The 115,343-nt window shown below is 31.3% G+C and carries 94 protein-coding genes (2 of these 94 only partly in view); 64 read left to right on the forward strand and 30 right to left on the reverse strand.

Features of this window, described 5'->3' with window-relative positions; all coding sequences use genetic code 11:
- From H6553_02410 to rocD, 9 genes are all read left to right on the forward strand, one after another.
- Positions 1-136 carry the 3' portion of an IS5 family transposase gene (locus tag H6553_02410; protein MCB9032668.1) on the forward strand. Its footprint begins 917 nt before the window's first position, so only the last 136 of its 1,053 coding nucleotides appear in the window; its start codon lies beyond the left edge, outside the window; its stop codon occupies positions 134-136.
- A 591-nt stretch (positions 137-727) separates the two neighbouring features.
- Positions 728-2,206, forward strand: coding sequence for a hypothetical protein (locus H6553_02415; protein MCB9032669.1), 1,479 nt, complete (start codon positions 728-730; stop codon positions 2,204-2,206).
- Between the two features lie 858 nt (positions 2,207-3,064).
- Positions 3,065-3,367 (forward strand): GIY-YIG nuclease family protein, encoded by a 303-nt coding sequence (locus tag H6553_02420; GenBank protein MCB9032670.1) that lies wholly within the window; start codon positions 3,065-3,067, stop codon positions 3,365-3,367.
- An 800-nt stretch (positions 3,368-4,167) separates the two neighbouring features.
- Positions 4,168-4,413, forward strand: coding sequence for a hypothetical protein (locus H6553_02425; GenBank protein ID MCB9032671.1), 246 nt, complete (start codon positions 4,168-4,170; stop codon positions 4,411-4,413).
- Between the two features lie 21 nt (positions 4,414-4,434).
- Positions 4,435-6,930: a hypothetical protein gene (locus tag H6553_02430; GenBank protein MCB9032672.1), complete on the forward strand. Its 2,496-nt coding sequence runs from the start codon at positions 4,435-4,437 to the stop codon at positions 6,928-6,930.
- A gap of 381 nt (positions 6,931-7,311) precedes the next feature.
- On the forward strand, positions 7,312-11,769 hold the full coding sequence (locus H6553_02435; protein ID MCB9032673.1) for a gliding motility-associated C-terminal domain-containing protein: 4,458 nt from the start codon (positions 7,312-7,314) through the stop codon (positions 11,767-11,769).
- Positions 11,770-11,914: 145 nt separating this feature from the next.
- Entirely contained in the window at positions 11,915-12,892 is a 978-nt protein-coding gene (locus tag H6553_02440) for a type IX secretion system membrane protein PorP/SprF (GenBank protein ID MCB9032674.1), read from the forward strand.
- A gap of 23 nt (positions 12,893-12,915) precedes the next feature.
- Positions 12,916-15,393 carry an OmpA family protein gene (locus tag H6553_02445; protein MCB9032675.1) on the forward strand — a complete coding sequence of 826 codons (2,478 nt, stop codon included), beginning with the start codon at positions 12,916-12,918 and terminating at the stop codon, positions 15,391-15,393.
- A gap of 77 nt (positions 15,394-15,470) precedes the next feature.
- Positions 15,471-16,715, forward strand: a complete 1,245-nt coding sequence (rocD, locus tag H6553_02450; protein MCB9032676.1) for an ornithine--oxo-acid transaminase — start codon at positions 15,471-15,473, stop codon at positions 16,713-16,715.
- A gap of 135 nt (positions 16,716-16,850) precedes the next feature.
- On the opposite strand, the gene H6553_02455 is transcribed toward rocD, so the two are convergent.
- Positions 16,851-17,741 (reverse strand): EamA family transporter, encoded by an 891-nt coding sequence (locus tag H6553_02455; GenBank protein MCB9032677.1) that lies wholly within the window; start codon positions 17,739-17,741, stop codon positions 16,851-16,853.
- Positions 17,742-17,934: 193 nt separating this feature from the next.
- Between H6553_02455 and H6553_02460 the strand changes: the two genes are divergently transcribed.
- The 4 genes from H6553_02460 (at position 17,935) to H6553_02475 (ending at position 21,422) form a co-directional block, all read left to right on the forward strand.
- Complete coding sequence (locus H6553_02460; GenBank protein MCB9032678.1) at positions 17,935-18,270, forward strand: DUF962 domain-containing protein; 336 nt, start codon at positions 17,935-17,937, stop codon at positions 18,268-18,270.
- A 90-nt stretch (positions 18,271-18,360) separates the two neighbouring features.
- A complete protein-coding gene (locus H6553_02465) occupies positions 18,361-19,185 on the forward strand; it encodes a hypothetical protein (protein MCB9032679.1) in 825 nt (274 codons plus the stop codon).
- 56 nt (positions 19,186-19,241) lie between these two features.
- Complete coding sequence (locus tag H6553_02470) at positions 19,242-20,717, forward strand: HAMP domain-containing histidine kinase (protein ID MCB9032680.1); 1,476 nt, start codon at positions 19,242-19,244, stop codon at positions 20,715-20,717.
- A gap of 3 nt (positions 20,718-20,720) precedes the next feature.
- Complete coding sequence (locus tag H6553_02475; GenBank protein MCB9032681.1) at positions 20,721-21,422, forward strand: response regulator transcription factor; 702 nt, start codon at positions 20,721-20,723, stop codon at positions 21,420-21,422.
- Between the two features lie 512 nt (positions 21,423-21,934).
- Here the strand turns inward: H6553_02475 and H6553_02480 are convergent.
- Positions 21,935-22,828 carry a bile acid:sodium symporter family protein gene (locus tag H6553_02480; GenBank protein MCB9032682.1) on the reverse strand — a complete coding sequence of 298 codons (894 nt, stop codon included), beginning with the start codon at positions 22,826-22,828 and terminating at the stop codon, positions 21,935-21,937.
- Position 22,829: 1 nt separating this feature from the next.
- Entirely contained in the window at positions 22,830-23,867 is a 1,038-nt protein-coding gene (locus H6553_02485; protein ID MCB9032683.1) for a TauD/TfdA family dioxygenase, read from the reverse strand.
- Positions 23,868-23,926: 59 nt separating this feature from the next.
- Here H6553_02485 and H6553_02490 point away from each other — a divergent pair, with 59 nt between their 5' ends.
- The 3 genes from H6553_02490 (at position 23,927) to H6553_02500 (ending at position 25,327) form a co-directional block, all read left to right on the forward strand.
- Positions 23,927-24,466, forward strand: a complete 540-nt coding sequence (locus H6553_02490; protein MCB9032684.1) for a GNAT family N-acetyltransferase — start codon at positions 23,927-23,929, stop codon at positions 24,464-24,466.
- Between the two features lie 331 nt (positions 24,467-24,797).
- Positions 24,798-25,010 (forward strand): hypothetical protein, encoded by a 213-nt coding sequence (locus H6553_02495; protein MCB9032685.1) that lies wholly within the window; start codon positions 24,798-24,800, stop codon positions 25,008-25,010.
- Positions 24,995-25,327: a type II toxin-antitoxin system PemK/MazF family toxin gene (locus tag H6553_02500; GenBank protein MCB9032686.1), complete on the forward strand. Its 333-nt coding sequence runs from the start codon at positions 24,995-24,997 to the stop codon at positions 25,325-25,327. Before H6553_02495 ends, H6553_02500 begins: the two co-directional genes overlap by 16 nt.
- Positions 25,328-25,950: 623 nt before the next feature.
- Here the strand turns inward: H6553_02500 and H6553_02505 are convergent.
- Together H6553_02505 and H6553_02510 are read right to left on the reverse strand one after the other, a co-directional pair.
- Complete coding sequence (locus tag H6553_02505) at positions 25,951-26,943, reverse strand: hypothetical protein (protein MCB9032687.1); 993 nt, start codon at positions 26,941-26,943, stop codon at positions 25,951-25,953.
- Positions 26,921-28,168 carry a beta-lactamase family protein gene (locus tag H6553_02510; GenBank protein ID MCB9032688.1) on the reverse strand — a complete coding sequence of 416 codons (1,248 nt, stop codon included), beginning with the start codon at positions 28,166-28,168 and terminating at the stop codon, positions 26,921-26,923. Before H6553_02510 ends, H6553_02505 begins: the two co-directional genes overlap by 23 nt.
- Before the next feature lie 99 nt (positions 28,169-28,267).
- On the opposite strand from H6553_02510, the gene leuC reads away from it, so the two are divergent.
- The 4 genes from leuC to H6553_02530 all read left to right on the forward strand — a co-directional run bounded on the left by leuC (position 28,268) and on the right by H6553_02530 (position 31,904).
- Positions 28,268-29,647, forward strand: a complete 1,380-nt coding sequence (leuC, locus tag H6553_02515) for a 3-isopropylmalate dehydratase large subunit (protein MCB9032689.1) — start codon at positions 28,268-28,270, stop codon at positions 29,645-29,647.
- A 12-nt stretch (positions 29,648-29,659) separates the two neighbouring features.
- Positions 29,660-30,244: a 3-isopropylmalate dehydratase small subunit gene (leuD, locus tag H6553_02520; GenBank protein MCB9032690.1), complete on the forward strand. Its 585-nt coding sequence runs from the start codon at positions 29,660-29,662 to the stop codon at positions 30,242-30,244.
- 90 nt (positions 30,245-30,334) lie between these two features.
- Positions 30,335-31,114 (forward strand): UDP-2,3-diacylglucosamine diphosphatase, encoded by a 780-nt coding sequence (locus H6553_02525; GenBank protein MCB9032691.1) that lies wholly within the window; start codon positions 30,335-30,337, stop codon positions 31,112-31,114.
- A complete protein-coding gene (locus tag H6553_02530) occupies positions 31,107-31,904 on the forward strand; it encodes a hypothetical protein (GenBank protein ID MCB9032692.1) in 798 nt (265 codons plus the stop codon). The genes H6553_02525 and H6553_02530 overlap by 8 nt, the downstream gene beginning before the upstream one ends.
- Before the next feature lie 80 nt (positions 31,905-31,984).
- Here H6553_02530 and H6553_02535 read toward each other — a convergent pair whose 3' ends face one another.
- From H6553_02535 to H6553_02545, 3 genes are read right to left on the reverse strand one after another with little or no spacing between them, the layout of a single operon-like run.
- Positions 31,985-32,467, reverse strand: a complete 483-nt coding sequence (locus H6553_02535) for a hypothetical protein (protein MCB9032693.1) — start codon at positions 32,465-32,467, stop codon at positions 31,985-31,987.
- Positions 32,468-32,491: 24 nt separating this feature from the next.
- Positions 32,492-33,076 (reverse strand): 1-acyl-sn-glycerol-3-phosphate acyltransferase, encoded by a 585-nt coding sequence (locus H6553_02540; protein ID MCB9032694.1) that lies wholly within the window; start codon positions 33,074-33,076, stop codon positions 32,492-32,494.
- Between the two features lie 9 nt (positions 33,077-33,085).
- Positions 33,086-33,661, reverse strand: a complete 576-nt coding sequence (locus H6553_02545) for a 1-acyl-sn-glycerol-3-phosphate acyltransferase (GenBank protein ID MCB9032695.1) — start codon at positions 33,659-33,661, stop codon at positions 33,086-33,088.
- 64 nt (positions 33,662-33,725) lie between these two features.
- Here H6553_02545 and H6553_02550 point away from each other — a divergent pair, with 64 nt between their 5' ends.
- Positions 33,726-35,135, forward strand: a complete 1,410-nt coding sequence (locus H6553_02550) for an HD domain-containing protein (GenBank protein MCB9032696.1) — start codon at positions 33,726-33,728, stop codon at positions 35,133-35,135.
- Positions 35,136-35,153: 18 nt separating this feature from the next.
- On the opposite strand, the gene H6553_02555 is transcribed toward H6553_02550, so the two are convergent.
- Positions 35,154-36,341, reverse strand: a complete 1,188-nt coding sequence (locus tag H6553_02555) for a hypothetical protein (protein ID MCB9032697.1) — start codon at positions 36,339-36,341, stop codon at positions 35,154-35,156.
- Between the two features lie 116 nt (positions 36,342-36,457).
- Between H6553_02555 and H6553_02560 the strand changes: the two genes are divergently transcribed.
- On the forward strand, positions 36,458-37,102 hold the full coding sequence (locus H6553_02560) for a methyltransferase domain-containing protein (protein MCB9032698.1): 645 nt from the start codon (positions 36,458-36,460) through the stop codon (positions 37,100-37,102).
- Positions 37,103-37,114: 12 nt separating this feature from the next.
- Here H6553_02560 and murB read toward each other — a convergent pair whose 3' ends face one another.
- The 6 genes from murB to H6553_02590 form a co-directional block, all read right to left on the reverse strand.
- Positions 37,115-38,137, reverse strand: a complete 1,023-nt coding sequence (gene murB, locus H6553_02565; GenBank protein MCB9032699.1) for a UDP-N-acetylmuramate dehydrogenase — start codon at positions 38,135-38,137, stop codon at positions 37,115-37,117.
- 246 nt (positions 38,138-38,383) lie between these two features.
- Positions 38,384-39,850 carry a hypothetical protein gene (locus H6553_02570; GenBank protein MCB9032700.1) on the reverse strand — a complete coding sequence of 489 codons (1,467 nt, stop codon included), beginning with the start codon at positions 39,848-39,850 and terminating at the stop codon, positions 38,384-38,386.
- Between the two features lie 330 nt (positions 39,851-40,180).
- The gene (locus H6553_02575) at positions 40,181-40,930 is read right to left on the reverse strand and encodes a hypothetical protein (protein ID MCB9032701.1); all 750 of its coding nucleotides are present in this window, start codon (positions 40,928-40,930) and stop codon (positions 40,181-40,183) included.
- Positions 40,930-42,024, reverse strand: a complete 1,095-nt coding sequence (locus H6553_02580; GenBank protein ID MCB9032702.1) for a Nif3-like dinuclear metal center hexameric protein — start codon at positions 42,022-42,024, stop codon at positions 40,930-40,932. The genes H6553_02575 and H6553_02580 overlap by 1 nt, the downstream gene beginning before the upstream one ends.
- A gap of 61 nt (positions 42,025-42,085) precedes the next feature.
- On the reverse strand, positions 42,086-42,577 hold the full coding sequence (locus tag H6553_02585) for a metallophosphoesterase family protein (protein ID MCB9032703.1): 492 nt from the start codon (positions 42,575-42,577) through the stop codon (positions 42,086-42,088).
- On the reverse strand, positions 42,574-43,785 hold the full coding sequence (locus H6553_02590) for an MFS transporter (GenBank protein MCB9032704.1): 1,212 nt from the start codon (positions 43,783-43,785) through the stop codon (positions 42,574-42,576). The genes H6553_02585 and H6553_02590 overlap by 4 nt, the downstream gene beginning before the upstream one ends.
- Before the next feature lie 123 nt (positions 43,786-43,908).
- On the opposite strand from H6553_02590, the gene ilvB reads away from it, so the two are divergent.
- Entirely contained in the window at positions 43,909-45,624 is a 1,716-nt protein-coding gene (gene ilvB / locus H6553_02595; protein MCB9032705.1) for a biosynthetic-type acetolactate synthase large subunit, read from the forward strand.
- A gap of 3 nt (positions 45,625-45,627) precedes the next feature.
- On the opposite strand, the gene H6553_02600 is transcribed toward ilvB, so the two are convergent.
- Complete coding sequence (locus H6553_02600; protein MCB9032706.1) at positions 45,628-46,233, reverse strand: DUF4126 domain-containing protein; 606 nt, start codon at positions 46,231-46,233, stop codon at positions 45,628-45,630.
- Between the two features lie 132 nt (positions 46,234-46,365).
- Between H6553_02600 and recG the strand changes: the two genes are divergently transcribed.
- The 3 genes from recG to H6553_02615 all read left to right on the forward strand — a co-directional run bounded on the left by recG (position 46,366) and on the right by H6553_02615 (position 51,991).
- Complete coding sequence (recG, locus tag H6553_02605) at positions 46,366-48,486, forward strand: ATP-dependent DNA helicase RecG (GenBank protein MCB9032707.1); 2,121 nt, start codon at positions 46,366-46,368, stop codon at positions 48,484-48,486.
- 256 nt (positions 48,487-48,742) lie between these two features.
- On the forward strand, positions 48,743-50,608 hold the full coding sequence (locus H6553_02610; protein ID MCB9032708.1) for a hypothetical protein: 1,866 nt from the start codon (positions 48,743-48,745) through the stop codon (positions 50,606-50,608).
- A gap of 186 nt (positions 50,609-50,794) precedes the next feature.
- Entirely contained in the window at positions 50,795-51,991 is a 1,197-nt protein-coding gene (locus tag H6553_02615; GenBank protein ID MCB9032709.1) for a glycosyltransferase, read from the forward strand.
- A 133-nt stretch (positions 51,992-52,124) separates the two neighbouring features.
- On the opposite strand, the gene H6553_02620 is transcribed toward H6553_02615, so the two are convergent.
- The 4 genes from H6553_02620 to hemH form a co-directional block, all read right to left on the reverse strand.
- Positions 52,125-52,847 carry an ABC transporter ATP-binding protein gene (locus H6553_02620; GenBank protein MCB9032710.1) on the reverse strand — a complete coding sequence of 241 codons (723 nt, stop codon included), beginning with the start codon at positions 52,845-52,847 and terminating at the stop codon, positions 52,125-52,127.
- Complete coding sequence (gene gatC / locus H6553_02625) at positions 52,847-53,140, reverse strand: Asp-tRNA(Asn)/Glu-tRNA(Gln) amidotransferase subunit GatC (GenBank protein MCB9032711.1); 294 nt, start codon at positions 53,138-53,140, stop codon at positions 52,847-52,849. The genes H6553_02620 and gatC overlap by 1 nt, the downstream gene beginning before the upstream one ends.
- A gap of 425 nt (positions 53,141-53,565) precedes the next feature.
- Positions 53,566-54,750, reverse strand: coding sequence for an aminofutalosine synthase MqnE (mqnE, locus tag H6553_02630; GenBank protein MCB9032712.1), 1,185 nt, complete (start codon positions 54,748-54,750; stop codon positions 53,566-53,568).
- Between the two features lie 12 nt (positions 54,751-54,762).
- Positions 54,763-55,785, reverse strand: a complete 1,023-nt coding sequence (gene hemH / locus H6553_02635; GenBank protein ID MCB9032713.1) for a ferrochelatase — start codon at positions 55,783-55,785, stop codon at positions 54,763-54,765.
- 105 nt (positions 55,786-55,890) lie between these two features.
- Between hemH and H6553_02640 the strand changes: the two genes are divergently transcribed.
- The 3 genes from H6553_02640 (at position 55,891) to H6553_02650 (ending at position 58,849) form a co-directional block, all read left to right on the forward strand.
- Positions 55,891-56,757, forward strand: a complete 867-nt coding sequence (locus tag H6553_02640; GenBank protein MCB9032714.1) for a YicC family protein — start codon at positions 55,891-55,893, stop codon at positions 56,755-56,757.
- A 35-nt stretch (positions 56,758-56,792) separates the two neighbouring features.
- Positions 56,793-57,671 (forward strand): cation transporter, encoded by an 879-nt coding sequence (locus tag H6553_02645; GenBank protein MCB9032715.1) that lies wholly within the window; start codon positions 56,793-56,795, stop codon positions 57,669-57,671.
- Between the two features lie 137 nt (positions 57,672-57,808).
- Entirely contained in the window at positions 57,809-58,849 is a 1,041-nt protein-coding gene (locus tag H6553_02650) for a Fic family protein (GenBank protein MCB9032716.1), read from the forward strand.
- Positions 58,850-58,892: 43 nt separating this feature from the next.
- Here H6553_02650 and H6553_02655 read toward each other — a convergent pair whose 3' ends face one another.
- Positions 58,893-59,897, reverse strand: coding sequence for an MBL fold metallo-hydrolase (locus H6553_02655; GenBank protein ID MCB9032717.1), 1,005 nt, complete (start codon positions 59,895-59,897; stop codon positions 58,893-58,895).
- A 111-nt stretch (positions 59,898-60,008) separates the two neighbouring features.
- Between H6553_02655 and dnaX the strand changes: the two genes are divergently transcribed.
- The 17 genes from dnaX to H6553_02740 all read left to right on the forward strand — a co-directional run bounded on the left by dnaX (position 60,009) and on the right by H6553_02740 (position 81,391).
- Positions 60,009-61,148, forward strand: coding sequence for a DNA polymerase III subunit gamma/tau (gene dnaX, locus H6553_02660; protein ID MCB9032718.1), 1,140 nt, complete (start codon positions 60,009-60,011; stop codon positions 61,146-61,148).
- Positions 61,085-61,795: a hypothetical protein gene (locus tag H6553_02665; GenBank protein ID MCB9032719.1), complete on the forward strand. Its 711-nt coding sequence runs from the start codon at positions 61,085-61,087 to the stop codon at positions 61,793-61,795. The genes dnaX and H6553_02665 overlap by 64 nt, the downstream gene beginning before the upstream one ends.
- A gap of 378 nt (positions 61,796-62,173) precedes the next feature.
- Positions 62,174-62,623, forward strand: a complete 450-nt coding sequence (gene mraZ / locus H6553_02670; protein MCB9032720.1) for a division/cell wall cluster transcriptional repressor MraZ — start codon at positions 62,174-62,176, stop codon at positions 62,621-62,623.
- Entirely contained in the window at positions 62,616-63,518 is a 903-nt protein-coding gene (rsmH, locus tag H6553_02675) for a 16S rRNA (cytosine(1402)-N(4))-methyltransferase RsmH (protein ID MCB9032721.1), read from the forward strand. Before mraZ ends, rsmH begins: the two co-directional genes overlap by 8 nt.
- 12 nt (positions 63,519-63,530) lie before the next feature.
- Positions 63,531-63,896 carry a hypothetical protein gene (locus H6553_02680; protein MCB9032722.1) on the forward strand — a complete coding sequence of 122 codons (366 nt, stop codon included), beginning with the start codon at positions 63,531-63,533 and terminating at the stop codon, positions 63,894-63,896.
- A 3-nt stretch (positions 63,897-63,899) separates the two neighbouring features.
- Positions 63,900-66,002: a transpeptidase family protein gene (locus tag H6553_02685; protein MCB9032723.1), complete on the forward strand. Its 2,103-nt coding sequence runs from the start codon at positions 63,900-63,902 to the stop codon at positions 66,000-66,002.
- 1 nt (position 66,003) lies between these two features.
- Positions 66,004-67,467, forward strand: a complete 1,464-nt coding sequence (locus H6553_02690) for a UDP-N-acetylmuramoyl-L-alanyl-D-glutamate--2,6-diaminopimelate ligase (GenBank protein ID MCB9032724.1) — start codon at positions 66,004-66,006, stop codon at positions 67,465-67,467.
- Positions 67,467-68,774, forward strand: coding sequence for a phospho-N-acetylmuramoyl-pentapeptide-transferase (locus H6553_02695; GenBank protein ID MCB9032725.1), 1,308 nt, complete (start codon positions 67,467-67,469; stop codon positions 68,772-68,774). Before H6553_02690 ends, H6553_02695 begins: the two co-directional genes overlap by 1 nt.
- 6 nt (positions 68,775-68,780) lie before the next feature.
- Positions 68,781-70,118 (forward strand): UDP-N-acetylmuramoyl-L-alanine--D-glutamate ligase, encoded by a 1,338-nt coding sequence (gene murD, locus H6553_02700; protein ID MCB9032726.1) that lies wholly within the window; start codon positions 68,781-68,783, stop codon positions 70,116-70,118.
- Between the two features lie 6 nt (positions 70,119-70,124).
- Complete coding sequence (locus tag H6553_02705) at positions 70,125-71,318, forward strand: FtsW/RodA/SpoVE family cell cycle protein (GenBank protein ID MCB9032727.1); 1,194 nt, start codon at positions 70,125-70,127, stop codon at positions 71,316-71,318.
- Entirely contained in the window at positions 71,311-72,423 is a 1,113-nt protein-coding gene (gene murG, locus H6553_02710; protein MCB9032728.1) for an undecaprenyldiphospho-muramoylpentapeptide beta-N-acetylglucosaminyltransferase, read from the forward strand. The genes H6553_02705 and murG overlap by 8 nt, the downstream gene beginning before the upstream one ends.
- Complete coding sequence (locus H6553_02715; GenBank protein MCB9032729.1) at positions 72,416-73,777, forward strand: UDP-N-acetylmuramate--L-alanine ligase; 1,362 nt, start codon at positions 72,416-72,418, stop codon at positions 73,775-73,777. The genes murG and H6553_02715 overlap by 8 nt, the downstream gene beginning before the upstream one ends.
- Positions 73,770-74,534 carry a hypothetical protein gene (locus H6553_02720; protein MCB9032730.1) on the forward strand — a complete coding sequence of 255 codons (765 nt, stop codon included), beginning with the start codon at positions 73,770-73,772 and terminating at the stop codon, positions 74,532-74,534. The genes H6553_02715 and H6553_02720 overlap by 8 nt, the downstream gene beginning before the upstream one ends.
- Before the next feature lie 27 nt (positions 74,535-74,561).
- Entirely contained in the window at positions 74,562-75,998 is a 1,437-nt protein-coding gene (gene ftsA / locus H6553_02725) for a cell division protein FtsA (GenBank protein MCB9032731.1), read from the forward strand.
- A gap of 11 nt (positions 75,999-76,009) precedes the next feature.
- The gene (ftsZ, locus tag H6553_02730; GenBank protein MCB9032732.1) at positions 76,010-77,530 is read left to right on the forward strand and encodes a cell division protein FtsZ; all 1,521 of its coding nucleotides are present in this window, start codon (positions 76,010-76,012) and stop codon (positions 77,528-77,530) included.
- Positions 77,531-77,855: 325 nt separating this feature from the next.
- Positions 77,856-80,774, forward strand: coding sequence for a hypothetical protein (locus H6553_02735; protein MCB9032733.1), 2,919 nt, complete (start codon positions 77,856-77,858; stop codon positions 80,772-80,774).
- Positions 80,775-80,827: 53 nt separating this feature from the next.
- The gene (locus H6553_02740) at positions 80,828-81,391 is read left to right on the forward strand and encodes a hypothetical protein (protein MCB9032734.1); all 564 of its coding nucleotides are present in this window, start codon (positions 80,828-80,830) and stop codon (positions 81,389-81,391) included.
- A 275-nt stretch (positions 81,392-81,666) separates the two neighbouring features.
- Here H6553_02740 and H6553_02745 read toward each other — a convergent pair whose 3' ends face one another.
- Positions 81,667-82,842 carry an alcohol dehydrogenase catalytic domain-containing protein gene (locus H6553_02745; protein MCB9032735.1) on the reverse strand — a complete coding sequence of 392 codons (1,176 nt, stop codon included), beginning with the start codon at positions 82,840-82,842 and terminating at the stop codon, positions 81,667-81,669.
- A 1,022-nt stretch (positions 82,843-83,864) separates the two neighbouring features.
- Entirely contained in the window at positions 83,865-84,497 is a 633-nt protein-coding gene (locus H6553_02750) for an ATP-binding protein (GenBank protein ID MCB9032736.1), read from the reverse strand.
- A 57-nt stretch (positions 84,498-84,554) separates the two neighbouring features.
- Here H6553_02750 and H6553_02755 point away from each other — a divergent pair, with 57 nt between their 5' ends.
- From H6553_02755 to H6553_02800, 10 genes are all read left to right on the forward strand, one after another.
- Entirely contained in the window at positions 84,555-86,225 is a 1,671-nt protein-coding gene (locus H6553_02755; GenBank protein ID MCB9032737.1) for a 1-acyl-sn-glycerol-3-phosphate acyltransferase, read from the forward strand.
- A 4-nt stretch (positions 86,226-86,229) separates the two neighbouring features.
- Positions 86,230-87,267 carry an NAD(P)-dependent glycerol-3-phosphate dehydrogenase gene (locus tag H6553_02760; GenBank protein ID MCB9032738.1) on the forward strand — a complete coding sequence of 346 codons (1,038 nt, stop codon included), beginning with the start codon at positions 86,230-86,232 and terminating at the stop codon, positions 87,265-87,267.
- Positions 87,260-87,904 carry a dienelactone hydrolase family protein gene (locus H6553_02765; GenBank protein MCB9032739.1) on the forward strand — a complete coding sequence of 215 codons (645 nt, stop codon included), beginning with the start codon at positions 87,260-87,262 and terminating at the stop codon, positions 87,902-87,904. Before H6553_02760 ends, H6553_02765 begins: the two co-directional genes overlap by 8 nt.
- Before the next feature lie 72 nt (positions 87,905-87,976).
- On the forward strand, positions 87,977-88,813 hold the full coding sequence (locus H6553_02770; protein MCB9032740.1) for a septal ring lytic transglycosylase RlpA family protein: 837 nt from the start codon (positions 87,977-87,979) through the stop codon (positions 88,811-88,813).
- A 39-nt stretch (positions 88,814-88,852) separates the two neighbouring features.
- A complete protein-coding gene (locus H6553_02775) occupies positions 88,853-89,233 on the forward strand; it encodes a hypothetical protein (GenBank protein ID MCB9032741.1) in 381 nt (126 codons plus the stop codon).
- A 74-nt stretch (positions 89,234-89,307) separates the two neighbouring features.
- Positions 89,308-90,834, forward strand: a complete 1,527-nt coding sequence (locus tag H6553_02780; GenBank protein ID MCB9032742.1) for an efflux RND transporter periplasmic adaptor subunit — start codon at positions 89,308-89,310, stop codon at positions 90,832-90,834.
- An 11-nt stretch (positions 90,835-90,845) separates the two neighbouring features.
- Positions 90,846-93,944 carry an efflux RND transporter permease subunit gene (locus H6553_02785; GenBank protein MCB9032743.1) on the forward strand — a complete coding sequence of 1,033 codons (3,099 nt, stop codon included), beginning with the start codon at positions 90,846-90,848 and terminating at the stop codon, positions 93,942-93,944.
- Positions 93,931-95,115, forward strand: coding sequence for a TolC family protein (locus H6553_02790; protein ID MCB9032744.1), 1,185 nt, complete (start codon positions 93,931-93,933; stop codon positions 95,113-95,115). The genes H6553_02785 and H6553_02790 overlap by 14 nt, the downstream gene beginning before the upstream one ends.
- Positions 95,116-95,247: 132 nt before the next feature.
- Positions 95,248-95,952 (forward strand): bacillithiol biosynthesis deacetylase BshB1, encoded by a 705-nt coding sequence (gene bshB1 / locus H6553_02795; protein MCB9032745.1) that lies wholly within the window; start codon positions 95,248-95,250, stop codon positions 95,950-95,952.
- 243 nt (positions 95,953-96,195) lie between these two features.
- The gene (locus H6553_02800) at positions 96,196-97,821 is read left to right on the forward strand and encodes a S8 family serine peptidase (GenBank protein ID MCB9032746.1); all 1,626 of its coding nucleotides are present in this window, start codon (positions 96,196-96,198) and stop codon (positions 97,819-97,821) included.
- A gap of 280 nt (positions 97,822-98,101) precedes the next feature.
- Here H6553_02800 and H6553_02805 read toward each other — a convergent pair whose 3' ends face one another.
- Positions 98,102-98,605, reverse strand: coding sequence for an RNA polymerase sigma factor (locus H6553_02805; protein ID MCB9032747.1), 504 nt, complete (start codon positions 98,603-98,605; stop codon positions 98,102-98,104).
- Between the two features lie 55 nt (positions 98,606-98,660).
- Between H6553_02805 and H6553_02810 the strand changes: the two genes are divergently transcribed.
- Positions 98,661-100,247, forward strand: coding sequence for an acyl-CoA dehydrogenase family protein (locus tag H6553_02810; protein ID MCB9032748.1), 1,587 nt, complete (start codon positions 98,661-98,663; stop codon positions 100,245-100,247).
- A gap of 392 nt (positions 100,248-100,639) precedes the next feature.
- Here the strand turns inward: H6553_02810 and H6553_02815 are convergent, their stop codons facing one another.
- Both H6553_02815 and H6553_02820 read right to left on the reverse strand, forming a co-directional pair.
- Positions 100,640-101,479 carry an FkbM family methyltransferase gene (locus tag H6553_02815; GenBank protein MCB9032749.1) on the reverse strand — a complete coding sequence of 280 codons (840 nt, stop codon included), beginning with the start codon at positions 101,477-101,479 and terminating at the stop codon, positions 100,640-100,642.
- 77 nt (positions 101,480-101,556) lie between these two features.
- Positions 101,557-104,943, reverse strand: coding sequence for a hypothetical protein (locus H6553_02820; GenBank protein MCB9032750.1), 3,387 nt, complete (start codon positions 104,941-104,943; stop codon positions 101,557-101,559).
- A 41-nt stretch (positions 104,944-104,984) separates the two neighbouring features.
- Here H6553_02820 and H6553_02825 point away from each other — a divergent pair, with 41 nt between their 5' ends.
- From H6553_02825 to H6553_02835, 3 genes are all read left to right on the forward strand, one after another.
- Positions 104,985-105,656: an MBL fold metallo-hydrolase gene (locus H6553_02825; protein ID MCB9032751.1), complete on the forward strand. Its 672-nt coding sequence runs from the start codon at positions 104,985-104,987 to the stop codon at positions 105,654-105,656.
- Between the two features lie 282 nt (positions 105,657-105,938).
- Positions 105,939-107,738: a tetratricopeptide repeat protein gene (locus H6553_02830; GenBank protein MCB9032752.1), complete on the forward strand. Its 1,800-nt coding sequence runs from the start codon at positions 105,939-105,941 to the stop codon at positions 107,736-107,738.
- A gap of 50 nt (positions 107,739-107,788) precedes the next feature.
- Positions 107,789-108,460 carry a zinc metallopeptidase gene (locus H6553_02835; protein ID MCB9032753.1) on the forward strand — a complete coding sequence of 224 codons (672 nt, stop codon included), beginning with the start codon at positions 107,789-107,791 and terminating at the stop codon, positions 108,458-108,460.
- A 99-nt stretch (positions 108,461-108,559) separates the two neighbouring features.
- On the opposite strand, the gene H6553_02840 is transcribed toward H6553_02835, so the two are convergent.
- Genes H6553_02840 through H6553_02855 form a run of 4 tightly spaced genes read right to left on the reverse strand, consistent with a single transcriptional unit; the run spans position 108,560 to position 113,336 of the window.
- Complete coding sequence (locus H6553_02840; protein ID MCB9032754.1) at positions 108,560-109,690, reverse strand: hypothetical protein; 1,131 nt, start codon at positions 109,688-109,690, stop codon at positions 108,560-108,562.
- Between the two features lie 21 nt (positions 109,691-109,711).
- Complete coding sequence (locus H6553_02845) at positions 109,712-111,232, reverse strand: PD40 domain-containing protein (protein ID MCB9032755.1); 1,521 nt, start codon at positions 111,230-111,232, stop codon at positions 109,712-109,714.
- Entirely contained in the window at positions 111,222-112,058 is an 837-nt protein-coding gene (locus H6553_02850; protein MCB9032756.1) for an MBL fold metallo-hydrolase, read from the reverse strand. The genes H6553_02845 and H6553_02850 overlap by 11 nt, the downstream gene beginning before the upstream one ends.
- Before the next feature lie 51 nt (positions 112,059-112,109).
- A complete protein-coding gene (locus H6553_02855; protein MCB9032757.1) occupies positions 112,110-113,336 on the reverse strand; it encodes a DUF4105 domain-containing protein in 1,227 nt (408 codons plus the stop codon).
- Positions 113,337-113,453: 117 nt separating this feature from the next.
- On the opposite strand from H6553_02855, the gene msrB reads away from it, so the two are divergent.
- From msrB to trmD, 4 genes are all read left to right on the forward strand, one after another.
- A complete protein-coding gene (gene msrB / locus H6553_02860; protein MCB9032758.1) occupies positions 113,454-113,855 on the forward strand; it encodes a peptide-methionine (R)-S-oxide reductase MsrB in 402 nt (133 codons plus the stop codon).
- A gap of 126 nt (positions 113,856-113,981) precedes the next feature.
- On the forward strand, positions 113,982-114,521 hold the full coding sequence (rpsP, locus tag H6553_02865) for a 30S ribosomal protein S16 (GenBank protein MCB9032759.1): 540 nt from the start codon (positions 113,982-113,984) through the stop codon (positions 114,519-114,521).
- Positions 114,522-114,692: 171 nt separating this feature from the next.
- A complete protein-coding gene (locus tag H6553_02870) occupies positions 114,693-115,199 on the forward strand; it encodes a hypothetical protein (GenBank protein ID MCB9032760.1) in 507 nt (168 codons plus the stop codon).
- Positions 115,196-115,343: the 5' portion of a tRNA (guanosine(37)-N1)-methyltransferase TrmD gene (gene trmD / locus H6553_02875; GenBank protein MCB9032761.1), read on the forward strand. Its footprint extends 542 nt past the window's final position; the window shows 148 of its 690 coding nt (coding positions 1-148); it begins with the start codon at positions 115,196-115,198; the stop codon falls past the right edge of the window. The genes H6553_02870 and trmD overlap by 4 nt, the downstream gene beginning before the upstream one ends.

Genomic DNA, 115,343 nt, shown 5'->3' on the forward strand with positions numbered 1-115,343 from the left:
TGGCAGTATAAAAAGATGGTTTAACGGCGGTATAGCAAGATACAGAGGCATAGCCAAGATGCACACACAAAACATAATGGAAGCCATAGCATATAATTTATACAGAAGTCCAGGGATACTTATGTCCAAAGCATAAAAAAGCGAAGAAAAGTAAAAAAAAAGAGTACTAAACAAACAAAAATCAATCAAAAAAGATAAAAAATAACAAAATAAGCCAATAAAACAAACAAATTAAAATATAACAAATATAAACTAATGAATATAATAAATAAAAAACAAAAATTTCACCTTTTGCAACGGTCTCAATAGGTTTAATGCCATTACAACCCATCATTCCAAAAGACAAACTAACACTATAAAATCCAATTTGTAGTGAGCCAATCCAATAACACTATTGTTGATAATCAATTAATTAACTCAATATCGTGTCAAACTTGAGTGTCATTTCAGTTTATAGTAAAAAATTACACCTAATTTAAAATACATTATTGTTCCTTGTAATTAAATACAATGATTTTATAAGAGAATTAATGTTGTTATTAATTCTTTAAGTTATTGATAATAAGTTCTTTGTGTTAATATAAATCAATATAATTATAATACTTGGTTTTTTATGTATTTGTATTGTTTTTATTGATACTAAGTTCAAGAGATAAGTGTGCTGCAATTTATATTAAAAAAATAAGTCATACTTTGTTTTTCTTTTTTATTATATTGGTGATGCATTATGGATCTTGTATTTGATTTAGTTAAAGTATTAGAAAATAAGAAATTTCATAAAAGTGAAATTTTAGATAAATTAATTTTATCAACAACAGAAAATGTATATGGTAATTTTTATGCAGCAATTGCAAATAACGATATAAAAAATACAGACGAAGCAATAGCTTTTTTATATGGAAAAATAAATAAAGAAAATATAAATAAATACAGGCAATTTAAATTTAGATTTAAGAGGAAACTTTTAAATACACTTTTTTTTGTAGATGTTGCCAATGTAGACTTTAAAAACAATATTCAAAAGACATATTTCGAAGGAATTAAAACCATGTTCCAAGTTGATATTATTCAAAAATATGGAGGCAATAATAATTTAGTAAAAGAAATTATATTAGATAATATAAATACTATAAAAAAATACAAACTTAACTACATATTATCAGAATATAGCTTAAAGCTAATCAATTATTATACATTAAACGGAGATTATAAATCACTAGCTAAAGAAATAAAAAACTATAATAACTACAATCAGCTTTACTTAGAAGAAACCAATGCATTCATTTTGTTTAATGAAGTAAATGTACTAGCTGGTAGTCCCAAACCTAATACAAAATTATTATTAACAAAATTGCCAGTATTAAATGAAATCATTGTAAAAGCAAAATCCAATTTATCAAAATCTTATGCAATGATGGCTAAGATTATTTATTACGAATATTTTGCAAACTATAAAGAATGCATGGCCGTCTGCTTTGAAACTTTAAAAATATTAAACAAGTCAGAATCATTAGTCAAACAATCATATACAGCTATTGTCAATTATTTTATTGTTCGAATGCATTTTCAACTTAAAAACTTTAATCAATGTAAAACATACATCAATAGTATAAATGGTAAAATGCTAGGTTACAATTGGTTTTTGATTAACGAAATAAATTTTAAACTAGAGCTTAATCTAGATAATCTTACACAAGCAAAACTAGTATATAATAAAGTGATTAATCATAAACTATACAATGCACTGCCAGAAAGAGTTATAGAAATGTGGAACTTACACCTATTTTATCTCGATTTTTATCAAAGCATAAAAAAGAATGAACCATTTAACCAAAATGTCTTTACGCTAATTAACAGTTCTACTAATTTATACCACGACAAAAGCGAATTCAATTTTTCCTTAATAATTATAAAGATTTTATACCTTTTATATAAACAAAAATACACTGAAGCATCTAAAGTAATAGGTACGCTAAGAGTCTATCGGTCTAGATATTTGAAAGGAAAGAAATACAACCGACCAAAACAATTTATTGAAGAATTGATATTGCTAGATAAAAACAATTATGAAAAAAAAATATCTAAAACACACTTTCTACAAAAAAGCTATAGTAACATTATCCTAGATAGTGAAATAATACTCTACGAAAACCTAATTGATATTATTAATACAATGCTCTATCCAACCAGCAATCCTTCACACTGAGCAATATACCCGTCATCCTGAGCAATATACCCGTCATGCTGAGTGATAACGAAGCATCTCCCACCCAACCCATCGTCATCCTGAGCGATAGCGAAGGATCTCCAACCCAACCCATCGTCATGCTGAGAGATAACGAAGCATCCCCAACTCGGCATTGCTCCATACCCAGTCAACATCATACTCTGCCCAATAAACAACCCGTCATCCTGAGCAACAACGAAGCATCTCCAACCCAACCCATCGTCATCCTGAGCAACAGCGAAGAATCCCCAACTCGGCATTGCTCCATACCCAGTCAACATCATACTCTGCCCAATAAACAATCCGTCATCCTGAGAGAGGAACGACCGAAGGATCTCTCTCATCCGTCCACTCTGAGTGAAATGTAATGCAACGAAGAGTCCCCAACTTTCATAAAGAGATACTTCGTACCTCAATCAACATGACGAATAATTGCAAAGTATCCCTCGTCTACTCTGAGCAAAGCGAAGAGTCTCCTGTCTAATAGAGATGTTTTTCTCGTACCTCAATCAACATGACGAATAATTGTAAATCATATGTGCGAAATGTAATGAAGAGTTTCCAACTTACAAATGCATTCCATTCTGAGCAACGCGAAGAATCCCCAAACCGTATAGCAGAAACTCAATGCGAAGAATCCCTTACTTTATTCCGTCCACACTGAGCGATAGCGAAGAGTCCCCAGTTTATACACATTCCGTCATGTTGAGTGAGGCACGAACGAAACATCTCTCAAAGTGTTCCCAAATTTAATTAGAGATACTTCGCTCGTGCCTCGCTCAATATGACGGTTCAAAAATATTTATGGAAATTACTACATTTTCTCGTCTAAATAGCATGACAAAAGGAGGATATATCTACATACTCAGCAATCAACATAACACAACATTGTACATCGGAGTTACCTCCAATTTAGTAAACAGAATTTACGAACACAAAACAAAAAAGTACAACAACAGTTTTTCAGCAAAGTACAATCTAAACAAAATTATATACTATGAGTTTTTTACATCTATAGAAGAAGCTATTAATAGAGAACAATATTTAAAAGGTAAGAAAAGAATTTATAAAGAACAGTTGATTAACTCAATAAACCCACAATGGAAAGATTTATGGCATAACATCCAAGACTGCATTTAACATCACCCTCCCCCGTCACTCTGAGTGAAATGTAATGCAGCGAAGAGTCCCCAACTGTTGTAAGTCATTATACATCATCCGTCATCCTGAGCAATATATCCGTCATCCTGAGAGAGGAACGACCGAAGGATCTCTCTCATCCGTCATGCTGAGTGATAACGAAGCATCTCCAACCCAACCCATCGTCATCCTGAGCAACAGCGAAGGATCCCAACTCGGCATTGCTCCATACCCAGTCAACATCATACTCTGCCCAATAAACAATCCGTTATCCTGAGCAACAACGAAGCATCTCCAACCCAACCCATCGTCATCCTGAGCAACAGCGAAGAGTCCCCCAACTGTTGTAAGTCATTATACATCATCCGTCATCCTGAGAGAGGAACGACCGAAGGATCTCTCTCATCCGTCATCCTGAGCAATATATCCGTCATCCTGAGCAAAGCGAAGGATCCCCATTAGTCCAGCAACAACTCAACGCAAAGAATTGCCTTACTCTATTCCGTCTACCCTAAGCATAGCGAAGAGTCCCCAGTTTATACACATTCCGTCATGTTGAGTGAGGCACGAACGAAACATCTTCCAATTCACACATCTTCCGTCACTCTGAGCAAAGCGAAGAGTCCCCAACTCACCACTAAATTTTTCCTGTAATTATTTGCAAAAAACTGAAATCAATATATTCAATAATAGCTGTTAACTTTGTCTAATATTGTAATTTATAAATCAGCATAAGTTATAATGTATCGCATATAAGTCTACGAAACAGAATAACCCCTTAGGTGTAAAGAAGAACTTATATGAAAAAACTACAACAACTAACAGAAAGAACTTTCCGTTTCTTTGAAACAAGAATAGCAGGTACGGTTTATTGCTATTTATTATCACTACAAGAACAAGTAACTAAAAGAGGGCAACTCTATTGTGTCGTTATTCTGAGCGTAGCGAAGAAGCTCTCAAGTACAGAACATTGTGCATCTAACGAAGCAATTTCGTCAAGTCATATCATATTAGGCGGTACGCAGTACACAAAATCTCAATACTAATAAAATAAACAAATAAAAAATATGAAACAATTACTAACACATTTAAAAAACAGCATACTATTGGTTATGCTGAGTGTAGCGAAGGATCTCTCATTTAGAGCCAATGTCAAAGTAGCAATGTTGCTACTAATATTTATTAGCATGGGGCAGCTAAACGCCCAAACCACCGTTAACCTTAGCGAGTGTAGCAACTGTACGGTAGACGATTGTAATACTCTGGAATACCTAAGCTCAGAAATAACAGTAAACTCTGTTAATAGTACTAACGGGGGGGGGGATGTGGCTACTACTACAGTAGATTTAGACGCATTAACAACAGTGCCTTCAGGTGCAAGCTATGCAATTCTTCGCATTTATGGTGGTGCTACTGAAAATTGTGGTGGTTCAGCTCAAACCCAGATTCACGTAAATGGATTACTGCAGGTGCGGGCTGCTCAGGGAAGTGGTGGGAATGATTATCAAATGAATACAATAATTGTTCCACTAACAGCAGGAAATGAATTTGATTATAGTTTTGAATTTACCAACAATTGTACACCGGTATCGGGTGTAGCGGCCATCTACTTACAAGGCTTTGGTTTCGACTGCGGAGGCGGCTCTGGCACATCCACTGGCACAGATACCTTGTATGTGGCACCTACAAATTGTGCCAATGGAGAATTAGTTAAAACAACCGATCAAGATTTAACAGGAGCAGGACCTCATAGTATTACCATTACAAGCTATGATAACGTAGTTTTAAATGATAATGTTACCGATAATGCTACGGCAGGTACTATTACCATAACACAGGCAGGTGTATATGTGTTAGATGCTATGGTAAGAGGGCAAGTGGTTACAGCAAATGCAGCTGTTAATATGACTCCGCTCATAATGGTAAATGGTACACAAGTAGCTCTGAGCCAAACCAACTTCACTAATGCAAATGCTAATGGAAACACAGGTAATGTTTCTTATTTAGCTAATCTTGCGGTAGGGGATGTTGTATCTTTAGATTTAATTGTAACAAAAAGTGCAAGCTCTACATTTAGAATATTAGATGCTCAATTATTTGTAACACAACAAGACTGCGGCTCCGGCTCCGGCTCATCCACCGGCACAGATACCTTGTATGTGGCTGGGGAAGCGTGCAATACTGCTAGAATTTCTGGCACAACAACACAAGCAATTACATCAAATACACGATATAATAATCTAACAGTTACAGATCATAACATTGGTGGTGTAACAGTTTCAGCTACCGGAATAACAATTACAGAAGAAGGTATATATGAGATCAGCGGGTATCTTAATTCAGTAAGAACCGCATCTGGTTCAGGAAGTTTCGGATCAAATATCTATGTTAACGGAACATCTGTGGCTCGCCAGGCAACTTCAAATATTGTAATGGGTAATGGCAATGCGCATAACTTGTTTGCAACGATGCCGTTAAGCGTAGGAGATGTAATTGAAATATGGGGAAGTTGTTCTTGTGATTTAACAGAGGCATGGTTATCTGTTGCCCGCATAGACTGCGGCTCCGGCTCAGGCACATCCACCGGCACAGATACCTTGTATGTGGCAAGTGAGCCATGCAGCCACATCCGTATAGAGGGTGCTTCTGACCAAAACAATGCTACATCGGCTGCATATACTCATTTTAATACAACCCCTATATATAATGAAGGAGGTTTAACATCTAATGCAAGTGGTATTACAATAGATGTAGATGGTTGGTATCAGATTGTTGGGCAAATGAGTGCAGCCAGAAATGTATCAGCAAATTCCTACAATGTAGGGGCTAGGGTTGTAGTGAATGGAGTAGAAGTGGCTTTTGAGAATGAAACATATCCAAACACAACAAATTCAACTGCTCACAATATTACCACCTATCAATACTTGTCAGCAGGTGATGTTGTGAGCCTTTGGTCTAACAACACTCAATCTGTACTAATTAGCGCAAGCAGAACTTTCCTAGAAGTACACCGCATCGACTGCGGTGGCGGCTCCGGCTCATCTACCCCACAAACCCTTAGCTACGACCCCGCTACAGATAGTCTTACTATCTCTGGGGGTAATACCGTGAGTATAGCACCACAAAAAAGTTTTGCTGAAATGAGAGCAAACAATTTAGCTGTTGCAGGTCCTGCTGGTTCTTCAACAGTAGTAAACCTAAATGCAGCCCCTGTAGATCAGGGTGTAGCAGTATCTACTGATGTTCCGGGAAATCAGATTACTATAAGTGAAGATGGATATTATAGAGTTTCGGCTTCAATGGTATATTATCCTGATAATCCGGTTACACAAAATGCAGTTTGTATGACATTGTGGGATGCTACAGCAGGTACAGCCTTAGCAAATCGATTCTGTGCTAGACAAGAAACAGTTGGTGCTGTCAGAAGAGATATATCAACAAGTGGTTCTGTTATTGTTTATTTAACTGCAGGCACCAACCTACAGTTACGTTATACCAGTTCCCTTGCACCATCTACATCAACAGTAATAAATGCAATTTTAAATGTTGATAAGGTAGATTAATAACGATTTTTGTTGCCAGCACAGCTGAGAAAAAAAATAAATAACAACCTGCTGGGTGTACAAACTTGGCAGGTAAAAACAAACCTGACAGGTTCTTGAACCTGTCAGGTTTAAAAACAGATAGAAAAACAAAAAGCCGTAAGGTCTAAGGTCTATATCTTAACTCTTATGTCTAAAAAATAACCACTTTCTCGTCATGTTGTATTGATTCAGTATCTCAAGAAAGGAAAAAAAAACAGTAAGTGCCAAGTAAAGAGCAGTCGCAGTACGCACTACTCTATACTAAGTACTTCTACTATAAAAATAAAAATCTAAAAGCGTAGTGGTCTTATGTATAAAAGCGTAGCGATCTGTACGCCTAGCGGTCTAAAAAAGAAAACTATGAGCAATAAAATAGCTTACTTAAATTTTAAATGCCTACTAATAGTAATACTTACTATTATGGTGCAGCAGTTAAATGCACAGTCATTTAATTTAACTGCACCCATAGGTAATAGTAATTACCAATGGTACAATGCAAGTGGAGCAATTAGTGGAGCAACTAGCAACACATTAACCAATGTACAAGCAGCTGGGCTGTATTATGCAGAGTATACGCCAGTAGGTAAAATGGGCTGTTCCAAAAAAACAGATCTCTTTATCTTGCTAAGTAGAACAACTTCTTGCGGAGATACAAATATGATTATCAATGCAGGAACTGTAACAACACTTTCGGCAACTTACCAATGGTATAAAAATGGTGTTCTTCTAAGTGGAGAAACTGGTAGTACACTTTCTGTAAGTGCAGCAGATACTGGCTTAATCTATGCTAAAGTAGCACCACTCGGTTGCGATACTATTGAAACAGAGCATTTTATTGTCAAACTTTTAAATTTAGATACAACAACAAACTACTATGCACTTTGTTACGGCGATAGTATTATCGTAGGGTCAAGTGTATATAAAACAGGGGGTACATTTACAGATGTACTAACAAATATAAATGGATGCGATAGCATCATCAATTCTATTATTACATTAGATTTATGCCTTACAGACACCTTGCCAACACTACCAGTATGTGATACCTGTACTAATACCATATGTTTAGATACGATTTTTGATATCACTAATGGTCACTGGACACTGTGCGATGGAACACAAGAAGCAACAAGTGGACTAGGTGCATACAGTATAGACAGCAGCACTGGTTGTGTAACATATACCTCAAACGGAACGATAGGCAAAGACACCCTATGTATCATAGTATGTGATACGCTAGGGGAAGTATGCGATAGCGTACCAGTAATAATAGGAATTATACCAACAACAGAAGAAGTGACAGACAGTACGACAATCGGTACGACCGACAGCTTATGTGTACAGATAGAAGACGGCATGTCCGCAGACGATGTATCAATAGTATTGTGCAACGGAGCACTAGACAACATCACGATGCCAACCACCACTATCAATGGTAGTTGTGTTATGGTAAGTTATACAGGCACAGACATAGGCGAAGATGAGTTCTGTGTAGTGATATGCGATACGATACTAGGGGTATGTGATACCACCACAGTAGTAATCACAGTAACAGCAACAGACACCTTGCCAACACTACCAGTATGTGATACCTGTACTAATACCATATGTTTAGATACGATTTTTGATATCACTAATGGTCACTGGACACTGTGCGATGGAACACAAGAAGCAACAAGTGGACTAGGTGCATACAGTATAGACAGCAGCACTGGTTGTGTAACATATACCTCAAACGGAACGATAGGCAAAGACACCCTATGTATCATAGTATGTGATACGCTAGGGGAAGTATGCGATAGCGTACCAGTAATAATAGGAATTATACCAACAACAGAAGAAGTGACAGACAGTACGACAATCGGTACGACCGACAGCTTATGTGTACAGATAGAAGACGGCATGTCCGCAGACGATGTATCAATAGTATTGTGCAACGGAGCACTAGACAACATCACGATGCCAACCACCACTATCAATGGTAGTTGTGTTATGGTAAGTTATACAGGCACAGACATAGGCGAAGATGAGTTCTGTGTAGTGATATGCGATACGATACTAGGGGTATGTGATACCACCACAGTAGTAATCACAGTAACAGCAACAGACACCTTGCCAACACTACCAGTATGTGATACCTGTACTAATACCATATGTTTAGATACGATTTTTGATATCACTAATGGTCACTGGACACTGTGCGATGGAACACAAGAAGCAACAAGTGGACTAGGTGCATACAGTATAGACAGCAGCACTGGTTGTGTAACATATACCTCAAACGGAACGATAGGCAAAGACACCCTATGTATCATAGTATGTGATACGCTAGGGGAAGTATGCGATAGCGTACCAGTAATAATAGGAATTATACCAACAACAGAAGAAGTGACAGACAGTACGACAATCGGTACGACCGACAGCTTATGTGTACAGATAGAAGACGGCATGTCCGCAGACGATGTATCAATAGTATTGTGCAACGGAGCACTAGACAACATCACGATGCCAACCACCACTATCAATGGTAGTTGTGTTATGGTAAGTTATACAGGCACAGACATAGGCGAAGATGAGTTCTGTGTAGTGGTTTGTGACAATACACTAGGTGTATGTGATACCACCACAGTAGTAATCACAGTAACAGCAACAGACACCTTGCCAACACTACCAGTATGTGATACCTGTACTAATACCATATGTTTAGATACGATTTTTGATATCACTAATGGTCACTGGACACTGTGCGATGGAACACAAGAAGCAACAAGTGGACTAGGTGCATACAGTATAGACAGCAGCACTGGTTGTGTAACATATACCTCAAACGGAACGATAGGCAAAGACACCCTATGTATCATAGTATGTGATACGCTAGGGGAAGTATGCGACACATTGGTAATAGAAGTGCCAATTATTCCATCTGTAGAAATGATATATGATACATTAAGAGTGAATTCAACTAATGACATTTGTGTAGTAATCGAAGACGGCATGTCCGCAGACGATGTATCAATAGTATTGTGCAACGGAGCACTAGACAACATCACGATGCCAACCACCACTATCAATGGTAACTGTGTAAATGTGACATATACAGGAACAGATATAGGAGAAGATCAGTTCTGTGTAGTGGTTTGTGACAATACACTAGGTGTATGTGATACGACTAGTGTATTAGTAAATGTAATTCCTCTTATTGATACAATTTATGATACAGTGTATAATAAAGATTCTATAGTTATTTGTTTAGATACAATCTGCTATGATGGCGTAAATAATCCAATAATTCAAGTAGCTAAGATAATAGATGGTGCAGTTATTGGTATAGTTTATAGAGATGATTGGGATTTTGATACTTCTTCAAATTGTTTTATTTATTATTTAGATGATGAGGTGGGAGTAGATACTATAGTCTTTATCAGTTGTGATACTACAGTCATTATCATTAATAAGCTACCAACCACGGAGACGATATATGATACAGGTGTGATATCAACACTAGATACGATATGTGTTGAGATAGAGCCAATGATGAGTAATATTGTAACGGAAATAGTGTTGTGTAGTCATAATAATAATAGTAGCAATATCTATAATGTAAATGATGACGGTTGTGTTGTAATAGATAGGAGTGATTTAGGAGGGTTTGGATTAGATACATTATGTATCATAAAGAAAGATACTATTACAGGTATAATAGATACTACAATATTAATTGTCAGTAATCTGCCTTCAGTAGACACTATCCTTGACACGACCTGTTATGGATGTCCGGTAACAGTATGTTTAGATACTACACAGTTATCAGGCACGGTAACGAGTATTACTACATGCGATGGTAATGCAAATGTAGAGATAACAGGTACAGATCCATGTATAGTATATACACCAGAGGATGGCTTTACAGGCAACGATACGATATGTATTACAGTATGCGATGACTTAGGCATGTGCGATACAACTATCATCATTATTACAGTAGAAGAACCAAAAGATACTATAAGAGAGATAATACCAATCAACGAGACAGACAGTATCTGTGGTGAATTCATACTACCAACGGGAACTGATATAACGATAACAGCATGCACAGGAGCGACAGCAGGCGTAGAAGACTATATTAGTTGGTACATTAATGAGGAAGGTTGCTTGGTTTACACGGCAGGTGATGTTAAGGGAACAGATACACTATGTATAAGTGCATGTAATGAGGACGGCGAATGCTTCGAGACTACGGTTATCATCACGGTAACAGGCGTGCCACCAGTAGCAAATAATGATACAGTGGTAACCGATGTAAACACACCAATTACAATAACGGTACTAGGTAATGACGAACAAACCGATAGTGATCCACTACAAGTATGTAGTCCAGAAGGTATCATTACAGCACCAGAGCATGGAAGTGTGGTAGTGAATACAGACGGCACGATAACCTATACACCACAGGTAGACTACAGAGGAGTAGACAGCTTCCAGTATGTAATCTGCGATCCAGATGGTAACGATACAGCATGGGTATTTATAGAGATAGAAAGCTGTATCATACCAAATGCGATCTCACCAAACGGAGATGGTATCAACGATACTTGGTACATACCATGTATAGAAGAGTCAGTAGATGTAGTGTTATGCGTTTACAACCGATGGGGCATAGAGGTGTATAGAAACGAGGCATATAGCAACTTGTCTGGCTGGGATGGCGAGTACAAAGGAGCACCACTACCAGATGGTACTTACTACTATGTGTTGAAATACTTAACCAGAGAAGGAGAGCAGGTGAACAAAGCAGGATTTATAGTCATTCACAGGTAATAGATAAGAAAAGAGAGAGAATACCAAAAAGCCAATAAGGCAGCGTGTAATAGAAGGCATGCTGCCCCAAAGGCAAAAAAGGGAACAATAAAAGGAACAAATAAAAAGAAAAGAGATGATAAATAGTCTTAAAGTATTCGGTAAAATGGCGTTGCTACTGTTACTATTACAAGCAGGAGTGGTATACGGACAACAAGAACCACAGTACACGCAGTTCATGTATAACAAGTTGCCAATCAACGCAGGTTACACAGGTTCTAGAGAGGTGCTAAGCATTAGGGCACTGTATAGAAACCAGTGGACAGGCATAGATGGAGCACCACAGACAACGACAGTGAGTATTCACTCACCGTTTAAGAAAGAACACTCAGCCATGGGCTTTTTCTTAGTGAACGACAGACTAGGTGTAACGAACCAAACATGGTTTGATGTAAGTTACGCATACCGAGTACCACTAGGCAAAGGCGTAAAGTTAAGCATTGGTATCAATGCAGGTATACTATGGTATAAGAGCAACTTATCGGAGTTAAATCCATTGGAACAACAAGATCCAGTATTCCAAGAGAATGTAAGTAGAATACTTCCAGATGTAGGAGCAGGACTATATATCTATCACAAGTATTTTTATGTAGGAGCGAGTGTACCTAACTTTATCAAAGGCGACTTGTACAACAAAGACCAAGTAGACGCACTAGCACAGAGTTCACAAGGTAGCTTTACAAGTGCAAGCAGAACACCACACTTTTTTGCACTAGCAGGAGGTGTAATACCAGCAGGTAAGGTACTTAAAATCAGACCACAGATAATGTACAAATACATAGCTAGTGCAGAGCAAAAGATACCACATGAGTTTGACTTTAACTTAAGCTTACTCATTTACGATAGAGTAAACATAGGCGGAACCTATAGAACTGCCTTTCACAACAAGAAGACAGGACTAACGAACAGCGATAGCTTCGATGCACTTTTAGAGGTATGGCCAACCAAACAACTGTTAATAGGCTTTGCCTATGATTATACACTAACCAAACTCGGAGATTATAACAATGGTAGTTATGAAGTGATACTAGGCTATGACTTTGGCTTTGAGAAGAAAAAAGTAATCACACCAAGATATTTTTAAAAAGACCTAAAACAGAAATACAAATGAAAAAGGGACAAAAATATATAAAAAGAGCAATAAAAATAAACATAAGCAAAATAGTACTATTACTTATGATGCTCCTGTTTTTAGGCATGCAAACCAAAGCACAAGTAATAGAAGGCGGTGGAGTTACAGAAAATGCAATAGGAGGCATAAGCAAAGCAGAGAAGTTATACAACGACTTAGCCTACAAAGAAGCGATACCATTATATGAAGATTACCTAAAGAAAAAAGGTGAAGGCGATGTCAAAGCGATGAGCGAGTTAGGCGATTGCTATAGATTAACATCTAACTTTGTACAAGCAGAGTATTGGTATGGCAAAGCAGTAAATGCAGGAGATGAATTAGATCCAAAATACAAGCTATACTACGCACAAATGCTACAGGCAAATGAGAAGTATGAAGAAGCAGCAAAGTGGTATGCCAATTACAAGCAAAGTGTACCAGAAGATAAAAGAGCAGGGAATCAACTCAAAGCAAGTGCGGACTACGGACAGTACTTACTAAGTAGAGATAGATACGAAATACATAATTTAGATTTTAACAGTGGTGGATATGATTTTGGACCATATTACAAAGACGGTGGCTTATACTACTCCTCAAGTAGAGACAGTTCAAAAGCAATAGGCAGAGAACACACATGGACAGGGACACAGTTTTTTGATATGTACTTTGTAGAAGGAAAAGGTACGAAGTTCGATAGCAAGCCAAAACAGCTAAAAGACGATGCCAGTACGAAGTATCACGAAGCAACACCAAGCTTCACACCAGAAGGGAATAAGGTATATTTTACTAGAAACAACTACTATCATGGCAAGACAGGCAAGAGTGATGATAAGATAGTAAAGTTAAAGATATACGAATCGGAGGTGAATGGACTGAAGTGGGAGAAAGACAAAGAGTTTGCCTATAATAACGATGAATATAGTGTAGGACATCCAGCACTTACACCAGATGGTAATACGATGTATTTTATCAGTGATATGCCAGGTGGTTACGGTGGTACAGATGTATATGTAACACAGAAAGAAGGCGAAGGCAGTTGGGGTACACCAAAGAACTTAGGACCAGAAATCAACACAGAAGGCATGGAGATGTTTCCGTATGTAGATAAAGATAATAACCTATATTTTGCTAGTGATGGACATGGCGGATTAGGCGGTCTAGACATCTTTAGAACGAAAGTAGACGCAAAGACAGACAAAGTAGGTAAGATAAGAAACATAGGAGCACCAATCAACAGTTCGTATGATGACTTTGGCTTGGTGTATGGCGAAGACAAAAGCACAGGATACTTTACATCGAACAGAGAAGGTGGACATGGCTTAGATGACATTTATAGCTTTGAGGATGATGGCATATATTTAGAAGGAATAGTAGTAGATGCACAAACAGGCGAGCCGATATGTGAGAGTAAAGTAAAGATGATTGCCAAAACTACGAGCAGTGAAGAAGGAAGAACAGAAACGGAATGTGATGGAGAGTTTGAGTTTGGAGTGATTAAGAATATGGATTACTGTTTTGAGGCGAGTGCAGAAGGTTATGCAAGCAACAATAGTGTGTGTGCTACAACCAAAGGCGTAGAGCCAGGTGGAACAGTATTTGTAAAAATACCATTAGAGAAGAGCAAAGAATATGCTATGAGTATAACAGTACTAGGTAAGAGCTTAGAGAGCTTAAACACACCAAATACTACGACACCAGAAAGCATAGAAAACATAGACAACAAAACACCAGAGAATACCCATCCACTGGCAGGAGCGAAGATACTATTGTCTAGCAAGTGTGAAGGATGGACAAAAGCACTAGTAGCAGATGAGAATGGTAAGATATGCGAGATAGTAAGATGCGACTGTGATTACATAGTAGTAGCCAACAAAGAAGGATACCTACCAGGATATACAGAAGTAATCAAAGATGATGGCGATTGTAAGATAGACATGAGATGTGGTGTTAATCCAAAAGAAGTAGAAGTAATACTAGATCCAATACCAGGTGGTATGATAGACACAGATGGCGATGGCATACCAGACAGCTATCCAGATGGCGAGAAATCAGAACCAATCGTACTAAAAGACATATACTATGACTTTGACAAGTGGTACATAAGAGAAGAGAGTGAAGGCGACTTAAACAAGTTACTTAGCTTCATGCAAGAGAACCCAAGTGTGATAGTAGAAATTGGCTCACATACCGACTCAAGAGCACCATATGATTATAACATCAAGCTATCGCAACGCAGAGCACAGAGTGTAGTGAACTGGTTGATAGCAAGAGGCATCAGCAAGAATAGACTACAAGCCAAAGGCTATGGTGAAACACAACCAGTAAATGGTTGTACCGATGGTGTACCATGTAGCGAGTACGAACACCAAAGAAACAGAAGAACAGAATTTAGAATAGTAGGTGGTGGCTACGACTTCAAATCACTACAAAGATTTGATATGCAAGTCAACCCATGTAGAGACTGCCCATTCTAAGAAGGAGAGTAGTTTCTAAGTGGAAAGGTTTTGTTTACTTTCTTTCTGTTTTTTATTAATTTTACAAAAAACAGAACATGAAAGATAGTGCTTATTACATTGGACTAGAAGATAAATTTGGTGCACATAATTATCATCCATTACCAGTAGTACTAAATAAAGGAAAAGGCATTTTTGTTTGGGATGTAGATGGTAAAAAGTACTTCGATTTTTTGTCGGCATACTCTGCTGTCAATCAAGGACATTGTCATCCAAAAATAATAAATGCATTACAAGAACAAGCAGAACAACTAACACTTACATCAAGAGCTTTCTATAATGATGCACTAGGAGCATACGAACAATACATTACACAGCTTTTAGGTTACGATAAGGTATTGCCAATGAATACTGGAGTTGAAGGTGGTGAAACTGCTATCAAGTTAGCAAGAAAATGGGCTTACGAAGTAAAAGGCGTAGAAGAAAATAAAGCTAAAATTATTTTTGCCAACAATAATTTTATGGGACGAACCATTGCTGCTGTTTCTGCCTCAACAGATCCAAGTTCATACAAAGGTTTTGGTCCATTTGTTCCTGGATTTGAAAAAATTCCTTATAACGATATTCCTGCTTTAGAGCAAGCATTGCAAGACAAAACAGTAGCTGCATTTTTTGTAGAACCAATACAAGGCGAAGCTGGTGTAATTGTTCCTGATGATGGTTATCTACAACAAGTTCGTGCTTTGTGTACACAATATAATGTATTGTTTATTGCCGATGAAGTACAAACAGGAATTGCCAGAACTGGAAAAATGATGTGCTGCGACCACGATCATGTAAAACCAGATATTCTTATTTTGGGTAAAGCGTTGAGTGGTGGTGTTATGCCAATAAGTGCAGTTTTAGCTAATGATGAAATTATGTTGTGCATTAAACCAGGCGAACATGGTTCTACTTTTGGTGGAAATCCTTTGGCTTGTAAAGTAGCAATGGCTGCATTAGAAGTCATTCAAGAAGAAAATCTTATTGAAAATGCTGCTACAATGGGCGAGATTTTTAGAAATGAACTCAAAGCATTAAATCATCCATTGGTGAAAGAGATAAGAGGAAAAGGTTTGTTGAATGCAATAGAAATCAAACAAAAGCATGAGTACGATAATGAATGGAACCATGAAGATGAATTGGCTTGGAACTTGTGTTTACACATGCGAGATAATGGATTATTAGCTAAACCTACTCATGGTAATATTATTCGATTTGCACCACCATTAGTTATTAATGAACAACAACTCAATCAAGCATTAGAAATTATAAAATCAGCACTTAATTCAATCGTCGCTTAACAACTCATTGTCGTCATATTGAGCGATAGCGAAATATCTCCTAGGTCAACAGGGAGACTCTTCGTTTCATTCCATTTCACTCAGAGTAGACGGACTTATTCTTATTATTTGTCTGAAGTTTCTTTCTGAAAGATATCAATGCTTTGGTCGGTTAACCGTTTTTTGTACCATTGGATCAATAAAAACAGCTAATAATATAATTAAAGTTCCTATATAAAAGCTAATGGATAATTCTTTGTTTTCTTGAAAAAAAATAGCGGCTAAAATAATACCATAAATTGGTTCTAAATTGTTGATTAAGTTGGTAGCAAAGGCAGTCAATACTTTCAACGATTTTAAATATAAAATATAAGGTAAAATGGTGCAGATTACAGCTAATATTATTAGTAAAATTAAATCTCTACCATCTGGCAAATAAAAACTATTTGGAAAAAATTGCAAGTAGATTGGCATAATTAAACTTAAAAATAAAGCACCACAACCTAATTGTATAAACACCGTAACTTTTGGTGGCGTATGTTGTGTTTCCTTTTTATTGAGCGATGTAAATATTGCTGCTAACAAAGCTGCAAGTAAACCTAAAATCAATCCAATATAATAATTGGTATTAATCGATTGACTGATTAACCATATTCCAGGAATGACCAAAATACCTAATAATAGTTCTGCTTTGTTGAATGGTGTTTTAGTAATTATTGGTTCAATAATAGCCGTAAAAAAAGAAGTCAAAGCCAAGCAACTTAGAGCAACAGAAGCATTAGCATATTTGATAGAACCATAAAAACAAACCCAATGTAATGCTACTAAAATTCCAATAGCACCAACTTTTATAATAGTCGATTGGCTTAATGTTTTTAGTTCTTTATAGATGCTTGGAAAAAATAAAAACAGAACACTTACCATAGTCATTCTGTACCAAACCAAAACCAATTCCGAGTACGAAATTAGTTTACCAAGAATAGCCGTAATTCCCCATAAAAAAACAGCAATGTGTATTTGTAAATATGCCTTTTGTTTAAGTTCCATTTTTCAAGCTCAAAAATACGCTTATTACAAGTATTTTTATTTATTGTTGATATTATTAAATTTTGCACCACTCAGAGTCTCCTTGCAAATGACTCTGAAGAAGAAAGTCCATCGTCTAATATCTTATGTCTAACAATCTATCTAATCTATTTCAATATTTTTGATTAACTTTAAATATAGAAAAGCAACTATCATGGAAAAGAAATATCAATCACTAAAAGCATTTTATCCATATTATTTAACAGAACATAGCAATCCAACCTGTAGAGTGTTGCACTATGTAGGAACAGGTTTAGTTATACTAGCGTTGGTTTGGTTAATCGTTCAACCAACTTGGTGGAAAGTAGCAATGTTGCCTTTATTAGGTTATACTTTTGCTTGGATAGGTCATTTCTTTTTTGAGAAAAATAAACCAGCAACTTTTCAATATCCGTTTTATAGCTTAGCATCAGATTTTATAATGTTCTATCATTTTCTAACTAGACAAATAGACGATAAGCTAGCAGAAGCAAAAGCTACTATTTCATAATCACATTACTTTATTTATCTTAAATATTTTCATTTACTTTGTACCATGTTAAGAGTAGCTGTATTAGTATTTAGTTTGTCATTTTGTTTGATGTCATCAGCAAAAAATGAATACAAACAATGGAATAAAGCCAATCAGTTATTCTTTGATAAAAAGTATAATGAGGCACTAAAAATCTATCAAAAACTAGAAAGCAAACATGATTTACTAGAATTTAAATTACAAATTGCTAGATGCTACTTTTATACCAATAAAAAAATTAGTGCATTGCCTTGGTATGAAAAGGTAATAGAATATCCAAACATTAATATAGAAGCGTATAAAGAATATGCTATTTGTTTAGAGTTAAAGAAAAGAGATGCAGAAGCTTTAGCGTATGAAAAAAAATACAATGAACTAAAAAAAATACAGCAAGTTAATAAAACCAATACACCAATTATCGAATCGTTTGATGCTACTACAAATAAAGAAAAGGTAGATAAAATAAAAACTAAATCTAATAAAGAAAAACTTGCATCAATTAATAAAAAAGCAGTAAAAGATTCTTTAAAAGTTGCGAAAACGGTAGCAGAAGAAAGTATAGTTACAACTAAAACAACAACAAGTAAATCTAAAAAGTCAAAAAAGAACGAAGCAATAGAAGGTTTGTATTACAATATATTTCTCAGTTCATTTTTAAAAGATCCAGGAACTTCTTATTACTACGATATAGAAGCATTAGGTTTGTTTATTAAAGAGAAAGACGGAGACAATACACTATATTACATTGGCAAGTATAAAGACTACGAAACTGCCGAAAAATACTTGCAAAAAATCAAAGAAGCTGGTTATGAAAATGCTTATATTCAAGCATATTATAACAACAAAAAAGTGACTTTAGAAAAAGCTCAGTCGCTAGAAAACAATATTGAATAGCGGTTAAAAATAGTTAATTTAACAATTTGTTTTTCACTTTCAATTATCTTTGAAGTGTGAATAAAAATTTTGTAGCATTTGCTTCTGTTTGTCTTTTCTTAGGATTAATGGGTTTGGCTGTTTTGCAAATAGTTTGGTTGCAGAAAGCAGTAAAATCTCGTGCTCAAGATTTTGATAATGATGTTTTTCAAGCAATGTATGACATGGCTAACGATATTGAAAACATCAATTTAGAACCAATGTTAAATGCAGCATTTAGTCAATCGCACATCAATAATCACATTACATCAAAACTAAACAAACACAACGAAGACTTAATTCTTAATTACTACGACACACTAGGCAACTATAAACAATATGTGTTTCCTAAAGATTCTTTCGATGCAGAAAAATATAGAGCATTAAAATCTAGAATGCTAAAAACGCTACCTATTGAATTTGATAACTTACAAGAATTAATGGCAAAACAAATGATTAGTTTATTGCCAATTAACGAGTGGTTAGATACGAGTAAACTACAAAGTATTATTGATAAAAACTTAGCACATAGAGGAATAAAAACAACGGTACAATATGGTATTACAGAAATGGCACCCAACAATTTTGTACTAATTTCAAAAGGAGTACCACTTGCATTATTGTATAAATCAAAGTACGAAATGGAACTATTTAGTCGTAGTGCTTTTGGTGGACAAAAAACATTAAAATTGCTTTTTCCAGAAAGAGATAAGTACTTATATTTTTCAATGTGGCCAATGATATTGAGTTCTTTGTTTTTCTTCTTGTTAACAGTTGCAGCATTTGGCATGTCGTTTCAAATTATATTTCAACAAAAGAAATTATCAGACATGAAAAATGATTTCATTAGCAATATGACACACGAACTCAAAACACCAATTGCTACTATTTCTTTAGCTAGCGAAATGTTGAGAGATAAATCAATTGCATCTATAGAAAGCAATAGAAGTAAATATGCTAATATCATATATGATGAGAACAAAAGATTAGCCAATCATGTAGAAAATGTACTACAAATTGCCAAGCTAGACAAAGGCGAAATTCAGCTGAATAAAGATTATAGAAATATTAATGAGATAATAGAGTCGGTTGCTAATAGATTTTCTTTAATGCTTGAAGGTTTAAACGGACAAATAGTAATGAACTTTCAAGCAAAAAATAATGTTTTGTATATAGATGAATTACACATCTCTAATATGATAAATAATTTAATAGATAACGCAATAAAATATAATGAAGAAACTCCGTTAATTAAAATTAACACTTTAGACACACCAAAAGGCATACAAATTGAGGTAATAGATAATGGAATTGGTTTATCTAAAGAAAATCAAAATAAAATATTTGATAAATTTTATAGAGTAACCAAAGGCGATGTGCATACTGTAAAAGGTTTTGGTTTAGGTTTGAGTTATGTAAAATCTATTGTAGAAGCACACGAAGGAAAAATTAGTGTAGAAAGCAAATTAAAAGAAGGTTCAAAATTTATAATACAATTACCAATAAATAATTAAGATATGAGTACAACAACAAACAAAAAAGTATTACTAGTAGAAGACGATCCAAATTTAGGCATGTTACTAGAAGAATATTTAAAGCACAAAAACTTTGAGGTAGATTTAAAAAGAGATGGAGCAGAAGGTCTTTTTGCTTATAGAAAAAATAAATATGATATTATATTGCTTGATGTGATGATGCCAAAGAAAGATGGCTTTACTGTAGCAGAAGAAATTAGAGCAGACGATGCCGAAGTGCCTATTATTTTTCTTACAGCTAAGTCGATGAAAGAAGACAAAATTAAAGGTTTAACTATTGGTGCAGACGATTACATTACCAAACCTTTTTCTATGGAAATCTTAGAATTAAAAATGAATGCTATTTTAAGAAGAACAGAAAAAGTAGAAGTTAAACAAGCAGAAAATGAATATTTTGCAGGTAACTCTAGGTTAGATTATAAAAATCATAAATTAATAGTTAAAGGAAAAGAAATAAAATTAACGACTAAAGAAAATGAGTTACTACGACTATTTTTTGAAAGACAAGACGAATTATTAGAGCGAGATATTGCACTAAAACATGTTTGGCAAGACGATAGTTATTTTACTGCAAGAAGTATGGATGTTTTTATATCTAAAATTAGAAAATATCTAAAAGCAGACGATACTTTAACCATCATGAATATTCACGGACAAGGTTACAAGCTAGTAGTTAATAATTAATTTAGTGTAGTTATTAATTATTAACCTGACTTCGATTAATCAAAATAGATAAAGAAACAATACAAAAGAATAAAGCTGTTTTGAATGCTAATTAGTATAAACCCAAATTACGCATTAGAAAAAAATAGGGTTTCATTTTGTTTGTTTTTAAGGTTGCGTAGCTACGCCACGCTTTACTGCTTAAAAGTTAGTGCTAATAAAGTTGAAGTACTACGCACTTTCTATTTAGAACTAGAAGTATGAAATACTTCAATTTGAGTAACCATGTGTATAACTCATAGTATAAAAAGTAGCTACTGCGTAATTTGAGATAAAAACATTTCCGTCTTTACAAGTGAAAGTAGTTTAGTAATATATATCAAAAATATATAGTTTGAGATTGCTTGTCTCTACCTATCGGCAGACATGGTATCGACAGGTAGACCACAATTTTGTTCTCCTTCTCAAAATTTGGCAAAGACAGTCTATCTATCAGTTGATTAATAATTGAATTTATATTGTTAGTGTTTCTATTATACTTTTCTTCTTAATATTGTAGAAAGTATTAATCCAGCAATGATGTGCCAAATTCCCCACCATGCTGCAATTAATGCCATACCACCCATTCCGCCAAAGAAATTAAAAATCAACACTAAACCTAAACCTGCATTTTGAATGCCTGTTTCTATGGTAATGGTTTTTACTGAAGCCATATCTAACTTGGCTAATTTGGCAATTAAATATCCTAAAAAAAATCCAAGTAAATTATGTACCAATACTAATAGTACTATTACTTTTATATATAATTTAAAATTGTCAAAATTATTAACGCAAGCAACAACCAAAAATCCTACAAAAATGATTAAAGAAGTAACAGAGAAAAATTGCTTGGTCTTTTTTGTAAACTCAGGAAAATAATGTCGTACTATCATTCCTAAACACAAAGGAATAGCCAATAACATAAATACACTTTTTAGTAAATCAAAAAAATCTAAATGAATAGTGTGTAGTAATGCATTGGTTGCTTCATACTTACTAGCATAAAAAGCAAAATTTATTGGTGTAAAAAATATAGCTAAAACAGTTGCTATTGCTGTAAGTGTTATAGATAATGCTGTATTACCTTTAGATAAATGTGTAATATAATTGGAGATGTTTCCACCAGGACATGCTGCTACTAAAAACATACCTAATGCCAATGGTGCAGCTGGTTTCCAAAGCAGTACTAGTAAAAATGTAAAAAAAGGAAAAGCAATAAACTGCGAAAATGCACCAACTAAAATTGTTTTAGGTTGCTTTAAAATAAGTTTAAAATCTGCTATAGTAAGATTTAATGCAATGCCAAATAAAATATATCCTAAACAAATATTAAGAAATAATAATCCATTTGGACTAAAATGTACTTGTATATTGTCTAAATCCAAAATATTAAGATGTCCAGCTTACCATCACTTCTCTATCACCAGTATAAGGTAGTCGTCCGTGCGATGTAGAAAAATTATCGATACAAATGATATCACCTTTTTCCCAAGCATAAATTGATAAATTGTCCCAAATTACATCAATAACATGCTCTACATAATCTTCAGGAATTTCGGTATCATCACCAAAAGTAACATGCATACTTTGGTCAAACGGATTTTTGGTTTTCTTTTTCCACCAAGTCAATACTTCTAACAAAGCACTGTATTTAAAAGTTTCCCATCTTTTTTGTCGCTGATGAATTTTCTCATACTCAATAGCCGCAGCATCAACATGAAAAACTTGTGTATGATTAAACCAAACCATTTCTCCAGTTTTTGGATGTATTTTAAAAGCATCACTTTTATTAATCATTCTCAAACCATCATTCTCTTTCCATTCTAGTTGTATATCGTGTAGCTTGGCTTTTTCAGCAATAACCGCTTTATCTTTAGTATGAAATAACTCGTCCCATTTTTTTAATTGAAAAGCACTTTTACTTTTATCATTTGGCGAAGAATAATTTCTAATGTGTTTAACGCCTTTGTTTTCGAAAGCCGTTCGCACTTCATCATTCAATCCTAAATACACTTTTCTAAAATCGCAGATAGGTGTTTCGCCACCATATTCTGGTGCAGTATGACAGTAGAAAAATAATCGTCGTGGTGCAGAAGGCAAAAAACTCATTTCGCAATGTTGCATAATTGGATAATGTGCTGGCAACTCACTAGCAGAAAAAACAAAATCTGTTTTTTTATCTCTAGGAGAAGTTCCCATATAATCATTCTTTAAATCGCTATCAACAGCTTTAGCAACCGCTTCAAAATCTTGTGGCGATTGTATATCGAAATGCTTAAACAAGATTGCACCATGCTTGGTTAAATCATCTTCTACTTGCTGATGATTTTCATTAATCCAATTAATTAATGTTGCTTTTGAGTTATCACCAGAACTTGGTTCAATAATTAATGGTGGTTTATTTTTATCTAAAAAAGATGTTTTCATTGTGCTGTGTATAAATTCATTCCTAATTTAGAAATTATATTTTAGTTTTGGAAACTTATATGAAAATAGCCGTAATTAATTTTGATATTTACTTGACACCATACTACAAAACTGCTTATGTAGAGTTATTTGATTTAATTCAAAAAAATAAACAACGACTGAGTAATAGTTTTTCTAAAATGCTACCACAAAACGAAACGAAAGATAAAAGTTTATTGTTTGTGTTAGATAAAATGAAACAATGGAAACAAAAGAAACAGTTTGCTTTTTTAATTTTTAATAGTGAAGATAAAATTATAGGTCATTTTAATATAAGAGAAATTAATTGGCATAAACAAGAAGCCGAATTGTCGTATTGGTTAGATGAAGCATATGTAGGAAAAGGCACTATGACTGCAATTATACAAACAATGTGCAATTGGTTGTTTACTACTACGACCATAAAACGAGTAATTGCCAAAGTAGTAGTAGGCAATGTTGCTAGTGAAAAAGTATTAAGTAAAAACGGATTTCAGTACGAAGGTACACTTTCAAAAGCATGTAGCAACTATTATAATGAAGCACAAGATGCCAATCAGTTTGCTTTAGAGAAAAGGTAGGTTTCAATTTAAACCATCAACATCCTCTTGTATTTTCTTTCCTAGCAGCGTCTCTGGGCGTAGGTGAAAAAGCGTAGCAGGACTCTGCGTAACAATTGTGTATAAATATGGTATAGCTATACACTTGCAAAACTAATCACCATTAATGTCCTTTACAAGAGATATTGATAGCGTTTAAATATTTGCATACGCAGTGTCCTTTACAAGAGACACTGCTGAGAAGATAATATTTTATACCAAAAAAATACTACAATTTGTTCTTATATTTGTATATTGATGATTGAGTTATATTATTTAGGAAAAGAGTTCCAATAATTTTTAAAACAATTTTATGCTTAAAACAATTTTAATTCCAGATAATAATCAAGTAATATTAAAATTACCAGATAATTTTATTGGCAAAAAAATTGAAATCATTGCTTTTACTGTTGAAGAAGCTAAAACTGTTAATGATGATACTTTGCTAACTCATTACGCTAGTGAGAAAAGTTTAGCTAAAGATTGGTTGACAAAAGAAGAAGATAAAGCATGGGAACTTTTATAAAAGGAGATATTGTAGTAATTCCTTTTCCTTTTTCTAATCTTTCAGGAAGCAAGAGAAGACCAGCCCTTGTATTAACTGACCTAAATGGAGATGATATCCTGCTCTGTCAAATTACTTCCAAAGCAAATGATACTAATGCTATATCAATCACAAAACAAGATTTTACATTAGGTAGTTTGCCCATTGATTCTTATGTTCGACCGTTAAGAATTTTTACTGCAGATAAAAATATTATTATAAGGAAAGCTGGTGTTATTAATAAAAGAAAATTCAACAATGTTATTGATATAATTATTAATAATATTAAACATATTTAATCATTTTTTTCCTAGCAGCGTCTCTGGGCGTAGGTGAAAAAGCGTAGCAGGACGCTGCGTAACAATTGTGTAAATATTGCAGCTATCCACTTGCAAAATTAATCACCATTAATGTCCTTTATAAGAGATATTGATAGCGTTTAAATATTTGCATACGCAGTGTCCTTTACAAGAGACACTGCTGATAAGCTAATATTATTGATATAATTATTAATAATATTAAACATATTTAATCATTTTTTTCCTAGAAGCATCTCTGGGTGTAGGTGAAAAAGCATAGCAGGACTCTGCGTAACAATTGTGTAAATATTGCAGCTATCCACTTGCAAAATTAATCACCATTAATGTCCTTTACAAGAGACACTGCTGATAAGCTAAGATTATTGATATAATTATTAATAATATTAAACATATTCAATCATTTCTTTCCTAGCAGCGTCTCTGGGCGTAGGTGAAAAAGCGTAGCAGGACTCTGCGTAACAATTGTGTATAAATATGGTATAGCTATACACTTGCAAAACTAATCACCATTAATGTCCTTTACAAGAGATATTGATAGCGTTTAAATATTTGCATACGCAGTGTCCTTTACAAGAGACACTGCTGAGAAGATAAGGTAGGTTTCAATTTAAACCATCAACATCATCTTGTATTTGTTTGGCTCTAACCGAGTTTAAATGCAATTGTAAAAATTGTTCATATTGATTGCCTAGCTCAAAGCTTTCTTTTTGTAACAAATTTTCTAATACTTGCTTGAAGTGTTCGTAGTTGTCTTCTACTTCAAAAATTAAATCCTTTAAACCAAAATAATCGTAGTCTTCATTATGAGCAAATCGTCCTAGCATATAGCATTTAGCAATAGCACTCTCAAGTACTCTAACCGTTACAGGATTTAAACCACCAGTTTTCCAATCGCCACCATCTAAACCTGGCGAACTTACAATACTAATTTTTGCTCTACACATTATTGTTAACAATGCTTCTCTTGTGTGTAGTTCACCTATCTTTCCGTATTTTGTAGAGTAGTAGATGTTCTTTCCATCTTCAATAATACGATGTACATAATTTACGGTTGGATTTTCTTTACAATACTGTAGCATCATTTCATCTAACAATAAGTTTTTTCTACCAATTTGTATTACATCAATGTCTTTTTCAACTATTTGATGAAATAAAGATAAATGCTTATCTGCAATAGAAAATGCTAAGTGTTGTAAGTTTAACGAACAACCATTGTTTTTTAAAAATGTAATGGCTTCTAAACTTGCTAAATAAACTATTGAAAAATCTTTAAAATTTTTATTGAATAAATTAATATCATATTTTTTCCAATAATCAACAATAAAGCAAGCTACATTTTTTTTATTCAGATACAATCTATGATAATCTGGATTCATCAATACTGCAAAATGCGTTTGTTTTTTTTCTTTTGTAGGAATTATTTTGTCTAATTTTAATTTGTATATTATTTTATTTAAAGTATCACTTGCTTTAGTTAAATAGTGCATTGGTATTTGCCAAACACGACTCAAATCATCTTCTAACTCAAAAAATATTTGCCACGATGGTGCTTTTTTGTATTGTCTAATACTATCAACTTGTATATTCTTTTTCATTGATTTTTGTTTTTTCAAGAGCAATAGCACATTCATAAGTTGCTTGCCTAAGCGACAATTCTCTTGGATCGTTAGCAATATGAGTGCCCATTTTATTCATTACATAAGCAAAAGCAAGTTGCATTTCTGGATCTGCAAATCCACCAGAACCACCAGCACCAAAAGTTCCGTACGCTCTATAATTGACGCCAAAATCTTGGTATAATGATGGTTTTGCCAATCCTAGTGAAAAAGGAATATCTACACCCAATACATAATCTGCTTTACTCGTTTTCGGATAAATTGGTTTTGCTTCTAGTGCATTGTAGGCAAATTCATTGAGTTTAAGTTGCTTGCCTCGTAGTGCGAAATCATTATAAATTTTAGCAATATTTCTAGCATTGCTAAAGCCATGAGCTGCGGCCAATGGTAAACTGTTGTATTTTTTTTTATTAAAATTATTCAAGTTTATAGCAAATGGCGGATTTAATAAAGACTTATAAAATGCAGAAAACGGATTTAAAATAGCAGCTATCAGTTTTCCAAAATCTCTGTCATCACTTCCACTAATGGCTTCTAAAGGCATAAATGGAATTAGCTCTGCTACTCTTTCATCAAAAATAAAATTGGGTAAGCCAATATAAAATTCTGCTTGTAGTGGTTTGGCAATTTCATCTTCTACCAACTGTTGTATTGTTCTTTGTTTATCATCTACTCTTTTTACAATTTCATTAATGTACATACCAATTGTCCATGCATGATAACCTTGCTTATCACCAACTTTCCAATACGGTTTTTGCTTAGCTAAACAATTGCTCAATAATTTTTCATCAGTCAAAACTTCGTAAGTCAAGCGTTTGTCATTGCTATACAATCCAGCTTGATGCGATAATAGCTGTCGTACCGTAATATTTTCTTTTCCATTAAATGCAAACTCATTCCAATACGAACTTACTTTCTCATTATAATCTAGCAAACCTTTGCTATGTAAAACAGCTACAGCCAAAGACGCAATTCCTTTTGTCGTAGAAAAAACTAGACTAAGCGTATCTTCTTCCCAAGGAAGTGTTTTTTGTTTATCTCTAAAACCGCCCCATAAATCTACTACCTTTTCTCCTTTGTAATATACACAGCAAGAAGCCCCAATTTCTTTTCTAATATTAAAATTTTCTTCGAAGGTTGTTTTTACTTTTTCAAAGCCATTTTTAACGAAACCTTGTATAGGAATATGTATGTTTTCAGACATAAGCAATAAAAATAAAATTTTAGTTTAATAATTGCTTAATCCAAATCAATAAATCTTATAAATACTTATCAATAATTTAGTTGGCTAAGAATAAATATTATGGCTAATACGCTTTTTGATAAGATTTGGGATGCACATGTGATAAAAAAAATTGAGAACGGACCACAGGTTTTATATATTGATACGCATTTTATACACGAAGTAACTACACCACAAGCTTTTGCTGGTTTAGATAAAAGAGGAATTAAAGTGTATAGACCACAACAGACTGTTGCAACAGCTGATCACAATGTGCCTACCAAACACCAAGAGTTACCTATTAAAGAAGCATTGTCTAGACATCAAGTAGATACTTTGATTCAAAATTGCAAAAATCATGGTATTGAATTGTATGGTTTAGGTCATCCATTTCAAGGAATTGTACATGTTATTGGTCCTGAATTAGGTATTACGCAGCCAGGCAAAACTATTGTTTGTGGTGATTCGCATACTTCTACACACGGTGCATTTGGAGCAATTGCTTTTGGTATTGGTACATCAGAAGTAGAACAAGTTTTGGCAACACAATGTATTTTGCAAACCAAGCCAAAGTCTATGCGTATTAATATTGATGGAGAATTAGGTAAAGGTGTTACTTCAAAAGATATTATTTTATATATAATTTCTAAGATTTCTACTAGTGGAGGAACTGGTTATTTTGTAGAATATGCAGGCAGTGCTATTCGTAGTTTAAGTATGGAAGCTAGAATGACCATTTGTAACATGAGTATAGAAATGGGTGCAAGAGGCGGTATTATTGCTCCAGATGAAAAAACTTTTGACTATTTAAGAAACAAAGAATTTTCTTTAAAAGATGGTGCTTTTGAACAACAGATTAATGAATGGAAAAAATTAGTAAGCGACGAGAATGCTGTTTTTGATAAAGAGTATCATTTTGATGCTACGGATATAGAACCTATGATTACTTATGGTACTAATCCTGGAATGGGAATTAAAGTTTCAGAAGAGATACCAAGTGAAGGAGAAAATAATTTAGATAAAGCTTTAGAATATATGGGCTTTGAACGAGGCGAAAGTTTACTACAAAAATCAGTAGATTATGTGTTTTTGGGTTCTTGTACTAATTCTAGAATGGAAGACTTGCGACAATTTGTTGCATTAATTAAAGGCAAACAAAAAGCAGAGAATGTTACTGTTTGGATTGTTCCTGGAAGTAAACAAGTAGAAAAACAAGCGATAGCAGAAGGTTTAGATGTTATTCTTAAAGCAGCTGGTATGGAATTAAGAGAACCTGGTTGTTCTGCTTGTTTAGGTATGAATGAAGATAAAATTCCTGCTGGAAAATATTGTGTATCTACTTCTAATAGAAATTTTGAAGGCAGACAAGGACAAGGTGCTAGAACTTTACTAGCGAGTCCGTTAACTGCCGCTGCTGCTGCTATTACAGGAAAAATTGTAGATGTAAGAACTTTATTGTAAAAAATATACAAAATGGATAAATTTAAAAATTTCACAAGTTCATGTGTGCCAATCAATGCAGAAGATATTGATACTGACCAAATAATTCCTGCACGATTTTTAAAAGCAACGACTAGAGATGGCTTTGGCGATAATTTATTTAGAGATTGGCGATACAATAGCGACAATACACCCAAAGCCAACTTTGTACTCAACAATAAAACTTATAAAGGAACTATTTTAGTAGCTGGTAAAAATTTCGGTTGTGGTTCATCAAGAGAACACGCAGCTTGGGCTATTTACGATTATGGTTTTAGAGTAGTAGTATCTAGTTTTTTTGCTGATATTTTTAAAAATAATGCACTCAACAATGGACTGTTACCGATAACTGTTTCACCTACATTTTTAAATAATTTGTTTGAAGCCATTGAAAATAATCCTATGACTAAAGTAAGTGTAGATATAGAAAAACAAACGATTACCAATGAAAGTACTGGAGAGCAGGAACAGTTTGAACTCAATCCATATAAAAAAACATGCTTAATTAATGGCTACGATGACATTGATTATCTATTGAGTTTAAAGAAAGAAGTAGAACTTTTTGAAGAAAGTAAATAGTATAAATAAAAATGATGCTCTAAGCTATGGTTTCCCTATCGGTTGGTGTCTCACCGACCGAAATACTAAAATTTTCCTTATCTTTCCTAAGTGAATATTGTACCACTCAACATTAATGTAAACAACGGAAAGCAAATCTATTTTTTGTCAGATTTACATCTTGGAGCACAGTCGTACAACGAAAGTTTTGTTAGAGAACAATACATTATTGAGTTCTTTCAACAAATAAAAAACAATACACAAGCACTTTTTTTAGTTGGCGATGTCTTCGATTTTTGGTTCGAGTATAACCATGTTGTACCAAAATATTTTGTTCGATTCTTAGCTTGTCTGTCTGAGTTCACACAGCAGCAAATTCCAGTGTATATTATTAAAGGCAATCACGATTTATGGTATAAAGATTATCTACCAAAAGAAATTGGTGTTACTATCATTGATGATAGTGTTGAACTCACTTCTAACAACAAAAAAATATTTATTACACATGGCGATGGAAAAGGAAAAGGTGATTTCAAATATCGCTTTTTGAAAAAAATATTTACCAATCCAATTTGTAAATGGTTGTTTAAATGGTTGCATCCAGATATTGGCATGAAATTAGCACTACTTTGGAGTAGAAGCAGTTTTGATCATCCAAAAGAGGAAAAATTTAATGGCGAAGCAAAAGAAAGATTAATACAATTTGCAAAGGAAATGGAAAACAACAATCACTACGATTATATTATTTGTGGACACAGACATCTACCTATGGAAATTGCTATCAATAATAATAATAAATATATTAATTTAGGAGATTTAATATTTCACAATTCCTATGCATCGTTTGATGGAAATAATTTGTCTTTACACTATCTCAATCAAAATGACTAAAAGAACTATTATATTATTATTTTTTGTATTGATTTTTTGCAGTAGCAAAGCACAACAAAACATTCCAATTAAACTATGTGTAATTCCAGAAGAAGCAATTAAAACACATATTAATTATTCTGATGAAATCTTGATTCTACAAAAAGGCATCATCAAAAAATACAATAGTAGTGGTTTACTGATGAATACTTATGGTAATTTGTATATTGATGAATATACTGAAATTATTAGCAACAATTCGTTTAGAACATTTTTGTACTGTCCAAATTATGGCAAAATAATTTTGTTAGATAAACGATTTGGCGAAATTGACATTATCGATGTATTTGCATTAAACAATATTTTAGTTGGTGCTGTTGGTATTTCTTACGACAATGAATTTTTGTGGTTGTGGGATATTGGTACTCAGAAATTAGTAAAAATCAATCAACAAGGAAAAGTAATTTTTACTACACCAAATATTTCGCAATGGACAGGCACTTCATTACAAGTAAATACCATACAAGAAATAGGTACACAATTATTGCTGAACGATAAGTCGCAAGGCATTTTTATATTTGACAATAATGGTACTTATCAAAAACAATTGCCTATTAAAGATGCTTGTAGCATTAGCAAAAAAGAGCAGTTGTTAGTTTATAATCAAGATGGAAAATTGATGGCTTACGACCAATTGAGTTTTTCTACTATAGAATTTACCAATGCACCCAATCTCTACGACATCAGTGTTGGTAAAAATATTTTATGTGGTACCAACGCCGACAATGCAGTAGAAGTTTGGCAGTATTAATTTAGTATTGAGATGTTTAGATTATTAGATTCAAGATTTATAGATATTAGACTTTTGTTGTTTTATGAAAGCGTAGTAGTTTATAATAACTCTTGTTCTTCTTTGTAATCTTTTTGATGAAAAAATGCTCTTTCTTTGTTCCACTTTTCTAAAAAACGAGGAAAGGATGATAAATAACTACTAAAATCATCTTCTATTAAAATATTATTTTCTTGGTTTGTTTCTATTATATAACTATTTATAATGTCAATAACATCATACAATAAATTATAGGTATAATTTATTTTATAATCAAAATTAATATAATAATATGGATACTCTTTTAATATTGACTTTACAAACTTTTTCTCTTTTTCTTCATATTCATCACTACTCTCATCTATTTCAAATGAATTTACTATTAGAATATTCCTTGTACTTAATTCACTATTTAGCTCGCTTTTATTAAATAAGAGAAATTGATTATCTCCATTGTCTTTTATATAAAAATCTTCCTCTGTAAACTTATTGAGAAGTTTTGTCTGTAATTGCTCATCATTAGTTATTAAAGTGAATATATCCATTACAAATTTTTCACATAAGTATCTCTACACAAATCTTTTATCTAAACTGCCTCGTTCTGGAAATCTGCCTAAATGAATTTTATCTTTATAGAATTCCATAATTCGACGCATGTCTGCATCAAAATCATCAGTAAATTCAAAAAGCGTATTGGCATATCCTTTCTTGGTTTTAAAATCTAAAGAACCTAAAATTAATGGCACTTTTGCATTCTTAGCAATGTGATAGAAACCAGTTCGCCATTGCTCTTTGCTGCTTCTACTTCCTTCTGGTGTAATGACCAAACAAATTTTGTCTTGTTGTTGAATCATATTTATCATGGCTTCGGTTAAACTAATTCTGGTAGTATCTCCATTTTTTGGTGTTCTATCTATAGCAATGCCACCTAATCGTTTAAATAGCACAGAAAATGGAAAAAAGAACAGTTCTTTTTTTATAGCAAACTTTGCAGGAACACCTATGGTATCAAAAATAGCTTTGCCATAAATAAAATCTAAAAACGAAGTATGTGGTGCTACAATCACTACACATTTATTGTACTGTTTGGTTAAGTCGGCATCATATTGCCAACCATTTGCTTTTAACAACAATCTAAAACACCAACTTATCATAAAAAATTATTAAGCATATCTTTTATCAACGCTAAACTTCTCGGGAAATTTTCCATTAATGGTTTTATAAAAATCCATCATTTGTTTCATACACTCTTCTAGTGGTAAACTCGAGTCAATAATCTTGCCAATTCCAGCAATTTTCTTTTTATAATCTAAGTAGCCACACAAAATAGGTACTTTGGCTTTGTGAGCAGCATAATAAAAACCAGTTTTCCATTCTGTTCTTAAAGAACGCGTGCCTTCTGGTGTAATCATAATGTGTAAGTCTTTATTTTCATTAAACAGATTAACCATAGCATCAACCATACTCAGTCTTTCCTCTCCAACTTTTTTTGGTGTTCTATCTATAGCAATACCACCTAAATTCGTCATCATGCGTTTAAACGGAAATCTAAACCATTCTTTTTTAAGTGTAAATCGTACTTTTAAACCCATTAAACTAAATGCAGCCAAAGCAATAATGGCGTCCCAATTGCTGGTATGTGGTGCAGCTAAAACTATCGATTGCTTGTATTGATGTATCATTTCGGTTTGTAATTTCCAACCTTTCAATTTAAACAACCATCTAAATATCCATATCATGCATCAAATGTAAATATAAAATACCATTAGCCAATTATCTTTAATAAAGATTTATATTTGCGGTGTGAAAATTGAGTTAAACGAGCAAGAACAAAGCATTTTAAATATTATTGCCACTGTTGCCAATGAACAAAATATAGAGGCATTTGCTGTTGGTGGTTTTGTAAGAGATAAGTTGTTGAATAGACCTTGTAAGGATATTGATATTGTTTGTGTAGGAAGTGGTATTGAGTTAGCGAAAGGTGTAGCACAAGCTATTTCACCAAAACAAAAAGTCAACTATTTTAAAAACTTTGGAACAGCACAGTTAAAATACAAAGATTTAGATATTGAGTTTGTTGGTGCTAGAAAAGAATCGTACAACAGAGATAGTAGAAATCCGATTGTAGAAGATGGCTCATTTGAAGATGACATTTACAGAAGAGATTTTACCATTAATGCTATGGCAATTAAGCTACACATTAATGCATTAGGCGAACTAATAGATTTAACCAATGGTTACGAAGATTTGCAAAATCAAATGATTAGAACACCATTAGAGGCGAATATCACTTTTAATGATGATCCATTGCGAATGCTAAGAGCCATTCGTTTTGCGACACAGTTGGATTTTAAAATAGAAAAAAATACTTATCAAGCAATTGAACCATTAGCCAATAGATTACAAATTATTTCTAAGGAAAGAATTTTAGACGAACTTAATAAAATCATACAAAGTCCAAAGCCATCTATTGGTTTTAAATTATTGTTCGATACAAAATTACTGCATCAGTTTTTTCCAGAAATGGTGAAATTACAAGGCGTAAGTATTAAAGAAAACTATGGTCATAAAGACAATTTTTATCATACTTTAGAAGTGTTAGACAATGTAGCACGAACTAGCAACGATTTATATTTGCGTTGGGCAGCTATTTTACACGATATTGCTAAACCTGCTACACAAAGATTTGAAGAAGGTCATGGTTGGACATTTCACGGACACGAAGTAGTTGGTGCAAGATGGGTGCCTAAAATCTTTCAACGACTAAAAATGCCTTTAGACGACAGAATGCAATTTGTTCAAAAAATGGTATTGTTGCATCTACGACCAATTTCGTTGACTAAAGAAAATATTACCGATTCTGCTATAAGACGCCTTATTTTTGATGCTGGTGATGACATAGATGATTTAATGAAATTGTGTTTTGCAGACATTACTTCTAAAAACAAAGAAAAAGTAGTTCGTTATAAAAAGAACTTAGCTTTGGTAAAAGAAAAAATAATTGAAGTAGAAGCTAGAGACCATATACGAAACTGGCAACCACCAATTGATGGCACCGAAATTATGCAAACTTTTAACTTGAAACCAAGCAGAGCTGTAGGCGAAATTAAAGATGCTATTAAAGATGCTATTTTAGATGGTGAAATTGAAAACTCGTACGAAGCTGCTTATAATTTTATGATGGAAAAAGCCAAAGCAATGAATTTGAATTAAATATTTTTTAATATAATTTCAATAACCTTTATAAGCTTTAATAAAGTCATTGAGTAAGTTAATCAGTTCTTGTGTGTTAAAACTTTCAGTTTGAGAAAATGTCATTTGAGAATGATATAATTCGGTATAAGTAGAATACACACAGTCTTGATTACTAAAACAATTGATAACCACTTTTTTATTAGGTGTATCTTCTTTGGCTTTGCCTAAATCTTCAATTTTTGCTTTAGAGTATTTTCCAGATTTAAATCTATCGTACAAGTAACCATCTTTTACTTCTAAGTATCCATAGTAACCATTATCGAATGTTTTAAGGTATTTATTTACTTTATTGAGTGCCGTTTTGTAATCTGTATTTTTGTTGTTACTACTTTTATTGTAAGCATTAAGTACATTATTAATTAAGTCGATAAGTTCTTGAGTATTAAATTTATTTCCTTTATTAGAAAAAGGCATTTCATCATGATAATCGTTTGTATAAGTTGAATAAACACATTTACTATTGTTTTTACATTTTATAGCAACTTCGGTACCAGTTTCAACTTCTATAACTTTATCTATATCTGTAACTTTAATTTTAGAATATTTTCCTGATTGATAGTTATCATACAAATAACCATCTTTTATTTCCATAGTGCCATAATAACCTTCTTTAAATCTAGTAAGATATCTGTTGAGTTTTGCTAATGCATCTTTGTAGTCTTTATCGGAAACCATATTGTCAAAACCATTATAATATACATCCATTAATGAATTGTAAACATCACCAAAATCGTCAATATCATTATAAGTGTTATTATTATCGAAAGATTCTGTTGCATCAAAAGAAAAGTTTTCAATATCTGCAGTTAAGTTAATCGTAGCATTTTTGTCCCAAGCACTAAATTTTGTATATACACAATCAAAAGAATAACCATTATCATCCGTACGAGCTTCCCATTTGCCATTATATAATGCATACAATGTTGCTTTAAGTGTAGCATTGCCTTTTGGAATGGTAAATGTAACTTCATTAGGTATTTCTTGATTTTTTATTTTGCTTTCGCCAATTTTTTTTCCATCTCGTTCTAAAACCAATTTGGTATCGTAAGTGTAACCTTTAATAGAATTGATAAAATTATATTTAAAGGTAACTTTTACTGTTTCTTGTGCATGACTTAATGTAAAAAAGAATATACTTATTAATAGAATTAATAGTTTTTTCATAATTTATAGTTTTTAATTTAGTTACTAGTTAATTAGTTGTAGTAAATTTCTTTAAAAAATAGAAAGTCTGCAAGTTTTGTTTGTTAATTTTTCTAACTTGTAATTTTATTGATTGAATGAAGAAGAATTTTAAATGGACTGTTGCTCAAAACCTTGAACTTAAATGGTGGAAAAACTATTTGAAAAATAAAAATGTAGGCGATTATTTGGCTTGGAAAAAAAACTACTGGCTACAATTTTTAAAAGACATAGAAATTGATTGTAATGACTTGGCAAACAAAACTATTTTAGATGCAGGTTGTGGTCCAGCTGGAATTTTTAGTGTATTAAATGATAGCGAAGTTGTTGCTATTGATCCACTATTAGATAATTATACTACTCTAGAACATTTTGATAAAAATTGGTACAGTCATGTTGATTTTGTAACGACTACTATAGAAGAATATCGTACTAATAAAAAATTTGATTATGTATTTTGTTTAAATGCAATTAATCATGTGGCAGATATAGAAAAAGCATATAGTGTTTTGGTAGACCAATTGAATGACAATGGTATTTTAATTATTTCTACAGATGCACACCAACACCATTTTTTAAAACGCATTTTTAAAGCAATTCCTGGCGATGCACTACATCCACATCAATATAATAAAAAAGAATATGAGCAGTTTTTACTTGATAGAAATTGTAGCATACTAAAATCCTATTCCTTTCCTGCCAATTTTATTTTTGATTATATAGTTTGGAAAGCGAGGAAGTAGTAAACTTACTATTTACGCTATTACATTTACTTCTGGTTCGAGTGTAATACTGAATTTTTCTTGTACTGTTTTTATTACGGTTTGTGCGTGTTGCCAAATTTCTTGTCCTGTTGCATTGCCATAGTTCACAATTACTAATGCTTGATCTTTATGGTTGCCTGTATTGCCAATGCGTTTGCCTTTAAATCCACTTTGCTCAATTAACCAAGCAGCTGGAATTTTTACATGAGCATCATCTACAGTGTAAAATGGTATTGTTGGATATTGTTGCTGTATATTAAATAATATATTTTTTCCTACAATTGGATTTTTGAAAAAACTTCCACTATTGCCTAACTCTTTTGGATTAGGTAGTTTGCTACTTCTAATTTCGATGACTGCATTAAAAACATCTTTAATATTTGCTTGTGCTATTCCTTTGTTTTGTAATACTTGATTGATAGCACCATAGCTTGTATTGAGTTCTCCATGGTGTTGTAATCGTATGATGATACTATATATATAATATTTATTTTTATATTTATTTTTAAAAATACTATCTCTATAACCAAAATTACAATCGCTGTTAGAAAATGTTTCTAGTTGTCCGTTGTTTAAATTAACTGCTTTAACTTGTAGCAGGACCTCTTTTAACTCTGTACCATAAGCACCTATATTTTGAATTGGAGCTGCACCAACAGTTCCTGGAATGAGTGCCATGTTTTCTATACCATACCAATTTTGTGCTACGCAATATTGTACCGTATCATGCCAAATATTTCCTGATAAAATTTCAATATCAATATAGTTATTGTTATTATCTAAAATAATAATATCTTTTAATTCATTGAGTATTATTAATCCATCATAATCGTTAATGAACAATACATTACTTCCACCACCTAAAAACATAAATTTTGGATATGCTTGAATTAAATGAGGTAAATCTTGTAGCTGGTTTTTATTATTTAATATAGTAAAATATTTTGTAGTAATATTTAATCCAAATGTATTATAAGGTTGTAGTGAAACGCTATGTTGAATATTGAAATTCATGATGCAATTATACAAATAATAGGTTGTTTATTTTAATAATAAAAATCATCTTCCTTTTGTCTTGATACAAAAGGAACAAAAAATCAAGACTGCAATATCTACCTGTCGGTAGACAGGAATTATTAACGATCGAACTATCTAAAAAAGCTAAAAATCTTGAAACTCGCTTCGCTCAAACAACAATATTTTCTTCACGCTTTTTTATTTGTCCTCTCTAAATTTATTGAAGGTCATTTATTGTTCATATCAACCACTAATTCTGTTGATACCAGCTTTGGCTTCTGCATTAATGCTGTCTTCGTATTCGTCTTTTTTAAGTTGTAGTGCTTTGTTGTAGTAGTTTAATGCACTCTGATTTTTATTTTGTTTTTCTAGTATATTTCCTAATTTAATACAAGCATTTGCTGCAAAATAATAATCGAACTTACTGCCTTGGTCGATTGTAATTTGATAGTACTTACTTGCATTCGCTGTTTGATTAAGCTCATCATAAATGCGTGCTTTTCTATAGTAGTATTCTAATTTCTCTCTATTATTTGCTAAATTTTTAAACACAACTTTATTGATGTTTTCTAATGCACTACTTAAGTAGTTGCCATCCATTAACACTCTTGCTTTTAGTAATTGTTTGTTTGGTATGGTATTTCGCTCTGCTTCTCGTTGTGCTGATTTATCTTCATCGGTTGGTGCCTCTGAAAAATTTTTACATTGCAACATATATGCTTTATAATTGCTTCCACTATTTATCAAAACATCATGCCAAGCTAATTTTCTATACGCTTCTTTAATATATGATTTTCCTTTAAAGTTATTAATATATTTTTTAAAATATATGTTTGCATCACTATCTAACTTTTGTAGTTTGGCTGTTCCTAGCATAAAATCTAAATAAGAAATAGGAAAGAAGTCGCTGCTTTTTGGTTGGTTGGTTATTATATCAATACACAACTGATTTTTTCCTGTGTGCATTGCCATATTAGCTTTTACAAAAGTATTAAGTAAATTGTCGCTTGTACTTAGATTGGCATTTTGTATGAGTTGCCAAGCTTTGTCTTCTTGCTTTACTAAATGCAATTGCAAAAAAGCGTAGAGAATTACTGCTTCTTCTCTAAACAAAAAGGTTTTGTCTTTTACTACTTGATTGAGTTCTTGCATGCCTTGGTCGATTGAACCTTTGAAACCCAATAATTTTGCACCAAATTTATATTTGTCTGGAATGGCACCAAATATAGTGTGTAGTAAACCAAGCGATTTTAAATTTGCTTTGAAGTCTGGGAATTTTTTTTCATTTTCTTTTAATGCATCGTGAGCTCTTTTTACTTCCATTACTGCATTTAAATACTCGTTGTTTTTTAGTTTACACAGTGCATAGTGCAAACGAATTTCTGCTTCGCAATAGAGTGTATATGGAGAACTTTTATCGGCACTTTGTATGATTTTTATTTTACTATTAAAATTATTTTTTATTTTATTATAATAAATAGTTTCTTCCGAAACATAGTATGAGAAAAAATCAATATAGTCTTCTAGAAAAATTGGAATTACATTTTCTGAATTGTTTTTTTGTTCTAGGTCAATAATTTTTTGTGCTTTATCTAATTTAAATTGAAAGATAGCTTGATATGCATTGGTACAGTTCTCGTTCCAATCTACAGTATTGCTATAACTGTGTAGTGAGATAAATAGTAATAATATGTATGTTGTAAATTTCAATATATTGTTATATCTAAAAAGATTGCTTCATTTTTCGTTGCTCAAAAATATTATAATAATGATACTCAATTAACTTATTGTGCAATTCGTTGTTCTAGAAAATTTCATAGTATGACGAAAAAATTCATCTAGATTCTGCTATAAAAATCGTAAAAAAGATTCTCAATCTGGTTGAGAATGACAATTTTTATTGTATTCTGCTTCTAAAGTGCATAACGAGTTAATTTATTTTCTCTTAATATAACTTTTACTACAAATATAATACCATCTATAAAAAAATCCGAACCTATAAAAGATTCGGATCTAATTATTATAAACGAACATGATATTTTATACTTCTACATCATCATCAACATCTGCTAGAATTCTTCCGCAGTGTTCGCAAGAAATTAATTTTCTTTTTGTTCTAATTTCTGATTGAGTTTGAGCTGGAACGAAACCAAAGCAACCACCACAAGCATCTCTTTGAACATGAACTACTGCTAGGCCATTTTTATAATTGTGTCTAATTCTGTTATACGCAGTAATTAATCGATCTTCGATTCCAGATGCAATTTTTTCTGCTTTTTTCTCTAGGTCTTTTTCTTCTTTTTCTGTTTCTTCAATGATGTGATCTAGTTCTTTTTTCTTGCTTTTAAGCACATCTTTTTTGTCTTTCAGCTTGTCTTTATTTTCTTTAGCACTTTCTTTATAGTTTTCAATTGCTAAATCTTTCTCTTTAATTTTTTTCTCGTGCAATTGAATTTCTAGTTTTTGCATTTCAATTTCTTTGTTCAATGCATCAAATTCTCTGTTGTTTTTTACATTGTTCAATTGCTTATCGTACTTTGTAATTAAAGCGTTGGCATCTTTAATGCCTTGTTTTCTAGAGCTAATATCTTCTTGAGCTTCTGTTACTTGATGGTCAATTTTTTCAACTCTTCTTTCTAAACCAGCAATCTCATCTTCTAAGTCGGCAACTTCTATAGGCAACTCACCTTTTAAGACTCTAATTTCATCTATTTTAGAATGAATGGCTTGTAAAGCTTCTAATTGCTCTAATTTGTCTGTTACATTCGTTAATTCTTTCTTTTTTGCCATTATAAATAGTTTATCGGATTTGTATTTATTGTCGAAATTTGAACGGCAAAGTTACGAAATTTTTTTGTTAACAGATTATAAAATATTTCAGTTGTGTATTGCTCACTTTCATAATGTCCAATATCTGCTATAACTATTTGATTATCAGCATCAAAGAATTCGTGATATTTAAAATCTCCAGTAATAAAAATGTCTGCTTTGGCTGCAATAGCATTTTTTAACAAAAAACTACCGGCTCCACCACAAAATGCTACGGTTTTTATAGGTCGATTTAGCAATTTAGTATGTCTAATACATTGGCATTGCATCTTTTCTTTGAGTAGCTTTAAGAAATCTAATTCAGCCATTGCTTCGTTGAGTTCGCCAATCATTCCACTACCAATATTTTGATTCATATTGTCTAGTGTGATAATTTCGTAAGCAACTTCTTCGTATGGATGATGCTTGAACAGTGCTTGTAAAATATTTCGTTCTGCGTGTATAGGAAAAAGAACTTCTACTTTAGTTTCGTTTTCGTAATGTGTTTCATTAATTTTTCCTACAGTTGGATTGGCATTTTCATTGGCTTTGAATGAACCAATGCCTTCGGTACTAAAACTGCAATTGCTATAATTGCCAATATTTCCTGCACCAGCTTGGTACAAAGCATTGAGTAAATTTTCTTTTTGTGCAGTTGGAATATAGGTATATAACTTTTTTAGGATACTTTTTTTTGGTGCTAATATTTTTAGATTTTGTAGTCCTAATTTTTCGCCAATTTTATGATTGACACCTAGTTGAACATTGTCTAAATTAGTATGACAAGCATAAATTGCTATATCGTTTTTAATGGCTTTGATGACTACTCGCTCTACATAATTTTTACCATTGAGTTGTTTTATTCCACTAAATACAATTGGATGATGTGCTACCACCAAATTACAATTTTTAGCAATGGCTTCATCAATTACAGCTTCTATGGTATCTAAGCAAAGTAAAACTCCAGTACACTCAGCAGATTTGTCGCCAACAATTAATCCAGCATTATCATAACTTTCTTGATATTGTTTTGGAGCAAAAGCGTCAATCGTATCAATAATATCAGCAATTTTCATGATGTAAAGATACGCTAAATGTCTTAATACTAAATACCAACTATCTTGCTACAAATAAAAACTACCTTTTTAATTCTAGCACTTCTATATTTTTAGGAATGCTATTTTCTATTTGTAGTTTTATTGCAGTTCTAAACTTATGAAATCCATGTTTGCCATAAGCTCCTGGATTAATGTATAACCAGTTGTATTTTTCATCGTACTGAACTTTTAAAATATGCGAGTGTCCACACACTAAAATTTTTATGTCTTTTTGTGTTTGATGCAATGCATTAATTCTGGTATTGTATTTGCCAAAACTTCCAGCAATATGTGTCATTAAAATCTTGCAATTGTCTATATTAAAAATCTGATTTAATGGAAACTGATTTCTAATACTACTATCGTCTATATTGCCATAAACAACTTTGGTAGGTTTTATGCTTTCTAACTTTTTAATAACTTCAATGTTGCCAATATCACCTGCATGCCAAATCTCATCTACATTATTAAAGAAGTCTAAAAGTCTATCATCTATATATCCATGTGTGTCCGAAACTATACCTATGGTCATTCTAATTGTATTACCTTATAATAAATTATAGTTACAAGCAAAGATAATAAAGCAATCATCCACCAAACAAATTGCCAGCTAATTATATCTGCACCAATAGCAACTAATGGCGGACCTATAGTTAATGCAAATGCCCAAGCAAAAGTTTGCCAACCAGCATAAGCACCTCTGTTTTTCGAGTTGGTTCTACTCATCCAAAAAGTACTAGCTACTGGTAATGCTAACATTTCGCTTATGGTAATTAGCAATACTACTAAAGTAACCAATGCGTATGTATTATTAAATAATACCAAACATAAATAAGCTATTATATGAATGAAAGCACCAATAGGAATTGCATATAATTGATGCCTTTTTCTTGAAATCCAATACATCAATGCCATCTCAAATGCCACAATAAACAATCCGTTTAAAGTATACAACTGACCAATAAATTCTTCTGAAAAATGTTTCTCTGTTTTTAAGTATGCAGGCAAATTAGTAAATAATTGAAAAAAGCAAATAGCATATAAAGTAGTTGCCATTAAATAAAATACAAATACCTTATCTTTTAAAGGAGATAAGAAACCACTGCTATAATTATCGTTGGTATCCTGGATAACATCAATAGAAATGATACTTTTAGGACTAGGTAGTATAAAGTAAAAAATAATGCCAGAAATTATATTGGTACAACCATCTACCCAAAATAATAACTCGTATGATTGTGCAGCAATAAATCCACCTAAACCACCACCAATAGACCAACCTAAATTAAATGCCAAGCGATTTAGTGTAAATGAACGCGTCAAATTTTCTTTACTACTATAAGCACCAATAGCTGCAGCATTTGCAGGTCTAAATGCTTCATTAATTAAGCTTAAAAAAAATGCAGCAATACAAATAGCATAGTAACTTTTTAATTGACCAATAATCAAGAACATAATGCCACCACCAATTAAAGAAGTAATTTGTATGGTTTTAAAATCAAAATCATCTGTTAATTTGCCTCCAATATAAGCACCAAACATAGAGCCAATACCAAATAAAGCCATTACAATTCCACCTTGCGATAAGGAAAAACCAAGTTGTGTAGTTAAGTAAATCATCAAGAAAGGAAAAACCATGGTTCCCATTCTATTAATCAATAATACTAAAGAAAGCAACCACATTTCTTTGCTTAATCCTCTGTAAGAATCAATATAAAATATAAAACTTTTCCTTAGCATCAAACAGCAAAGTTAGCCATAATAAGTGCTTGTCATTTATTTAGTATAGATTTATTTGTAACATTTATCCATTTCCTAATATTGAATTGATTATTTTTGTAATTCTCAATAAAATTATAAGCAATGAGTGATAGCAATAAGCAATTAATTTCTGGTGCAGAAGCAGTAATCAAAAGTTTAGTAGAAGCAGGTATAGATACCATTTTTGGATATCCTGGTGGAGCTATTATGCCAATTTATGATGCTTTATGGCATTATACAGATAAAGTAAAACATGTACTAACAAGACATGAGCAAGGTGCTACTCATGCTGCTGAAGGTTGGGCAAGAATTAGAAATAAAGCGGCAGTTTGTTTTGCAACTTCTGGTCCTGGTGCTACAAATTTAGTTACTGGTATTGCTGATGCTATTATGGATAGTACTCCTATGGTTTGTATTACTGGTCAAGTACCAATGCATTTATTAGGTACAGATGCTTTTCAAGAAACAGATGTTGTAGGGATTACTATGCCAATTACTAAATGGAATTATCAAATTACTAAAGCGTCTGAAGTTCCTGAAATTATTGCTAAAGCTTTCTTTATTGCGAATACTGGCAAACCTGGACCTGTTTTAATTGATATTACAAAAAATGCTCAATTTGAAATGATGGAATGGAAAGGTTATACGCCTTGTACTGCTGTGCGTGGCTATCATCCAAGTCCTGAAATTGATGAAAATAAAGTTAAACAAGCTGCTACTATTATTAATGATTCTAAAAAACCTTTAATCATAGCAGGACAAGGCATTATGATTGCTGGTGCTAGACAACAGTTAGAAGCATTTTCTGCAAAAACGGGTATTCCTGTTGCTACAACTATGCAAGGATTAGGTGCTGTTAGTCCAGATTTTAAAAACTATGTAGGTATTCCTGGTATGCATGGCAATTATTCTGTCAATAAAAAAATGAATGAGTGTGATGTAATGATTGCTGTTGGTATGCGTTTCGATGATAGAGTTACTGGCGATGTAAAACGATTTGCCAAACAAGCAAAAGTAATTCATATAGAAATAGATCCAATGGAGATTGATAAAGTAGTAAAAACAGAAGTTGGAATCTTATCTGATGCAAAAATTGCTTTAGAAGCATTAACGCCATTGGTAAATGAAAACAATCATCAAACTTGGATAGAGACTTTTAAAGCATTAGATAAACAAGAGTTTGAAAAAGTAATTGAACCTGCTATTCATCCTAAAGAAGGTGGAATTAAAATGGGTGAAATTATGCATCTAATAGATGAAAAAACAGACGGACAAGCAGTTATTATTCCAGATGTTGGTCAACATCAAATGTATGCGATGCGTTATTATTCGTATAAAAATAACAACTCATGGATAAGCAGTGGAGGTTTAGGAACAATGGGATTTGCATTGCCAGCTTCTATTGGAGCTCAAATGGCAGCACCAGAGAGATTAGTAGTTAATATTATTGGTGATGGATGTTTTCAAATGACGATACAAGAACTAGGCACTATATGGCAACACGAATTACCTATTAAAACAGTTATATTCAATAACAACTATTTAGGAATGGTGCGTCAATGGCAAGAGCTGTTTTTCGATAATCGTTATTCTTCAGTTGAATTAAAAAATCCAGACTTTGTGGCTATAAGCAAAGGTTTTGGTATAGCATCTGCAAAAGTTACAGATAGAGCAGATTTAAGTAAAGCATTAGATGTTATGTTTGCTCACCAAGGACCATATGTTTTGGAAGTGGTGGTAGAAAAAGAAGAAAATTTATTTCCAATGGTACCAAGTGGTGCAAGTTGCGATGAAGTTATTCTAGAGCCACAAGTGTAATACTTATGTTGCCACACTTGAATTGGGTATGCGTTTCTTAAAATAACGGATAGTAAATAACAAAATCAGTACTACAATAATACAAACAATTATTGCTACAATTACTGGCATAATAATACTCATTATACTACCAATAATAGACAAACCATGTTCTGTAGTAGCTACTACTGGATTAGCTAAACCACCTGTAGTTGCAGTAGAAGTTGCTCTAGTAAGTGCTGTGCCAGCTTGAATAATACCAGCACTTCCACCACCAACCATAATACCAAGTCCCCATTTTAACATTGGATCTACTTCTGGTAATATTGCCGATGCCGTTAATAAAGTTCCTGCCGCAACAGAAGCAGGTGTAGTTATAGAGTCGAGTATATTATCTACAAAAGGAATATAATATCCTAAAACTTCAAAAACAGTAGCCGTACTAAATGCAATAATAGCAGCAGTACTAGACATCCACTGAAAGTTTTCGCCTAAATGTAAAATACCTAATTTACTAGCAATACTAGCAACTAATAAAGGAATAAAAACTCTAAAACCACAACTTGCACTTAAACCAAGTCCCATTAAAAAACTAAGTACAACTTTGTTTTCACTTAGTATTTGAACCATGTCATTAGATACAAATTGCATAATGGTAGTATCCATAATTTTAATTTTATAATTAAATCTACAAAAAGTAAACCAAACTTTTAAATTTCAACATATAATTACGAGAAGTAATAAAATACTTATATTTATAGCATGTCTGCCGAGCGAAAAGATGTACAGTTTTTAAATACACCAATAGAATATTTAAAAGGTGTTGGACCAGAAAAAGCAACGGTGCTTAAAAATGAATTGCAGATTTTTTCTTTTGGTGATTTAATCAAACATTTCCCATATCGTTATGTCGATAGAAGTCAAATTCATACTACCAATGATATTGGTAATTCAGATACCTATATTCAACTTAAAGGAAAAATAAAAAATATGGTAGAGTTAGGTCATGGTAGAGCAAAGCGATTGTCGGCTGTGTTTTATGATGATGTTGGTGAAGTAGAACTCGTTTGGTTTAAAGGTATTCAGTGGATAAAAAAAGGAATTGATGCCAACACTACTTTTCTATTATATGGGAAACCTACTTATTTTAATCATTCATATAATATAGCACATCCTGAATTAGAAATTTTTAATGCTGCTAAAAATAAGTACGAACAACCATTTAGAGCACTGTACAATACTACAGAAAAAATGAAGAAAAAAGGATTAGACAGTAAAGCGTTTCAAAAGCTAATTGCTAATCTGCTGGTAAATTTAAAACCAGAACATATAATAGATTTTATACCAAAAAAATATATAGAAATGTATCGTATGTTATCAAGATACGATGCTTATGTCAATATACATCAACCAAAAAATAATAGCTTACAACATCAAGCAATAAAAAGATTAAAGTTTGAAGAATTATTTATTACGCAAATTAATTTGGTAGAGTTAAAGCTCATTCATCAAAAAGAAAAAGGATTTATATTTGAAAAGATAGATAATCATTTTGATAATTTCTATCATCATTTATTGCCATTTGAGTTAACCAACGCTCAAAAAAGAGTACTTAAAGAAATACGAAAAGATATGCTTAGTGGAAAGCAAATGAATAGATTGTTACAAGGTGATGTTGGTAGTGGAAAAACCATTGTAGCATTGCTGTGTATGTTAATGGCTATTGATAATAATTTTCAAGCGACACTAATGGCTCCAACAGAGATTTTAGCTCAACAACATTTTCAAGGCATACAAGAGTTACTACAAAATACCAATATTAATGTACAGTTGCTTACTGGTTCAACAAAATCAAAAGAAAAAAAACAAATATTAAAAGCTGTAAATGAAGGTTTGGTAGATTTACTAATTGGTACGCATGCATTAATTGAAGATACTGTTCAGTTTAAAAATTTAGGCATTGCTATAATAGACGAACAACATCGTTTTGGTGTAGAACAAAGAGCTAAACTGTATACCAAAAATACTACTGCACCACATATTTTGGTAATGACTGCTACACCAATTCCTAGAACATTAGCAATGACTTTATATGGCGATTTAGATGTTTCGGTGATTGATGAATTGCCACCAGGAAGAAAACCAATTAAAACAATACATAAGTTTGAGAGTCATCGTTTGGAGCTTTTTGGTTTTATGCGTGATGAAATTAAAAAAGGAAGACAAATATATATTGTTTATCCATTGATTCAAGAATCAGAAAAATTAGATTTAATTGATTTGCAAAATGGTTACGAAGCTATTTGTAGAGCATTTCCAATTCCAGATTATTTTGTAAGCGTAGTGCATGGTAAAATGAAACCAGCAGATAAAGATTTTGAGATGCAGCGATTTCTAAAAAAAGAAACGCAAATTATGGTAGCTACAACAGTAATAGAAGTTGGCGTAAATGTTCCTAATGCATCGGTGATGATTATTGAAAATGCAGACCGATTTGGCCTATCGCAATTGCATCAACTAAGAGGTAGAGTTGGAAGAGGAGCAGACCAATCGTATTGTATTTTAATGACTGATTTTAAGCTATCGCAAGATGCTAAGAAAAGAATTAAAACCATGTGCGAAACCAACGACGGTTTTAAAATTGCAGAAGTAGACTTGGCATTGCGTGGTCCAGGAAATATGGAAGGCACACAACAAAGTGGTGCTTTGCAATTGAGTATTGCCAATATTGCTACCGATGGAAAAATTTTAGAAGAAGCAAGAAAAACAGCGATAGCTATTTATGAGAACGATGCTACACTACAACACGAAGACAATAAATGGTTACGCTATTATTTGCAAGCACAAAAACAAAAGAAAAATAGTTGGATAAGTGTTTCGTAGGTTTTTTAATTTGTAAAGTAATTGATTTTACTTTATTTTAATGACACAGGGTAATGATAGTATCATTAGTATTATTTGGCATTTATATTACTAGAGATATTTATAGTGTATATCCATTTAGTGCTTGATTGTGTTAAATTTAGCTTGATTTATAGATATTCTATTTCAATAACATCAAAAATCTTCTTTTTATAGCTTTTTGTTCCCTAACATTCATTTATTATTTATATCCAATGAATACCTTATTTTTGTGCCAGTGAAAATTGTATCATTTATAGGTCTTCTCTTTTTTTGTGTCATAGCTTTGGCTCAGCAACGCATTACACAACCAAATCCAAAATTGTACTACGATACCAAATACACTACACTAAGTTTAGATGCTATGGTGCGTATAGATTCATCTCGTCACAATATTCATCGATATAATACTACAGAGAAAGAGCCAGTGCCATATTATAACTTAGGTAATTTTGGTACAGCATACTATCCATTAATGTTTACTACAAATTATGATATTGGATTTAAACATGGCTTTAATAGTTTTTATAAATATTATGTTGATAAAAATAATATTAAATTTTTTGATACAAAAACACCATATACACAGTTGGCATTTATTTTTGGAGCAAAAGAAGAAATTATTGGTGGTGCAGAGTTCTCACAAAATATAAAAAAGCAACACAACATTGCATTTTCATTTAAACGAAATAACTTTAAAGGACAGTCAAGCTATAGTCAAAGCATACATCATAATTTATACATTGATTATTGGTTTCGTAGTAAATCTAATTTTTACGACTTAAAAACTGCTTTTATTTACAATCAGGTTAAAAATCAAGAAAATGGTGGTTGGGCTATCGATTCTGTTTTTAAAGACAATTTATATCAAGGTAGAAAAAGTTTTGTAGAAACCAATATGTCAACTGCACTCAATAATTATAATCAGCGAGAAATATTTGCAGTTCAACAGTTTCGTATTGGACAAAAAGTTTTAGACAGTATCAACGATTCTACACAACAGAAAAGAATAATTCCAAAATATATAATTGAACATAGTATTAGTTATAATAATGAACGATTTTTATTTAAAGCAGAAAAAACCGATTCTGCATTTTTTGCCAATTCTTTTTTAAGTGCAGATTCTACTCACGACTTAACTAAAACTTGGAATATTACGAATGAAGTTTGGTTTAAAAATGTAACAACAGATAGTACAAGTTCATTAAAGTATGGAGCAGGATTAAGTTATAGTCTAATAAAATATAAAAATTTATTCGATAAAAAATTCTTTAATGATGTAAAATTAAAAGCATTTGTACAAGATAAATTTAAAACGGTGCCATTTTATTATTCAGCAAATGTACAACTCGATATTGCACCATATTTTTTTGGCGATTTTAGTGTAGATGCAAAGCTACATTACGATTTTACAAATGAAATAACAATGTATGCAAAGTTAAATGCAAGCCATACATCTCCAACACAAAAAGAAGAACAATATATCTCCAATCATTTTATTTGGAATAATGATTTTAAGAAAGTATTTAACCAAACATCAACTATTGGTTTTATTTGGAAAGAACAATTATTAGATGTTGCACTACAAAATAATTTCATAAAAAATTATATCTACTACGATACAAGTGCTACACCAAAACAATACCATCAATCGTTAAATGTATTGCAATTATTCATTACCAAAGATTTCGATTTTAAGTTTTTATACTGGAGCAATCAATTTTGGATTCAATTTATCAATCATAAAGATATTGTTAGATTACCAATATTTGCAATGAAAGAAAGTATTTACTACAAAGGTGGTTGGTTCAGTGGTAAATTAAACGCACATATAGGTTTTGATATTTTTTACAATACTAATTTTAAAGCTAATGCTTATCAACCAGCACTTGCAACATTTTATCAGCAAGACAAAGAAAAACTCAAATACTATCCAATTGTAGATGCCTTTTTTACTTTAAATGTAAAACAAACCAATATTTTTATGCGATTTGAACACATCAGTCAAGGTATGTTTAAGCAAAAAGGAATTTATACAGCACCAAATTATGGTTATATAGACAGAGCATTTAGAGTTGGTGTTTACTGGAACTTTTATGATTAAGCGTAAGAATAAATAAAAAAATACAGCAATTATTGTATTGTTAAGAATAATGTCAGAAGGAAACTTCTGACAGCACGAAAAATGACATCTCAAGCTTATTTATCTATCATTATTTCTAATAAAATACATTTTTTAATTCAAAGTTTTACATTCAACTTCTAATGCGTAATTTTGATTGTTTATATAATGAAACAAATTTTATTCCTTACTACACAATTACCATTTCCACCAATTAGTGGAGGAATTATAAAAACCTATAAATTAATAGAATATTTTTATACTAAATATGATATTACACTTGCTTGTTTCTTAAAATCAGAAGAAGAAGTAAATGAGTTACCAAAGTTTCAAAAGTTATTTCCAAATATTAAAATTATAGCTTTTCCTTTTTCAGTAGATAGAAATATCAAAACATTCATTAAAAGCAATTTGCAAAAAATTTCTATGAATGAATATAGAAATCGTTCTACTCAAATGCACGAATTGCTACAACCAATTTGGAATACTATTGACACTGTTTTTGTAGACCATTTAGAAATGTATCAATACATTCCAAACGAGTTTAAAGGAAAAAAGATATTGCATCAACACAATGCAGAATTTGTAATGTGGTATCGATTTGCTTTGTTAGAAAAAAATTATTTTAAACGATTTGCACTTAGAAACCAAGCTTACCAAGTACAACAACTAGAAAAAAAATATTGCAACGATGCAGATGTTATATTAGCAGCACCAAACGACCAACATATTTTAGAACAAATAGGTATTCCTAAAAATAAATTCCGTTTAACTTATCATCTTGGCGACGATACTTATATTGATAATAATGATTTAGTATATAATAGAAATCATAAAGCAATTATGTATGTTGGCACATTGTCTTGGGAAGCTAATGTAAATGGTTTGCTTTGGTTTATCAATCATATTTGGCAACAAATTATAGAAAAAGAACCTAATACTAAATTTTATATTATTGGAAAAAATCCTGATGAAAGATTAAAACAAGCAGCACAGCAATTTCCTAATATTGTTTTCACTGGTTTTGTAGCAGACCTAGAATCATACTTTCAACAATGTAGTGTTGCTATTGCTCCTTTGTTGTTTGGAAGTGGCATTAAAGTTAAAGTAATTTCATATATGTACAGAGGTATTCCTTGTGTTACAACAAACATTGGCGTAGAAGGTTTGGCTGTTACTGATGAACAAGAAATAATGATTAAAGACAATGCCGACGATTTTGCTATTGCAGTTTTAGCTTTAATGAATAATGAAGTACTTTGGAATAAACTATCACAATTAAGCAGAAATTTTGCCAAAACCAATTTATCATGGAATGCAGTATTACAAATTGCTGCACAAACAATAGACGAAGATATATTATAACAAGCAAATCTCATTCTGAATTTACTTCAGAATCTTTTCATAAAGAATTTACAAATAAATGAAATTAGTAAAATAATTTTTATTTAGTTTATAGTCTGAGATTGTTACAATGGCAATTAATAATCAGAAACTTTTACACCAACTCTACTTTTCTAATATCTTCATTTTTCTTGTCGCTTTCTATTAGTCCATCTCTTAAACGAACAATGCGATGTGTGTATGCAGCAATATCTTCTTCGTGTGTTACTACAACTAAAGTGTTGCCATTATTGTGAATTTCTTCAAACAAAGCCATAATTTCGTAGGAAGTTTTAGTGTCTAAATTTCCTGTTGGTTCATCTGCTAATATCAAAGATGGATTATTAACCAAAGCTCTTGCTACTGCAACTCTTTGTCGCTGACCACCAGATAATTCATTAGGTTTGTGTTGTAACCTTTCGCCTAATCCAACTTGCTCTAAAACTTCTGTAGCTCTTGCAATGCGTTTGCTCTTGCTCCAACCAGCGTAAATTAATGGTAGTGCTACATTTTCTAAAGTAGATAATCGTGGTATTAAGTTGAAAGTTTGAAAGATAAAGCCAATTTTTTTGTTTCGTACTTCTGCCAATTCATTGTCGTTGAGTTTGCTAATATCTCTTCCATCTAAATAGTAAGCACCAGCACTTGGCGTATCTAAGCAACCTAAAATATTCATTAGCGTAGATTTTCCAGAACCAGATGGTCCCATTAGTGCTACATAATCATTTTTATAAATATTTAAATCTATAGATTTTAAAGCTTGAATTACTTCGCTACCTAGTTTAAATTCTCGTTTTATACCTTGAATTTCAATTACTTTTTCTTTGTTTTCTTCCACTATTTAGCTTTAACAAATTTAGGTACTTTAATGTAATCACTGTCTTTAATAGGTGCATTTTCTAATGCTTCTTGCTTGGTAATATAGTATTTTACTACATCTTCTCTAAACACATTTACATCTTCATTGATGTATTTTAATGGTTCAACTCCTTCAGTATCTAACTCATTTAATTGTTCCATAAAATTAAGAATTTTGGTTAAGTCTTCCTTAATCAACTCTTTTTCATCTGCATTAAATTCTAATTTGTTTAAATTAGATAATTTTTCAATCAAAGCATCATCTACAATCATAAATCAAAAATATACAACGAAATTACGCTAAAGCAATTAGCTATCAAAATAAATTGAGCTTATTTAATAATTTTACAATTCCTACTTTATCTCGTCATTTTACATTTGTAATGTAAGAAAAGGATGATTTAAGACTACAATAAATGTATTTTTTTTTATTCAAAACATTAAATATAATAACTATATGCTTTTTAGCCATTTTGTCCACTTTGCCTATACTAATAATAAAACTGTTTAAACTTATTGTAGCGTTCTCTTGTGAGAGACTTCTGCTATGAAGTAAAAGTAAAAAGCAAGAAAATGTATACCTAAAATCTATTATGAAAGAGGTCTAATACTATAATTTATTAAAAATAATACAAAATGTAGAGGTATACTATATTAATTATCCGCAGTTTAAAAAGAATGAATAAAGTATAAAACCACTAATACATTCTGGCTTTGTTTTTTTCATCTTCTTCAAAAACAACATCGCTATAATCTTGAATGGTATTGTACAATGTATCTCTTTCTATTGGTTGTCTGCCTACTGCTTTAATTAAATTCACTAATTCTCTTGTACTCATAGCTGGTGTTTGTTCTTCGCTTCCAGCCATAGAATAAATTTTCGTTGTATCGTCTATTGTACCATCTACATCATCTACACCAAAGTTTAACGACAACTGTGTAGTATTTCTACCAATCATTGCCCAATACGATTTAATGTGTTCAAAATTGTCTAAGTAAATTCTGGCAATGGCATAATTGCGTAAATCTTCTATAATGCTTACTTCTGGCAAGTGTTGCATTTCGTTGTGCTGATTTCTAAATTTTAAAGGAATAAATGCATTAAAACCACCAGTTTCATCTTGTAGCTGTCGCAATCTTTCCATGTGATCTACTCTATGCCAAAACTGTTCTATGTGTCCGTACAACATGGTAGCATTAGATTTTTGACCTAACTCATGCCATACTTTATGTATAGCCAACCATTCTTCTGCACTACATTTTCCACCAGCAATTTCTGGACGAATATCTTCGTGAAAAATTTCTGCACCACCACCTGGCATCGAATTTAAACCAGCATCAAGCATTGCTTTCATGCCATCTTTATAAGATAACTTTGCTTTTTTAAATATATAATGATATTCTACTGGTGTTAATGCTTTAATGTGTAAATCTGGTCGATGTTGTTTTATTTTTTGAAACAACTCTGTATAAAATTCAAAGTTTTGTTTTGGAATAACGCCACCTGTAATATGTACTTCTGTTACTGGCTGATTATCATATTTTTTAATAATATTTAAGATATCATCAATAGATAATTCCCAACCTTCTTCTCTGTTTTTTATAAGTCGAGAGTAAGCACAAAACTTGCAAGTATATACACAAATATTAGTTGGCTCTACATGAAAATTTCTGTTGAAATAAGTTTTGTTTCCGTGTTTTTTATTTCTAATGTAATTGGCTAATGTTCCTACAAAACCAATGTCTGCTTTTTCATACAACAATACACCATCATCAAATGAAATTCTTTCGTCATGGAGTACTTTTTTTGCAATATGTTTTAAATCTTTAGTTATATTCAAATCAAAAATAAAATCAATATCGCTGTGTAATGTGTTGGTCATGATGTTCTTTTTCTATCGTTGTTTAATGAGTTCACAAACTGCATTTGTCCAAAGTTCATTGCTGTTTAAGCTTTCTACTAATTGAATTTTTTCGCCACCAGCTGCTACAAATAACTCTTCTAATTCTACTTGAATTTCGTATAAAGTTTCTAAGCAATCTGCTACAAAAGATGGTGCTACTACAAGCAAGTTTTTCTTTCCTTCTTTTGCTAGTTCTGGCAATCTGTGAACAGTATAAGGTTCTATCCAAACTTCTTTTCCTAATCTAGATTGAAACGCAATTTCGTACTGCGATGCGTCTAGTTGCAATTTATCTACAATGGCTCTTGTTGTAGCATGACACTGTGCTTTGTAGCAAAACTTATTTTCATTGGTCATTATATTACAACAAGCACTTTGTGGTTTGCAAATATTTTTGCTTTTATCTTCTTTTATTAAGTGTCGAAATGGAACACCGTGATAACTAAATACAATTTTATCATATTTTTTATAATCATATTTTTTTATTTGAGTAACCCAAGCATCAATAAAAGGTTCAAAGTCGTAGTATGATTTTATCAAACTTAAATCAGGAACGCTTAAATCTTTTTTAGTAATTTCCATTACTTTATCTAAAACAGTTCCTGTAGAAGACGAAGCATATTGTGGATACAAAGGCACTACTACAATTCTATCTACCTTTTTGTTTTGTAGTTGGTTTATTGCATACTCAATAGATGGTTGTTGATATCGCATGGCTAATTCAACTATGTAATCATCTCCTAACTGAGCTTGTACTTTTTTAGCTAATTCTTGCGAATGATACATTAATGGCGATCCTTTTTCCTTGTCCCAAATTGCTTGATAAGTTCTAGCAGAATTTTTATATCGTGCTGGAACAATAATTGCTCTTACCAACAAATTTCTTTTTAACCAACCAAAGTCAATTACTCTTTTGTCTGTTAAAAATTCTAATAAGTATTTATATACATCTTTTGGATTAGGACTATCTGGCGTACCTAAGTTTATCAATAAAACACCAATCTTTTTGCTCACCATGCTTCAACAAAAATACAATGCTTTTGTTTAACGCTTTGTTATTAATTTTTGAGTACATATAAAACAGTTCATTTAATTTTTTGCATATTTGTAAAAAAAGCCATGCTACAATCAATGACAGGTTATGGAAAGACCAATGTGTTGTTAAACAACTTTCATTATAGTATTGAAATAAAAACGCTGAATAGCAAAAGTTTAGATATTAATTTTAGATTGCCAAACAGTTTGAGAGTATTTGAATTAGACTGGAGAAAAACTATAGCAGAGCAATTAGTTAGAGGAAAAATTGATGTTTATTTTAATGAAGAAAAAAATATAACGAATAATACTATATTGAATATAGATAAAATATATTCTATTTATGAACAGTTAAAATCATTGTCAGATGAAAAACAAATTCCTTTGGGTGATGTCTTGCCTTCTATTATTAGATTGAACGAAGTAAGTAAAAACGATTTAGATTTTATTGATGAAAATGCAGCTATAACTATTGGAAAAGCATTTGAGCAAACAATTCAAGATGTAGTAACTTTTAGAAAAAAAGAAGGCGAAAGTTTATACCATTTTATTGAAAGTCAGCTGTTAGCAATTCAATCACTACTACAAAAAATTGCACCATTAGAAGATGATAGAAGAAGTAAGTTAACAGATAAATTAAAACAATCTATTGAAAATGCTACAATAAATTATGATAAAGACAGATTTGAACAAGAGCTTATTTATTATATAGAAAAATTAGATATTAGTGAAGAAAAAGATAGATTGGCTACACATTGCAATTATTTTTTTAACTATATTAAAGAATCTCATGATAATAAAGGTAAAAAACTGCAATTTATTTGTCAAGAAATTGGACGAGAAATAAATACCATTGGCTCAAAAGCAAATGATGCAGCAATACAAACTATCGTTGTAAATATGAAAGATGCACTAGAAAAGATTAAAGAACAATTAAACAATATTTTATAACACTGCAATATTCTAATTCCTAGTATCTTTGAGTTATGGAAGCTGCAAATACTGCAATTAAAACTACATATCTTAGTATACTAGGCAATTTATTGCTAGCTACAATCAAAGGGTTAGCTGGTTTTTTTGGCAATTCCTACGCACTCATTGCAGATGCTATTGAGTCTTCTGCTGATGTACTGTCTTCTACTTTATTGCTATTTGGATTGAAATATTCTAATAAACCAGCCGATGAAGATCATCCATATGGTCATGGAAAAATAGAACCATTAGTTACCTTTTTTATAGTTGCTTTTTTGGTGATTTCTGCCTTTTTAATTGCGTATAAAGGTGTAATCAACATTTTATCAGATGACCAAGAAGCACCAGAAGCATGGACATTAATTGTTTTGGCAGTCATTATTATTTGGAAAGAATTGTCTTATCAGTACATTGTTAGAAAAAGCAAACAAATTAATAGTACTGCATTAAAAGCAGATGCTTGGCATCATAGAAGCGACGCTATAACTTCTATTGCTGCATTTATTGGTATTAGTATAGCACTTATTTTTGGAAAAGGTTTTGAAGTAGCAGATGATTGGGCTGCTTTATTTGCATCTGGATTTATCTTATATAATAGTTACTTAATTTTGAGACCAGCACTTGGCGAAATTATGGACGAACATTTTTACGATGATTTGATTGCTGAGATAAGAGTAAGATCACTAGAAGTAAATGGAATACTAGCAACAGAAAAATGTTTTGTAAGAAAATCTGGTATGCAATATTTAATAGATTTACATGCAGAAGTAGATGGCAATATCTCTGTAGCAGATGGTCATGAAATTGCACATCATTTAAAAGATCATTTAATGGAAACCATTCCTAATATCAGTGATGTATTAATACATATTGAACCATTTGAAGAGAGTTGATTGATAAAGATTGGCAGTATTTTTTATAGAAATTCTAGGTCAATAAATAACTTATAGCTCATTCAAAAATAAAAAACTAGTCAAAATAAACAATATTTGAGCTATAAATATTATATTTATGAGCCATAAACAGTCAAATGATTAAGACAAGAGACCGACAGATTATTGACTTTATTAGAAAAAATGGAGGAAGTTCTTCAAAGGATATTTTTGAAGGTATTTCTGCATCGTATAGTTACGCTACATTAAAACGGAATTTAACAAAATTAATTGCAGATAATTATTTGGTTGCACAAGGTAAAGGTAGAGGAACAAAATATTTTCTTTCGCCAGCATTTGAAATTATCCAGCCAATAAATATTGATAAATATTACGAAAAAGAAATTGACGAAAGGCAAATTAAAGAAACTTTCAATTTCGAATTAGTTAATGAAATCCTAAATAAAAATAATGTATTTACTCAAAACGAGTTAGAAAAACTCAATTTGTTACAAAAAGAATATGAATCTAATATTAAAGATTTAAGTGCTACTGATTACCAAAAAGAGCTGGAAAGACTAGCTATTGACTTGAGCTGGAAATCTGCTCAAATTGAAGGCAATACTTATTCGTTATTAGAAACTGAACGACTATTAAAAGAAAAGCAAACGGCATCTGGAAAAACAAAAGAAGAAGCAGTAATGCTCTTAAATCACAAAGATGCTCTTGATTTTATTATTGAGAATAAAGATTATTTAAATCCATTAACTGTATCAAAAATAGAAGACATTCATAATATTCTAATTAAAGAACTTGGTGTTGAGCGGAATTTGAGAAAAAGACGCATTGGTATTTCTGGAACAAATTACAAACCTCTTGACAATGAATTTCAGATATTAGAAGCACTTAAAGAAGCATGTAATGTAATAAACAATAAGAAAGTTGTTTTTGAAAAAGCATTGCTTGCCTTAGTCTTGATTTCCTATATTCAACCATTCATGGACGGAAACAAAAGAACAGCAAGAATTGTAAGTAATTCTATCTTAATAAACTATAACTACTGTCCTTTATCTTTTAGAACTGTAGACTCAATAGATTATAAAAAGGCGATGTTGTTATTCTATGAACAAAACAATATTTCTAATTTCAAAGACATCTTTATTGAACAATTTGAATTTGCAGTTAGAACCTACTTTTAAAAATAGCAATTTGCTTCCTATCACACAAAACAACAAGAAAATACTACAACTCAACACTAGTAAAAGGCAACATAATATAAGCAGGAATACTATCAGCTCTAAACATAGGCAACATCTCTTCTATATGTGATGATTTTAAATACTGTACTGGTTTATCACTATTCTTAAAAAAGTTAGTCCAATGTTGCATTAAAACAATTTTAGGTTGTAGCATACTATTGAGTTGTTGCATTTTTTCATCACAAGCTTTTTCTTTCCAATAAATAGGCAACAACATATCAAACGGTCTTTGCTCTCCAAGTGTTTTTAAAATGCCATAACTCTCTTGAGGTATCTGTCCAGTATTCAATAGCATTCTATAGTAAATCGTATCAGCTTGTAAAATATCTATGACATAAGAAAAATTCGGACCAGCTTGCCATTGATACAACTTACTTGGCAACACACTCAAGTTGTCAGCATAACAACCATTAAACATCACTACATTAGCAAAATGTGGACCATGTGGACTCAATATTGGTTGTACTCTATAGGTACTGTCTTTGCTATAAATCCATCGTTCAATATTAGCATCACTTGCAATGTATTTGCTTTTGTGTTCATCTAAAAGACCATGCAATTCACTCAAAGTACAAGAAGATGTTACAACCGAAAAACTATCTTTTTGATTAACGAAACTAGCAATATCTAAACAATGATCATAATGTCCATGCGATACAGTAATCATTTGAACATTATTGTAGTAAACACTATCTAATATAGTATTTAAATTTTTATATTTTATTTTCCCAACACTTCCACTTAATAAACTCGGATTGCTAAAAAATGGATCGCACACCAACTGTTTTCCATCATAGTCAATAATAAAACAACTAGTACCTAAATAAGTCAATCGTATATTTTTTTCATGTTGATTTTGAAGTATATATGGCGAAGTTGACTGAACATTAACAGCTTTACCAATGGTACTAAACTTTAAAAATAAAATTGCAACAAGTACTGCAATCAATATAAGTATAATGTATATAAAAATTTTTACTGCTTTCATCTGGTTGGTACACAAAGATACAAATACTTACCAACGAAAAATAATGTTTGTTAAAAATTAAAACAATACTTAAACTTTAGCGTACTGCATTTTTTCTTATTTTTGCATCAGATGAGTGATTACATTGTTTCGGCACGAAAATACAGACCAAGTACTTTTTTTGAAGTAGTTGGTCAAGAGCAAGTTTCTGAAACTTTAAAAAAAGCACTTAATTCTGGCAAGTTAGCACAGTCATTTTTGTTTTGCGGACCAAGAGGTGTTGGAAAAACTACTTGTGCTAGAATTTTAGCCAAAGCCATTAACTGCGAAAATCCTACACCAGAAAAAGAACCTTGTAACCAATGTAATTCTTGTATGTCATTTGCACAAAATGCATCATTCAATATGTTTGAACTAGATGCTGCATCAAACAATAGCGTTGACGATATTAGAATTTTGGTAGACCAAGTCCGATTTCCACCTCAAAGTGGTAAATATAAAGTCTATATTATAGATGAGGTACATATGTTGTCATCTGGTGCGTTTAATGCTTTTTTAAAAACACTTGAAGAACCACCAAGCTATGCCATTTTTATTTTGGCAACTACCGAAAAACACAAAATTATTCCTACAATTTTGTCTCGTTGTCAAATTTTCGACTTTAAACGCATTAGCAACGAAGACATTGTAAAACAACTCGAACATATTGCCACACAAGAAAATATTACTACAGAATCATCTGCATTACATATCATAGCAGAAAAAGCAGATGGTGGAATGCGTGATGCTTTGTCTTTGTTTGATAAAATTGTAAGTTTTGCAGGCGATAAAGTTTCCTATCAAGATGTAATATCTAATTTAAATATATTAGATTACGATTACTATTTTAATATCATCAATTATTTAATTGCAGAAGATAATACAGCTACGCTAATTGCTTTCAATGAAATTATAAAAAACGGATTTGATGGCGAAATTTTCATTAATGGTTTAGCCAATCATTGTAGAAATTTATTGTTGTGTAAAGATGAAGCAACATTAGCTTTGTTAGAAGTTGGCGAAGACTTAAAACTAAAATATCAAGAGCAAGCACAAATCATTCCAGAAACATTTTTATTAAATGCACTCAATATTCTTAATCAATGTGATGTAGAATATAAAACTGCAAAAAACAAAAGGTTATTAGTAGAAATGGCTTTGCTCAAATTATGCTTTTTAAATCAGCAGATAGAGCAAACCTTATCATTGTTGCTTGGCGAAAAAAAAAACTAAAAGCACTACTAGAAACTTATAAAGCATTCCGACAACAAGTTCAAGCATCAAACACTATTGAGCAGCGAATTTTTGCAGAAGAGATTCCAGAAGAAAATAATGTTCAGGAAGAACCAACGATTGCAGTTACTACTAAAGTAGAAGAAGTAGACAAAACTATTCCCAACCAAGCAGTTATTGAAAAAGCTACACGGAAGAAATTAAAATCAAAAACTTCAATTGCTAGTCTTTTAAAAGATGCCAATAGCGAAATTTTATTAGAAGAAGACAATAGTCATCAAGTCGTGTTGAATCAAGAAAACCTTAATAAACTCTGGAAAGATTTTATAGACTCAATAAGAACTTCAGCACAAAGCTCATTTGTTAGCGTAGCAGAAAGACAACAACCTTTGCTAGAAAATGGGACTATCTTTTTTAAAGAAGATAATAATATAGCATTAGAAATGTTAAAGTTGCAAAAAATGGAATTGATAAGATTTCTATTGCATCACACCACTGAAAATATTATTCCTATTGAGTTTATATTAGAAAAACCAGACGACGCAGAAGAAGTTAAATACAAGCGACCAATAGACCGATTAGAAGAATTGATTCAAGAAAATGAACACATCAAATCATTCATCAAAGAATTTGAATTGGATTTTTAGATAATAGAGATATTACCTTATCTAAATTTTATCACACACAACCATTATATATCCAAAATCTGTGGCTATATATCTCTAACTCTATTATTAAATTAATTGGTCAATTACCACATCTTCTTATTATTTCACCAAAATCTTACCACATCTTACCACCTTTTTCTGCACAAAATTGCTATTTGTGTATAAACTTATTGTTGATAAACAGGTGAATAAAACCAAGCATTTATCAGTTTCTTACACACTTATTACATATTTATTAACCGAGTTATTAACATTTTGGCTGTTTGTTAGTATTTTAACTAGGGTAAAAAGTGGTGTTAGGTGGAGATTTGTGGCGATTTTGTTTTAATTTTGACATGATTAATCATTTTCCTACTAATGGCAACTTATACAGGTCAATATCAAGTCAAAGTAGATAACAAAGGCAGATTGCGTTTGCCTAGCGATTTATTGAAACAACTAGAAGACCAAAACAAAAAATTTGTCATTAACAAAGGACTGGAAAAATGTCTGCGACTATATCCAATCAATCAGTGGAATGCTATTACCGAAGAAATGAACAAGCTCTCTTATTTCAAAACTAAAGAAAGAGAGTTCCTCAGATTTTTCTATCAAATGGCTACACAAACAGAAACGGATAGCAACGACAGAATCTTAATTCCAAAACGATTAATGGAAAAAACCAATATTACTAACGAGGTAGTCATACTCGCTTTTCATGATGTAATTGAAATTTGGGATAGTAATACTTACTATGATACCATTCAAGAACCAGATGATTTTAGCGATATGGCCGATGAAATATGGAGCAAGCTAAAAAATGACTAGTACTTATCATCAACCAGTAATGCTACATGAATGTATAGATGCATTAAATATTATTCCAAATGGAATTTATATTGATGTTACTTTTGGTGGAGGCGGTCACTCTAAAGAGATATTAAAAGCACTAGGTAAAGATGGTAAACTATTTGCTTTCGATACAGATACAGATGCTCAAGCAAACACTATTATCGATGATAGATTTCAATTGATTCAAAGTAATTATAGAAACTTAAAAAGATATTTGAAGTTTTATAATGTTAATAGCATAAATGGAATATTAGCAGATTTTGGTATTTCTTCATATCAAATTGATGAGCCAAGTAGAGGTTTTTCTATTCGATTTGACGCAGCACTCGATATGAGAATGAATCAATCTCAAGACTTGTCTGCACATCAAATCATCAATCACTATCAGTTAGAAGATTTAATTAGAATATTTAAAATCTATGGCGAAATACCTAATGCAAAACAATTAGCTAATAAAATTATAGAAGAAAGAAATATTCAATTAATAGATACTACTGCTCAACTAGTAAATATTGCTACAAGTGTACATAAAGGAAAACTGCCAAAATATTTAGCACAAGTTTTTCAAGCAATAAGAATAGAAGTTAACGACGAAATTCAAGCAATACACGAATTCTTAGAACAAGCAGCAGAATTACTAACTACAGATGGACGATTAGTCATTCTAACTTATCACTCTTTAGAAGACAGACCAGTTAAAAACTATTTTAAGTTTGGCGTATTTGAAGGACAACCACAAAAAGATGTGTTCGGAAATTATAATCACACACTTAAAGTCATTAACAAAAAACCAATAGTTGCAACAGAAGCAGAGTTGAAAGAAAATCCAAGAGCTAGAAGTGCAAAACTAAGAATTGCAGAAAAAATATAAATTAAAATAATATTGGAAGAAGAAAAAGACATATCAATTCAAAAAAGTCAATTACAAAGAGTAGTTGAAGGTTTTCTTCGCGTTACTGGTTTGGCAGATTGGGTGTCTTATGCTCAAGTACTCAAAAATGCATTCTTTGTAATACTCTTTTTAGGTATTGGATTGATAGAAATTTTCAATACACATTTAGCAGAACGAATGAGCAGGAAAATTACTGTTCAAAAAGAAAATATAAAAGAATTGCGTTGGGAATACATGACTGAAAAAGCAGATTTTAATTATAAAACAAAGCAAAGCGAAATGCAAAAACTGTTAGCACCATACGGAATTAATGCAGCGATAGAACCACCTAAGAAAATTGAATATATCAAAGAATAATTAATGAATATTAAAACAAACATATTATTGCGTGTATACTTTATCGGACTTATCTGTGCGGTATTTGGTATTGCTATAATATTTAAAGTATATAGTATTCAATCATATAAAGGCCATTATTGGAAAAATTTAGCCGATTCATTATCTACTAAAATCTTTGATATAGAAGCAGAAAGAGGAAATATTTATTCTGCCGATGATAAATTACTAGCTACTACAATTCCTTATTTCGAGTTGCGTTGCGATTTTGCTTCTACGGCAATGACAGATGAAATCTTCGATAAAAATGTTGATTCTCTAGCGTATTACATGGCAAAATATTTCGGAAAAAAAACGGAGAGTCAATATAGAAATGAATTATATACTGCGAGAAAATTAGGCAAAAGATGGCATCTAATTTATAGAAATGCAGATTATATGTTGCTTAATAAAGTGAAAACTTGGCCACTTTTTAGAGAAGGAAAATACAAAGGAGGTTTAATCGTTATCGAAGATCCTAAACGAAAAATGCCTTTTGGTATGTTAGCACATCGTACCATTGGTTATGTGCGAGATAACGCTCAAGATATTGGACTAGAATCTACTTATAACCAATATTTGGCTGGAACAAATGGTAAAATTCTTAAACAAAGAATTGCTGGTGGCGAGTGGATTCCTATTAAAAAAACAGGTCAAATCGAACCTAAAAATGGCTACGATATTGTTACTACTTTAGATATTCAGTTGCAAGATATTGCTGAAAACACATTAGCAGATGCACTTAAAAGTACTAATGCAGATTTAGGTTGTGCTGTTATTATGGAAGTAAAAACTGGTGCTATTAAAGCAATGGCAAATCTCGGAAAAACTACAGAAGGCAACTATACAGAAAAATATAATTACGCAGTAGGATTGAGCAACGAACCAGGTTCTGTCTTTAAAACTGCGGCTTACTTAGCTTTGTTTGATGATGGAAAAATTGATTTAGAAGATTCTATCAACACCAATTATGCTAGAGCTGTCTTTAATAATAATGTATTAACAGACGATGGTCATAACACACAATACACTTTCTTAAAACCAGCAAAAGCATTAGCAATTTCTTCAAATGTAGCTATTGCTAAATGGTTACATTATAATTATAAAGATAATAAGAAAAAATTCTATACTAAATTATCTCAATTTGGATTGACAGATAAAACGCATATTGAAATTGAAGGAGAACCACAACCTTTTATTAGAAATCCAGAAGAGTGGAGTTTTATGTCTCTTCCTTGGATGGCTCATGGTTACGAAGTCAAATTTACGCCACTACAAATTCTTACATTCTACAATGCTATTGCCAATAAAGGCACTAGAATGCAACCTTACTTGGTGCAAAGTATTACAGAAAATAATAAAACTATCGAGTCATTTTCGCCAAAGAGTAATAAAACTAAAATATGTTCTGAAAAGGCAGCCAACTATGCTACACAAATTTTGTTGGCAGTGGTCGAAGACAGTAAAGGTACAGGTAGAAAAATTCGTACACCATTTTATCGTATTGCTGGTAAAACAGGTACAGCTAAAATGAGTTTCGATAATAAAGGTTATACCAATAAAAATTTATCAACTTTTGTAGGATTTTTTCCAGCAGACAATCCATTGTATTCATGCATAGTAACTATTGCTGGTGTAGAAGGAGAACATACTTCTGGTGGTGCTATTGCTGCTCCAGTATTTAAAACTATTGCAGATAAAATTATCACATCAAATATTAAAAATAATAAAGCAATTAATAAAGATACATTATATGCTTATGTAAATCCACCAATATTTTCTGCTAATAAATTCGATGCATTACAAATCATTGGCTTCTTTAACAATACATCGCCACAAGTTAATAATAATTGGAATTTTATTGATGTGAAGTTTAATAATAAAAATAGTACTAATGTTATTGCTGTTCAAGATGAAGATAAAAAAGTACCAAATGTAAAAGGCATGCTAATAGATGATGCTTTAAGCTTACTAGAAAATAAAGGATTAAGAGTGGTATTTACAGGAAAAGGAAAAGTGTTCAATCAATCATTAAGTGCTGGTTTACCAATTATAAAAAATAATTTAATATTATTAGAATTAAAATAAATTGAAAAAACTACAAGACATATTATCCAATATTTCTACTATAAAAATTATAGGCAATACTAATATTGTAATCAACAAACTACAATTAGATTCTCGTTTAATTACCACAAACGATGTTTATATTGCTATTAAAGGTGTAGCAGTAGATGGTCATCAATTTATCAATCAAACAATAGAAAAAGGTGCTATTGCAGTGGTAGTAGAAAATTTACCAGAAACTATCAATAATAATATTACTTATATTCAAGTAGAAGATGCTAGAAAAACAACAGCACTTTTAGCTACCAACTACTACAATAATCCATCTACAAAATTACAATTAGTTGGTGTTACTGGTACCAACGGAAAAACGACTATTGCTACATTGATTTTTGAATTATATAAAAATAATGGAAATAAAGTCGGGCTACTATCTACTATTGAAAATAAAATTAACGATACAGTAATTCCATCTACACATACTACACCAAATCCAATTATACTAAATCAATTATTAGCTCAAATGGTTGATGAAGGTTGTACATATTGCTTTATGGAAGTCAGTTCTCATGCAGCAGATCAAGATAGAATTGCTGGTTTGCAATTTAAAGGTGCTTTGTTTACAAATATCTCACATGACCACTTAGATTATCACAAAGATTTTAATCACTACATCACTGCTAAGAAAAAATTCTTCGACCAATTGCCAAACAATGCTTTTGCTATTGTCAATGCAGATGATAAAAGAGGCTTGGTAATGCTACAAAATACCAATGCTAAAAAACTAACAGCAGCTATAAAATCAGATGCAGATTATAAGTTCACTATATTAGAAAATACATTCTTAGGATTAGTATTAAAATATAAACAATATGATATTCATACACATCTTGTAGGTCGATTTAATGCTTATAATTTACTACTCATTTTTGCTGCTTGTGTTGAGTTAGGTATGGATGAACAAGAAGCATTGAGTCAGATTTCTAAACTAAAAACTGCAGAAGGCAGATTCGATACTTTGCGTTCCAACCATAATTTAATAGGAATTGTAGATTATGCACATACACCAGATGCACTTAAAAATGTTCTAGATACTATCAACGAAATTAGAACAGGTAATGAAAAAGTAATTTGTGTTGTAGGTTGTGGTGGAAACAGAGATAAAACTAAAAGACCAGAAATGGCACTCATTGCTTCGCAGTTAAGTGCTAAAAGTATTTTCACAGCAGACAATCCAAGAAACGAAGATGCTGATACTATTATAGATGAAATGAGAAAAGGTGTGCCGCCACAAAATTTCAATAAAGTATTGGCTATTACTAATCGAAAAGAGGCAATAAGAGCTGCAGTAAGCTTAGCAAATCCTAATGATATTATTCTCGTTGCAGGTAAAGGTCACGAAAAATATCAAGAAATCAACGGTGTAAAACATCCTTTTGATGATAAAGCAATATTGCAATCAGCTTTTAAAGAAATGAATAAGTAATGTTATATCATATATTTGATTTTTTTCAGAAACAATACGACATCACTGGTGGTGACTTAGTAAAATTTATCAGCTTTAGAGCTGCAATGGCAATCTTATTGTCTTTGGTTATTTCTATGATTATTGGCAAGAGTGTAATCAAATGGTTACAAAGAATGCAAATAGGAGAGAGTGTTCGTGATTTAGGTCTAGAAGGTCAAATTCAAAAAAAAGGTACGCCAACTATGGGTGGTGTAATCATTATTGCTGCAATTGTAATTCCAACTTTATTGTTTGCTAAATTAAATAATGTATATGTAATATTGTTATTAATTGCTACACTTTGGATGGGAGCTATTGGTTTTATTGATGATTATATTAAAGTTTTCAAAAAAGATAAAGAAGGATTAAGAGGTAAGTTTAAAATTTTAGCTCAAGTTATTTTAGGACTCATTGTTGGCTTGGTATTATACTTCCATAATGATGTTAGAGTAAAAGACTTTAATGCAGTTTATGAATATAATATTAATCCTGTAACTAATGATGTAGACAATTGGAAAGAACCTATAGCTGTTTCTTCTAGCTCTACAATTATGTATAAAGACAAAGGCATTAGAGTAGGCGATAAGTTCTTATCACACGAAACTCAAGCTGTAGAAACCAATGTACCTTTCTTTAAAAATAATCAATTAGATTATGCTAAAATATTAAAACCTTTTATTAAAAATTATACAAAGTGGGGTTGGTTAATTTATATTCCTATAGTTATTTTTATAATAACTTCAGTATCAAATGCAGCCAATCTTACTGATGGAATTGATGGATTAGCTTCTGGCGTTTCTGCAATTGTAGTAATAACACTTGCTGTTTTTGCTTATGTTTCTGGTAATATCAATCTAGCAGATTATCTAAATATCTTATATATTCCAGAGTCTGGAGAAGTCGTAATTATTTGTGCTGCTATCATTGGTGCGTGTATTGGTTTCTTGTGGTACAATGCTTTTCCTGCTCAGGTTTTTATGGGAGATACAGGCAGTTTAATGCTAGGTGGTGTTATTGCAACTATTGCAATTATTGTTAGAAAAGAATTATTACTTCCAGTTCTATGTGGTGTTTTTGTAGCAGAAAATTTATCAGTAATTATTCAAGTAGCTTATTTTAAATATACGAAAAAGAAATATGGAGAAGGTAAACGCGTGTTTTTAATGTCGCCATTACATCACCATTTTCAGAAAAAAGGAATGCACGAATCTAAAATTGTTACTCGTTTTTGGATTGTAAGTATTCTATTAGCAGTAATCACATTTGTAACATTAAAAATTAGATAATATATAATGAGTAAAAATATAGTCATATTAGGTGGAGGCGAAAGTGGAGTTGGTGCTGCTTTATTAGCACAGCAAAAGGGCTATACTGTTTTTGTATCTGATTTTAATTTAATTAAAGACAAATATAAAGAGGAATTAAATAAATATAATATTCCTTTTGAAGATAAACAACATACTACCGAAAAAATACTACAATCAAACATTGTTGTAAAAAGTCCAGGCATTCCAAATAAAGCGCCAATTATTCAACAAATAAAAGCAAATAATATTTCTATAGTGTCAGAAATTGAGTTTGCTGCTCAATATACCAATGCTACTATTATTGCTATAACTGGTTCTAATGGAAAAACAACAACTACAGCTTTAATTTATCACATATTGAATAAAGCAGAATTTGATGTAGCACTTGCTGGCAATATTGGCGATAGCTTTGCTAAAAAAGTTTGGGAAAGAGATTATCAATATTTCGTGCTAGAAATCAGTAGCTTTCAGTTAGATGATATTCAACACTTCAAACCACACATCGCTATCATTACTAATATCACAGAAGACCATTTAGATAGATACAACTACGATGTTCAAAACTACATCGATGCAAAATTTAATATCACTAAAAATCAAACCAATTCAGATTATCTAATTTATAATATAGACGATCCATATACAATTAATAATTTAAATAAATATAATATACAATCAAAATTAATTCCTTTTTCTTATTATAAACAATTAGAAGAAGGTGGTTTTGTAAACAATAACGAATTAATTATCCAACTCAATAAAAATAATTTTAGTATGTCATTAAACGAATTAAGCATTCAAGGAATTCACAATACCTACAATTCTTTGGCAGCAGGTATTTCCGCAAAAATTTTAGATGTAAGAAACGAAAAAACAAGAGAGAGTTTTCAAGATTTTAAAAACATGGACCATCGTTTAGAGTATGTCATTTCTGTAAGGCATATCGATTTTATCAACGATTCTAAAGCTACCAATGTTAACTCTACTTGGTTTGCTCTCGAATCTATGACTAAACCAACGGTGCTTTTGCTTGGTGGTGTAGACAAAGGAAACGATTATACGCTCATCAAAGATTTAGTTAAAGAAAAAGTAAAAGCTATTATTTGTATTGGCGAAGATAACGAAACGCTACATCAAGCATTTAGCGATGTTGTTGGTTATATTGTCGACTCAAAAGACATGGAAGATGCTGTAAAATTAGCATATAATATTGCAGATAAAGGCGATGTCGTTTTACTTTCTCCATGTTGTGCTAGTTTCGATAGATTTGATAATTACGAGGATAGAGGCAATCAATTCAAAAAATTTGTTCGTTCACTTTAAATTATAATGATTAAAAATTTAATAAATAATATTAAAGGAGATAAATATATTTGGTATATTATTGTAGCACTAAGTATATTTTCTTTGCTATTGGTATATAGCTCTACTAGGTCTTTGGCTTATAAAGGAGCTAACCTTGGCACCGAATATTTTTTATTAAGACATGGTTTCTATTTGTGTTTGGGTTGGGCGGTAATTTATTTCGTTCACAGATTAGACCATCGTTATTTTTCAAGAATTGCTCAGTTGTTGGCAATACTTTCAGTACCACTTTTATTATATACAATGTTTTTTGGTGTTACTAGAAATGAAGCAAGTCGTTGGGTAGAAATTCCTGTTATCGGAATTACTTTTCAAGCTTCTGATTTTGCTAAACTAGCACTCATTATGTTTACAGCAAGAACTTTATCAAAAAAACAAGGAGAGATTAAAAATTTTAAAGAAGTAAGTATCAACTTAATGTTGCCAATTGTAGGTATTTGTGCACTCATTTTAGTCGATAATTTTTCAACAGCCATGATTCTATTTATGACTTGTATGGTCATTTTATTCATTGGTCGCGTAAGTGTAAAGTATATGATGGCAATTGCTTTTGCAGGAATCGTAGCATTATCAGCTGTCTTTACTTTCTCTTGGTTTTTCAGACCAGACCATGGTAGAGCCGATGTTTGGTTACATCGTGTTGAGTCTTGGATGAATCCTGATTATAGTTCTGATGAATTTTTCCAACAGAAACAAGCCAATATTGCTATGGCTAAAGGTGGAATTTTTAGAATTGCTCCAGGAAAAAGTACGCAATGCAACTTCTTACCAGATGCTTTTTCTGATTTTATTTTTGCTACATTAATAGAAGAGTACGGATTAATAGGTGGAGCATTTGTTTTATTTTTATATCTTTTCTTTTTATATAGGGTGATACTATTAGTCAAGAAAAGTCCAAGGGCTTTTGGTGCTTTAATGGCAGTCGGACTAGGAGTCAGTATTACACTTCAAGCAGTAATACACATGGGTGTAAATGTACACCTATTACCCAACACAGGAATTACTTTACCTTTTATAAGTTGGGGAGGAACAAGTATTTTATTCAACTCTTTTGCATTAGGAATAATATTAAGCGTAAGCAGTTTTGTAGAAGAAAGAGAAGCAGAAAAACCAGTTAAAACAAGAAGGAGAAAACAAAAATTAGAAGAAATTGGATAATATAAATAAAACATATAAATTTATTATTTCTGGAGGTGGAACTGGTGGTCACATATTTCCTGCTATTGCAATTGCAGATGCTTTAAAAGCAATTAATACCAATAACGAAATTTTATTTGTTGGTGCTAATGGCAAAATGGAAATGGAAAAAGTACCAGCTGCTGGTTATAATATCAAAGGACTAGATGTTGCTGGTTTGCAAAGAAGTCTATCACCAAAAAATTTATTATTGCCATTTAAAGTTCTAAAAAGTTTATTTCAAGCATATAAAATTATTAAAAACTATAAACCAAATGCTTGTATTGGTGTTGGTGGATATGCTAGTGCTCCAACTTTATTTGTAGCAGCTTTAATGGGAATTAAAACATTTATTCAAGAACAAAATTCATATCCAGGAATTACCAATAAAATTCTATCCAAATTTGCCAATACTATTTTTGTAAGCTACGAGCATATGAACCAATTTTTTCCTAATGATAAAATTGTACTAGCAGGAAATCCAATTAGAAAAGATATAGTTCAAACAAATATTGATAAAAACAATGCATATTCACATTTTAATCTAAATAATACTAAAAAAACAATATTAATTATTGGTGGAAGTTTAGGTGCAAGAACCATTAATCAAAGTGTTCAAAAATTCTATCAAGATTGGATCAATAATGACTATCAAATCTTGTGGCAAACAGGTAAATTTTACTACGATAATATTGTAAAAGAAATTCCTAATGCACCAAACGACTTAAAAATTATGCAGTTCATTAAAGAAATGGACTTAGCTTATACGGTTGCAGATGTTATTATTTCAAGAGCTGGTGCTTTGTCAATTTCTGAACTTTGTGTTATTGGCAAACCTTGTATTTTAATTCCATCTCCAAATGTTTCCGAAGATCATCAAACTAAAAATGCAATGGCTTTAGTCAACAAAAATGCAGCTGTTTTAGTAAAAGATAATGAAGCAACGCAAGTATTAGGTACTACCTTATTACAGCTAATGAACAACGAACAACAATTACAATCACTAAGCAATAATATTAAGTCACTAGCTAAAAATAATGCAGCCAATACTATTGCTCAAACTATAATTCAAAAAATCAATGCATAGCTTTAATAACATACAACAAGTTTATTTTCTAGGTATCGGTGGTATCGGAATGAGTGCTTTGGCAAGGTACTTCAATAAAATTGGTGTACAAGTTACTGGTTATGATAAAACACCAACAGAACTAACCAATCAGTTACAACAAGAAGGTATTACCATTACTTTTGAAGATAGTATCGATACACTAAATAAAAATGCAGATTTAGTTATATATACACCAGCTATTCCTAAAAATCATATACAATATAATTGGTATTTAGAACATAATTTTACTATAAAAAAACGAGCAGTTGTACTTGGCGAAATTGCTAATCAATACTTTCAAATTGCAGTGGCTGGTTCGCATGGTAAAACTTCTACAGCATCTATTGTTACACATATATTAAAAACAGCCAATAAAGATGTGGCTGCTTTCTTAGGTGGAATTGCTACAAACTACAATACCAATTTCTTATTTGGCAATCAATATGCAGTGGTTGAAGCAGATGAATTTGATAGAAGTTTCATGTCTTTAAAACCAAACTTGGCTATCATTACGGCAATCGATTCAGATCATTTAGATATTTATGGCGATTTAAGTGCTATTGAAAAATCATTTACTAATTTTACATATAATATTAAAAATGATGGTTGTATTGTACATCATCTATCTGTAAAAAAAGAATTACTCAATCCAGAAGTAAAAAACATAAGCTATCATTTTAACGATACTAATGCAAATGTATATACACAAAACTTTAGAATTGAAAATAATAGTTATGTATTTGATATTAATGTAAATGGGAATAGCATTGCAGATATTCATTACTACTACGGTGGAAAACATAATATAGAAAATGCATTAGCTGCTGTAACTATTGCATATTTATTAGAAATTGATACGGAACATATTAAAACTGCTTTGGCTACATTCAAAGGTGTTAAACGCAGATTCGAAATTCATCATCAGTCTAATAAATATATTTTAATTGATGATTATGCACATCATCCAAAAGAATTAGAAGCAGTAATTCATGCAGTAAAAGAGTTGTATCCAAACAAGCAATTAACTGTTGTTTTTCAACCTCATTTGTATTCTCGAACTAAAGATTTTTACAAAGAATTTGCTCAATCATTATCTTTAGCAGATACTGTTTTGTTGTTTGATATTTATCCAGCAAGAGAATTGCCAATCGAAGGTGTTACAAGTCAACTTATTTTAGATGAGATTACTACAACAAAGAAACAAATTGTAGCAAAAGAAGCACTAGTCAATACACTCAAAAATATCAATGAAAAAGAAATTATTTTAACAGTAGGTGCTGGCGATATTAACTTATTAATTGACGATATAAAAACAATGCTAACAAATGAATAAAGTAGTAAAAAACATATTGATTAAAATTGTTTTTTTTACAATACTCATTGTATTTGTAGCCAGTATTGTTATTGCTAAAAATAAAAGAGATAATAAAAGTATCTCCGATTTACAAATAGAATTTAGCCAAGGTGCAGATAACTTATTAATTACTAAAGATGATATTTATTATTATATAGTAAAATATTATCCAGTACACAATAATTCAGTATCAGGCAAACAACTCGAAGATATAGAACAAAGTGTTTCAAAAATTCCTTTTGTTCAATCAGCACAGGCATTTTTAGACAATAACAATCTACTTAGAGTCAAAGTTACACCAAGAACTCCAATTGCTCGTGTATTTGCAAGTGGTCAATCATCTTTTTATATAGATAATGAAGGAGTAATGTTTCCTACATCAAAAAATTATACAGTTAAAGTTCCAATTATTACAGGAAAAATAAATCAAAAATATATAAAAAATGATACGATTAATAATGTAAAGTTGCTACAAGTGTTACAGACTGTTAAAACCATGCAACAAGACGAGTTCATGAATGCTTTAGTCGGACAGATTAATATCAATAGTAAAAATCAAATTGAATTAATACCAAGATTGGCGGAACATACTATCGTTATTGGTGATGACAAAGATTTAGAAGATAAATTTAATCGTTTAAAGATATTTTATAAAGAAGTGTTGACTAAAGTGGGTTGGGAAAAATACAAGGTTATCAACATTATGTATAAAGAACAATTAGTGGGTTTAAAATAATTTTAAGAAATATGCAAAACATATCCAATGGAAACAAATAATAATGTAAAATCAAAGTTTAATGATGTAGTATGTGCTATCGATATAGGTACATCTAAAGTAGCTGCACTCGTAGCTAGAAGAAATCAATACAACAAAGTTGAAATTTTAGGTATTGGTATATGTCCATCTTTTGGCGTTCAAAGAGGTGTGGTTATCAATATTACTAAAACGGTAGAGTCTATCAAAAAAGCAGTTGCCGAAGCTGAAAAAGTATCTGGAATTTCGTTTGAAAAAGTGCATGTTGGTATTGCTGGGAAGCATATCAAGAGTATGCAAAACAGAAGCCAAATTAACAGAACCAATGTAGATTCTTGGATTACACACGAAGATGTAAAACGACTTAAAGAAGAGTCATACAAAATAGCATTGCCTCCAGGTGATAGAATTATTCATGTGCTACAACAAGAATATATCATCGATAATGAACCTAATATTTCTGATCCAGTTGGAATGATGGGCGTGAAAATGGAAGGCAACTTTCATATCATCACAGGTGCAGAAGCAGCTATTCAAAATATAGAAATGTGTATTAAAGCAGCTGGCTTAGAAGTGGCAAGCATTGAATTAGAACCATTGGCTTCTTCAGATGCAGTATTAAATGCACAAGAGTTAGAAGCTGGTGTTGCTTTGGTTGATATTGGTGGTGGAACTACAGATGTGGCTATCTTCGAAAATAATACTATTCGTCATACTGCTGTAATTCCTTTTGGTGGAAATATCATTACAGAAGATTTAAGAGATTTTAGAATTTTGAAAGAACAAGCAGAAGTACTTAAAGTAAAATACGGTTATGCTATTCCTTTCGAAGCACTTAGAAACCAACATGTTTCTATACAAGGTGTTCGTAGCGGAAATAATAAAGAATTAAACTTACTAAGCGTAGCAAAAGTAATCAGTGCAAGGATGAAAGAAATTTTAGCACATGTCGATTATCAAATCAAATTATCGGGCTACGGAAAAAAATTAATCAGTGGTATCGTGTTAACAGGCGGAGGTTCACAACTAAAAAATTTAGTACAACTTACCGAAATGGAAACAGGTCAAATTGCAAGAGTAGGTTTGCCAAAAGAACACTTAGCACACACACGATTAAAAGAAATCGAAAATCCAATGTACGCAACAGGTATTGGTTTAGTTATTAGAGCGTTCAAATTACAAGACGAAGAATCACTATGCGATGTGCCTGCTACTACAAATAATACAACAACCGAAGTAAAAACAGAAACGCCAAAAACAGAAATAGTAAATCCAATAGTTGAAGAAGACATCAACAAAAAAGAAGAAGATTTTTCTATTCCTGAAGAAAAAATAATTGAACCACAAGTAAATAAAAACACAGATAAAAAGAAATCTTTGGTGTCTATTTGGGGAAAAAGAATTGGCGATTGGTTAAAAGATGATAACGATTTTACAGATATTTAAAATATAACATTATGGAATTCGAAATGTTTAGTGAATATAATTCAATAATAAAAGTAGTTGGCGTTGGTGGCGGTGGCTGCAATGCAGTTAACTACATGTATGAGCAAGGCATACCTGGCGTAAACTTTGCTGTTTGCAACACAGATAAACAAGACTTAGAAAAAAGTGGTGTGCCTACAAAAATTCAGTTAGGTGTTTCTTTGTTAGAAGGATTAGGTGCTGGTGCAAATCCTGAAGAAGGTAGAAAAGCGGCACTCGAAGCAGAAGAGGAAATAAGAATGTACTTAGGCAACAATACTAAAATGGTATTTATTACTGCAGGAATGGGTGGTGGTACTGGAACTGGTGCTGGTCCAATCGTAGCAAAAGTAGCCAGAGATATGGATATTCTTACCGTAGGAATTGTAACCATGCCTTTTAATAATGAAGGAAAACCAAAACGCATTAAAGCAGAACATGGTATCGAAAATATGAAAGAAAATGTAGATGCTTTAATCGTAGTATCTAATAATAAATTATACGATATTTATCCAGACTTAGATATTGATGAAGCATTTTCTAAAGCAGATGATATTTTAGCAACTGCAGCAAAAGGTGTTACCGAAATCATTACCAAACCAGGTAAAATTAATGTCGACTTCAACGATGTTAAAAGAATTATGGAAGCTAGTGGTGTAGCACTTATTGGTATTGGCAGAGGCAGTGGCGAAGATAGAGCAGAACAAGCCATTCAGTCTGCTATCACATCACCATTACTAGAAGATACAGATATTTATGGAGCGAAAGGAGTTGTATTATATATATCTTATGGTAATACATTTAAAATGCGTGAATTAGATTTAATTACCGAAACAGTACAAGACGAAACACAGTCTGATTGCGAATTAATTTGGGGTGTTTGTAAAGATGAATCACTAGGAGATGATATAGCAATTACTTTAATAGCTACTGGATTTGAAACTGGCGAAACTTCTAAGCAACGCAAGAAAAAAGTACAAGTAGAAAGAAACAAGGTAGTTCATAATTTAAGTCAACAACAAGAAGAGCAAGAAGAAATTACTACACCAAAAGTAGTAGTAAGCCAAGTAGAAAAAGAAGAAAAGCAAGTAGTTGAAGAAATTAAACTCGTACAAAAACCAAGAAATACAGTAGTGTTTGATTTGTTTGACAATAGTGAGGAAGACGAAGATGAAATAATACAAAAATCTACTAAAGTAGAAGACCAATTTTCTTTATACGAATTAGATGTCAATCAGAATGAAATTGCAGCAGATGAAGATGCTTTTGAAACACAAGACTTAGAAAAAGAACTGATAAAAAAACGCATTGCAGTAGAAATGCAAAAGAATAACAATATTAGTTTGCACGAGTTAGAAAGAGAACCAGCTTATAAAAGATATGGTTTAGACCTAAATGATGATAATAAAGATATTACACAGTCAAATATATCAGATTTCTCAATATATAAAAATGAAGAAACAGGCAAAGTAGAAATCAAGCCAAATGCCATGAAAGATATATATTTAGATTAGTCATTTGTTGCCTTTGCTCTTGCTGAATTTATTTCAGCATCTTTATAATATTGGTTATTTGCAGAGATGTTCATTAGTTTTTTCTCGTCATCGCGAGGAGGAACGACGAAGCGACCTCACTTAGGCTTTGGTTTGTGTCTCACGAAACAAACAACAAACAAATCTACTTACTAAACTTGTAGTAGCTAATAATATTAATTCTTGTCAAAACAAATAAACCTAAAGTTTAAAATAAATACTTATATTTGATTACAACTATCCGTATATCAACCGTTTATTAGACATATATAGTAGTTAGCCATCATTAAGGGAAAACAAATAACAAATGTTTGACAACATAGATATCGCAAATACTAATCCAGCAAAATCCGCTCGTGTCATGATAATTCAGCCGGACTTGTCTGAAGAAAATTGGATTAAAAAAGATGGCCTCTATTACTTGAGCACATCACCTAAGCTAAACTCGATAATAGACGAGTCCTTAGCTATAGGAATCAAAAATGGTGTTAACATTATAGTATACCCAGAATGCTCAATTACAAAAAACTCTATAGTAAAACTACAAAAGCTCTCTAAAGAAAACAACTTAATATTAATAGGTGGTTCTCAATATTATAAGGACAAAGAAACAGGTAAGGTGATTTCACGATCCCCAATAATTATTAATGGTTCAATATTTTATACCGACAAGATTAATCCTTCGCCATATGAAACATCAGCTTATGCTAGTGAAGGGTTATCTAAAGGAAGTAGTATTCGAATTTTTCAAAATACTTCAATTGGAAACTTCTGTGTTATAATTTGTGCTGATTACTTAAAGGAAGATCTTAGGAGCAAAATTCCTGATGAAGAACTAGATTTTCTGTTCGTGATTGCATACCAACGTGACTCTTCTATTTACTTCAATAGATTAAACTCTACTAGTGAAGAATCAAATAATGGCTTATACTGCATATACAACAATATTAGAATTAATGGCAAGGCAGACGGAAACTCCTCAGTTTTTGGAGATGTCCACTTAATGTTTTTACAAGACATTATAGACAAAGGAGATACCGATTGCAAACCAAAGAAAAAAATATTTACACTTAGAAATTGCAACGTTTTTGATTATCTAATTGCGGATTTTGATCTTACAAACAAAAAGCCAGCATATGCAAAGAATGCAGATTATAAATCAAATTTTCAAATAATCGAAAGTTCAACTGATGACGAAGAAGTTACACAATTTACTCAGTTGATTGGACATTATGATATTCGATATGAAAAGATTGATTCAGTATTTGTTGAGCCAAAGGAATTTTCTGCAATTGAGAATAAATTGAAAGAAAATAATATAATATTTATTATTGGAGATCCAGGAATTGGTAAAACATTTACTTCCGTTAAATTGCTAAAAAATTATTTCAATAAAGGATATAAACCAATTTGGTTCACTGGATTGGAAAAAGAAGAAAGGAAATCTCAGAGAATTATACTAGATAAATTTGAGATAGAACCTAATTCAATAATTTATTTCGAAGATCCTTTTGGAAGAACTGTCTTTGAAAGAAGGGATAGCCTCTTTACATTTCTAAGACCTTTAATCAGTAAAGCATCAAAGATAAATTGCAAAATAATTATTACTTCTCGAAGACAGGTGTTTGAAGAGTTTGCAAATGAGAGTTTAACCAAAGATGAACTTACAGAATTAAAAGAAGAGCTTAATGTTGTAAAGCCATCATATGAATCTGAAAAATTACTGGAAATTTTTAGACGCCACCTCGAAATATCAAATTTTAAGATGGATGAAAAACATAAATCTATTATTGAACAAGAAATACAGAACTGCAATATTGATACACCGTTTGAAATTAGAGACATAATTCTTACCTCTCAGAGCATACATTCAACTGATGATTTATTAAATATAATTCAAGAAACAAAGAAAGGATCTGTCAAAAGTTTTGCCATTGAAATAAGCAACCTTAAACCAGAAGTGCAATTCATTTATTTGCTAATTTTCTTCTTTGGTCATAGAAAAGAAATATTCAATACTAAGATCTATGACAATTATAATGTTGTAAACGAGTACCCCACAAATCTTATAACAATACCTTATAAAGATCTACTTAGAACGTTAACAGGACATAGGCTTGAGAGTTACGGCAAGTTTAGTGAGTATATTAGGTTCTCTCACCCACGTTACGAAGAGGCCCTAGTAGAATTTTTACTACAATACCCTAAAGCTCAACTAATCACAAAAAACATCTTTCATACCTTAAATCATTTGTACGAAAAATCTGCAATTGTAGATTCAATCAAAAGGAGTGCATTTAAATATCCTGAGGTTTCTGTTCTTCTTCTCAACTTAATTAATGTGTCATTAGTAGTTAAGGGCAGAATTGCTCCTACGCAAATGAGCATATTAAAACTATTAGGAGCCTCATTACAATTTGAAATTAATGACTTAGAGAAAAGCGATTTGCTTAAAAATGGAATTATTGATCACTTTAAACTTGAAGAGCTAGTCGACTTTACTAATACTCTAGAATCACTTGAGCATTTGAAGAATCAATTTCGAATTCTCAATTCCTATTCCCAAATGATGAAAATTGATTGCAATGCCAAAATTTTTGGTGTAATTGACTATACTAGAGTTGCAAAGATTATTAAGTACTATATTAAACATAATGCTGTAGTATCTCTAATAAAGGAAGTATGCAATTTTAATAATAATTTTCAATTACTATTAGTATCAGAATTGCACCACTCGTTATTACTTAGATTATTTTCAAATAACGATTCTGAGACTCGATTAGAGTTACTGGAACTATTTGACCAGTATGATAGGCTCTTGGAATTAGTGAAATTCTCTAATAAGTTTAAAAGAAAAGTAGAATGGCCTTCAATATTAAAAATCATCTGTGAGTCTATTAATGAAGAAAACAGAATTATTATAGATCAAGGTGCTGTAGTTGCATTTAGAAGAAGATGGAGAAATCTATTGCCTGTAGGAATTATAAAAACTATAGGGAATTATAAGCAAGGCCAACCTATTTATATTGTAAGTGAGTCTGGTGAAAAAATTGGAATGGGATTGGCAGAATATCCAAGCGATGAAGTTAATCTAATTATAGGTCAGCATTCAAGTAATATATTATCAATACTAGGATATACGACAGGTCCATCTGTAGTTCGTTCAATCAATAAAATACTTTTACAAGAAGAAAAGAAACGATGGCTAACAATAGATAAGAAGTAATAGCTCCTTCGTCACTACTACTCTTATCATCATCCGTTAGTACTCATTTTAAAATGACTGGAAAGATTAAACGCATAGGACTGACTTTAGGATTGTTTTCAACGATAATTAGCTTTTTGTTTTTTGGACGACAACAAGGAACATATCAAACTCTTCTATTCTTTGGATTTCTTACCTCCTTCATTTTTTATCTAACAATTCTATTCGGAAAAGAAACCGCTAAATCAAGAATAATTTGGACAGTTATTGTCTTGCTTGTAGTGACTATTCAAAGGCTGACAGAACCAATATTAATAAAAAGCTCATACTTGATTTACCTTAATAGTAATGACGAGGAGTTAACGACAGTAAATAATTTACTCAAGGACAAACATGGTGAGATCACAATTCTGAATAATGACATTACCGATAAAGAAAATTTATTAACCCAAACTGAAAAAGGCGACCTAATTAAATTACGACAAGACCTAGACATTTATATGATTACAAAATCAAACGATGGAATATATTATGGACTTTGGGGCTTTCTGGATGTGAGACTTGGTATTACTTATTGGACAAAAAGTGAAGCACCAAATGAAAATTTCAAACATCTAAAAGACAAATGGTATCATTGACAACAGAAAAAACGAGTAGCTAACAGCAGATTTGCAACAGGCGGGGTTTCGTACTCCGCAGACAGTTTTATGGTAGCTGAAGATCCAGTTCTTTCCACACCTTGGTTCGTATCTCAACAAACAAATCTACTTACTAAATTTGTAGTAGCTAATAATATTAATTCTTGTCAAAACAAATTTACTTATATTTGATATGAAAGCGGATTGGCTAATGAGTAATAGCAGAGGTATTGCTTTTAGCTTATATTAGCGGTTGTTTGCTTTGATAATTACACCTAAATCCAGTTTTTCTCCTTAAACCGATTTAGGTTTTGTTCAAAATATGGATCCCTTCTCACAACAAGTTTAGTAGTTTTTTCAAGATAAGCTTGTTCGGCTTCTTCCCAGTCGGCGATTGTTGTAATCACTTTTTCAGGCTTTAACGCACCTGATTGTATAAGAGGAAGAATCTTTGGAATATCTCGTCGTGGATGAGAAATTCCAATATGAAATGAAGCACTTTTTGTATACATTTCCCATAGAGGCAATTTCGTTCCCTTCTTGAAATAAAATGCAGTACTGGTGCAGAATCCGCCACTGGCCAATGAGCGGATAGCCAAGTTCAATTTCGGTTCTTCACCGCTACAATCTACGGTAATGGGATATCCATTCTTCAAAAGCGATTTGTGGAATGTATCAAACTTTATTTTGCTATTCACCGGAATAGGATTAGCTCCTAATGATTCTGCGATCCTAAGTCTTGTTTTACTTTGATCTATATAATCGATATGTGAAGAGCCCAATATTTTGGCAAAATAGACAGCATACAGTCCAATACTTTGTGCTGCACCACCGATGACAAGCACTGGTGCCTGTGGGTTATTTTGAATGTGCGGAGCGATAGTTCGATATGCATCTGAAATGTTGTCACTTAGGGCAGAGCAATGATATGGATTTATGTCTTCTGGAAGATGAATGAGCATTCCATCCGCAAAGGGGATAGTTATAAAGTCGGACATTGTCCCGCCATAATCAGAAGTATTATGTCCAAATCCGTAGGCCGATATTATGGCATCATCATTTGTGTTATTACAATTGGAATAGTATCCATCATTACATGTTTTACAAGTCCCACAGGAGATTGCCCAAGGCACAATTACAACATCTCCGACTTTGAAGTTTGTAACATCACTGCCTATCTCAGTAATTTCACCAATGCATTCGTGACCAACGCAAAAAGGTGGTTTGATAGGATTATTACCGAATGTTTCCAAGATTCTTCTATCGAGATAATGAAGTTTTACTCCGAGTTTGAGCAATTCGCTGTAGTTATGAAACAGGAATAAGCTATCTCCATCGCATCTGGATGACACCAATGGTCTAAGTATAGCACTTTTGGGTGATGTGATTTTTAGTTCATCCCTTTCAACCCATTTAAGTTTGTTCTTTCCTAATACTGTGAGTTCTCTCATATTTACTGGATCATTAATAACCGCTAATACCCGAATATACACAATTAATTTAGTTGCATATATTTTTTTGCTAAAAATAACCCGTTGTGTATTTACTTCCCATCAGAGTTATTCGCTAGAGAACTCTGAGTAATAAATCTATATTTTGGTTCGTGTCTCAAGAAACAAACAACAAATAAATCTACTTACTAAACTTGTAGTAGCTAATAATATTAATTCTTGCCAAAATAAAATAAATACTTATATTTGATTAGAACTATTCGTATTCAATTGCTAAATAGAGATATGTAGTTAGCGGTAATTGTATGAAGAGTTACAAAAAAAACCAATGAAACAAAATGTATAAAGTGAAAATTAATCCATTCATTCCGACTCTCCTATTCGTAATAAGCTTTATCTTACTTTATACTTCTGTTGTATTAACAATTCAATTGATTTTAAAAATTATTAATTTACAAATTGACTTCAGTGAATTGGTATCTGCTTGTATTTACACAATATTCATATACTTTATTTTCTATTTAACAACAAAACAACTATTAATAACTCCACTTTCACTATTTATAGACAAGGAACAAATCGTATTAAGAAATTTTCTTTTTTTTAATAAAGTGATTATAAAACGCAAAGATTTTTCATCTCTTACAAAATCTTACTTATCTTTTGTAAAAGGTGGAACCATTGACACATTTATAATTAAGACTAAGAAAGGAAAAGAATATACACTCACAAAACATTTATACTTTCATTGGGACGATATATTTGAAAACTTTGTAAAATATGGCTATCGGGCAACATAAAAATCCTATCCTCACTCAGAGTTACTCGCTAGAAAACGCTGAGTAATAAACTACACTTTGGTTCGTGTCTCACAAAACAAAAAGTAGCAGACTCACTTACTGAATTTGCCTGTCTCTACCTGTCGGTAGACATGGTATCGAACAGGTAGATTTCAGCATCTAATATATACTATCCTCACTCAGAGTTACTCGCTAGAAAACGCTAAGTGAAAGCAAATAGAATCACACTCCATTTAAAACAAAATATTGTTCTTGTTTAATTAAATAACCATTTTGCCATAAGCTAGTGAGCATTCTCTTAGCTCTTCTCTCAGAAAGGTTGAGTAACTGCATTACAATCTTAGTATTAATATATTCATATTTATTTAAATATTCTAGCACGGCTTGTTCTTTGCTATCTAAAACATAGCTGTCATTTTTTTCTAAATATTTTGTATTTATAGATTTGCTAATAACTGTTTTATCGTTGCTACGCATATACAATTGCCACGCATCATTATCATCTAAAGCAAAATGTGGTTTCTTTAAACTATTGCTTACACTAGCAATTAAAACATTTAAATCTTCATCTTCGTAAACAGTAAAATCAATATTTATAGGCGGATCGCAAAGATGTTCAGCAGCTTCGTGTAACATATACATATTCTCTTCAACATCACAACCTATTACTTTTCCAAAATCATTAATGCCAACCAATAAATCACCACCTTTGTTGTTGGCAAAAGCAGCCAAAGTTCTAGCAATCTTTTTAGAATCGCTAATAGTTTGCTTAAAATCTTGCGTACTGTTTTCACCTTTAGCAATAGCCAAGTACAAATCTTCCCAATTGGTTTTTATGTTCGGTCTAAATCTCAATATTAAATTTATGATTAAAATGATTTCAAGATATAAAAAATTAGCTTATTTTGTATCATGTTTGATAATGCGATAGACGAAATTAAGCAATGGCCAATCAGTAAAATCGCTGAAAAAAGAGATAAAGTACTGGAAGAAATTGAGTCAGAATCTATTCTTGATTTCGAAAAAGCATATCCAAATGATGAAGATTTAAGAGCTCAGTTACAAAAAACATTATATCTAGAGCAAATTAGAATTAAAACAGAATCGTGGGAAGTAGATCCAGAAGATGAAAAAGAATTTTGGAATGGTGTTAAACGAAAACTACTCAAAGCATCAAACACAGAAGAAATAGAAAAATATAGACAAACCAATCAGTTAGTCTTATCAGAAATTATAGAACGATATGCTAATGAAATTATAGGCGATTTTAGTCCAAAACTATATTGGTTTGCTAGGCAACTACTACGACGATTTTTTTCAAGATTGTTCAATTCTCATTTTGGTGGATTCAAAGGACTACTTCGTCCACAAGACTTATTAGTCAATAAATTAATTGTTACAGGTCATAAAGATGAAATGTTAGCATTGTCTAAAAAAGGAACTATTGTTTTAGTACCAACACATTTCTCTAACTTAGATTCTGTGCTCATTGGTTTTGGAATGGACTATATAGGCATGCCAGCATTTCAATATGGTGCAGGTTTAAACCTATTCAATTCAAAATTTTTCTCATTGTTTATGGGAAACTTAGGTGCTTATAAATTAGATAGAAGAAAAAAGAATCCAATTTATTTAGAAACACTTAAAAAATTCTCTAAAATAAATATAGAACATGGTGCACACACTATATTTTTTCCAGGCGGAACTCGTTCTAGGTCTGGAGCAATAGAAAATTCACTTAAATTAGGTTTGCTAGGAACAGTACTAGAAGCACAAAGACATCATTTTGAACAATTTCCTGCTAATTTAGCACCAAAAATATATGTAGTACCATTAACCATTAGCTATAATTTTGTTTTAGAAGCAGCATCACTCATCGACCAATATTTAAAAATTACAGGTAAAGACCAATACTTAATTCAAAGTACCAGTGCTGTTCCTTGGAAATCTGTTTGGAAATTCTTTTGGGAAACCTTTTCTCAATCGTCAGATGTGAGTTTGTCTATAGGCAAGCCAATGGATGTACTAGGAAATTATCTCAACGAAGATGGAGAAAGCATAGACAACAACGGAAAAGTAATAGAGTTGCAAAAGTACTTCTTTGCTAATGGAAAAATTACCGAAGATGCTCAACGAGAAAGTGTTTATACAGCAATGCTTGGCGAAAAAATTGTAAAAAGCTTTAAAATTAACAATATAGTTTATGCATCGCATGTAGTACCATTTGTTGCTTTCGAACTATTGAAACAAAAAATAAATACCAACGATTTATTTACCATTCTTAGAATTCCTGAAGAAGAAAGAGAAATAGATTGGGATATTTATAGAATCAATATGAAAATAATTTTAGATGCTTTGTATGATTTAAACAACAAACAGAAACTTAAATTATCGCCAAAATTAACAACACTAGAGTTAGAAGAAATTATTGCACACGGAATGAAAAACATAAGCATCTATCATACCAACTTACCTTTATTAAGAACTAAAGAAGGCAATATTACTAGCGAAGATTTAAAATTATTGTACTATTATCACAACCGACTACTAGGTTATGATTTAGAGAAATTAATAAGATATTAGCATTATGATTGGAGTAATAGGTGCAGGAAGTTTTGGTTCAGCAGTAGCAAATTTACTAGCAGAAAATGGTGCTGTTTTAATTCATTCTAAAAGACAAGAAGCAGTTGATGAAATTAATCAACAACACACCAACAAAGGTTTGTTAATGAATCCAAATATTGCTGCTACAACATCGTTAGAAGAAATAGCCAATGCTACTAATATACTTTTTCCTGCAATGTCGTCAGATATTTTTAGAGTTACCATAAAACAATTAGCACCATTTCTATCACCAGAACACATTATAATACATTGTACCAAAGGTTTTGACATCAAATTAAATGAAGACGAAAGCTTAACCGATGCCAATTTGCAAATAAAATTAGAAAATGTTAAAACCATGTCGCAAGTAATTTTAGAAGAAACTTGTGTAAAAAGAGTAGGTTGTATGTCTGGACCAAATTTAGCTAGAGAGTTAGCACAATTTCATCCAGCAGCTACAGTTATTGCTAGTAAATTTAATGAAGTAATTATTAGCGGACGAAATGCAATTCGTAGCCACCGATTGCTAGTGTATGGCAATAAAGATATTTATGCAGTTGAATTGGCTGGCGTTTTAAAAAATACCATGGCAATTGCTGCTGGTGCATTACATGGTTTAGGTTACGGACAAAATGCTTTGGCGTTTTTAATTACCAGAGGCAATGGCGAAATCATAAAACTAGCAACTAAAATGGGTGCTAATCCAACTTCTTTTTTAGGTTTAGCTGGTATTGGCGATTTAGTAGCTACTTGTTCTAGTCCTTTAAGTAGAAATTTTTCTTATGGATATAAATTGTCTCAAGGAAAAACTAGAGATGAAATTCTTAGCGAAATGAATGAAGTAGCAGAAGGTGTAAAAACCGTAAATATCTGTTACCAATTATCCAAGCAATTAAAAGTAGATACACCAATTATTAATGCAGTATACAGTGTAGTGTACGAAAATGTAAGAGTAGAAGATGCTTTAAACACATTGATGCAACAACAATTTTCTGATGATGTAGATTTTCTATATGATTAATCAACACGCAATAACAACTACAAAAACAGCTAAAGTTATTACTTACGGCAATTTAACTAGCAATACCAAACTTATTTGGTTGGTAACACATGGCTATGGATTTTTGGCACAATATTTCGTCAATAAGTTTGAATGTTTAGATCCAAATGAACACTTTGTAGTAGTACCAGAAGCTTTAAATCGTTTTTATATAGATGGACTAACAGGCAAAGTTGGAGCATCTTGGATGACAAAAGAAGAAAGGCAAGATGAAATAAATGACTATATTTTATATCTAGATAAAGTTTACGAAACCTTTTGTTTACATTCTAACGCAAAAAAAGCAGTTTTGGGCTTTTCTCAAGGTGTTGCAACTATATCTCGTTGGTTAATACAAACCAATTATAGTGTAAAGAATGCAATATTTTGGGCAGGTTCTATACCAGAAGAAGTGTTGACAACTAAAAAGTTAAATAATTATAACAACATTTTTGTAGTAGGAGACGAGGATAATTTCATTCCAAAAGACAAAATAGAAACTTTATTGGCAAATTATCGTAACAGTGGCTTAACATTTTCACAAATTTTTTACAAGGGTGGTCATAATATCCTAACTCAACCTTTAATTGAGGTCGCAACGCAGTTAATATTAAGCTAAACATCATACCTTAATTTTGCAACATCAAATTATAAGTCGTTTTGGCTTTTAATTTGATAAAAACAAAACGGTATGAAGCAGTTAATATTATTACTTAATTTCATTATACTTTGTGGTTTAGCAAATGCTCAAACTATTTTTGGTAAAGCATCGTATTATGGTCCTGGTTTTCATGGCAAAAAAACAGCCAATGGCGAAACTTTTAATCAATATGCATTAACAGCAGCACACAAAACACTACCATTAGGTACATTTATAAAAGTTACCAATGCACAAAATAACAAATCGGTTTATTTAAAAGTAAACGATAGAGGACCTTATCATGGTGGAAGAGTATTAGATGTTTCTACAAGAGCAGCAGAGTTGCTAGGTTTTAAAAACAAAGGAACTGCTTATGTAAAAATAGAAGTCATTGGTAAAAATGAAATTCCAAATGCTTTTTTAAGTGAATATCCAGATTTTGCAGCAATGAATAATATTGCTATCAATGATTCTTTTGCAGATTGGGAAGATATTCCTACAGTAATGGACGATACAGTTAGTATAACAGAAGTTGCAATTGTTACTAATATTCCAACAGCAAATAACAGTACACCTACAGAAGAAAAAGAAGCTGTAGTTAATACGCCAATGATTGATGGAAGAAACTTTTTTGAATTAGTAGCAATACAAAGAACCGAAAAATACTACGGCGTTCAATTAGGTGTATTTTCCGACTTCAATCAGATTTTAGCAATTGTAGAAAAACTAGAAAGCTACAATCAAAAAATAGTAATACAAAAAGCAACACTAGACGATAAACCTGTTTTTAAATTATTTGTAGGAAAATATGAAAACAGAGCTTATGCCGACGCTTTAAAATCATTACTACTAAATAAATACGCCGATTGTTTTGTAGTAAATTATTAATCGCTTGCTTAATTAAACAAAAGTATTTAGTTTTGAGTTGTGTCTAAAAAAAGAAACATAGCATTGTTTTTTGTATTGCTTGCTCAGTTAATACTTTTTAGTCACAATAGTACACCACATCATCACAACAATCAAGCAAATAATATTGATTTTCCAATTGAGCATCACTTAAATATTTATACAGATTTAGCTACAGATATAGTAGAACATCAAATAGCAGAACTTTTTTTAGTTCATAAAAACAATTTTAGAAAAACGCAACTCAATACTTCTCAAAATGCATTTATTGTTTTAGGTAATCTTCAGCCAATTGTATTAAAACTAAGCAATAGCTTACAATATATAGAAAATAAGAATACTACAATATATAATAATTATGTAGTAAAACATCAACAACTACGAGCACCACCTTGTGCTTAAAAATATATTTATACGATACACTTTAGTATAAATAACTTATCGCTTTTTATTTATTTATCACATAATTTATTTCAATGAATTTTAAAAATTTATTAATAATATTTATTATAATATTATCAAATACACAATGTAAGCACAGTCATAGTCATGATGATGAACATGGTCATACACACGCACACGACGAAACCAGTACAGAAAATGAATTAGAACCATTAGTGTATACTATCTATGCAGATAATGTTGAACTTTTCGTAGAATTTAAACCATTAGTTGTAAATAATAGTACTTCTTTTGCAACACACCTTACCATTTTAGGTGATGAATTTAAACCTATGCTCAACGGAAGTGTATCGTTAACACTTCAAACCAATAACGAAACCATAAGCATTCATGCAGATACTATAAGTTCGCCAGGAATTTATAGATTGTCGTTGCAACCAAAAAAAGCAGGAAATGGACAATTAGTTTTTGAAGTAAAAACCAAAACATTTACTAATAAAATTATTATAGATGATGTTGAAGTCTATCCAAACGAAGCAACTGCATTAAAAAATCAAAAGGTAGAAGATAGTAAAGGTGAAATTTCTTATCTTAAAGAACAAGCATGGTTAGTTCCATTTGCCAATGAAGTAGTACATAAAAAAATGTTCTATTCCATAATACACACAAGTGGCGTTATTAATAATTTTCCAGGTAACGAAGCAAAAATTGTTGCCAATGCAAGTGGCATTGTTCACTTAACCAACAAAAATTTAATTGTAGGAATGCCTGTTAGTGCCAATCAAAATTTATTTACAATAGCTGGCGATAATTTAACTACGAGTAATATCGATGCCAATTATAAAATCAACAAAACCATTGTAGACGAAGCAAAATTAAACTATCAACGAGCCGAAGAATTATATAAGCTACAAATTATTTCCGAGAAAGAATATCTACAATCAAAAACCAGTTATGAAAATGCATTAGTTACGCTAAATACTTTAAGTAAAAATACTTCATCTAAAGGAAATAAAAATATGAGTCCAATGAGTGGTTATCTACAATCTTTAGATGTTGTAGACGGACAGTTTGTAGAACTTGGAACAACATTGGCAAAGATTTCAAAAAACAATAAATTAATATTGCAAGCTAATATTAGTCAGAAAGATTTTAAATATATTCCATTAATCAATAATGCTAATTTTAAAATAATGGGAGATGATAAAGTCTATAATACCAAAACATTTAATGGCAAAGTGGTATCTTATAATAAAGAAATAAGCGGAGCTTTTATTCCTTTATATTTTGAAATTAATAATACAGATAAATTACATATTGGTGCAATAGTAGAGTTATTTATTCCTACAAAACCAGAAGACCATTATATAATAATACCATTAAAAGCAATTATTGAAGAACAAGGAAAGTTCTTTGTTTATGTACAAGTTGATGGTGAAAATTTTTCTAAAAGAGAAATTAAAATTGGCGAAGATAATGGTATAGAAGCTCAAGTATTAAGTGGCTTAAATGTTGGCGAACGAATTGTAACTAAAGGTGCTTATCAAATAAAATTAGCAGTTGCTTCTGGTGCTATGCCAGAACATGGTCATTCACATTAAAAATATAAATAATGTTAAATAATATAATAAAATATGCACTTAGTAATAGACTCTTTGTTTTAGCAATTTCTGTTTTATTAATAATATATGGTTTGTACATATCTAAAAATATGGAAATCGATGTATTTCCTGATTTAACTGCTCCAACAGTTACTGTACTTACAGAAGCTCATGGTTTATCTACCGAAGAAGTTGAAAAACTAGTTACTTTTCAAATAGAAACTGCTGTAAATGGTGCTACAAATGTAAGAAGAGTAAGAAGTTCTTCTGCTACAGGAATTTCAATTGTATGGATAGAATTTGAATGGAATACAGACATATATAAAGCAAGACAAGTTGTAAGTGAAAAACTAAACAGCATCAACGAAAAATTACCTAAAGGTATTAATACACCAGTAATGGCACCACAAACTTCCATTATGGGCGAAATTATGTATATAGGTGTTAGCAGTAATACTTTATCTCAAATGGAGGTAAGAACAATTGCAGATTGGAACATTAGACCACGACTTCTTTCTATTGAAGGTGTGGCTCAAGTAACTACCATTGGTGGCGATTATAAAGAATACCAGATTTTAGCTTCACCACAAAAAATGAATGCTTACAATGTGTCTTTAATAGAGTTGCTACACGCTTGCGAAGCACTAAATGGCAATGCTACTGGTGGTTTTATCAGTGAGTATGGTAATGAATATACCATTAAAGGCATAGGTAGAGCAAATAGTATTAAAGATATAAGTGAAGCATATATTAAAACAATAAATAATAATCCAATTACGGTTGGAGATGTAGCAGAAGTAAAAATTGGTGCTGCTCCAAAAATTGGCGATGGTTCATTAAATGCAAAACCAGCAGTCATTATGTCGGTGCTTAAACAACCTGCTACCAATACTATAGAATTAACAAATAAAATAGATGATGCCATTGCTCAACTATCAAAATCTATTGGAAAAGATATAGAGATTAATACTGAAATTTTTAGACAAAAAAACTTTATAGATGCTTCGATAAACAATATACAGAAAGTTTTATTTGAAGGTGCAATATTTGTCATTTTAATTATTACTTTATTTTTAATGAATTGGAGAGCAACTTTAATTTCTTTAGTTACTATTCCAATTTCAATTTTAGTAACCATCATTACGCTTAAATATTTAGGGTATACTCTAAATACCATGAGTTTAGGTGGTATTGCCATTGCAGTTGGCGATTTAGTAGATGATGCTATCATAGATGTTGAAAATGTTTTTAAACGACTGAAACAAAATGCAAAGTTGCCACTAATAGAACAAAAAAATAAAATTGATGTCATTTTTGATGCTTCATTTGAAATAAGACATTCTATTATTAATGCAACATTTATAATTATTATTGCATTTTTTCCATTGTTCTTTTTATCAGGAATGGAAGGCAAATTATTAAAACCACTTGGTATTGCATTTATAGTGTCTTTGTTTTCATCGTTAATTATTTCTATAACACTAACACCAGTTTTATGTAGTTTTTTACTTACCAGTGATAAACAACTAAGCAAACAAGAACAAGAAAGTTGGTTGGTTCGAAAATTAAAACAACTGTATTATAAAACATTAACTAAAGCATTGCAGTGGAAAAAAGCAATATTAGCATTTACTTTATTATTATTTATTATTACTATATTTATTTTGACGAATTTAGGTAGAAGTTTTTTGCCAGAATTTAATGAAGGTTCTTTAGTAATAAGTGCAGTTTCATTACCAGGAATTTCATTAGAAGAAAGTAATAAAATTGGCAATCAAATTGAAAAGAAACTAAAAGAAATACCAGAAGTAAATGTAACGACAAGAAGAACAGGACGCTCTGAATTAGACGAACATGCTCAAGGTGTTAATGCCTCTGAAATTGATGCACCATTTACACTAAGCAATAGGTCGAGAGATGAATTTTTGGAAGATGTAAGAACCAAACTAAAAACAGTTTCTGGTGTAAATATTAGTATTGGTCAGCCAATATCTCACAGAATAGACCATATGCTTTCTGGTACGCGTGCTAATATTGCAATAAAAATATTTGGAAATGATATATCTAAATTAGAATTATTATCTAAACAAATAAAAAAAGAAATTGAATCTGTAGAAGGACTTGTAGATATAAACACAGAACAGCTTATAGAAATTCCACAAATTCAAATCAAACCAAATAGAACAATGCTAAATTACTATGGTTTAACCATCAACGATTTTAATGAGTTTATTGATATTGCTTTTGCTGGAGAAACAGTATCACAAATTTATGAAGACAATAAAACTTTTAATTTAGTACTTAAATACGACGACTTAAACAGAGGCAAAATTGAAAATATGAAACAAACTTTGGTTGATGTTAAAGACAATCAAAAAGTACCATTATATTACCTTGCTGATGTTGTAAGCACTACTGGACCAAATACAATTAATAGAGAAAATGTTCAACGAAAAACAGTAGTATCGGCTAATGTTTTTGAAAGAGACCAAAAAAGTGTAGTGAATGAAATTCAATCAATCATTGAAAATAAAATTGAATTACCAGAAGCTTACCACATAGAATATGGTGGTCAGTTCGAAGCAGAAGCACAAGCATCTAAAATTTTATTATTAACATCACTATTATCTATATTTATAATATTTTTAATATTGTACAAACAATTAAGTTCATTCAGTTTAGCATTTATTATTCTTATCAATTTACCATTAGCACTTATTGGTGGTGTGTTTAGTATTTTAATTACAAAAGGCATGCTAAGTATTCCAGCTATTATTGGCTTTATTACTTTATTTGGTGTTGCTACAAGAAATGGTATTATTTTAATTTCCAACTATAAATCGCTACAAGAACAAGGTTATAGTTTAATAGATACTATAATGCATGGATCTACAGATAGACTAAGTCCTATATTAATGACAGCACTTACTGCTGGTTTAGCATTAATACCATTGGCATTAGGAAGCAGTCTTCCTGGAAACGAAATTCAAAGTCCTATGGCAAAAGTAATTTTAGGTGGACTATTAAGTTCTACTTTCTTAAACATTTATATTGTACCAATAATTTATTATTTAAAAAATAAAAATAATTATAATAATGAAAAAATATAGTTTATTAATCATAAGTATACTACTGTTTAGTCGCTTTAGTTGGGCTACTAATTCATTAGATTCAATTATACAAGTAATACAAAAAAACAATCCAAGTTTGCTATATCAAACAAAATATATAGAAGCATTAAAAATGGAATATAGCACAGAAGGCAATTTGTATAATCCAAATGTTACTTTTGATTATTTAAGAGGTTTGCCTAATGCTATTGCAGGAAGTCAGTATGATGTTACGCTTACACAACAATTCGATTTTCCTTCTGTGTATGCCAAAAAAAAGGAGTTGGCAAATATTAAACATACAAGAGATAGCTATTTAATAGAAAGTGAAAAGTACGATATTATTAATCAAGTAAAATTATTGTGTATTGAAATAATCTATAGAAATAAATTAGATAACTTAATTAATAATAGAATTATAAGTATTGAAAAATTAAAAAACGATTTTCAAATTAAACTCAATAATGGCTATGGCAATATTTTAGATGTCAATAAAACACAGCTAAAACTAATTGAAATTAATAACGAAAAACAGTTGAATCAATCCATATTAAAACAACTAAATCAAAAGTTAACAGCATTAAATGGTGGAAATGCAATACAATTTCAAGATACTATTTATCCAAGTATCAATACTACTATTGAGTTAGAAACAATATTACAACAAAGCAATCAAAACAATCCAATTAACAGTTATCTCCATCAAGAACAAGCAGTTGTTAATCAAGAAATCAATGTTGCAAAAGCAATGGCATTACCAAAATTCGAAGTAGGTTATCATTATCAAGGTTTGTTAAATCAAAATTTTCATGGAGCTATTGTCGGATTATCACTTCCGTTGTGGGAAAATAAAAATAAAGTAAAAGCAAAAGAAGCATTGCTCGTTTCTAATCAACTTAAAATGAACGACTATATCAATCAGCAAGAAGCTACAATTTTACAACAATACGAACAATATACTATATTTAAAAATACTTATAATAGTTATGATAATCAAATGCAAAATTATAACAATACTCATTTGCTTACAAAAGCATTACAGTTAGGCGAAATAACTACTATCGACTATTTTTTAGAAACCGATTTTATTTTTAACATGAACAAAAACAAACTTGAAACACAATATCAGTTGTATAACACCATCATTCATCTTTTAAAATACTTAGAATAAATATTGAATGTTATAGTTATACAGCAAAAAAATAAACAAACAGATTGTATCTTATAAATTACTAACAATCACTAATTTAGAAATTTATCTTATATTTGTATAGAATACTAACTAAAAATAAGAATAAATACGATGTCAAATTTGGATATTTTGTGTTTTGCTGCACATCCTGACGATGTGGAATTATCTTGTGGAGGAACCATTGCTAAACATATAGACTTAGGATATACCATTGGAATCTGCGATTTAACTCGTGGCGAATTAGGTACTCGTGGAAATGCAGAAACGCGTAGAGATGAAGCTTTAAATGCATCTAAAATATTAAACATTAAGTATAGAGAAAACTTAGGATTACAAGATGGTTTTTTTGATATTAATGAACAAAATATAATTGATGTTGTAAAGATTATTAGAAAATATAAACCTAAAATTGTATTGTGTAATGCAACTCACGATAGGCATTTAGACCATTCTAGAGCTGGCGACTTAGTTGTGCGTGCTGCATTTTTAAGTGGCTTGGTAAAAATCAATACCAACCAAGATGCATGGCGACCAAGTGTTGTGTATCGTTATATTCAAGACTATCACAACACACCAGATTTTGTAGTTGATATTTCTAAATACATGGACATAAAACTAGAAGCAATCAAAGCATATGCTACACAGTTTTATAATATTCATAGTAAAGAGTTAGAAACGCCAATTTCTAAAAAAGACTTTTTCGATTTTATTATTGCAAGAGCAAAAGAATTTGGTCGACCAGCTGGTTTTGAATTTGCCGAAGGTTTTAACAAAGAAAGATACATTGGTATCGAAAATTTATTTCATTTGATATAGTGATATTAGCCATTAGTAGTACTAGTCAATAAGTCATTAGTAATGTTAGTCATTGGTTATTAGTCATTAGATTATTTTGCACTTTCGTCATATTGAGCGATAGCGAAATATTTCATAATTATTAAATTAGCAGATATTAACAATAGTAAATACTAATTAGTATTAGATACCAATCAAACTAAAGTCTTAAATCTATCAATCTTGGCTCTAAAAATCCTGATACTTTTTCAGTAACTTTATTGTATGAATAAAATGCTACTCATTATATTTTTTTGCAGTACACTACTAACCGTATTTGCAAAAAACCAAATTATAGTGTCGTTTAATAATAAAGGCACTCAAATCAAAACAGAGGATTATAATGCAACTAGTTTAGAAAAAAGAAATCAAAATAACATAGCATTTAATTATACAGATTTTCCAATTAATGAAAGTTATATACAAAAAATAGAAAATTTAAACTGTAAATTAAAAGCAAAATCAAAATGGTTAAACTTGGCTTTGTTTGATATAGAAGATAAAGCAGTGATTACTGAGATACAACAATTGAGTTTTGTGAAACAAGTACAATTTATTCCATCAACAACTTCAAATAAAAGTTTAGAAAAATTAAATACAAATAATAAAACATTTAATAATGCAAGATTATTATATGATGATACATTGACTTATGGTCAAATTCATCAAATGAATGGCGATTATTTACACGACTTAGGATTTAACGGACAAGGAAAGATTATTGCTGTTTTAGACGCTGGATTTATTAATGCAAATGTTATTACTGGTTTGCAAACAGTTTTCAATAACAATCAAGTATTAGGTACTTGGGATTTTGTTCAAAATGATACTACTGTCTATGAATCTCATACTCATGGTTTATATGTTTTTGGATTAATGGCAGGACAAATTACTGGTAAATATAAAGGTACTGCAACTCAAAGTAATTACTACTTATTTAAAACCGAAAATGCAGCTTCTGAATTGTTGAGCGAAGAAGTTTTTTTAGCACAAGCATTAGAGCAATGTGATGCACTTGGCGTAGATGTCGTTAATATTTCATTAGGTTATACTACATTTGATAGTGTAGCACAAAACCATAGCTACGCAGATTTAGATGGCAATACCACTATAGCAGCACAAGCAGTTAATTTAGCAACATCTAAAGGAATTTTGGTAGTAACATCAGCAGGAAACGAAGGCAATAATTCATGGCGTTACATATCTACACCAGCAGATGCTACTGGTGCTTTAACTGTTGGAGCTGTATATATTAATGGTTTGCCAACATCTTTTACAAGTAAATGTTTTCCTAACTATTTCCAAGTAAAACCAAATGTAGCAGCTTGCGGAGCTAATGATTATATTTTAAGTCCATACAATACTATTGGCACAGGAAGTGGCACATCATTTTCATCGCCATTGGTTGCAGGAATGAGTGCTAGTTTGTGGCAAGCATTTCCTACACTTAATAATTTACAAATTAAAGCAGCAATTGAACAAAGTGCTAGCTTATATCCAAGTTTTGATAGTTTAATTGGTTATGGTATTCCAGATTTTAAAAAAGCATACGAATATTTACAGCAAATAACACCAATTAATCAAAATAGATTAAGTAATATAAAAATATATCCAACATTGATTGTAAATAATTCAAATAATATATTTATTAATAATTTAATAGATAATCAATCAACATTAATTTATATTATCAATAATCAAGGAAGAATAATGTACAGTACAGGAAATTTTATTGCCAATACCAATGAAATGATTCCAAGCAATCAAATTAGTCAGTTGTCAAGTGGTCTGTATCACATTATCATACAACAAAACGGCAAGAGCAATAATTTTAAGTTTGTAAAACAATAAGTTTTAGAGTTCAGTAAAATAAGTAGAATCAAAAGTTGAGAAATTAAATTATAGTGTTTTACTAGGAAAAATATAAGTTGCTTTATTTCTCATTATCTATAAAATAACAAGGAATGCTTCGTTTAGGATTTTTTTGTTGATATAAATAATAAATCCAAATAACTAGTGACTCAATGACAACTGACAAACGAAGGAGATTCTTCGCTACATTACATTTCGCTCAGAATGACGCACAAAAAAATCTCAATACTTGCTACTCAATACTCATTACTATAAAAATCTATCTATAATCTCCTTTCAATAATTCAGTTAATTCTTTTCTTGCTAAAAAGATTCTGCTTTTAACTGTACCTAATGGCAATCTTAGTTTGTCTGCAATTTCGTTGTACTTAAAACCTTTATAATGCATTAAGAAAGGCGTTCTTAATTCAACAGAAATTTTCATCAATGCCTTATTAATATCTTCTGCAATAAAATTATTAATGGCTTGGTTATTAACCGTATTGCTATTGTTAATCAAAAACTCATTAGCAGTACTATCAATAACTGTTTGCATTCTAGCGTTTTTTCTATAATTATTAATAAAAATATTTTTCATTATAGTATATAGCCATGCTTTTAAGTTAGAACCACTTTCAAACTTATCTGTATTTTTCAAAGCTCTAAGTATAGTATCTTGCATTAAGTCTTCGGCATCCATAGTGTCTTTTGTCAGCTTCAAAGCATAAGGTTTCAATACTTTTGAAGCAACCATTACTTCTTTATTTAATTTCAAACTGCTCATTACATTCTGTTTTCAATATAAAGTTACAACAAATTTCATTCCTAATATGCAAAAAATGCCTAATTTGTTACCAAACGAACGGTCAATAACTTATATTTATAAAAAATCAGAAAAAATGTCAGCTTTATACTTTACCGAAGAGCATCAACTGTTTAGACAAAGTGTCGCTCAGTTTGTAGCAAAAGAAATAGTTCCTTTCGCTAATCAGTGGGAAAAAGACAAACAAATTCCTAGAACATTATTTAAAAAACTAGGAGAACATGGCTTTTTAGGTATCAATCATAGTGAACAATATGGTGGCTCTAATGTCGATTTATTTTATAGTATTTGTTATTTGGAAGAATTGGCTAAAAGTGGATTTGCTGGTGTGTCTGCTGCTGTTTCGGTACATCAGTATATGGCAACCAATCATTTGGCAGAAGCTGGTTCGCATGAACTTAAAGAACGATTTTTAAAACCAGCCATTGAAGGCAATATGGTTGGTGCTATTGCTATAACTGAACCATTTGGTGGCTCTGATGTACAGGCCATTAAAACTACTGCGGTTAAAGATGGCGATAACTATATTATTAATGGCTCAAAAACTTTTATTACCAATGGCTTTTTGGCAGATTTTGTAGTAGTTGCTTGTAAAACAGACAACAAAGCTGGTATTAATGGCATTAGTTTAATTGTGGTTGAAAAAAATACTGCTGGTTTTTCTGCTACGGCTCTTGACAAAATTGGTTGGCACTCTTCTGATACTGGCGAGTTGGCGTTTGATAATGTAGTAGTACCAAAAGAAAATTTAGTAGGCAAAGAAGGCATGGGTTTCTTTTATGTGATGGAAAGTTTTCAGATAGAACGATTGGTAGCTGCTATTATGGGAATTGGTGGAAGCGATAAATGTATTGAAGAAACACTAAAATATATGAACGAAAGAGTTGCTTTTGGAAAAACGATTAATAAGTTTCAAGTACTTCGACATGAGTTGGTGCAGTTGGCAACTGAGTTAGAAGCTGGTAGACAAATGACTTATCATACTGCTTGGTTGATGCAAAATGGAGAAGTTCCTGTAAAAGAATGTACCATGTGTAAATTGTATATGACCGAATTAGGCAATAAAATTGTAGATAAGTGTTTACAAATGTTTGGTGGTTATGGCTATATGGAAGATTTTCCTATTGCAAGAGCATATAGAGATGCAAGAGTAAGTACTATTGTTGGTGGTACTACACAAATTATGCGAGAGATATTATCAAAAATTATAATTGATGATATAAAATACAAAAAAGTATATAACGAAGATAATATAACTACTACTACAAAACCTTGGGGAAATCCTACTACTGCTAAGGAAATTATAAAATCTATTCCACTACGACTGAAAAAAGAAAAAGCTAAAGATTATAATACCATTTTTCATTTTGATATTAGTGGCAACAATGGCGGACAGTTTACTGTTGTAATTAATAATGGAACAGCTACAGTAACAGAAGGTTTACAAGATGAAGCCAAATGTATTATTACGAGTGATGATGCGACTTACACAGGAATTGAATTAGGTACAATACAACCAGAAACAGCATTTATGAGTGGTAAAATACAAGTATCTAACCTTGGAGAAATGATGCAGTTTTCTAAATACTTTGAAAGAGTTTAGTTTAGTATTGAGTAATGAGATTTTTACAGCACTTATATATAAGGTGTATTAAATACATGCTATTTAGTCATAGCAGATATCTCTGGTAAGAGAATACTGCGATAAGTTTAAATATTTTCTCAGCGTTTCTTTTGTTACGCAGAGTCCTGCTACGCTTTTTTGCCTACGCCCAGAGACTCTGCTGGGAAAAAAATGTAACTTGTTGTATATAAAAGTAAAAATTGTTTTTCTAGAACTATGCTTTCGTCATTCCGTAATTTTGAAGAATGAGAAATATACGGAATCTATTATATTAAGATATTATACTCTTTATGACAGATTTCTGATAAATTTCTCCGTTGTACTGCGAAATTTTCTAGAATGACGCACATGTACAATAGGTCAATGTAGTATCATTTATACCAAATTTCTGGCAATACAATATGTGGAAAATTAGTATTGTCAAAATCTAAAGGATGTGGAAATGAAGTACATGGTGTTTGTGTTATCACTCTATCTTTTCTAATAAATGTAAACTCTGCAAATCTAGGAATGGCTATATCTTCTTGAATATCTATACCACTATAATTATTAGGATGAATATGTACACATACATGCGTTTGTAGTATTTTATTAAACACATCAGTAATAATATTATAAGAGTATTTTGTCCATAGCTTATGTAAATCATGAAATTCAACTACCAAAATTCTAAAACGACTTAATAAAGCATCACTCATATTTATAAATGAGTTATACTCAGCACCTTCAATATCCATTTGTAGTAACAAATCGCCAGTATTCTCCACACTTTGATTAACCCATTCATCCATCGTAATAAAGTCGTTATTATTAGTAATACCAATAAATTTTGGTAAGAAATGATGTGCTACATTTAGGTTGGCTTTTTCAACTGATTTGTCTGCTAGAAAAAGTTGTTGAATACCTAGTTCATGACAATGATTCTCAAATTCACTTACTTTAGAAACACCAGCAGAAAAACAAGCAATTATTCCTTCTAAATCATTAGGAACTAAGTAACCACCATCTTTTTTTGAACCTACTCTAATTAATTCTTTTCCTATATTATATGGTCGAATGCTTTTAATAAAACTTATAACTTTAGATTGGTCTTGTTTTTCTTCTAGTACATATTCTCTCGAATTTAAAATAGAATAGGTTTGCGTATATGGTTTTTTTACTTTTTTATAACCATAAAACTCAAGGAACTTTAGTAATGCTGATTTTATCATAATTTATCCTTTAATAATTTTATAAGGACTAATATACTATTAATAAAATAATAAATTATTATTGAAAAATATTAATATTAAAAATCTTTACTTAAAGAGAAGTTCCAGATTGGTTTTTTAAGTAATTCTAGTCCATCAAATCCCCAACCTACATCTAAACGAATAAAATAACCTAGCACATTAGTTCTTAAACCACCACCGTAACCAAATACAAACGGATTTCTATAATAGTTTACTTTTATCACAATTGGATTATCGTCTGAGTTTACTTGTTCTTCTCGTACGGCATTATTCTTGTCAAATGGATTATTATGTGTATAGGCAATACCTGCATCGTAAAAACCTATTAATTGAAAATCTTTTAGAAATGCAGACTTAAGTGGTTTTTTTGCAAAGAATGAAAACACTGGAAATCGTATTTCTGAATTCCATAGTAAGTAGTTATTGCCATTTCTAATATTTCTAGGCAAACCACGCATATTGGTTACTGGTGCTTGCATTCCATAGTTTCTAGTTTCATCAGTAGGAATACTATAATCGTATTTTTGATTGAGCCAAGAATCTACACCACCCATAAAGTACAAAATTCGTTGGTCGCCAAATGATGAAGCACCTGCAATTCTGTTAGCCCAAATTAAGTTTCGTGCAATTTTTTGGTAATGTCTGAAGTCAAATCCAATATTATAAATATTAGAGTTTTTATCATTGATGTTTCTGAAATATTCTGCATAGATTTTATATCTAAATCCATTGTATATGTTATATTGAATTTCTTTAGCATTGTCGTGCACAAATTCTAGTCTACCGCTCAACCAGTTTTCATTTATATCTTCTAGATTGATAGTCGCATCATTAATAAAGTTAAAGTTTAATCTATCGTTTCTATAGGTGGCATAAAATTTCAGCGACTTAGTAATATCAAAAGGAAAACTTAAACCATATTCTAATAAATGTGTTTTTGGTTTAGCACTATATGGTGCTTCGTAATCTAATAGTTGGTCGCCAAACTCGTAGTAAATAAGTTCTGAGCGTCTGTAAAAAAGCAAAGATTGGTCAACTCTTCTTGTCAAATTTTCATATTTTAAGAAAAGTTCTGTACCAGAAAAATCTAATAAGCCAATTAATGGAATTCTAAAACCACCAGAAATTCTATGATTTTCCATGATATCGCTAATTCCAATATTGGCATTAATACTTAATTCATTAAAATTATAATTGCCTAAGTGAGTATTATAACTTTGATAAAACTGTGTCATAATACTATTGTCTAGCTGTGCAGCAAAATAATCGGTAGTAAATTTTGCTTTATATGATTTTATTTTGCTATTTTTTATATTTGTTGGATTGTTCTTTTTATTAACAAAGTCAGTAACAAAATCTGGTAAATCTTCATTGGTGTTAAAGTCGATATTCACTTTATCATGTGTAACAGAATCGTTTTGTGCTATATTTTCATTGTTAAAAATGGTATTGTTATATGGTGTTTGAAAAGTATAGTTGTATGAACTATTATAGAACGAATCGGTGCTAATTTCGTTGTTTGCTTTGTTAGTGGTAATGCTTTCTGTATTGTCAATTTTTGTAGTTGATTGATTGGTAATTTCATTGGTTAATAATGTAGTTTTGCTAAGACCAAAGTTTTTTAAGTCAACAACAGCAGTAGCATCTAAATTGCTTTTCTGATACAAGTATGATTTACTTCTTTTTTTATTGTAATTATTAATATAGTAATAGCTTGAATTTTTATTAGCATTAAGTGATAAAATATTGTGATTGAAATTAGTAATTGGGAAATTATTGCCTTTTAAAATTTGTTTTTCGTTCTCACTACTATCTTTTAGAGTATAGCTGTCTATCGTACCAACATATTGATTATAGATACCATTTTCATCACTATTATAAGTATAGTATTCATTGTTGTACATACCACTTGCAATTTCGTTGGCTTCTGGTGTTGCTGTTATACTTATAAATGCTGGATTTTCTGACTGATAGTTGTAATAATATAAATCTAAATTATTGGTAATCGTTGCATAGTTACTTTCTCCATTAATAGTTTTAGTTCTGTTTGAAGAAAATAAAATGCCAGTTTCATCACCATATTGAATTACTTTCGGATATAAATCATCATAAATATCATTGGTGATTTGTTGAACACTTCCGCTAGAAATATTATACAAGTACAAATCGGTTTGTCCTTTATTTTGAGCAGATAGTACTACGAAGCTTTTATTATTGGTAAAATCTGCACCATATACACTTTGAAATTTGTCTAAAGTAACTTTATTTGTTTTCTTAGAATTAGCATCATAAGTATATAATTTTAAATGCTTTCTCTTTTTTAATATACTTATCAATGTAGTATTGTCTTTGCTCCAAGCCAAAACAGGATAGTTGTAATCGTAGGGAAATTGTTCTGCTTTATAACCACCTTTTGCTATTTTATTGCTTTTTTTATTATTAATATTTTGTACTACTACTTTAAAAGCACCATCTTTAAATTTAGCATAAGCAAGTAGTTCGTTGTTATTGTTAACTACTAAATTACTTATTTTTTGTATTGGTCTTTTATTTAGTTTAATACTATTTAATGAAGCAAAATCGTTTCTGTTTTTAGCATCATTAGTAAATCGATTTTGGTAGTAAGGTTGCCAAGCATCAATCAATTGGTCAATGGTTTTACCAATAGTCATTCTCATTCCAGTATTGGCATTATGATTAACTCTAGTTAAGTACAAAATATCTGCAATAGCAGCTACACCATATTCTTCTGCAATCATATTCCAAATAGATTGTCCTGCAAGTGTGTTGTTGGTTCTAGAAAATTTATTAAAATTGGTATTCTTGTTTTGTTCAAAATACCATCTTAATTCATCATCAGTAGTACTGTTCCAATGATTAGCAACATAAGCAGCTAAACCATTGCCAAACCATTCTGGCAAGTTTAAAAAGATATAATTTTGAATCATCTGCCCAAAACTTTCACCACTCATCATTTGTCTTAAGTATAAATGGGTTAAAGCTTCTTGCAAATCATCTTTTAAATGCTGATGATTGCCATCAAAATAAACAAATATTTTTCTGTCATATAATTTAGAAGTTCCACCAATATTAAATACTTCACTACCAAGTCCAATATTAGTTTGAGCAAGGTCTTCTATATTATTATACACTAAAATGTCTACTTTAGATTTAAAGTGAAAATCCAAAGCATCATCTAAATAGCTTATTTCATCAGTAGCAGTAGATAAAACAAAATCGGCAATTTCTTTCCCACCATCATAAAAGTAAATGTTAAAGTCTTCATCTTCAAGATATCGCCAATTAAACTTTTGGTATTGTACTCTATTTTGACCAAACTGTATTTGAGTGGTTTGAGCAATACCATTAAATGCAATACTTATTAATACAGCAATTAAAGTGGTTTTTATCTGTTTTACAATATAATATCGTTTTTCTTTCAAATTTATATCTTTACAATTCGTAAGCAAATTAAACAAAAGATATGAATACTACAAAGCAATACACTAATACAACTGTTAATGTTTTTACATTTGGTCCTTTTCAGGAAAACTCGTATATCATATCAAATAACAAAGATAACACTTGTTGGATAATTGATCCAGGTTGTTACTCTACTCAAGAAGAACAAATTTTAACACAGTTTGTTGCACAGCATCAGTTAAAACCAGTAAAATTAATCAATACTCATTGTCATTTAGACCATATTTATGGAAATAAATTAATTGCAGATACTTATCAGTTAGATTTAGGCATTCATCAAAATGAAATTCCAATGTTAGAAGGAGCGAAAATGGCAGCGCAAATGTATGGTTTAAAAGTGCCTAATGAATGTAAACCCAATTACTTTATTACTACTGATGATGTGTTATACTTAGGTGATATTGCTTTTAAAGTACTTTTTGCACCAGGACATTCGCCAGGTAGTATTTGCTTTTATAATGAAGTAGATAAATATATTATTGTTGGTGATGTTTTATTTTATGGTAGTATTGGAAGAACTGATTTGCCTATGGGCGATTATGATACACTCATTGACAGTATTAAAACACAGTTATATGTTTTACCAAATGATGTTGTGGTATACAATGGACATGGCATGGAAACTACTATTGGACACGAAAAAAAGAACAATCCGTTTGTAAGAGGAAATTAAACACAAATTACGCATTAGAAATTTATTCCGAAAAAATTCTACTTTATATTTACTTCAGTACTCATTTTTTTATACTCAATGTAGCTAAAACTACATTTCCGTGAAAAAAATTCCGTGCTTTGTAAATATTTTGTGTAATTTTCTCTCATGACAAAGTCTAATGCGTAATTTGGGTTAAATGATAAAAGAGTTTGATGGTTTGCTTTCTAGTAGTCTTGATACTAGCATCATAAAACAATATTTAACGAATTTTTTAGCTTTATTTTTGTTACTTTGTTATCAATGAAATGGATATTGTTTTTAATAATGAGTTGTTCCTTAATTACTTTTGCACAACAGCAAGGAGATTATGACCATTTCTTAGCACAACAATTTTTAGAAAATGGCGAATATGAAAAAGCAGCCGAATACTACGATGTTTTAATACAAAAAGAAGGTGGTTTACAATACTACCAAGAGTATTTGGAGGTGTTATTGAAAATAAAAAATTACGAAAAAGCCAAAGCACTAGCAGAAAAAGCATATAGCGTAGGCAATAGTAAAGTCTATTTAATAGATTTAGCTAATATTTATACACTTAGTGGCGATGAAAAAAATGCTAATAAACAATATCAAAAAATATTAAAAGACTTACCCAATAATGTTGCAGAAATTAAACAAATTGCACAAAAACTAATTACAGTTGGAGAGTTTGATTTGGCTCAACAAGTGTACTTGAAAGGTAGAGATATACTAAAAAACAACAATGCTTTTAATTTAGAGTTGGCAGATTTGTTGCTTTATAAAAAAGATTTAAACGGAATGGTGAACGCTTATCTAGATGAAGCACCACTACAAGCCAATCAATTGAATATTATTGAAGATGGTTTGTCTAAAGCCATGAATGATGAAGCAGGAATTGCTTTTGTAGAAAAATCATTGATACAAAGAGTTGGTCAAAATAAAGACTTACTTGTATATCAAGATTTATTAGTGTGGTTTTATTTATTGCAACATGATTTTGATGGTGCTTTGCTACAAGCCAAATCGCTAGACAATATTAGAAATGAAGATGGAAAAAGTATTTTGGCTATTAGTGCAACTGCATCACAAATGAAAGATTACGATGTTGCTATCAAAGGATATCAGTACATCATCAACAAAGGAAAAAACAATCCATGGTTTGTTACAGCCAATCTCAATTTAATTAATGTTCAAAGAGATAGAATTGTAAACAATACCAATTATACCAAAGCAGAGTTGTTATCGCTAAAACAATCCTACGAAAATTTCATTCAAAACTTCAACAATACTTACACTACAACCAACGCAATGATAGAGTTGTCGCAACTATTAGCATTGTATATTCACGAAACTGATAGTGCCATTGCTTTGCTAGAAAGTGTAGTAAACAATGCTACGATTGATAAAACTTTACAAGCACAAGCAAAACTTAATCTTGGCGACTATTATATTATGAACGAAAATCCATGGGACGCACGATTGATTTATACACAAGTAGAAAAAGATTTTAAAGGTTCGCCACTTGGAGAAGAAGCTAAATTTCGTAATGCACGATTGTCTTATTTTAAAGGCGATTTTGAGTTTGCTCAGTCGCAATTAAAAATTATTAAAGCCAATACTTCCGAGTTAATGTCTAACGATGCTATTGATTTATCCGTTTTTATATTAGATAATATCAATACCGATAATTCAGAAATTGGAATGCTTACTTATGCAAAAGCAGATTTACTTAACTTCCAAAATAAACTAGACGAAGCTAAAGATAGTTTAAATCTTATATTAAATAGCTTAAATGGTTCTTCTTTGTCAGATGATGTTTATTATTTGCTATACAAAATCGAAAAGAAACAACAACATTACGAACAAGCAGCCAACTATCTTCAAATTATTATAGACGATTATGGTGCTGACTTATTGTCAGATAATGCTATTTTTTATTTGGCAGAACTGTATGAAAACATATTAAATGATAAAGAAAAAGCAAAGGCATTGTATGAAAAGCTTATTTTAGAGCATAACGACAGTACTTTTGTAATTGAAGCAAGAAAAAGATATAGAAAATTAAGAGGAGATTCTTAATTTTTGGAACTATATTTGATAAATTATTGTTATACTAAAAAAACAAAAACATGCTATATTTATTAATTATAATTTTAATGGGCGTTAGTTGGTTGGTAAGCTATCGTCTAAAATCAAAATTTAAGCAATATTCTCAAATACCAATTGGATTAACTGGTAAAGAAATTGCAGAAAAAATGTTATACGACAATGGAATTACAGATGTACAAGTAATTTCTACGCCAGGTGCATTAACCGACCATTATAATCCAGCAAATAAAACCGTAAATCTTAGCGATTGGGTGTATGCAGAAGCCAATGTTGCAGCAGCAGCAGTAGCAGCACACGAATGTGGACACGCAGTACAACATGCAACAGCATACAACTGGTTAACCATGCGTTCTAAATTAGTGCCAATGGTTAGCGTAAGCTCAAGGTACATGCAATGGATCATCTTAGCAGGTTTAGGTGTATTGGCAGTAACTAAAAGTCCAGTTGTATTAGCAATAGGTGTTGCTATGTTTGCAATGACCACATTGTTTTCGTTCATTACACTTCCTGTAGAATTTGATGCTTCTAGCAGAGCATTAAAATGGTTAGATGGAACAGGAATTATGGCAAGTCAGCAACACGAAAAAGCAAAAGATGCATTAAAATGGGCTGCCATGACTTATGTAGTAGCGGCATTAAGTTCATTAGTAACTTTGTTGTACTACTTATCATTACTTTTACGAAGAGATTAATTAGTATCACCATAAAAAATACAGAGCCATTGATTTTTATCAATGGCTTTTTTGTTTGTAATATAACAGCAATAAAAAAACTAACGACTTAATGATATTTTACAACAACTCAACTGTTGGGTAATAAACATCTAAAAAGTAGCCAATTTTTATTTGTGATTCATCTAGCCAATAAGACCAATCTTTGTTTTTTCGTAATTGATTAAGTGTGTTAAATCCGTTTCTTGCTACTTCTACTCTATGTACTGGATTAACTAAGTCGTAACTTTGATATGGAAACTTTACAGTATATCCTTTTTTAGTTTTTGTTTTATTGACACCTAAATATATTTCACCAAAAAAAGCAATTTGTCCATCACTAACAGCTAATAATAATTGGTTTATAGCTGCTAAGTTTTGTAAGATGTCATCGTCCCAAACTGGTTGTAAAACATAAATTTGTTCATGAGCACCAAATTGTATGGCTGCTTTAGTTTGTAAATCGTAGTACTTTTCTTGTTCACAATTGTTATAAGCTTCTTCTGCTAAGTGTTGTAATTGAAATGCTTTTCTTGCTTCTATGGTTAGCCAACTTTCGTTACTTAATGCTTCGTTGCCATATTCATTGAGTATCACTAAAGAACCAATATCTGTTAGTACATTTAACTGTCCACTTATCAATGCTTCGGAAGCTAATTGTAGAATATTTGTTGCCGGAATATTGTTAATTGGAATATCAATGTGATTTCGCAACATATCACTTTTTACAGATAATGCTAAAACTAAACCAGCTCTAACTTCGTTGGCAGCAAAGATTCCTAATTTTGTCCATAAAAATTTTGGATATTGTCTTTCTAATGCATCGTAACTCATTACTGCAAATGCATTTTTACAAAGAATTAAATACGCTTCATTATTATTAAAATGTGCATTTGATAACGCTACAACTGCTGCTATCTTTTTTTGCATATTAGCTCTTATTGTATTGTATTTTTCTTTATGCGACATATTGCTTGTTATATTATCTTGTAATGCATCAACATCATTCGCTATTGCTCTGATTTGCAAGTATAAGTTTCTGTCTGCTATAGAAAATTGTGTGGTATCTGTCTGCAATTGCTCATACAATGAATTGAGTATAGCAACTTTTTGTTCATCATCAGCAGATAAATTACACGAATTTTCTTTTTGACAATTATTAAGTAAAAGTGTAGTAGATATAACTACTAATAAGAAAATGCGTTTTAACATGTATTAAAAATACACAAATTTTTACTCTTCTTCTTTTTTTGTGAGATAAATGTTTTTGTTAATAGGTTGTAATTGTTGTGTTGTAATAATTGTGAAGTCGTTCTTTATAAAATTCTCTTTTTCTACACTTATAAAATAGGAGTTATTTGGTTGTAGTAATATATGATAAGCATTTCCATTAATAGAATCTGTAGTGATTGTTTGTGTAGCACTATCTACAATTGATATTTTAATACTATCTAAAAATATATTTTCAAATTTTATGTTTATTGTAGTCGGAATATCAAAATATTCAAAAGCATAAATGTCATCTAAACCTAAACCACCGTTTCTGTTAGAAGAGATAAATCCTTTTTTATAATTATTGTCTAAGTAAAAACCAAAATCATCTGCATTGCTATTAAATGGTTCACCAAGATGCTCTACCACAGCATACTCATTTAATAAATTTCTTTTCGCAACAAAAATATCCATTCCACCAAAACCTGCATGTCCATTACTAGAAAAATACAAACTACCATCTTCCATTAAAAATGGATAGCGTTCATCACCTTCTGTATTAATAATTGGTCCAGCATTTTTTGGTTTCGACCAAACACCACCTTTTTTTATACTATAATAAATATCTTTCCCACCAAAACCACCAGCTCTGTCAGAAGTAAAAAACATCAACAACGCATCTTTACTTATTGTAGGATAAGCACAAGAATATTCTTTATCGTTAAATTCTAGCTCTTTAAAATCTTTAGTGTTGTTGCCTTTTAAATTGGCTTCAAAAATCTTTAGTGTTACATCACCTTTTTTGTTGGTAATCGCATCGCCATATTGAAAATTATTTTTGGTATAATATATTTTTGTTTGTGTTGTATCGATACAAGCTGGTCCACTATTGTAATTTTTTGTATTGATAACACCATTTAATGGTTCGATATTATAAGCAGTGTCATTTATTTTTTCAGCAATATATACTTGTGCAAAGCTGTTACCGTCCCAAGCATTAATTTTTCCAGCTCTTGATGATGTAAATAATATAGCACTATCTTGATAGCTAATTGCACTAAAATCAGAAGCTACAGAATTAAGTGCTTTAAGATTGTAAAATTCAAATTTTCTGTTGGTAGTGTCTTTGTGAGTTAAAGATTTATCACAAGAAAGCAACATTTTTTTAGCTTTTTCTATGGCTTTAACATTGGTTTTTTCTCTTTCTAAAAATAGGTTGAGTTGCTTCGTTGCTTCAGTATATTTTTCATTGTACATCAACATTTCTGCATAGCTTAGTAAATGTTTACTTAGTACATTTTTGTCTGCTACTACTATGCTATAATATTTTTCAGCATTTACATAGTCATTCACTTTCATATAGCATTCTGCAATTTTTCTTATAGCAGAGCTATTGCCTTTATCTGCAATTGGCTTGAGTTCTACAATTGCTTCAGCATATTTATAGTCGTTCATTAAGCTTTCGCCTTTAGCAACAGACTGTGCTTTAGTAGTAAATGCAACTACTATCAGCAATAAAAAAAGTAAGGGTTTATATTTCATTAATACTAATTAATTTATCAAATACTATGCCTTTTTCAGTTCTTTTTAATGTACATGCTTCTATGTCTTTATCGTGTTCAAATACTAATATATGATTATTTTCTAGTGCTTTTTCTAAAAAGATATGTTTTTCTTTTAATGTTTCTAGTGGTTGCACATCGTATGCCATTATATATGGTAGCTTTATATGATGATGCGAAGGAATTAAATCGGCACAATAAGAAATAGTTTGGTCGTCTTTATAAATATGAAAAATCATCATAGCATGTGTGTGACCATACATTAGCTCGTACTCAATATTTGTAAATGACCATTCTTCGTTATCGACAAATTTTAGTTGATTGCTATTTAGTAAAAAGTTAAGATTCTCTTTTAAAAAAGAAGCTTGTTCTCTCGGATTTGGTTCCATTGCCCAATTCCAATGTTCGTTATTTGTCCAATAAGTGGCATTAGGAAATTTTAGAGATAGTGTGCCATCATCACTTCTGTTTAAAGCACCACTACAATGGTCGAAATGTAGATGTGTATAAATGACATCAGTAATATCTTCAGTAGAAAAACCATGTTTAGCTAAAGATTTTTCTAGTGTATCTTCTCCAAAAGTAAAATATCGTTGTTGATATTGTGGTGTAATATTGTTGCCAATACCTGAGTCGATTAGTATTAATTTGTCTTTGTCTTGAATGAGTAAACAGCGCATTGCCCAAGTACACAAGTTATTTTCATCTGGTGGATTTAGTTTTTGCCACATTGTTTTTGGAACAACGCCAAACATGGCACCACCATCTAGTTTAAAATAACCTGTATCAATAGAAAAAATCTGCATACCTCTTTTTTTATCAAAGTTAATAAGAAATATGTAATTGTGTTGGAGAGTTTAATTCCCTTTTACTCTATTCATAGACGATAAGTCTGCAGAAGTTGGTATTGGTAAAAATCGAGAAACCAATATAATAGCAATGAGTATTATTGGAAATACTGCTTTATGATATTCTTGCGGATTTAACCACCAAAGTATAATTAATACTGCTAAGATAATTCTATAAATTTTAAAGTAAATCAATATCCAATTCGGCGATTTTTCTCGCAACATAAAAAATGCCAATGGAAAATTTAAAGGCATTGCCCATAATAAATTCAAATTCCATTTGGTAGAAGTGTGGTCAGTGCCAAACCACATAAATAATAAAAACCAACCTAAAATTCCTAGTATACTTAAATAGATGGCAGGAAAAACTTTCCATCGTTTTACCGTCTTTCTTTTAATTTGCATAATAAATAAAATCAAAAACAACAACCAAAAAACTAATGCTGGAGAAATAAAAGGTTTGCGAATGTGTTCTGGAATTTTATCTAAAATCAACGAATTACTACTTACTATTTTTTTTCCATCATAAGTTGTATTATCAAACAGTTGCATCAATTCTTCTGGTAAAAAAGTTCTACCAAAACCAGCTTTTTTATCTGTAGGCAAACCAATTAACAAATCCATTCCAAAATCCAACCATTCATTAAAATTGTGTCTATCTATTAACTGTCTATACGAACTATTATCGTCTGCATCTTTGCCAAACTTAAATTTCGATTTATTTTGTCCACCAATTACTGCCAATAAAACATCTCTAGGTCGTGTAGAACAATTATCAGCTAAAAAATCATATCTATAATATTTGTTCTCATCTCTAGCATTAATAGTTAATGCTTCAAATAATCTTTGTTTTTGAACACTATCTAAAACTATATTTTGTTCAGTTATCGACCTATTTTCTTCTTTGTACATGGTTTCAAACTCAGCGTAAGTATCTATCGATAAATAATAGAGTAGTTTCCCTTGAATAAATTTTTGTACAAAATTAGGTTCGCCAAAATTAAAAGTACCATAGTTATAAACCAAATCCCAACCAAATTTCGGATCAGTAATTCTTATTCCAGTATGTCCAAACAACTGATAAATTTCTGTCCCAGAGCCAACGGTCAGTAAGCTTACTGTAGCATCACTACTCAACTTAGGCACATCTAAATATTTTTCATTTTGAGCATGAATAGTGTTGCCTATAATTATAAGAGCGAATAAAACCAATTGTTTAGCTAAACTTTTTAACACTTTACTTGTTTGTATTAATGAACAATTTTAAAACCCATGCAAGGTAAAAAGTTCTATCTAATTTTTTTAATTTTGATACTGTTTAATGCTTGTCAACACCAAAAAAATATTGCGACTATGGACTATAATGTACAAAAAACAGACGAAGAATGGAAAGCACTCTTATCCGATGAAGCGTATCGTGTATTAAGAGAAGCTGGTACCGAACGACCTTTTACTGGTGAATACACCGATACAGAAACTGTAGGCGAATATCATTGTAATGCTTGTGGAGCTTTGTTATTTACTTCAGATACCAAATATCATTCTGGTTGTGGTTGGCCAGCGTTTTATGATCCAGCTAATTCTAAAGCTGTCATTACTAAGAAAGACAATAGTCATGGTATGATACGAACAGAAGTATTGTGTGCCAATTGTGGTTCGCATTTAGGTCATGTTTTTGAAGACGGACCAAAAGACAAAACAGGTTTACGATATTGTATCAATTCTATTAGTTTGAAGCTAGTACCAAAAAATTAATTTTTCATTACTAAGCACATTTTCAGACACAAATAAAAATAAATCACTATTTTTGCACTTCGGTTTAAAACTCGTACCGTTATTTTTATACAAAACGAGCATTAAAAACAACAAACATATTTTTATATGGCAACGAAAATTAGATTACAAAGACATGGCTCTAAAAGAAAACCATTCTACAAAATTGTAGTGGCAGATAGTAGAGCAAGAAGAGATGGTAAGTTCATCGAACAATTAGGAACTTACAATCCAACAACAATTCCTGCAAGTATCGAATTAAATTTAGACAGAGCAGTACACTGGTTACAAACTGGAGCAGAACCAACTGATACAGTAAATGCAATTTTAAAGTACAAAGGAGCAGTTTACAAAAAACACTTATTAAGAGGTGTAAAATTAGGAGTAGTAAATGCTGATGATGTAGAAGCTAAGTTTGAAGAGTGGTTAAATGCTAAATCAGACAAAATTGATGCTCACAAAAGCAAGGCAGATGCTGCTAAATTAGAGCAAATTAGAAAATCTGTAGAAGCACCAGCAAAAGTTGTAGCTGTTGAAGAAGAAGTAGTAGAAGAAACTACAGAAGAAACACCAGCTGAAACAGAAGAAGTGGTGGAAACTACTGAAGTAGTAGAAGAAACACCAGCTGAAGAAAAAACAGAAGAATAAATTAACACTTCGTCATTCCGTAATTTTGAAGTTTGAAAAATATACGGAATCTTTCTTCATACAGACTACGATTTTTTGAAGAATGACGAGTTGATTGTTAAGAATAAACAGTTTATTTTTTGATTTAACTGATAATCTCGACATATATTTGTGTCGAGATTATTTTTTTATATGCTAACATTAATCGAAATAGGTAAAACACTAAAAGTACATGGCGTACAAGGTGCTATAAAAATTTTTATAGCATCACATTACATCAACGATTTTGAAAAAAAAGTCAACTTCTTATTTATTGATGAAGTACCTTATCAAATTGTAGAAAAAGAAATTGTAGCAGATGATCATGCTATTGTTTTATTAGATGACATTACAACGAAAGATGCAGCTCAACGATTGTCGAACAAAACAATTAAAGTAGATGCAAAAAACATCCAAGAAAAAAATCCAACAAAAGAATTATTAGCATTAGTTGGATATACACTAAAAGACAAAACTTCTAAAACAAATATCATTATTCAAGATATCATAGAATATCCAAGTCAGCTAATGATAAAAAGTACACACAACAACAATGAAATACTACTTCCATTGCATCCAGACTTTGTTCAATCCATTAATCATAAAACAAAAACAATTGTAGTAACTTTGCCAGAAGGCATTATAGACTTACAATTATGAGAATAGATATTATAGCAGCAGTTCCTAACTTATTAAATAGTTTTTTTGAACACTCTATTTTAAAGAGAGCAGCAAACAATAATTTATTGTCTATTCATTTACACGATTTACGAGATTATACACAATACAAGCATCAACAAATAG

It is taken from the genome of Chitinophagales bacterium, assembly GCA_020636535.1.
Lineage (GTDB): Bacteria > Bacteroidota > Bacteroidia > Chitinophagales > JADIYW01 > JADJSS01.

Excerpts from the sequence above, each read along its gene's own strand:
- dnaX (MCB9032718.1), top strand. The coding sequence starts at position 60,009 with ATGAGTGATTACATTGTTTCGGCACGAAAATACAGACCAAGTACTTTT.
- H6553_02615 (MCB9032709.1), top strand. The coding sequence starts at position 50,795 with ATGAAACAAATTTTATTCCTTACTACACAATTACCATTTCCACCAATT.
- H6553_02815 (MCB9032749.1), bottom strand. The coding sequence starts at position 101,479 with ATGATAAAATCAGCATTACTAAAGTTCCTTGAGTTTTATGGTTATAAA.
- H6553_02510 (MCB9032688.1), bottom strand. The coding sequence starts at position 28,168 with ATGTCTGAAAACATACATATTCCTATACAAGGTTTCGTTAAAAATGGC.
- H6553_02430 (MCB9032672.1), top strand. The coding sequence starts at position 4,435 with ATGAAACAATTACTAACACATTTAAAAAACAGCATACTATTGGTTATG.
- H6553_02495 (MCB9032685.1), top strand. The coding sequence starts at position 24,798 with ATGCTTAAAACAATTTTAATTCCAGATAATAATCAAGTAATATTAAAA.
- H6553_02760 (MCB9032738.1), top strand. The coding sequence starts at position 86,230 with ATGATTGGAGTAATAGGTGCAGGAAGTTTTGGTTCAGCAGTAGCAAAT.
- H6553_02415 (MCB9032669.1), top strand. The coding sequence starts at position 728 with ATGGATCTTGTATTTGATTTAGTTAAAGTATTAGAAAATAAGAAATTT.
- H6553_02455 (MCB9032677.1), bottom strand. The coding sequence starts at position 17,741 with ATGGAACTTAAACAAAAGGCATATTTACAAATACACATTGCTGTTTTT.
- H6553_02805 (MCB9032747.1), bottom strand. The coding sequence starts at position 98,605 with ATGAGCAGTTTGAAATTAAATAAAGAAGTAATGGTTGCTTCAAAAGTA.
- H6553_02590 (MCB9032704.1), bottom strand. The coding sequence starts at position 43,785 with ATGCTAAGGAAAAGTTTTATATTTTATATTGATTCTTACAGAGGATTA.
- leuC (MCB9032689.1), top strand. The coding sequence starts at position 28,268 with ATGGCTAATACGCTTTTTGATAAGATTTGGGATGCACATGTGATAAAA.
- mraZ (MCB9032720.1), top strand. The coding sequence starts at position 62,174 with ATGGCAACTTATACAGGTCAATATCAAGTCAAAGTAGATAACAAAGGC.
- leuD (MCB9032690.1), top strand. The coding sequence starts at position 29,660 with ATGGATAAATTTAAAAATTTCACAAGTTCATGTGTGCCAATCAATGCA.
- H6553_02715 (MCB9032729.1), top strand. The coding sequence starts at position 72,416 with ATGCATAGCTTTAATAACATACAACAAGTTTATTTTCTAGGTATCGGT.
- H6553_02850 (MCB9032756.1), bottom strand. The coding sequence starts at position 112,058 with ATGCAGATTTTTTCTATTGATACAGGTTATTTTAAACTAGATGGTGGT.
- H6553_02830 (MCB9032752.1), top strand. The coding sequence starts at position 105,939 with ATGAAATGGATATTGTTTTTAATAATGAGTTGTTCCTTAATTACTTTT.
- H6553_02545 (MCB9032695.1), bottom strand. The coding sequence starts at position 33,661 with ATGATATGGATATTTAGATGGTTGTTTAAATTGAAAGGTTGGAAATTA.
- H6553_02490 (MCB9032684.1), top strand. The coding sequence starts at position 23,927 with ATGAAAATAGCCGTAATTAATTTTGATATTTACTTGACACCATACTAC.
- H6553_02485 (MCB9032683.1), bottom strand. The coding sequence starts at position 23,867 with ATGAAAACATCTTTTTTAGATAAAAATAAACCACCATTAATTATTGAA.
- murD (MCB9032726.1), top strand. The coding sequence starts at position 68,781 with ATGAGTAAAAATATAGTCATATTAGGTGGAGGCGAAAGTGGAGTTGGT.
- gatC (MCB9032711.1), bottom strand. The coding sequence starts at position 53,140 with ATGATTGTAGATGATGCTTTGATTGAAAAATTATCTAATTTAAACAAA.
- H6553_02800 (MCB9032746.1), top strand. The coding sequence starts at position 96,196 with ATGAATAAAATGCTACTCATTATATTTTTTTGCAGTACACTACTAACC.
- H6553_02720 (MCB9032730.1), top strand. The coding sequence starts at position 73,770 with ATGAATAAAGTAGTAAAAAACATATTGATTAAAATTGTTTTTTTTACA.
- H6553_02460 (MCB9032678.1), top strand. The coding sequence starts at position 17,935 with ATGGAAAAGAAATATCAATCACTAAAAGCATTTTATCCATATTATTTA.
- H6553_02640 (MCB9032714.1), top strand. The coding sequence starts at position 55,891 with ATGCTACAATCAATGACAGGTTATGGAAAGACCAATGTGTTGTTAAAC.
- ftsA (MCB9032731.1), top strand. The coding sequence starts at position 74,562 with ATGGAAACAAATAATAATGTAAAATCAAAGTTTAATGATGTAGTATGT.
- rsmH (MCB9032721.1), top strand. The coding sequence starts at position 62,616 with ATGACTAGTACTTATCATCAACCAGTAATGCTACATGAATGTATAGAT.
- H6553_02650 (MCB9032716.1), top strand. The coding sequence starts at position 57,809 with ATGATTAAGACAAGAGACCGACAGATTATTGACTTTATTAGAAAAAAT.
- H6553_02505 (MCB9032687.1), bottom strand. The coding sequence starts at position 26,943 with ATGAAAAAGAATATACAAGTTGATAGTATTAGACAATACAAAAAAGCA.
- H6553_02555 (MCB9032697.1), bottom strand. The coding sequence starts at position 36,341 with ATGAAAAAACTATTAATTCTATTAATAAGTATATTCTTTTTTACATTA.
- H6553_02420 (MCB9032670.1), top strand. The coding sequence starts at position 3,065 with ATGACAAAAGGAGGATATATCTACATACTCAGCAATCAACATAACACA.
- H6553_02540 (MCB9032694.1), bottom strand. The coding sequence starts at position 33,076 with ATGATAAGTTGGTGTTTTAGATTGTTGTTAAAAGCAAATGGTTGGCAA.
- H6553_02840 (MCB9032754.1), bottom strand. The coding sequence starts at position 109,690 with ATGTTAAAACGCATTTTCTTATTAGTAGTTATATCTACTACACTTTTA.
- H6553_02655 (MCB9032717.1), bottom strand. The coding sequence starts at position 59,897 with ATGAAAGCAGTAAAAATTTTTATATACATTATACTTATATTGATTGCA.
- msrB (MCB9032758.1), top strand. The coding sequence starts at position 113,454 with ATGGACTATAATGTACAAAAAACAGACGAAGAATGGAAAGCACTCTTA.
- H6553_02745 (MCB9032735.1), bottom strand. The coding sequence starts at position 82,842 with ATGAGAGAACTCACAGTATTAGGAAAGAACAAACTTAAATGGGTTGAA.
- recG (MCB9032707.1), top strand. The coding sequence starts at position 46,366 with ATGTCTGCCGAGCGAAAAGATGTACAGTTTTTAAATACACCAATAGAA.
- ilvB (MCB9032705.1), top strand. The coding sequence starts at position 43,909 with ATGAGTGATAGCAATAAGCAATTAATTTCTGGTGCAGAAGCAGTAATC.
- H6553_02685 (MCB9032723.1), top strand. The coding sequence starts at position 63,900 with ATGAATATTAAAACAAACATATTATTGCGTGTATACTTTATCGGACTT.
- H6553_02770 (MCB9032740.1), top strand. The coding sequence starts at position 87,977 with ATGAAGCAGTTAATATTATTACTTAATTTCATTATACTTTGTGGTTTA.
- mqnE (MCB9032712.1), bottom strand. The coding sequence starts at position 54,750 with ATGACCAACACATTACACAGCGATATTGATTTTATTTTTGATTTGAAT.
- H6553_02835 (MCB9032753.1), top strand. The coding sequence starts at position 107,789 with ATGCTATATTTATTAATTATAATTTTAATGGGCGTTAGTTGGTTGGTA.
- rocD (MCB9032676.1), top strand. The coding sequence starts at position 15,471 with ATGAAAGATAGTGCTTATTACATTGGACTAGAAGATAAATTTGGTGCA.
- H6553_02530 (MCB9032692.1), top strand. The coding sequence starts at position 31,107 with ATGACTAAAAGAACTATTATATTATTATTTTTTGTATTGATTTTTTGC.
- H6553_02535 (MCB9032693.1), bottom strand. The coding sequence starts at position 32,467 with ATGGATATATTCACTTTAATAACTAATGATGAGCAATTACAGACAAAA.
- H6553_02790 (MCB9032744.1), top strand. The coding sequence starts at position 93,931 with ATGAAAAAATATAGTTTATTAATCATAAGTATACTACTGTTTAGTCGC.
- H6553_02440 (MCB9032674.1), top strand. The coding sequence starts at position 11,915 with ATGGCGTTGCTACTGTTACTATTACAAGCAGGAGTGGTATACGGACAA.
- H6553_02780 (MCB9032742.1), top strand. The coding sequence starts at position 89,308 with ATGAATTTTAAAAATTTATTAATAATATTTATTATAATATTATCAAAT.
- H6553_02740 (MCB9032734.1), top strand. The coding sequence starts at position 80,828 with ATGACTGGAAAGATTAAACGCATAGGACTGACTTTAGGATTGTTTTCA.
- H6553_02705 (MCB9032727.1), top strand. The coding sequence starts at position 70,125 with ATGATTAAAAATTTAATAAATAATATTAAAGGAGATAAATATATTTGG.
- H6553_02755 (MCB9032737.1), top strand. The coding sequence starts at position 84,555 with ATGTTTGATAATGCGATAGACGAAATTAAGCAATGGCCAATCAGTAAA.
- H6553_02845 (MCB9032755.1), bottom strand. The coding sequence starts at position 111,232 with ATGAAATATAAACCCTTACTTTTTTTATTGCTGATAGTAGTTGCATTT.
- H6553_02560 (MCB9032698.1), top strand. The coding sequence starts at position 36,458 with ATGAAGAAGAATTTTAAATGGACTGTTGCTCAAAACCTTGAACTTAAA.
- H6553_02475 (MCB9032681.1), top strand. The coding sequence starts at position 20,721 with ATGAGTACAACAACAAACAAAAAAGTATTACTAGTAGAAGACGATCCA.
- H6553_02765 (MCB9032739.1), top strand. The coding sequence starts at position 87,260 with ATGATTAATCAACACGCAATAACAACTACAAAAACAGCTAAAGTTATT.
- H6553_02445 (MCB9032675.1), top strand. The coding sequence starts at position 12,916 with ATGAAAAAGGGACAAAAATATATAAAAAGAGCAATAAAAATAAACATA.
- H6553_02585 (MCB9032703.1), bottom strand. The coding sequence starts at position 42,577 with ATGACCATAGGTATAGTTTCGGACACACATGGATATATAGATGATAGA.
- H6553_02600 (MCB9032706.1), bottom strand. The coding sequence starts at position 46,233 with ATGGTTCAAATACTAAGTGAAAACAAAGTTGTACTTAGTTTTTTAATG.
- H6553_02870 (MCB9032760.1), top strand. The coding sequence starts at position 114,693 with ATGCTAACATTAATCGAAATAGGTAAAACACTAAAAGTACATGGCGTA.
- ftsZ (MCB9032732.1), top strand. The coding sequence starts at position 76,010 with ATGGAATTCGAAATGTTTAGTGAATATAATTCAATAATAAAAGTAGTT.
- H6553_02465 (MCB9032679.1), top strand. The coding sequence starts at position 18,361 with ATGTCATCAGCAAAAAATGAATACAAACAATGGAATAAAGCCAATCAG.
- H6553_02425 (MCB9032671.1), top strand. The coding sequence starts at position 4,168 with ATGAAAAAACTACAACAACTAACAGAAAGAACTTTCCGTTTCTTTGAA.
- H6553_02645 (MCB9032715.1), top strand. The coding sequence starts at position 56,793 with ATGGAAGCTGCAAATACTGCAATTAAAACTACATATCTTAGTATACTA.
- murB (MCB9032699.1), bottom strand. The coding sequence starts at position 38,137 with ATGAATTTCAATATTCAACATAGCGTTTCACTACAACCTTATAATACA.
- H6553_02695 (MCB9032725.1), top strand. The coding sequence starts at position 67,467 with ATGTTATATCATATATTTGATTTTTTTCAGAAACAATACGACATCACT.
- H6553_02500 (MCB9032686.1), top strand. The coding sequence starts at position 24,995 with ATGGGAACTTTTATAAAAGGAGATATTGTAGTAATTCCTTTTCCTTTT.
- H6553_02785 (MCB9032743.1), top strand. The coding sequence starts at position 90,846 with ATGTTAAATAATATAATAAAATATGCACTTAGTAATAGACTCTTTGTT.
- H6553_02575 (MCB9032701.1), bottom strand. The coding sequence starts at position 40,930 with ATGGCAAAAAAGAAAGAATTAACGAATGTAACAGACAAATTAGAGCAA.
- H6553_02665 (MCB9032719.1), top strand. The coding sequence starts at position 61,085 with ATGCTTTTTAAATCAGCAGATAGAGCAAACCTTATCATTGTTGCTTGG.
- bshB1 (MCB9032745.1), top strand. The coding sequence starts at position 95,248 with ATGTCAAATTTGGATATTTTGTGTTTTGCTGCACATCCTGACGATGTG.
- H6553_02580 (MCB9032702.1), bottom strand. The coding sequence starts at position 42,024 with ATGAAAATTGCTGATATTATTGATACGATTGACGCTTTTGCTCCAAAA.
- H6553_02435 (MCB9032673.1), top strand. The coding sequence starts at position 7,312 with ATGAGCAATAAAATAGCTTACTTAAATTTTAAATGCCTACTAATAGTA.
- rpsP (MCB9032759.1), top strand. The coding sequence starts at position 113,982 with ATGGCAACGAAAATTAGATTACAAAGACATGGCTCTAAAAGAAAACCA.
- H6553_02810 (MCB9032748.1), top strand. The coding sequence starts at position 98,661 with ATGCCTAATTTGTTACCAAACGAACGGTCAATAACTTATATTTATAAA.
- H6553_02825 (MCB9032751.1), top strand. The coding sequence starts at position 104,985 with ATGAATACTACAAAGCAATACACTAATACAACTGTTAATGTTTTTACA.
- H6553_02735 (MCB9032733.1), top strand. The coding sequence starts at position 77,856 with ATGTTTGACAACATAGATATCGCAAATACTAATCCAGCAAAATCCGCT.